At 65.4% G+C, this 110,155-nt stretch carries 114 protein-coding genes (2 of these 114 only partly in view); 51 read left to right on the forward strand and 63 right to left on the reverse strand.

Annotation, left to right across the window (positions count from 1 at the left end; all coding sequences use genetic code 11):
• The 10 genes from ATN00_RS02600 to mnmA form a co-directional block, all read right to left on the reverse strand.
• Positions 1–1,088: the 5' portion of a cation:proton antiporter gene (locus ATN00_RS02600; RefSeq protein WP_062061737.1), read on the reverse strand. Its footprint begins 733 nt before the window's first position; 1,088 of the gene's 1,821 nt are visible here — the first part of the coding sequence; the start codon lies at positions 1,086–1,088; its stop codon lies off the left edge, out of view.
• A 104-nt stretch (positions 1,089–1,192) separates the two neighbouring features.
• A complete protein-coding gene (locus ATN00_RS02605) occupies positions 1,193–3,247 on the reverse strand; it encodes a M13 family metallopeptidase (protein ID WP_062061738.1) in 2,055 nt (684 codons plus the stop codon).
• A 130-nt stretch (positions 3,248–3,377) separates the two neighbouring features.
• Entirely contained in the window at positions 3,378–3,998 is a 621-nt protein-coding gene (bioD, locus tag ATN00_RS02610; protein ID WP_062061741.1) for a dethiobiotin synthase, read from the reverse strand.
• Positions 3,995–5,119: an 8-amino-7-oxononanoate synthase gene (locus ATN00_RS02615; protein ID WP_062061744.1), complete on the reverse strand. Its 1,125-nt coding sequence runs from the start codon at positions 5,117–5,119 to the stop codon at positions 3,995–3,997. Before ATN00_RS02615 ends, bioD begins: the two co-directional genes overlap by 4 nt.
• A gap of 129 nt (positions 5,120–5,248) precedes the next feature.
• Complete coding sequence (locus ATN00_RS02620; RefSeq protein WP_021244488.1) at positions 5,249–7,372, reverse strand: sodium-translocating pyrophosphatase; 2,124 nt, start codon at positions 7,370–7,372, stop codon at positions 5,249–5,251.
• Between the two features lie 229 nt (positions 7,373–7,601).
• Positions 7,602–8,516, reverse strand: coding sequence for a thiamine-phosphate kinase (gene thiL, locus ATN00_RS02630; RefSeq protein WP_062061749.1), 915 nt, complete (start codon positions 8,514–8,516; stop codon positions 7,602–7,604).
• 54 nt (positions 8,517–8,570) lie between these two features.
• Positions 8,571–9,017: a transcription antitermination factor NusB gene (nusB, locus tag ATN00_RS02635; protein ID WP_062061752.1), complete on the reverse strand. Its 447-nt coding sequence runs from the start codon at positions 9,015–9,017 to the stop codon at positions 8,571–8,573.
• A gap of 33 nt (positions 9,018–9,050) precedes the next feature.
• Positions 9,051–10,340, reverse strand: coding sequence for a histidinol dehydrogenase (gene hisD / locus ATN00_RS02640; protein ID WP_062061755.1), 1,290 nt, complete (start codon positions 10,338–10,340; stop codon positions 9,051–9,053).
• The gene (gene hisG, locus ATN00_RS02645) at positions 10,330–10,992 is read right to left on the reverse strand and encodes an ATP phosphoribosyltransferase (RefSeq protein WP_062061758.1); all 663 of its coding nucleotides are present in this window, start codon (positions 10,990–10,992) and stop codon (positions 10,330–10,332) included. The genes hisD and hisG overlap by 11 nt, the downstream gene beginning before the upstream one ends.
• A 41-nt stretch (positions 10,993–11,033) precedes the next feature.
• The gene (gene mnmA, locus ATN00_RS02650; protein ID WP_062061760.1) at positions 11,034–12,140 is read right to left on the reverse strand and encodes a tRNA 2-thiouridine(34) synthase MnmA; all 1,107 of its coding nucleotides are present in this window, start codon (positions 12,138–12,140) and stop codon (positions 11,034–11,036) included.
• A gap of 139 nt (positions 12,141–12,279) precedes the next feature.
• Between mnmA and ATN00_RS02655 the strand changes: the two genes are divergently transcribed.
• The 3 genes from ATN00_RS02655 to ATN00_RS02665 all read left to right on the forward strand — a co-directional run bounded on the left by ATN00_RS02655 (position 12,280) and on the right by ATN00_RS02665 (position 13,422).
• On the forward strand, positions 12,280–12,621 hold the full coding sequence (locus ATN00_RS02655) for a hypothetical protein (RefSeq protein ID WP_062061764.1): 342 nt from the start codon (positions 12,280–12,282) through the stop codon (positions 12,619–12,621).
• A 61-nt stretch (positions 12,622–12,682) separates the two neighbouring features.
• Complete coding sequence (gene sciP, locus ATN00_RS02660; RefSeq protein ID WP_062061767.1) at positions 12,683–12,982, forward strand: CtrA inhibitor SciP; 300 nt, start codon at positions 12,683–12,685, stop codon at positions 12,980–12,982.
• A gap of 185 nt (positions 12,983–13,167) precedes the next feature.
• Positions 13,168–13,422, forward strand: coding sequence for a GlsB/YeaQ/YmgE family stress response membrane protein (locus ATN00_RS02665; RefSeq protein ID WP_062061769.1), 255 nt, complete (start codon positions 13,168–13,170; stop codon positions 13,420–13,422).
• A 92-nt stretch (positions 13,423–13,514) separates the two neighbouring features.
• Here ATN00_RS02665 and ATN00_RS02670 read toward each other — a convergent pair whose 3' ends face one another.
• Entirely contained in the window at positions 13,515–13,763 is a 249-nt protein-coding gene (locus ATN00_RS02670) for a GlsB/YeaQ/YmgE family stress response membrane protein (RefSeq protein WP_062061773.1), read from the reverse strand.
• A 193-nt stretch (positions 13,764–13,956) separates the two neighbouring features.
• Between ATN00_RS02670 and ATN00_RS02675 the strand changes: the two genes are divergently transcribed.
• The 9 genes from ATN00_RS02675 to ribH all read left to right on the forward strand — a co-directional run bounded on the left by ATN00_RS02675 (position 13,957) and on the right by ribH (position 24,808).
• Positions 13,957–15,129, forward strand: a complete 1,173-nt coding sequence (locus ATN00_RS02675; protein WP_062061776.1) for an efflux RND transporter periplasmic adaptor subunit — start codon at positions 13,957–13,959, stop codon at positions 15,127–15,129.
• Between the two features lie 64 nt (positions 15,130–15,193).
• Positions 15,194–18,358 (forward strand): efflux RND transporter permease subunit, encoded by a 3,165-nt coding sequence (locus tag ATN00_RS02680; RefSeq protein ID WP_062061779.1) that lies wholly within the window; start codon positions 15,194–15,196, stop codon positions 18,356–18,358.
• Positions 18,359–18,416: 58 nt separating this feature from the next.
• Positions 18,417–19,682 carry a DUF445 domain-containing protein gene (locus ATN00_RS02685; RefSeq protein WP_062061782.1) on the forward strand — a complete coding sequence of 422 codons (1,266 nt, stop codon included), beginning with the start codon at positions 18,417–18,419 and terminating at the stop codon, positions 19,680–19,682.
• A gap of 153 nt (positions 19,683–19,835) precedes the next feature.
• Entirely contained in the window at positions 19,836–20,528 is a 693-nt protein-coding gene (locus tag ATN00_RS02690) for an energy transducer TonB (RefSeq protein ID WP_062061797.1), read from the forward strand.
• Positions 20,529–20,609: 81 nt separating this feature from the next.
• Positions 20,610–21,065, forward strand: coding sequence for a hypothetical protein (locus ATN00_RS02695; protein WP_231746370.1), 456 nt, complete (start codon positions 20,610–20,612; stop codon positions 21,063–21,065).
• A gap of 56 nt (positions 21,066–21,121) precedes the next feature.
• On the forward strand, positions 21,122–22,075 hold the full coding sequence (gene ribD, locus ATN00_RS02700) for a bifunctional diaminohydroxyphosphoribosylaminopyrimidine deaminase/5-amino-6-(5-phosphoribosylamino)uracil reductase RibD (RefSeq protein WP_062068309.1): 954 nt from the start codon (positions 21,122–21,124) through the stop codon (positions 22,073–22,075).
• A gap of 316 nt (positions 22,076–22,391) precedes the next feature.
• A complete protein-coding gene (locus ATN00_RS02705) occupies positions 22,392–23,006 on the forward strand; it encodes a riboflavin synthase (RefSeq protein WP_062061800.1) in 615 nt (204 codons plus the stop codon).
• A 75-nt stretch (positions 23,007–23,081) separates the two neighbouring features.
• Positions 23,082–24,383: a 3,4-dihydroxy-2-butanone-4-phosphate synthase gene (ribB, locus tag ATN00_RS02710; RefSeq protein WP_062061803.1), complete on the forward strand. Its 1,302-nt coding sequence runs from the start codon at positions 23,082–23,084 to the stop codon at positions 24,381–24,383.
• Between the two features lie 2 nt (positions 24,384–24,385).
• Positions 24,386–24,808 (forward strand): 6,7-dimethyl-8-ribityllumazine synthase, encoded by a 423-nt coding sequence (gene ribH, locus ATN00_RS02715; protein ID WP_062061806.1) that lies wholly within the window; start codon positions 24,386–24,388, stop codon positions 24,806–24,808.
• A gap of 3 nt (positions 24,809–24,811) precedes the next feature.
• Here ribH and ATN00_RS02720 read toward each other — a convergent pair whose 3' ends face one another.
• Complete coding sequence (locus tag ATN00_RS02720) at positions 24,812–25,891, reverse strand: alkene reductase (protein WP_062068311.1); 1,080 nt, start codon at positions 25,889–25,891, stop codon at positions 24,812–24,814.
• 68 nt (positions 25,892–25,959) lie between these two features.
• Between ATN00_RS02720 and ATN00_RS02725 the strand changes: the two genes are divergently transcribed.
• The 5 genes from ATN00_RS02725 to ssb all read left to right on the forward strand — a co-directional run bounded on the left by ATN00_RS02725 (position 25,960) and on the right by ssb (position 30,402).
• On the forward strand, positions 25,960–26,859 hold the full coding sequence (locus ATN00_RS02725) for a DMT family transporter (protein WP_062061808.1): 900 nt from the start codon (positions 25,960–25,962) through the stop codon (positions 26,857–26,859).
• Between the two features lie 47 nt (positions 26,860–26,906).
• Positions 26,907–27,563: a COQ9 family protein gene (locus tag ATN00_RS02730; RefSeq protein WP_062061811.1), complete on the forward strand. Its 657-nt coding sequence runs from the start codon at positions 26,907–26,909 to the stop codon at positions 27,561–27,563.
• Between the two features lie 80 nt (positions 27,564–27,643).
• Positions 27,644–27,901: a FeoA family protein gene (locus ATN00_RS02735; protein WP_062061814.1), complete on the forward strand. Its 258-nt coding sequence runs from the start codon at positions 27,644–27,646 to the stop codon at positions 27,899–27,901.
• Positions 27,898–29,760: a ferrous iron transporter B gene (feoB, locus tag ATN00_RS02740; RefSeq protein ID WP_062061817.1), complete on the forward strand. Its 1,863-nt coding sequence runs from the start codon at positions 27,898–27,900 to the stop codon at positions 29,758–29,760. Before ATN00_RS02735 ends, feoB begins: the two co-directional genes overlap by 4 nt.
• Positions 29,761–29,820: 60 nt before the next feature.
• The gene (gene ssb, locus ATN00_RS02745) at positions 29,821–30,402 is read left to right on the forward strand and encodes a single-stranded DNA-binding protein (protein WP_062061819.1); all 582 of its coding nucleotides are present in this window, start codon (positions 29,821–29,823) and stop codon (positions 30,400–30,402) included.
• 289 nt (positions 30,403–30,691) lie between these two features.
• Here the strand turns inward: ssb and ATN00_RS02750 are convergent, their stop codons facing one another.
• The 3 genes from ATN00_RS02750 to ATN00_RS22750 form a co-directional block, all read right to left on the reverse strand.
• On the reverse strand, positions 30,692–31,591 hold the full coding sequence (locus ATN00_RS02750) for a UTP--glucose-1-phosphate uridylyltransferase (RefSeq protein ID WP_062061822.1): 900 nt from the start codon (positions 31,589–31,591) through the stop codon (positions 30,692–30,694).
• Between the two features lie 92 nt (positions 31,592–31,683).
• Entirely contained in the window at positions 31,684–32,121 is a 438-nt protein-coding gene (locus ATN00_RS02755) for a hypothetical protein (protein ID WP_062068313.1), read from the reverse strand.
• A gap of 173 nt (positions 32,122–32,294) precedes the next feature.
• Complete coding sequence (locus ATN00_RS22750) at positions 32,295–32,468, reverse strand: DUF1674 domain-containing protein (RefSeq protein ID WP_082635075.1); 174 nt, start codon at positions 32,466–32,468, stop codon at positions 32,295–32,297.
• An 87-nt stretch (positions 32,469–32,555) separates the two neighbouring features.
• Between ATN00_RS22750 and htpX the strand changes: the two genes are divergently transcribed.
• From htpX to ATN00_RS02780, 5 genes are all read left to right on the forward strand, one after another.
• Positions 32,556–33,491: a zinc metalloprotease HtpX gene (gene htpX, locus ATN00_RS02760; protein WP_197413656.1), complete on the forward strand. Its 936-nt coding sequence runs from the start codon at positions 32,556–32,558 to the stop codon at positions 33,489–33,491.
• A gap of 96 nt (positions 33,492–33,587) precedes the next feature.
• Entirely contained in the window at positions 33,588–34,880 is a 1,293-nt protein-coding gene (locus ATN00_RS02765) for an RsmB/NOP family class I SAM-dependent RNA methyltransferase (protein WP_062068318.1), read from the forward strand.
• Between the two features lie 23 nt (positions 34,881–34,903).
• Positions 34,904–35,389: a hypothetical protein gene (locus ATN00_RS02770; protein WP_062061825.1), complete on the forward strand. Its 486-nt coding sequence runs from the start codon at positions 34,904–34,906 to the stop codon at positions 35,387–35,389.
• Positions 35,390–35,467: 78 nt separating this feature from the next.
• Complete coding sequence (rpe, locus tag ATN00_RS02775; protein WP_062061828.1) at positions 35,468–36,130, forward strand: ribulose-phosphate 3-epimerase; 663 nt, start codon at positions 35,468–35,470, stop codon at positions 36,128–36,130.
• Positions 36,127–37,911, forward strand: coding sequence for a heparinase II/III family protein (locus ATN00_RS02780; protein WP_062061831.1), 1,785 nt, complete (start codon positions 36,127–36,129; stop codon positions 37,909–37,911). Before rpe ends, ATN00_RS02780 begins: the two co-directional genes overlap by 4 nt.
• Here ATN00_RS02780 and ATN00_RS02785 read toward each other — a convergent pair.
• Complete coding sequence (locus tag ATN00_RS02785) at positions 37,895–38,353, reverse strand: acetyltransferase (protein WP_062061834.1); 459 nt, start codon at positions 38,351–38,353, stop codon at positions 37,895–37,897. The genes ATN00_RS02780 and ATN00_RS02785 overlap by 17 nt on opposite strands.
• 129 nt (positions 38,354–38,482) lie before the next feature.
• On the opposite strand from ATN00_RS02785, the gene purH reads away from it, so the two are divergent.
• Positions 38,483–40,084 (forward strand): bifunctional phosphoribosylaminoimidazolecarboxamide formyltransferase/IMP cyclohydrolase, encoded by a 1,602-nt coding sequence (gene purH / locus ATN00_RS02790; RefSeq protein WP_062061837.1) that lies wholly within the window; start codon positions 38,483–38,485, stop codon positions 40,082–40,084.
• 122 nt (positions 40,085–40,206) lie between these two features.
• Here purH and msrB read toward each other — a convergent pair whose 3' ends face one another.
• The 3 genes from msrB to ATN00_RS02805 are packed head-to-tail and all read right to left on the reverse strand — an operon-like array spanning position 40,207 to position 42,848.
• Positions 40,207–40,683 (reverse strand): peptide-methionine (R)-S-oxide reductase MsrB, encoded by a 477-nt coding sequence (msrB, locus tag ATN00_RS02795; protein WP_062061840.1) that lies wholly within the window; start codon positions 40,681–40,683, stop codon positions 40,207–40,209.
• Positions 40,684–40,692: 9 nt separating this feature from the next.
• Positions 40,693–41,886: an ABC transporter permease gene (locus ATN00_RS02800; RefSeq protein WP_062061843.1), complete on the reverse strand. Its 1,194-nt coding sequence runs from the start codon at positions 41,884–41,886 to the stop codon at positions 40,693–40,695.
• Positions 41,883–42,848 carry an ABC transporter ATP-binding protein gene (locus tag ATN00_RS02805; protein ID WP_062061846.1) on the reverse strand — a complete coding sequence of 322 codons (966 nt, stop codon included), beginning with the start codon at positions 42,846–42,848 and terminating at the stop codon, positions 41,883–41,885. The genes ATN00_RS02800 and ATN00_RS02805 overlap by 4 nt, the downstream gene beginning before the upstream one ends.
• Before the next feature lie 24 nt (positions 42,849–42,872).
• On the opposite strand from ATN00_RS02805, the gene queG reads away from it, so the two are divergent.
• Positions 42,873–43,919, forward strand: a complete 1,047-nt coding sequence (gene queG, locus ATN00_RS02810; protein WP_062061849.1) for a tRNA epoxyqueuosine(34) reductase QueG — start codon at positions 42,873–42,875, stop codon at positions 43,917–43,919.
• 126 nt (positions 43,920–44,045) lie between these two features.
• On the opposite strand, the gene ATN00_RS02815 is transcribed toward queG, so the two are convergent.
• Positions 44,046–44,420: a hypothetical protein gene (locus tag ATN00_RS02815; RefSeq protein WP_062061852.1), complete on the reverse strand. Its 375-nt coding sequence runs from the start codon at positions 44,418–44,420 to the stop codon at positions 44,046–44,048.
• The gene (locus ATN00_RS02820) at positions 44,417–45,085 is read right to left on the reverse strand and encodes an EI24 domain-containing protein (protein ID WP_062061855.1); all 669 of its coding nucleotides are present in this window, start codon (positions 45,083–45,085) and stop codon (positions 44,417–44,419) included. Before ATN00_RS02820 ends, ATN00_RS02815 begins: the two co-directional genes overlap by 4 nt.
• Before the next feature lie 122 nt (positions 45,086–45,207).
• Between ATN00_RS02820 and ATN00_RS02825 the strand changes: the two genes are divergently transcribed.
• Positions 45,208–46,209 carry an adenosine kinase gene (locus tag ATN00_RS02825; protein WP_062061857.1) on the forward strand — a complete coding sequence of 334 codons (1,002 nt, stop codon included), beginning with the start codon at positions 45,208–45,210 and terminating at the stop codon, positions 46,207–46,209.
• Position 46,210: 1 nt separating this feature from the next.
• Here ATN00_RS02825 and ATN00_RS02830 read toward each other — a convergent pair whose 3' ends face one another.
• From ATN00_RS02830 to tsaD, 3 genes are all read right to left on the reverse strand, one after another.
• Positions 46,211–47,701: a lipopolysaccharide biosynthesis protein gene (locus tag ATN00_RS02830; RefSeq protein WP_156415206.1), complete on the reverse strand. Its 1,491-nt coding sequence runs from the start codon at positions 47,699–47,701 to the stop codon at positions 46,211–46,213.
• A gap of 69 nt (positions 47,702–47,770) precedes the next feature.
• Positions 47,771–48,742, reverse strand: coding sequence for an NAD(P)H-dependent glycerol-3-phosphate dehydrogenase (locus tag ATN00_RS02835; RefSeq protein ID WP_062061863.1), 972 nt, complete (start codon positions 48,740–48,742; stop codon positions 47,771–47,773).
• The gene (gene tsaD, locus ATN00_RS02840) at positions 48,739–49,773 is read right to left on the reverse strand and encodes a tRNA (adenosine(37)-N6)-threonylcarbamoyltransferase complex transferase subunit TsaD (protein WP_062061866.1); all 1,035 of its coding nucleotides are present in this window, start codon (positions 49,771–49,773) and stop codon (positions 48,739–48,741) included. The genes ATN00_RS02835 and tsaD overlap by 4 nt, the downstream gene beginning before the upstream one ends.
• A 44-nt stretch (positions 49,774–49,817) precedes the next feature.
• On the opposite strand from tsaD, the gene hemC reads away from it, so the two are divergent.
• The 4 genes from hemC (at position 49,818) to ATN00_RS02860 (ending at position 53,183) form a co-directional block, all read left to right on the forward strand.
• On the forward strand, positions 49,818–50,744 hold the full coding sequence (hemC, locus tag ATN00_RS02845; RefSeq protein WP_062061869.1) for a hydroxymethylbilane synthase: 927 nt from the start codon (positions 49,818–49,820) through the stop codon (positions 50,742–50,744).
• Positions 50,741–51,409, forward strand: coding sequence for a uroporphyrinogen-III synthase (locus tag ATN00_RS02850; RefSeq protein WP_062061872.1), 669 nt, complete (start codon positions 50,741–50,743; stop codon positions 51,407–51,409). Before hemC ends, ATN00_RS02850 begins: the two co-directional genes overlap by 4 nt.
• A 10-nt stretch (positions 51,410–51,419) precedes the next feature.
• Positions 51,420–52,319 carry a hypothetical protein gene (locus tag ATN00_RS02855; protein WP_197413657.1) on the forward strand — a complete coding sequence of 300 codons (900 nt, stop codon included), beginning with the start codon at positions 51,420–51,422 and terminating at the stop codon, positions 52,317–52,319.
• A 111-nt stretch (positions 52,320–52,430) separates the two neighbouring features.
• Complete coding sequence (locus ATN00_RS02860) at positions 52,431–53,183, forward strand: esterase/lipase family protein (protein WP_062061875.1); 753 nt, start codon at positions 52,431–52,433, stop codon at positions 53,181–53,183.
• On the opposite strand, the gene gltX is transcribed toward ATN00_RS02860, so the two are convergent.
• Together gltX and ATN00_RS02870 are read right to left on the reverse strand one after the other, a co-directional pair.
• Positions 53,167–54,501 carry a glutamate--tRNA ligase gene (gltX, locus tag ATN00_RS02865; RefSeq protein ID WP_062061878.1) on the reverse strand — a complete coding sequence of 445 codons (1,335 nt, stop codon included), beginning with the start codon at positions 54,499–54,501 and terminating at the stop codon, positions 53,167–53,169. The two genes, ATN00_RS02860 and gltX, sit on opposite strands and share 17 nt — an antisense overlap.
• A 124-nt stretch (positions 54,502–54,625) precedes the next feature.
• Positions 54,626–56,281 (reverse strand): NAD+ synthase, encoded by a 1,656-nt coding sequence (locus ATN00_RS02870; RefSeq protein ID WP_062061881.1) that lies wholly within the window; start codon positions 56,279–56,281, stop codon positions 54,626–54,628.
• A gap of 119 nt (positions 56,282–56,400) precedes the next feature.
• Between ATN00_RS02870 and ATN00_RS02875 the strand changes: the two genes are divergently transcribed.
• A complete protein-coding gene (locus tag ATN00_RS02875) occupies positions 56,401–57,336 on the forward strand; it encodes a ribose-phosphate pyrophosphokinase (RefSeq protein WP_062061883.1) in 936 nt (311 codons plus the stop codon).
• A gap of 36 nt (positions 57,337–57,372) precedes the next feature.
• Here the strand turns inward: ATN00_RS02875 and ATN00_RS02880 are convergent, their stop codons facing one another.
• Together ATN00_RS02880 and ATN00_RS02885 are read right to left on the reverse strand one after the other, a co-directional pair.
• Positions 57,373–57,609 (reverse strand): hypothetical protein, encoded by a 237-nt coding sequence (locus ATN00_RS02880; RefSeq protein ID WP_062061886.1) that lies wholly within the window; start codon positions 57,607–57,609, stop codon positions 57,373–57,375.
• A gap of 58 nt (positions 57,610–57,667) precedes the next feature.
• Positions 57,668–58,093, reverse strand: coding sequence for a VOC family protein (locus tag ATN00_RS02885; RefSeq protein ID WP_062061889.1), 426 nt, complete (start codon positions 58,091–58,093; stop codon positions 57,668–57,670).
• Positions 58,094–58,167: 74 nt separating this feature from the next.
• Between ATN00_RS02885 and hisN the strand changes: the two genes are divergently transcribed.
• A complete protein-coding gene (gene hisN, locus ATN00_RS02890) occupies positions 58,168–58,953 on the forward strand; it encodes a histidinol-phosphatase (RefSeq protein WP_062061892.1) in 786 nt (261 codons plus the stop codon).
• Here hisN and ATN00_RS02895 read toward each other — a convergent pair.
• On the reverse strand, positions 58,950–59,522 hold the full coding sequence (locus ATN00_RS02895) for an O-acetyl-ADP-ribose deacetylase (RefSeq protein WP_062061895.1): 573 nt from the start codon (positions 59,520–59,522) through the stop codon (positions 58,950–58,952). The genes hisN and ATN00_RS02895 overlap by 4 nt on opposite strands.
• Before the next feature lie 177 nt (positions 59,523–59,699).
• Here ATN00_RS02895 and rpmI point away from each other — a divergent pair, with 177 nt between their 5' ends.
• From rpmI to pheT, 5 genes are all read left to right on the forward strand, one after another.
• Positions 59,700–59,903: a 50S ribosomal protein L35 gene (gene rpmI, locus ATN00_RS02900; RefSeq protein WP_004208916.1), complete on the forward strand. Its 204-nt coding sequence runs from the start codon at positions 59,700–59,702 to the stop codon at positions 59,901–59,903.
• 13 nt (positions 59,904–59,916) lie between these two features.
• Positions 59,917–60,279: a 50S ribosomal protein L20 gene (rplT, locus tag ATN00_RS02905; protein WP_062061898.1), complete on the forward strand. Its 363-nt coding sequence runs from the start codon at positions 59,917–59,919 to the stop codon at positions 60,277–60,279.
• Between the two features lie 220 nt (positions 60,280–60,499).
• A complete protein-coding gene (locus ATN00_RS02910; protein WP_062061901.1) occupies positions 60,500–61,120 on the forward strand; it encodes a LysE family translocator in 621 nt (206 codons plus the stop codon).
• A 68-nt stretch (positions 61,121–61,188) separates the two neighbouring features.
• Positions 61,189–62,280, forward strand: a complete 1,092-nt coding sequence (pheS, locus tag ATN00_RS02915; RefSeq protein ID WP_062068322.1) for a phenylalanine--tRNA ligase subunit alpha — start codon at positions 61,189–61,191, stop codon at positions 62,278–62,280.
• Entirely contained in the window at positions 62,277–64,667 is a 2,391-nt protein-coding gene (pheT, locus tag ATN00_RS02920; RefSeq protein ID WP_062061904.1) for a phenylalanine--tRNA ligase subunit beta, read from the forward strand. Before pheS ends, pheT begins: the two co-directional genes overlap by 4 nt.
• 413 nt (positions 64,668–65,080) lie before the next feature.
• Here the strand turns inward: pheT and ATN00_RS02925 are convergent, their stop codons facing one another.
• Entirely contained in the window at positions 65,081–65,611 is a 531-nt protein-coding gene (locus ATN00_RS02925; protein ID WP_082635286.1) for a hypothetical protein, read from the reverse strand.
• 126 nt (positions 65,612–65,737) lie between these two features.
• Here ATN00_RS02925 and ATN00_RS02930 point away from each other — a divergent pair, with 126 nt between their 5' ends.
• Both ATN00_RS02930 and ATN00_RS02935 read left to right on the forward strand, forming a co-directional pair.
• Positions 65,738–66,619: an aldose 1-epimerase family protein gene (locus ATN00_RS02930; RefSeq protein ID WP_062061910.1), complete on the forward strand. Its 882-nt coding sequence runs from the start codon at positions 65,738–65,740 to the stop codon at positions 66,617–66,619.
• A gap of 45 nt (positions 66,620–66,664) precedes the next feature.
• Positions 66,665–68,245: a peptide chain release factor 3 gene (locus ATN00_RS02935; protein ID WP_062061913.1), complete on the forward strand. Its 1,581-nt coding sequence runs from the start codon at positions 66,665–66,667 to the stop codon at positions 68,243–68,245.
• Positions 68,246–68,257: 12 nt separating this feature from the next.
• Here ATN00_RS02935 and metW read toward each other — a convergent pair whose 3' ends face one another.
• Together metW and metX are read right to left on the reverse strand one after the other, a co-directional pair.
• Positions 68,258–68,851 carry a methionine biosynthesis protein MetW gene (metW, locus tag ATN00_RS02940; protein WP_062061916.1) on the reverse strand — a complete coding sequence of 198 codons (594 nt, stop codon included), beginning with the start codon at positions 68,849–68,851 and terminating at the stop codon, positions 68,258–68,260.
• Positions 68,848–69,984 carry a homoserine O-acetyltransferase MetX gene (gene metX, locus ATN00_RS02945; protein WP_062061919.1) on the reverse strand — a complete coding sequence of 379 codons (1,137 nt, stop codon included), beginning with the start codon at positions 69,982–69,984 and terminating at the stop codon, positions 68,848–68,850. Before metX ends, metW begins: the two co-directional genes overlap by 4 nt.
• Before the next feature lie 89 nt (positions 69,985–70,073).
• Here metX and ATN00_RS02950 point away from each other — a divergent pair, with 89 nt between their 5' ends.
• The 3 genes from ATN00_RS02950 to ATN00_RS02960 all read left to right on the forward strand — a co-directional run bounded on the left by ATN00_RS02950 (position 70,074) and on the right by ATN00_RS02960 (position 73,159).
• The gene (locus ATN00_RS02950; protein ID WP_062061922.1) at positions 70,074–71,024 is read left to right on the forward strand and encodes a 2-hydroxyacid dehydrogenase; all 951 of its coding nucleotides are present in this window, start codon (positions 70,074–70,076) and stop codon (positions 71,022–71,024) included.
• A 130-nt stretch (positions 71,025–71,154) separates the two neighbouring features.
• Positions 71,155–72,252, forward strand: a complete 1,098-nt coding sequence (locus ATN00_RS02955) for a pyridoxal phosphate-dependent aminotransferase (protein ID WP_062061925.1) — start codon at positions 71,155–71,157, stop codon at positions 72,250–72,252.
• Between the two features lies 1 nt (position 72,253).
• Positions 72,254–73,159, forward strand: coding sequence for a prephenate/arogenate dehydrogenase family protein (locus ATN00_RS02960; protein ID WP_062061928.1), 906 nt, complete (start codon positions 72,254–72,256; stop codon positions 73,157–73,159).
• Here ATN00_RS02960 and ATN00_RS02965 read toward each other — a convergent pair.
• The 4 genes from ATN00_RS02965 to ftsE are packed head-to-tail and all read right to left on the reverse strand — an operon-like array spanning position 73,156 to position 76,013.
• Positions 73,156–73,860 carry a lysophospholipid acyltransferase family protein gene (locus ATN00_RS02965; RefSeq protein ID WP_062061931.1) on the reverse strand — a complete coding sequence of 235 codons (705 nt, stop codon included), beginning with the start codon at positions 73,858–73,860 and terminating at the stop codon, positions 73,156–73,158. The two genes, ATN00_RS02960 and ATN00_RS02965, sit on opposite strands and share 4 nt — an antisense overlap.
• 10 nt (positions 73,861–73,870) lie before the next feature.
• Positions 73,871–74,401: a YdcF family protein gene (locus ATN00_RS02970; protein WP_062061933.1), complete on the reverse strand. Its 531-nt coding sequence runs from the start codon at positions 74,399–74,401 to the stop codon at positions 73,871–73,873.
• Positions 74,398–75,303 carry a cell division protein FtsX gene (locus ATN00_RS02975; RefSeq protein WP_062061936.1) on the reverse strand — a complete coding sequence of 302 codons (906 nt, stop codon included), beginning with the start codon at positions 75,301–75,303 and terminating at the stop codon, positions 74,398–74,400. Before ATN00_RS02975 ends, ATN00_RS02970 begins: the two co-directional genes overlap by 4 nt.
• Entirely contained in the window at positions 75,300–76,013 is a 714-nt protein-coding gene (gene ftsE, locus ATN00_RS02980) for a cell division ATP-binding protein FtsE (RefSeq protein WP_062061939.1), read from the reverse strand. The genes ATN00_RS02975 and ftsE overlap by 4 nt, the downstream gene beginning before the upstream one ends.
• A 169-nt stretch (positions 76,014–76,182) precedes the next feature.
• Between ftsE and ATN00_RS02985 the strand changes: the two genes are divergently transcribed.
• Positions 76,183–77,055 (forward strand): MJ0042-type zinc finger domain-containing protein, encoded by an 873-nt coding sequence (locus ATN00_RS02985; RefSeq protein WP_062061942.1) that lies wholly within the window; start codon positions 76,183–76,185, stop codon positions 77,053–77,055.
• 25 nt (positions 77,056–77,080) lie between these two features.
• On the opposite strand, the gene ATN00_RS02990 is transcribed toward ATN00_RS02985, so the two are convergent.
• The gene (locus ATN00_RS02990) at positions 77,081–78,343 is read right to left on the reverse strand and encodes a multidrug effflux MFS transporter (protein WP_062068331.1); all 1,263 of its coding nucleotides are present in this window, start codon (positions 78,341–78,343) and stop codon (positions 77,081–77,083) included.
• 203 nt (positions 78,344–78,546) lie between these two features.
• On the opposite strand from ATN00_RS02990, the gene ATN00_RS02995 reads away from it, so the two are divergent.
• Entirely contained in the window at positions 78,547–78,843 is a 297-nt protein-coding gene (locus ATN00_RS02995; protein ID WP_062061943.1) for an SEL1-like repeat protein, read from the forward strand.
• A 6-nt stretch (positions 78,844–78,849) separates the two neighbouring features.
• On the opposite strand, the gene ATN00_RS03000 is transcribed toward ATN00_RS02995, so the two are convergent.
• The 5 genes from ATN00_RS03000 to ATN00_RS03020 form a co-directional block, all read right to left on the reverse strand.
• Positions 78,850–79,986, reverse strand: a complete 1,137-nt coding sequence (locus tag ATN00_RS03000; RefSeq protein ID WP_062061946.1) for a GNAT family N-acetyltransferase — start codon at positions 79,984–79,986, stop codon at positions 78,850–78,852.
• Positions 79,979–80,617, reverse strand: a complete 639-nt coding sequence (locus ATN00_RS03005) for a glycerophosphodiester phosphodiesterase family protein (RefSeq protein ID WP_231746450.1) — start codon at positions 80,615–80,617, stop codon at positions 79,979–79,981. Before ATN00_RS03005 ends, ATN00_RS03000 begins: the two co-directional genes overlap by 8 nt.
• Before the next feature lie 73 nt (positions 80,618–80,690).
• Entirely contained in the window at positions 80,691–81,155 is a 465-nt protein-coding gene (locus ATN00_RS03010) for a RidA family protein (protein WP_062061952.1), read from the reverse strand.
• Positions 81,155–81,808 carry an HAD family hydrolase gene (locus ATN00_RS03015; protein WP_062061955.1) on the reverse strand — a complete coding sequence of 218 codons (654 nt, stop codon included), beginning with the start codon at positions 81,806–81,808 and terminating at the stop codon, positions 81,155–81,157. Before ATN00_RS03015 ends, ATN00_RS03010 begins: the two co-directional genes overlap by 1 nt.
• The gene (locus ATN00_RS03020) at positions 81,805–82,089 is read right to left on the reverse strand and encodes a DUF3572 domain-containing protein (RefSeq protein WP_062061958.1); all 285 of its coding nucleotides are present in this window, start codon (positions 82,087–82,089) and stop codon (positions 81,805–81,807) included. The genes ATN00_RS03015 and ATN00_RS03020 overlap by 4 nt, the downstream gene beginning before the upstream one ends.
• A gap of 72 nt (positions 82,090–82,161) precedes the next feature.
• On the opposite strand from ATN00_RS03020, the gene ATN00_RS03025 reads away from it, so the two are divergent.
• Both ATN00_RS03025 and ATN00_RS03030 read left to right on the forward strand, forming a co-directional pair.
• Positions 82,162–82,524: a response regulator gene (locus ATN00_RS03025; RefSeq protein ID WP_197413658.1), complete on the forward strand. Its 363-nt coding sequence runs from the start codon at positions 82,162–82,164 to the stop codon at positions 82,522–82,524.
• 150 nt (positions 82,525–82,674) lie between these two features.
• Positions 82,675–84,543, forward strand: a complete 1,869-nt coding sequence (locus ATN00_RS03030; protein ID WP_062061961.1) for a PhoX family protein — start codon at positions 82,675–82,677, stop codon at positions 84,541–84,543.
• Between the two features lie 155 nt (positions 84,544–84,698).
• On the opposite strand, the gene rpmG is transcribed toward ATN00_RS03030, so the two are convergent.
• The gene (gene rpmG, locus ATN00_RS03035; RefSeq protein WP_062061963.1) at positions 84,699–84,866 is read right to left on the reverse strand and encodes a 50S ribosomal protein L33; all 168 of its coding nucleotides are present in this window, start codon (positions 84,864–84,866) and stop codon (positions 84,699–84,701) included.
• Between the two features lie 290 nt (positions 84,867–85,156).
• Between rpmG and ATN00_RS03045 the strand changes: the two genes are divergently transcribed.
• The 3 genes from ATN00_RS03045 (at position 85,157) to ATN00_RS03055 (ending at position 86,674) form a co-directional block, all read left to right on the forward strand.
• Positions 85,157–85,474 (forward strand): hypothetical protein, encoded by a 318-nt coding sequence (locus tag ATN00_RS03045; RefSeq protein WP_062061967.1) that lies wholly within the window; start codon positions 85,157–85,159, stop codon positions 85,472–85,474.
• A 22-nt stretch (positions 85,475–85,496) separates the two neighbouring features.
• Positions 85,497–86,063, forward strand: a complete 567-nt coding sequence (locus ATN00_RS03050; protein WP_062061970.1) for a TMEM165/GDT1 family protein — start codon at positions 85,497–85,499, stop codon at positions 86,061–86,063.
• A gap of 119 nt (positions 86,064–86,182) precedes the next feature.
• A complete protein-coding gene (locus tag ATN00_RS03055) occupies positions 86,183–86,674 on the forward strand; it encodes a Dps family protein (protein WP_062061973.1) in 492 nt (163 codons plus the stop codon).
• A 183-nt stretch (positions 86,675–86,857) separates the two neighbouring features.
• Here ATN00_RS03055 and ATN00_RS03060 read toward each other — a convergent pair whose 3' ends face one another.
• From ATN00_RS03060 to ATN00_RS03080, 5 genes are all read right to left on the reverse strand, one after another.
• Complete coding sequence (locus tag ATN00_RS03060; RefSeq protein ID WP_062061976.1) at positions 86,858–87,328, reverse strand: GreA/GreB family elongation factor; 471 nt, start codon at positions 87,326–87,328, stop codon at positions 86,858–86,860.
• Positions 87,329–87,421: 93 nt separating this feature from the next.
• Positions 87,422–89,245 (reverse strand): cobaltochelatase subunit CobT, encoded by a 1,824-nt coding sequence (gene cobT / locus ATN00_RS03065; RefSeq protein WP_062061979.1) that lies wholly within the window; start codon positions 89,243–89,245, stop codon positions 87,422–87,424.
• On the reverse strand, positions 89,242–89,661 hold the full coding sequence (locus tag ATN00_RS03070; RefSeq protein WP_062061983.1) for an OsmC family protein: 420 nt from the start codon (positions 89,659–89,661) through the stop codon (positions 89,242–89,244). The genes cobT and ATN00_RS03070 overlap by 4 nt, the downstream gene beginning before the upstream one ends.
• A 26-nt stretch (positions 89,662–89,687) precedes the next feature.
• A complete protein-coding gene (gene cobS, locus ATN00_RS03075; protein WP_062068335.1) occupies positions 89,688–90,695 on the reverse strand; it encodes a cobaltochelatase subunit CobS in 1,008 nt (335 codons plus the stop codon).
• A 156-nt stretch (positions 90,696–90,851) separates the two neighbouring features.
• Entirely contained in the window at positions 90,852–91,469 is a 618-nt protein-coding gene (locus tag ATN00_RS03080) for a J domain-containing protein (RefSeq protein WP_062061985.1), read from the reverse strand.
• 44 nt (positions 91,470–91,513) lie between these two features.
• Between ATN00_RS03080 and ATN00_RS03085 the strand changes: the two genes are divergently transcribed.
• Together ATN00_RS03085 and ATN00_RS03090 are read left to right on the forward strand one after the other, a co-directional pair.
• Positions 91,514–91,798, forward strand: a complete 285-nt coding sequence (locus tag ATN00_RS03085) for a BolA family protein (protein ID WP_062061988.1) — start codon at positions 91,514–91,516, stop codon at positions 91,796–91,798.
• A 24-nt stretch (positions 91,799–91,822) separates the two neighbouring features.
• Positions 91,823–92,725 carry a pirin family protein gene (locus ATN00_RS03090; protein WP_062061990.1) on the forward strand — a complete coding sequence of 301 codons (903 nt, stop codon included), beginning with the start codon at positions 91,823–91,825 and terminating at the stop codon, positions 92,723–92,725.
• A gap of 89 nt (positions 92,726–92,814) precedes the next feature.
• Here ATN00_RS03090 and ATN00_RS03095 read toward each other — a convergent pair whose 3' ends face one another.
• Positions 92,815–93,996, reverse strand: coding sequence for a hypothetical protein (locus ATN00_RS03095; RefSeq protein ID WP_231746371.1), 1,182 nt, complete (start codon positions 93,994–93,996; stop codon positions 92,815–92,817).
• On the reverse strand, positions 93,996–95,150 hold the full coding sequence (locus ATN00_RS03100) for a sulfotransferase family protein (RefSeq protein ID WP_062061993.1): 1,155 nt from the start codon (positions 95,148–95,150) through the stop codon (positions 93,996–93,998). Before ATN00_RS03100 ends, ATN00_RS03095 begins: the two co-directional genes overlap by 1 nt.
• Positions 95,151–95,271: 121 nt before the next feature.
• On the opposite strand from ATN00_RS03100, the gene ATN00_RS03105 reads away from it, so the two are divergent.
• Positions 95,272–96,051, forward strand: coding sequence for an SDR family NAD(P)-dependent oxidoreductase (locus tag ATN00_RS03105; protein ID WP_062061996.1), 780 nt, complete (start codon positions 95,272–95,274; stop codon positions 96,049–96,051).
• Between the two features lie 28 nt (positions 96,052–96,079).
• On the opposite strand, the gene ATN00_RS03110 is transcribed toward ATN00_RS03105, so the two are convergent.
• The 13 genes from ATN00_RS03110 to ATN00_RS03170 form a co-directional block, all read right to left on the reverse strand.
• Positions 96,080–97,570 (reverse strand): solute symporter family protein, encoded by a 1,491-nt coding sequence (locus ATN00_RS03110; protein ID WP_062061999.1) that lies wholly within the window; start codon positions 97,568–97,570, stop codon positions 96,080–96,082.
• On the reverse strand, positions 97,567–97,767 hold the full coding sequence (locus tag ATN00_RS03115) for a hypothetical protein (protein WP_156415207.1): 201 nt from the start codon (positions 97,765–97,767) through the stop codon (positions 97,567–97,569). Before ATN00_RS03115 ends, ATN00_RS03110 begins: the two co-directional genes overlap by 4 nt.
• 248 nt (positions 97,768–98,015) lie before the next feature.
• A complete protein-coding gene (locus ATN00_RS03120; RefSeq protein WP_062062005.1) occupies positions 98,016–98,828 on the reverse strand; it encodes an SDR family NAD(P)-dependent oxidoreductase in 813 nt (270 codons plus the stop codon).
• Positions 98,829–98,927: 99 nt separating this feature from the next.
• Positions 98,928–99,701 carry an EthD domain-containing protein gene (locus ATN00_RS03125; protein WP_062062007.1) on the reverse strand — a complete coding sequence of 258 codons (774 nt, stop codon included), beginning with the start codon at positions 99,699–99,701 and terminating at the stop codon, positions 98,928–98,930.
• A complete protein-coding gene (locus ATN00_RS03130; RefSeq protein ID WP_062062009.1) occupies positions 99,701–100,243 on the reverse strand; it encodes a nuclear transport factor 2 family protein in 543 nt (180 codons plus the stop codon). The genes ATN00_RS03125 and ATN00_RS03130 overlap by 1 nt, the downstream gene beginning before the upstream one ends.
• Positions 100,231–101,019: an SDR family oxidoreductase gene (locus ATN00_RS03135; protein ID WP_062062012.1), complete on the reverse strand. Its 789-nt coding sequence runs from the start codon at positions 101,017–101,019 to the stop codon at positions 100,231–100,233. The genes ATN00_RS03130 and ATN00_RS03135 overlap by 13 nt, the downstream gene beginning before the upstream one ends.
• Positions 101,016–102,428 (reverse strand): aldehyde dehydrogenase family protein, encoded by a 1,413-nt coding sequence (locus ATN00_RS03140; RefSeq protein ID WP_062062014.1) that lies wholly within the window; start codon positions 102,426–102,428, stop codon positions 101,016–101,018. The genes ATN00_RS03135 and ATN00_RS03140 overlap by 4 nt, the downstream gene beginning before the upstream one ends.
• A 34-nt stretch (positions 102,429–102,462) precedes the next feature.
• A complete protein-coding gene (locus tag ATN00_RS03145) occupies positions 102,463–105,948 on the reverse strand; it encodes an indolepyruvate ferredoxin oxidoreductase family protein (protein ID WP_062062016.1) in 3,486 nt (1,161 codons plus the stop codon).
• Positions 105,941–106,666: a glutathione S-transferase family protein gene (locus ATN00_RS03150; protein ID WP_062062019.1), complete on the reverse strand. Its 726-nt coding sequence runs from the start codon at positions 106,664–106,666 to the stop codon at positions 105,941–105,943. The genes ATN00_RS03145 and ATN00_RS03150 overlap by 8 nt, the downstream gene beginning before the upstream one ends.
• Before the next feature lies 1 nt (position 106,667).
• Positions 106,668–106,973, reverse strand: a complete 306-nt coding sequence (locus tag ATN00_RS03155) for a Rieske (2Fe-2S) protein (protein ID WP_062062022.1) — start codon at positions 106,971–106,973, stop codon at positions 106,668–106,670.
• A gap of 151 nt (positions 106,974–107,124) precedes the next feature.
• Complete coding sequence (locus ATN00_RS03160; protein WP_062062025.1) at positions 107,125–108,540, reverse strand: FAD-binding oxidoreductase; 1,416 nt, start codon at positions 108,538–108,540, stop codon at positions 107,125–107,127.
• Complete coding sequence (locus ATN00_RS03165) at positions 108,537–109,733, reverse strand: cytochrome P450 (protein WP_062062028.1); 1,197 nt, start codon at positions 109,731–109,733, stop codon at positions 108,537–108,539. The genes ATN00_RS03160 and ATN00_RS03165 overlap by 4 nt, the downstream gene beginning before the upstream one ends.
• Before the next feature lie 6 nt (positions 109,734–109,739).
• Positions 109,740–110,155 carry the 3' portion of an ester cyclase gene (locus ATN00_RS03170; protein ID WP_062062031.1) on the reverse strand. It continues 19 nt past the right edge of the window, so only the last 416 of its 435 coding nucleotides appear in the window; its start codon lies off the right edge, out of view — the gene reads right to left on this strand; its stop codon occupies positions 109,740–109,742.

Genomic DNA, 110,155 nt, shown 5'->3' on the forward strand with positions numbered 1-110,155 from the left:
GATCCGTCCGCATAGCCCAGCCGGTCCAGCCTGAGCGCGAACAGCCCCGAAATCGCAATCGCCACGACGCCGCGCGGCGCGATCCAGGCGATGAAGAGACGCTCATTCCATGGCACCGGGCTGAAGACGAGGCTGAGCAGCACCGTCGCTGGCCGCACCAGGAACAACAGCGCCAGCAGAAACGCCCCGAAGCGCCATTCAAACTGCCGCAGCACGGCAAGGTCGAGCGAGGCCGACAACAGCACGAACACGCCGGAAATCATCAAGACCGTGATATTCTCCTTGAATGGATGGATATCACGCAGGGAATCGAACCGCATGTTCGCCAGCGCGATGCCCATCACCGTCACCGCCAGCAATCCGGTTTCCTGCTGGATGGCGTTGGACAGCACGAATACGCTGATCACCGCAACCAGCAGCACCGGGGCTTTCAGATATTCCGGTACATGCCCGCGCGGAAAGGCCCAGGCCACCGCGCGCGCCGCCAGCCAGCCAATCAGCCCCGCTATGACTGCCGCCGCGATCAGCGAAACGGCGACCGTTGCCAGCGTTCCGCCCTCTCCGATGCGACGCAGATATTCATAGGTGACGACACCCAGAAGCGCGCCCACCGGGTCGTTGACGATGGCTTCCCATTTCAGGATGGCGCGTGGGCGGGCTGCGATATTGCTTTGACGCAGCAATGGCAGGACCACGGTCGGCCCCGTCACCACCAGAATGCCCGCGAACAGGATCGCAACCGGCCATACCAGCCCCGCTACATAATAGCAGGCCAGCGCGCCCAGCACCCAACCGACCGGCGCACCCAGCAGGACAAGACGCGTCACCGCGCCATCCGTCTTACGCAATTCCCGGAAATTGAGGCTAAGCCCCCCTTCGAACAGGATCAGCGCGACGGCAATGGAGATCATCGGCTCCAGCAGTTCGCCGAACGTATGTTCCGGGTTGATGAGTCCCGTGACAGGTCCGGCGATCACGCCAGCCGCCAGCATCAACGCGATGCCGGGCCAACCCGTACGCCAGGCGATCCACTGCGCGCCAATCCCCAATATACCGATAAGCGCGATGACAAGGGCCTGATGTTCCATGTGGGAGACGCTAGCCCGACTGGCTCGACCGCGTCACCCCAAAAATGCCTCTTTACAAAGGGGAAATAAAAGGAGCGCCGGGCAGCCGCCGCTCCTTTCCGCTTTTACCAGATTTTGACCCGATCCTTGGGTCCAAGATAGATCTTGCCGCCCGCCGCGGGCTTGAACGCATCATACCAGCCGTCGAAGTTCCGCACGATATCGGCGCGATATTGCGACGGCGCATGCGGATCGGTGACAAGTCGCTGGCGCAGGTTCGCCTCGCGATAATTACGCCGCCACACCTGCGCCCAGCCCAGGAAGAAACGCTGGTCGCCGGTCGTCCCGTCGATCACCGGAGCAGGCTTTCCGCCCAGCGAGGCGTGATAGGCGTCGAGCGCCACGGCCAACCCCGCCAGATCGCCGATATTCTCGCCCAGCGTGAAGGCTCCCTTCACATGCGCGCCGGGAAAAGGCTCATAGGCGTCATATTGTGCGACCAGCCTGTCCGTCAGCCCCTTGAAGGCAGCGACATCGGCGTCGGTCCACCACTGATTGAGCTTGCCCGTCTCATCATATTTCGCGCCCTGATCATCGAAATGATGGCTGAGTTCATGGCCGATCACCGCGCCGATGCCGCCATAGTTCACGGCCGGGTCGGCATGGGGATCGAAGAAGGGCGGTTGCAGGATGGCGGCCGGAAAGACGATCTCCACCATGCCAAAATTGGCATAGGCGTTGATCTCCATCGGCGTCATGAACCATTCCTGCCGGTCGACCGGTTTACCCAGCTTGTTCATTTCATAGTCGAAGGCGAACTCGTTCGACCGCTCTGCATTGCCGAACAGGTCGCCGCGCTCGATCGTCAGACCCGCATAATCGCGCCATTTTTCGGGATAGCCGATTTTGGGCGTGAAGGCGGCCAGCTTCTTGTGGGCCCGGGCCTTGGCTTCCCCGCTCATCCATGCAAGGCCGTCGATCCGGCGGCCCATAGCGGCGATCACATTCTTGACGAGTTGATCCATTGCCGCCTTGGTTTCCGGCGGGAAATATTGCGCGACATAGACCTTGCCCACTTCCTCGCCGAGCGATTCCTTAAGGAAGTCGATGCCGCGCTTCCATCGGTCCTCCCGTTGCGGCGTGCCGGACAGGGTGGTGCCATAGAACGCAAAATCCTCATTCGCCACGCTGTCGGGCAGATAATCCGCATAGGCATGGAGGCTCCGCAGCAACAGCGCATCCCTGAGCACGCCGATAGGTGCCTTGGCGATCAGCGCTGCTTCGCCGGTCAAGGCGCTAGGCTGCGACACGATCAGCGTTTCGGGTTTCAGCCTATTGGCCGCCAGAAAGGCCGCGAAGTCGAAACCGGGCGCGGCCTTCTGAAGTTCGGCCAGCGTCATCTTGTTATAGGTCTTGTCCGCGTCGCGGCTGTCGATCTGGCTCCAGTGGATCCTGGCGATTTCCGTTTCGAACGCCATCAACGCCTCTGCCCGCGCCTTGGCATTGGCTTCGCCGGCCAGCGTCAGCATCTTTTCCAGATGGACGACATAGGCGGTGCGGATCGCCGCCATTTTGCCGTCCTGCTCCAGATAATAGTCGCGGTCGGGTAGGCCGAGGCCATCCTGGCGCAGGGTCAGGATATAGCTTTCCGGGTCCTTGTCGTCCTGTCCGACATAGATGCCGAAGGGGCCGGAAACCCCCGCGCGCGCTGCCTTGGCGGCCAACGCGACATAATCGGCCTTGTTCTTCACCTTGCCGATTTCAGCCAGCCACGGCTTGATCGGAGCAAGGCCTTTCGCCTCCACGGCGGCGGCGTCCATATAGCTGGCATAGGCCGCGCCGATCTTGCTTGCTGGGTCGCCCTGCGCCGCTTCCAATAGGCCGCGCGTGCGTTCGCGCGACAGGTCGTCCAGCGTGTTGAACGCGCCGTAGTTGGACTTGTCCGCCGGGATCGGCGTGTTCTTCGCCCATGTGCCGTTGGCGTGGTCGTAGAAGTCGTCGCCGGGCTTTACCGACTGGTCCATGCCCGCTGTGTCGAAACCATAGCTGCCATAGGTCGCCTTGCCAGTCTCGGCAGCGGTTGCGGCACCGCCCGCCGTCTGCGGGGCCGGATCAGCCATCGCACCCGAAGAAGCCAGCGCCAGCGCCGACATCGCCGCACCGAAAAGAAGATTTTTCATGCCTGTTTCCCTTGCTTGAAGGCCGCGCTCGGGCGACCGACATGCAAGAGACTTGAAACGCCGGTGAACCCGTTGTCCATGTCGTTTGTCGAAAAATAGCAGTAGCTTGCGACTTGCAGTTCGGCGGAGATCAGACGCCGGGCAATTTTATCCCGCTTGCAAAGGCGGCCGCCAGGTCGGCCGGGTCGAGCTGTGGAATGTGCGGCAGACGGCCAAGGTTCATCACCTTTCCCAGCGCAGGGATGATCCGCTCATTTTCCGCATGGGGATCACCGACGAAGGCAATTCCCGCAATCGGGACACCCCTTCCCCGTAGCGCCTCTATACTGAGCAGGCTGTGGTTGATCGTGCCGAGGCCAGTGCGGGCGCAGAGGATTACGGGTTTGCCCCAATGCGCGAACAGGTCGGCCATCAGCAGCGTCTCGCTGATCGGCACAAGCACGCCGCCCGCACCTTCCACCACTAGCGGGCCATCGACGCGGGGCAGCGCGAGCCTATCGAGGCCGATCTCTATCCCATCGGTCCGCGCCGCCAGATGCGGCGACGCAGGCGTGCTCAACCGGTAGGCTTCGGGCAAGACGCGATCGGCAGGCAGGGCAGAGAGCCGCACCACCGTTTCGCTGTCGCCTTCCGGATCGATACCCGCCTGGATCGGCTTCCAGTAATAGCCGCCCAGCGCGCCCGCGAGCGCGGCGGAAAAGACCGTCTTGCCGATGCCCGTATCGGTGCCGGTCACGACGAACACGCTCATGCCAACACCTGCTGCAACGCCTCGCCCAGCGCCACGACGTCGGCGCGCCCGACATTGAGCGTCAGCGAAACACGCAGGCGGCTGGTGCCCGGCGGCACGGTCGGCGGGCGGATGCCGCGCACGTCGAAACCAGCCTGTTGCAGCGCGCTCGCGATCTCCATGGTCCGGCTGTCCTTGCCCAATATGACCGGGATGATCTGGCTGCGGGGCGTCGGAAGGCCCAGCGGCGCGCAGATCGCCTCCGCCGCGTCCTGCCGCAACACGGCGAGGCGCTGGCGGTGGTCATCGGCAGCCTCGATCCGGTCGAGCGCCGCCGATACGGCGACCGCCATCAACGGCGATGGCGCGGTCGAGAAGATGAACGGCCGCGCACGGTTCACCAGATAATCGACATAGAGGCGCGGGCCGCAGATCAAGGCGCCCTCCACCCCCATCGCCTTACCGCAAGTGTGCAGGCTGATGACATTATGCAGGCCATCCAGCCCGGCCGAAAGGCCCCTGCCCACCGGGCCGAAGACGCCGGTCGCATGTGCTTCGTCCAGCAACAGCATGGCGTCGTGCCGCGCTGCGATTTCGGCCAGATCGGACAATGGAGCCATGTCTCCATCCATGGAATAGAGCGTTTCCACCGCGATCCAGACACGGCCCTTGCCGCCCTCGACGCGCCAGGCAGCGATGAGGTCAGCGAAGCTTTGCGCGTCATTGTGTCGCGCAAAGACGGCGGCGGCCTTCGACAGGCGGATGCCGTCATGGACGCTGGCATGGATCAGCTCATCCGCAACGATCAGGTCGCCCCGCTGCGGCAAAGCGGACAGCAAAGCCATGTTGGCGAGCAGCCCGTTGGCCAGAAACAACGCGGCCTCGGTGCGGAAGAAATCGGTGGCCTTCGCCTCCAGCCCTTCATGTTCGGGCGCGTTGCCTCGTAGCAGGCGCGATCCCCCCGATCCCACCGGCACGCCCCGGCCCACGGCATCCGCCACCGCCTGCCCTATGATCGGATCGGAGGAGAGGCCGAGATAATCGTTGGAGGCAAAGTCGCGACCAGATCGGGAAATCAGGCGGCGCAGGCGGCCCCGCGATTCCAGCGCGGCCAGTTGCGAGCGATGGGGTTCGCTGTTCATGACCGGAGCCTATAGGCGTCGGTCCCTATGGGAGCAAGAATAGCGTGAAGCGCCCCTCAGGACACGAAAACGCGGCGCAGCAAGGGACCACCGGACTGGAAAGTCCGGCAGCCCCTTGGCCGCCCCTATTCAGACGCCGTGCGCCAGTGCCGCCAGCAGCAGCAGCGCGACGATATTGGTGATCTTGATCATCGGGTTCACGGCGGGGCCGGCCGTGTCCTTATAGGGATCGCCAACCGTATCGCCCGTCACCGCGGCCTTATGGGCTTCGCTGCCCTTGCCGCCATGATGGCCGTCCTCGATATATTTCTTGGCATTGTCCCATGCGCCGCCGCCCGAGGTCATGGATATGGCGACGAACAGGCCGGAGACGATGACGCCCAGCAGCAACGCGCCCAGGGCCGCGAAGCCGTTGGCCGTTCCCGCCACCGCCGCGATCGCGAAATAGACGACGATCGGCGCCAGCACGGGAAGCAGGCTGGGGATAATCATCTCCTTGATCGCGGCGCGCGTGACGAGGTCAACCGTGCGGGCATAGTTGGGCCGCGACGTGCCCTCCATGATGCCCTTGTTGGTGGCGAACTGGTCGCGCACGTCCTTGACCACGTCGCCCGCCGCGCGGCCAACGGCGGTCATCCCCATCGCGCCGAACAGATAGGGCAGCAGCGCGCCCAGCAGCAGGCCGACGATGACATAGGGATTGGACAGGCTGAAATCGACCGGCTCAGTAAGGCCCAGCGCCGTGTTGTAGAACTTCAGATCCTCCGTATAGGCGCCGAACAGCACCAGCGCGGCAAGGCCCGCCGAACCGATGGCATAGCCCTTCGTCACCGCCTTGGTCGTGTTGCCCACGGCATCGAGCGCATCGGTCTTGACCCGGACGCTGTCGTCCATATGCGCCATTTCCGCGATCCCGCCCGCATTATCCGTCACCGGACCATAAGCGTCGAGCGCGACCACCATCCCGGCAAGCGCCAGCATGGCCGTGGCGGCAAAGGCGATGCCGATCAGGCCCGCCTGGCTGTAGGCGACGATGATGCCGACCACGATCACCAGCGTCGGCAGCGCGGTCGCTTCGAGGGACACGGCAAGGCCCTGGATGACGTTGGTGCCATGGCCGGTTTCCGATGCGCGGGCGATGGAGCGAACCGGGCGGTAATTGGTGCCGGTATAATATTCGGTGATCCACACGATCAGGCCGGTGACGGCCAGACCCACCATCATCGACCAGAACAGCGCCATGCCGGTATAGCCGCCATTGCCGTCCAGATCGGTGCCGAAGGGCGTATGAAGATCGCCCAGCGTATATTGCGTCACGAAATACAGCGCCGGGATCGACAGGATCACCGTAGTCCAGAGTCCCTTATAGAGCGCGCCCATGATCGACTGGCTGGCCCCCAGCCGCACCATATAGGTGCCGATGATGGAAGTGATGATGCACACGCCGCCCACGATCAACGGCAGGGCCATCAATTTGTGCAGAAAGGCGTTGTCGACGCCGCTCACCAGCAGCGCGGTCAGCACCATGGTCGCCCCGACCGTCACCACATAGGTTTCGAACAGGTCGGCCGCCATGCCCGCGCAATCGCCGACATTGTCGCCGACATTGTCCGCGATGACGGCGGGATTGCGTGGATCATCCTCCGGAATGCCTGCTTCCACCTTGCCGACGAGGTCAGCGCCCACGTCAGCCGCCTTGGTGAAGATGCCGCCGCCCAGACGCGCGAAGATGGAGATCAGCGACGCGCCGAACGCCAGCGCCACCAGGGAGTCGATCACCAGCCGGTCATCGGGCGCATGGCCCGCCGGACCTGTCAGATACCAGTAGAAGACGCTGATCGCGAGCAAGGCGAGGCCCGCCACCAGCATCCCTGTGATGGCTCCCGCCCGGAAGGCGACGGTCAATCCCTGTTGCAGCGTGCCGCGCGCGGCTTCGGCGGTGCGGACATTGGCGCGGACGGAAATGTTCATCCCGATGAACCCCGCCGCGCCCGAAAGGATCGCGCCGATCAGGAAACCCACGGCCGATGTCACGCCCAGAAAGAAGAAGACCAGCGCCGCGACGACGATGCCGACCAGCGCGATGGTCGTATATTGCCGGCCCAGATAGGCTTTCGCGCCTTCCTGGATCGCGCCCGCTATGGCCTGCATGGTTTCATTGCCCGGCGATGCGGCCAATACCTGACGACTGGTGAAAAGGCCGTAGAGCACGGCCAGCAGGCCGCACCCTATGGCGATATAGACAATCTGCATGGATGTTCCTCTCCCCCTATTATGAGATGCATCGACCGCTCCGCAGGGATGACGGACGGGCGAAGGACGTCAAGGCGGGCGGCCGGAAACAGACATGTCCGGCATCGGGCACCGCATCACTCAGCATCAGGGTCGCGCACATCAGGCAGTCCAACCGGGCTGAAAACAGGATCGTGCGAAGCTACAGAGCGGAAAGGCTGCGTCAACCCGTTATGATATGACCCGAAATTCAGTCATGCTCCCAGCCGAGCCGATCGGGCAAAGGTAATACCGCCCCGTCGATCATTAGCGTCAGGCCCGCTCCCGCCGAAAAGCGGCCCACGGGAATGGCGCGCACCGGCGGCTTCATCGCGGCCGGCAGGGCAAAGAGCAGTTCATAATCGTCCCCCGCCCGCGCAGCGGCGATCTGCGTTGCGGTGCTGCCGCCCCGAACAGCTTCCAGCGCGGTAGAAAGGGGGATATGATCGATGGTCACGGCCAACCCGTTCGCCGCAGCCATGCGCGACGCATCCAGCAAAAGGCCGTCCGATACGTCCATCATCGCATGGACATGCGGCGCCAGCAGCGCTCCTTCGGCAAGACGGGGGCGCGGGCGGCGATAGGCTTCGACCAGCGGCCCCGCAGCTACAGCAGAAGCCAGCGCAAGTTCCAGCCCCACGCCCGCATCGCCCACCGGCCCTGTCACATAGAGCCGGTCTCCCGCTTGCGCCCCGCTTCGCGCCGGGACAGGGCCGGTCGCCTCACCGATGGCGGTCAGGCTGTAGCTGCGCGGCGCAGCTGACGGCATCTTCACCGTGTCACCACCCAGCAGCGGCATGGCGTGGCGATTCAGCGCCTCGTTCAACCCCGTGAGAAAGGCCGCGTCCCAGCTTTCATCCCCTGACAGCGCATAGCTCAGCAGGCAGCCGGCGGGCCGTGCGCCCTTGGCGGCAAGGTCGGAAAGGTTTACCGCCGCCAGCTTCCATCCGATGTCCGCGGGCGGATCACCGGGCAGATAATGCACACCCTCCACCATGGTGTCGTTGGTCAGGATCAGGCGAACGCCGCCGATCTCCAGCAGCGCCACGTCGTCGGCCAACCCGCGCGCGGCGGGATCGGTTGCGACCGCGCGCAACAACGACAGGAAGCGGGATTCAGCGGACATGGGCGACACCTAACTCCCCTCGCTGGGAAAATCGCGACGTTCCCTGCTTCCGCCTTACTTCCGCACATCCTTTGCGACCGCATCCAGCAAGCCGTTGACGAAGCCCGCCTCACGCTTGTCGTAAAAGGCGTGGGCGACATCGACATATTCGCTGATGACGGTGGCGGTCGCGACATCCTTGCGCGCCAGCAGTTCATAAGCCCCCGCGCGCAGGATCTGCCGCATCGGCTTGTCCAGGCGATTCAGGCTCCAGCCTTTGCTGAGACGCGCGGCGATCAGGCCATCAATCTCGTCCCGGCGCTTGTCCACGCCCGAAACGATGTCATCGAAAAACGCCTCCTCCGCCTGCGCGTAGGTCACATCCTCGATGGTCGCGCCGAGGCGATGCTGATGGAATTCATGCAGCAGCGCGGCGAGCGGCGTGCCCTCCATCTCGATCTGGTAAAGCGCCTGAACCGCGGCAAGGCGTGCAGCGGAGCGGGATTTGGAGCGTTCGTTCATGTATCTTCCCATAGCCGTTCGGACGAACGGAAACTATTGCAATCGCAGTGCTACCGACGCGGCATGGGCGGGCAAGCCCTCCGCCCGCGCCAGCGCGACGGCCGCGGGACCGATGGCGCTGACCGCGCTCTGATCCAGGCTGAGGAAGCTGGTGCGCTTCATGAAATCGAGCACTGAAAGCCCGGACGAGAAACGCGCGCGCCGCCCGGTCGGCAGCACATGGTTCGGCCCCGCGACATAATCGCCCACGGCTTCCGGTGTCATGCGACCGAGGAACACCGACCCGGCATGCCGCACCTGCGCGAACAGGGCGTCGGGATCGTCCACGGCCAGTTCCAGATGCTCGGGGGCGAGGCGATCGACCAGAGGCATCGCCTCTTCCCAATCGCGCACGAGGATGATCGCACCATTGGCGGCCCAACTCGCCTCAGCCACGGCATGGGTCGAAAGCTGGGGAATCTGCCGCTCCACCGCATCCGCCACGGCGTCGGCAAAGGCCGCATCGTCGGTGAAGAGGATCGACTGGCTGGTCGGGTCATGTTCCGACTGGCTCAAAAGATCGGCGGCGATCCATTCGGCATCATTCTTCGCGTCCGCCACGACCACGATCTCCGACGGCCCGGCCACCATGTCGATGCCGACCACACCGTAAAGCTGGCGCTTGGCTTCGGCGACCCAGGCATTGCCGGGGCCGGTGATGACATCGACGGGCCTAATCCGGTCCGTACCATAGGCCAGCGCGGCTACCGCCTGCGCGCCGCCTATACGCCAGATTTCCTCGATCCCCGCGATGCTGGCGGCGGCCAGCACTAACGGATTGATCTCCCCGCCCGGCGTTGGCGTCACCATAGCGATGCGCGATACGCCCGCGACCTTGGCGGGAATGACGTTCATCAGCAGGGAGCTGGGATAGGCGGCCCGCCCGCCCGGCACATAGAGGCCGGCCGCATCCACCGCGTTCCACCGCGCGCCGAGGCGCACGCCCGCGCCATCCACGCCGTCGGCGTCCTGCGGCTTCTGCTTTTCATGATAGGCCGTGATGCGCGCCGTCGCGAGTTCCAGCGCGTCGCGCAGTTCGGTTGAAATGCCGTCCAGCGCAGCGCGGCATTCGGCAGGCGTCACCGCCCAGCCGCTAACGTTCAAATCATGCCGGTCGAAACGCGCCGTATAATCGGCCAGCGCGGCATCGCCTTCCGTCCGGACGCGCTTCAGAATCGCGGAAACGTCGCGCGATACGTCCTCGTCCGCCTCACGCCGCGCATCGACCAGCGCGGTGAAAGCAGCGGCGAAATCCGCATCCTGGCTACCCAGTCTAAGCGGCATCTTTCGTTCCCACGGCCCTGCGGAAGGCCTCTACCAGAGGGGCGAGTTCCGCCGAGCGCATCTTATAGGCTGCCCGATTGACGATCAGCCGCGCCGACACCTGCATGATGACGTTGGTTTCGACCAGGCCGTTGGCTTTCAGCGTCGCGCCCGACGATACGAGGTCGACGATACGGCGTGACAGGCCGAGCGACGGGGCCAACTCCATCGCGCCATTCAGCTTCACGCATTCCGCCTGGATACCGCGCGCCTCATAATATTTGCGGGTGAGGTGCGGATATTTGGTCGCGACGCGGACATGGCTCATCGCTGCCTCATCTTCATCGGCAAGGCCAGCGGGTTCCGCGACCGACAGGCGGCAATGGCCCATGGCGAGATCGACCGGCGCGTAAAGTTCGGAATAATCGAACTCGTCCACCACGTCGGAACCCACGATGCCGATCTGCGCGGCGCCATGCGCGACAAAGGTGGCCACATCGAAAGCGCGCACGCGGATGATCGAAACGTCTGGCCGGTTGGTGGCGAAGCGCAACGCCCGGCTTTTCTTGTCATGGAACTCCGCCTCCGGCTCGATACCGGCGCGGACAAGCAGGGGAAGCGCTTCTTCGAGGATGCGCCCCTTGGGAATGGCGAATGTGAGCGGACGAGTCATGACGTTCGCGCCTTAGCCGCGCGGCACATAGTAAACAATACTCATGCAGCCTGCGCCATTGCAGCTTCGGTCGCCGCGATCCAGCCGCCGCCCAGCACCCGGTCGCCCGCATAGAGCACCGCCGCCTGGCCCGGCGCGACGCCAAATTCGGGCGCATCGAATACCAGCCGATCACCGTCGAGCCGCGCTGGCACGGGCTTCGCCATGGAACGGACCTTAGCAGTGAGTGGCCCGGTAAAATCACCACCCAGCCAGTTGATATCGCTCAAACGCGCAGCGTCGACCGCCAGCGCCGCTTTCGGCCCCACGATTACCCGCCGCCCTTCGGCATCGAGCCGCACCACATAGAGTGGATCGGGCTGGCCACCGATCTCCAGCCCTCTGCGCTGGCCGACCGTGTAATGGATCATGCCCTTGTGCCGTCCCAATATGCGGCCATCGACATGGACGATGTCGCCCCCTTCATCCGCATCCGGGCGCAGCTTGCGGACGATCTTCGCATAATCGCCATCGGGCACGAAGCAGATGTCCTGACTATCGGGCTTCAACGCCACGGACAGGCCCAGATCCGCCGCGATCTCCCGCACCTGCGGCTTGGGCAGGCCCCCAAGGGGAAAGCGCAGATAATCAAGCTGCGCCTGAGTCGTGGCGAAGAGGAAATAGCTCTGGTCGCGCGCCGGATCGACGGCCCGATGCAGCTGCGCGCCCTGCGCCCCGACCACCCGGCGGACATAATGGCCGGTCGCGAGGCAGTCCGCGCCAAGGTCGCGGGCGATCTGGAACAGGTCGGTGAACTTCACCCCCATATTGCATTTGACGCAGGGGATGGGCGTGCGGCCAGCCATATATTCATCGGCGAAGTCGGCGATCACCGAATCGCGGAACCGGCTTTCATAATCAAAGACATAGTGCGCTATGCCAATCCGGTCGGCGACCGCGCGCGCGTCGCGGATGTCCTGCCCCGCGCAGCAACTTCCGGTGCGGCCCACCGCCGCGCCATGATCGTAGAGCTGCAAGGTCACGCCGATGGTTTCCGCGCCCGTGCGCGCGGCCAGCGCGGCGACCACGCTCGAATCCACACCGCCGGACATGGCAACGACGATGCGCCGCGCATCGAGCGGCTCCGGCAACTGGAATTCTGGCTGCATGGGCACGCATATAGTCGCCCTTCCCCTCCGGTTCCAGCGGGATTCCCACTCGCAGTCAACGGAAACATGCCCGCAAAACATGCGACGAACCGTTGGCGGGTTTACCGAGCCTTATCCTTTTCCCTCTACATCCCCTGCCATGGACTTGGGATTCATTCGAGGCGGCGGGTTCAGTTCCGCCAACGCCAGACCCGTCAGCCTGCCGCATGTGCCGGTATGGCCCCTGCTTCGCGCCACATCGGCTGCGGCGCAGGCCGCCAGCCCGACGGCACAGGCCGTGGCGGGCCTTTTGCGGGGGCAGGAGGGAATGCAGGACTGGGTTCAGGAACTGGCGGGAATCTTCGCGCCACGTTCCGGCGGCATGATCGAGGCCGTTCACCTTGGGGGCAGCTTCAACCCGCTGGTCGCAAGCCGGTTAAGGGGAGGCAAGGATGATGAAGGAGGTGTTTACCGTGGCGCTTTAGCCGATCTTCAGGGCTGACGCGCATAAGGGAACCACTTTCCAAAATCGGCAATGCCAGTGCCGCTATTTGAGGGTTAGAATGATTGAAAACCAGAAAATCCGACCTGCACAGGTCGTCGGGCCGCTCGGAGAACCCCTAACTCTGGACAGCCTGCCCCCCGCGAACACAACGCGTTGGGTCGTGCGCCGCAAGGCCGAGGTAGTCGCCGCCGTGAATGGCGGGCTGCTGAGCGTGGACGAAGCGTGCAAACGCTATGACCTGACGCTGGAAGAATTCGCAAGCTGGCAGCGCGCGGTCGACCGGTCGGGCATGCATGGCCTGCGCGTCACCCGCATCCAATATTATAAATCCCTCTACGAACGGCAGCAGCGTTACTGAACAGGCGCTCTCCACCGGAAAGAAAGGCCGCGGGACAGCATCCTGCGGCCTTTTTTATGTCAGGCGCTCCCGATATGCGCGAATCGTTTTTCAGGCGAAATTTTTCTCAAGGAACGGAAAGCCGCTTTCTCCGTTGAATGCATCAGCCAACCCGCTTGGGGGCGCTGGTGCAAGGAGAGAGAAATATGGGCATTATCTTGTGGCTTATCGTCGGCGGTGTCATCGGCTGGCTCGCCAGCATGGTCATGCGGACCGACGCGCAACAGGGCATATTGCTGAACATCGTGGTCGGCATTGTCGGCGCGTTCGTCGGCGGCCTCATCTTCAGCGGCGGGTCGATCAATGACGGACTGACCGTATACAGCTTCCTCGTCTCGCTGGTCGGCGCGATCATCCTGCTAGCGATCGTGAATCTGATAAGACGCGGATCGGTGCGTTAAAAAAAGGCACCCTGTTTGGATCGCAAAAAAGGGCCGCTCTATCCCCCGCTTAGGAGGATGGAGCGGCCCTTTCCCGTCACTCTTCCGCTCCGTCAGCGGCGCGCCGCGAACAGGCGATAGATTGCCAATATGACGACCGATCCCACGATAGCGGCCATGAAACCGGCGGACTCGTCGGGGCCATAGAAGCCCGCCAGCCGCCCGGCATAACCAGCCAGAAGGGCGCCTGCCGTCCCTAGCAGCATCGTCACGATGCAACCGCCCGGGTCGCGGCCCGGCATGATGAGCCGCGCCACCGCTCCAGCCAGCAAGCCGAGGAGAATCCATCCCATCAATTCCATATGCGCCTCCATCCGCCCCTTCACCAAAGCGATTGCATCACGCCCGCGACCTCTTGCAAGAGCAGGTTCCGCCGCTGTCGAGAATCGCTTTGCCGACCGCTCTTATCCCATGATATTGGGGCTTGAGACCAGTGATATATTCATATAATACAGCGCCCCGAAACAGGCACCGCGCCGGAGAGATGGAATCGGCATGAATTACGAAACTCCGCTGGCGAGCGAGGACGCCGCGCTTGTCGACGATGGGTCGATTCAGCCCGGCGGGCGCCGGTGGCTGCCGATCGCAGCGGGCGCAGCCATCGCCCTCATCATTCTGGCGCTCTGGCTGTCGATGCATGGAAAACCGGCAGCAGGCGACGATTCTGCTGCACAGACCATTCCAGCCGTCACCGTCATCAGCCCGGGTTCGTCAGACGTCGAACGCACCGTCAACGCGACCGGCTCGCTGGCGGCCCGCGTCGAAATGCCGGTCGGCGTCATCGGCGAAGGCGGGGAAGTGCGGCAGGTTTTGGTGCAACCGGGCGACTGGGTGCGCGCGGGCCAGACGCTCGCGGTGATCGAACGCTCCGTGCAGACCGAGCAGGCGCGTTCGCTGGCCGCGCAGATAGAGGTGGCGCGCGCCGACGCTAAGCTCGCCCAGGCACAACTGGATCGTGCCAAGGCGCTAGTGGCGCGCGGCTTCATCAGCCAGGCGGATATCGACCAGCGCACGGCCACCCGCGATGCCGCGCAGGCCCGCGTGAACGTCGCTGTCGCGCAACTGGCCGAACAGCGCGCGCGCAACGGACGGCTGGACATTCGCGCGCCCGCCGCCGGGCTGGTGCTGACGCGGGACGTAGAGCCGGGCCAGATCGTCGGCGCGGGCAGCGGCGTGCTGTTCCGCATGGCCAAGGGCGGCGAAATGGAAATGCTGGCGCAGGTCAGCGAGGACGATCTGGCGACGCTGCGGCCGGGCAACAGCGCCATGGTGAAGCCAGTTGGCGGCTCCGCGCAGTTCGCTGGGCGGGTCTGGCAGGTATCGCCGGTGATCGATCCGCAAAGCCGGCAGGGCATCGCCCGCATCGCCGTTGCCTATAATGCCGCGATCCGTCCCGGCGGATTCGCTTCCGCCACGATCGTGAGCGGATCGGGTCAGTCCCCCCTTCTCCCCGAATCGGCGGTGCAAAGCGACGACAAAGGCAATTACGTCTATATCATCGACAGCAGGAATCAGGTGGAACGTCGCAATGTCATCGTGGGCCAAGTATCCGATACGGGCGTGTCGGTGAAAAGCGGCCTGACGGGCCGTGAACGGATCGTGGAAACGGCGGGCGCCTTCCTGACCCCGAAGCAGAAGGTGAAGCCGGAATTCCGCAAGACACAGTGATACAGCGGCGGCGGTTCGCAAACCGCTGTCCGACAGCAGGATCAGTCCGGCGAGAAAGGCCGTCATGAGTTTTCGCAACATCTCCGCCTGGGCTATCCGCAACCCTACATCGCCGATCGTGCTGTTCGTGGCGCTATTGCTGGCGGGTCTCGTCAGTTTCAGCCGCATGGACGTGAACCAGCAGCCTGACATCAGCTTCCCGATGGCCAGCGTCACGGTGCTTCAGCCCGGCGCCGCACCGACCGAACTGGAAACGCAGGTCACGCAACGCGTGGAGGCGGCCGTCCGCGCCATCAGCGGGGTCGATGAAATCACCTCCGTAGTGTCGGAAGGTCAATCGCTCACCAATGTGCAGTTCGAGATCGGCACGCCGGTCGACCGCGCCGTCAACGACGTGAAGAACGCCGTGGATCAAATCCGCAGCGACCTGCCGGAAGGCATATTGGAACCGCAGGTCAGACGCGTCGACATCGATGGCGGCCCGATCGCCTATTTCGGCGCGGAAGCCACCGACATGACGCTGGAAGAATTGTCCTGGTATGTCGACAATACCGTGGCAAAGCGATTGCTGGCTGTACCAGGCATGGCGGCGGTCACGCGCGGCGGGGGCGTCAGCCGGGAAATCCGGGTCATACTCGACCCCGCCAAGCTACAATCGCACGGCGTGACCGCGGCTCAGGTGAACCAGCAATTACAGCAGGTAAACCTGAACGCCGCGGGCGGCCGCACCGAAATCGCTGGAGCAGAGCAGGCCATCCGCGTGCTTGGCAACGCAAAGGATGCCTACGCGCTGGGGCAAACGCAAATCGGCATTTCGGGCGGACGGACGGTAAAGCTGGCCGATCTGGCCGCAGTGCGCGACATGTATGCCGAACAACGCTCGCTCGCTTTGATGAACGGACGGCAGGTGACGAGCTTCCGTCTGGAAAAGGCCAAGGGATCGTCCGACGTCACCGTCTATGACGAAGCGATCAAGATTCTCGACACGCTGCAAAAGGAAAATCCCAAGGTCCATTTCAAGCAGCTCTACACTAGCGTCGATTACACCAAGGACCAGTATCATTCCGCCATGCAGGCGATGATCGAAGGCGCCGTGCTGGCGGTCGTCATCGTGTTCCTGTTCCTGCGCGACTGGCGCGCGACGATGATATCCGCGCTGGCCATCCCCCTGTCGGCGATCCCGGCCTTCTGGTTCATGGACATGATGGGCTTCACGCTGAACAGCATTTCGCTGCTGGCGCTGAGCCTCGTTGCAGGCGTGCTGGTCGACGATGCCATCGTGGAGATCGAGAATATCGTCCGCCACATGCGCATGGGCAAGACGGCCTATCAGGCAGCGATAGACGCGGCGGACGAGATCGGCCTTGCGGTGCTGGCGACGACGATGGCGATTGTGGCGGTATTCCTCCCGGTCGGTCTGATGCCGGGCCTGTCCGGCCAGTTCTTCAAGCAATTCGGCCTGACCGTCGTGGTCGCGGTGCTGCTCAGCCTTGCCGTGGCGCGTCTGGTCACGCCCATGATCGCCGCCTATTTCCTGAAGGCCCATGGCGAGGAAAGCCATGGCGAGGGCTGGCTGATGGATCGCTATATGGCCGTGCTGCGCTGGTCGCTGGATCAACGGCGCGCCATAGCCCATCGCGCCAAGGGCGGCATGGCGCGTCATACCGCATGGCTGCGCGATCATCGCCTCTGGACCGTCGCCATCGGTTTGCTGGCGCTGCTATCGACGATTGTCGCTTTCGGAACGCTGCCCATGGCCTTCCAACCCACGATGGACACCGACTTCAGCCAGGTGCAGATCGAAACGGTGCCCGGCAGCACCTTGCAGCAGACCACCGCGGTCGCGCGCCGCGTCGCGGACATGCTGGCGGCAGACAAGGATGTCGTCGAAGCGGCCTTTGCCAATATCGAAACGACCGAGGCGGAAATCTTCCTCACCCTGCGGAAGGACCGGCCAATATCGTCGGTCGAATGGGAACGAAAGGTCGCGCCCAAATTCCAGCAGATCGCTGACGCGCGCGTCAATTTCCAGTCACAGTCGGGGGGCGGTTTCGGTCGCGACATCGTCATCATGATGGGCAGCGACGATCCCGCATTGCTTGAGAATACCGCCAACAAGCTGGTTTCGGAAATGGCGGGCATCCGCGAAATCCGCGCACCGCGCGTCCATGGCGACATGCAGCGGCCCGAAATCGTCATCAAGCCACGCTTCGACCTTGCCGCCAGCATGGGCGTGACGACCGCGGCGCTCAGTAACACCATCCGCGTCGCCACCATTGGCGAAATCGACCAGAACACCGCGAAATTCTCGCTGTCGGACCGTCAAATCCCGATCCGCGTCGCCGTGCAGGAGGGCAGCCGCCGGGACATGGCCACGATCGCTAACATGCCTGTGCCCACGGTGAGCGGCGGTTCGGTCCCCCTTAAGGTCGTCGCCGACATCGAATTCGGCTCCGGCCCGACGCAGATCCGGCGCTATAACCAGATCCGCCGCGTCGTGGTCGGCGCGGACCTGGCGCCGGGCATCGTGACCAGCCAGGCCACGGCGAAGATCAATGCCCTGCCCACCATGAAGGCGGTGCTGGAGGGCAAGATTCAGGGCGTGCAGAAAATCAACGCAGGCGACAGCAAGTTCGAAGCGGAAATGCTCGTGAATTTCGTCATCGCGGTGGTGTCCGGCATCCTTCTGGTGCTGGCGGTGCTAGTCCTGCTCTACAAGCGGATCATGCCGCCCTTCGTCAATCTGGGATCGCTGCTGCTGGCGCCTCTGGGCGGCGCGCTGGCGCTGCATCTGACAGGCAATCCACTATCCATGCCGGTGTTCATCGGCCTGTTGATGCTGTTGGGGATCGTCGCCAAGAACTCCATCCTCGTCATCGACTTCGCGTTGGAGGAAATGGAAAAGGGCGTGCCGAAGTTCGAAGCCATCGTGGACGCGGGCCACAAGCGCGCGCAGCCCATCGTGATGACAACTGTCGCGATGGTGGCCGGCATGGTGCCCACGGCCCTGTCCCTGGGCGGCGACGGCGCATGGCGTGCGCCCATGGGCGTTACTGTGATCGGCGGCCTGCTGCTCTCGACACTGCTCACGCTGGTGATCGTGCCCGCAACGTTCAGCCTGGCGCTGGGCGCGGAACAATGGATCGGCCCGCGCCTGAGCCGACGGCTGCTGACCTATAAAACGGGCGACGACAAGGCCCATGCCGGCCAGACCCAGCCAGCCGAGTGAACGGATACAAAAAGAAGGGCTTGCCTGAACGAAACGGTGGCGTAACCGTTGGAGAGCCATGAAGCTGCTCCGCGTGACCCGGCCCCTGAGCGATATGCCAGCCCATCCGGCCCGCAACATGCGGCTGGTCGCAACGGGCATGTTGCTGCTCATGGCGGCGCTTTTCCTCGCCGCCCGCGCCAGCGTCCACCTGCATCCCGCCATCGGCTTCGTCCAGGCGTTCGCCGAAGCGGCCATGGTCGGCGGTCTGGCCGACTGGTTCGCGGTGACGGCTCTGTTCCGCCATCCGATGGGGCTGCCGATCCCCCACACCGCGATCATCCCCCGCAACAAGGACCGGATCGGAGACACGCTGGCCCTCTTTCTGCGCGACAATTTCCTGACCCCCGCCGTCGTGGCGCGGCGGATGCGGGGGCTGGATGTGGCGGCGGCGACCGGACGATTCCTTGCCAGCCCCTCCGGTGGGGACGGACGCTTGCGCGAAGGCGCGTCGCGGCTGGCGGCCGAGATATTGGAGACGCTGGACCAGGAACGGCTGGGCGGCATGGTCAAGGGCGCGATCGGCCAGCGGCTGCGCGCAGTCAACCTTGCCCCTCTGATCGGACAGGCACTGGAAGCGGCGATGCGCGACGGGCGGCACGCGCCCGTAATGGACGGCATCATCCGATGGGCCGACCGGACGCTGGAAGGGAATGAGCATCTCATCCGCCAGATGGTGCATGAACGCGCAGGCAAGATCATGCGCTGGACCGGACTGGATGAAAACCTTGCCAGCGCTATATTGAACGGGCTGCGAAAGCTGCTGGCCGACATGGCGGACGATCCGGGCCACGGTCTGCGCCTGAAGGCGGAGGAAGGCATGGCAAAGCTGGCCGCCGACCTGCAGTTCGATATCGGGATGCAGGCGAAGGTCGCTCGCGTCCGTGACGAGATTCTCGACAATCCCGCCATGCAGCGCTGGATCGACGGCATGTGGGAACAGGCGCGCGCCGGGATGCTGCGGGCGGTGCGCGATCCGGGCAAGGCCATGGCAGGGCGGTTGGGCGAGGCGCTCAAGCAACTTGGCGAGACGCTTCAGAGCGAAGAGCGGCTGCGGCGACCGATCAACCGCTTTGTACGACGGGCAGCGGTCGGCGCCACGGCCAGCTATGGCGATTCGATCGTCAAGCTGGTGAGCGAAACGGTACGGGGCTGGGACGCGGGCACGGTTACCAGCCGTCTGGAAAATGCCGTGGGTCGCGACCTGCAATATATCCGCATCAACGGCACGTTGGTGGGCGGGCTGGTGGGGCTGGCGATCCACGCCATCGACAGTCTGTTCTAGCAGAGCCTTGGTTGTGTGAAGTCCAGAGGGAGTCATAGAAGGGAACGCGGTTTCAGTCGCTCGACCGAAAATTAATGTTGCAACATATCATTATGATATGGTGTAATGTTACACAGCCTCAAAAAGAGGCATGTCGAGGAAGAGGATGCAGTCATGGGTTCGATTACAATGGGACCGGCGAGCGGCGCAACCATGTCCGGCTATCGCGGCAGCAGGCGATCACCCATCGGCATTGGCGGCGCCATCGCGGTCCATGCGATCGTCGTGGGCGCGATCCTGCTGATGCCCAGGGAGATGATAACAACATTCATTCCCACCACCTTGCAGGGAACCAACATTCCCCTGGATGCGCCGCCACCCGAAATCGCGCCGCCGGAGCAGACGGACATCAAGCCTAGTCAGCCCACCATGGAACGGCCCACCGCGCCGGAGACGATTGTCCCGCTGGGCGGTTTCAACGACGCCCTGACCGGAACGGATGGCCCGTCGCAAGGGGACGGCGGCAGCATGGTGAGCGGTGGCATGAATCCGCCCGCCGACCCGCCCGCCCTGCCCGTTTTCGTCGATGCGGCCATCGATCCGAAGGCGCTTGCCGCCTTCCAGCCCGATTATCCGGGCACGATGATCCGGCAGGGGATCGAAGGATCGGTGAAGGTCAGGGTGACGATCGGCGCGAACGGCCGGGTGACCGCTATCGAGCGGCTTTCCGCCTCGGACGACGCCTTCTGGCTGGCGACGCAGCGCCATGCCCTGCGGAAATGGCGGTTCGCCCCGGCGACTCGCGATGGCGTCCCAGTCGCCAGCAGCAAGGTGCTGACCGTGCATTTCCGCTTGCAGAACAACTGAACGGGACGCGATGCCGCCCGGATGCAAAAACCGGTTTCACTGCCTTTTGCATCCGGGCCGCTCCTGTCCTATATGAGCGCGATGGCGATTTTCCCCCGTCCGGCTTCTCCAAGGAGCGCGCTCCACGACCTGTGGAGCTATTTCCGCGCGCAACGTCCGCATAAATGGCCGATATTGGGCCTGTCCGTCGCGATCACCTGGCTGATCATATGGGTGTTCGTGCTGGACGCGAACACCAACACCATGCCGACGCGCAACCAGATCATCTATGTGCAGAGTTGGGATACCAACCGGTCGGATGCCGCGATCATCCTGCAACAGAAGATGGAACTGGCCAAAAGGGAAGCGGCGCTGGAGACGAAACAAAAGGAAATGCAGCATGTCGCCGACATGTTCGGCATCGACTGGCGCGAGGATGAAGCGCGCAACCGTTCCCGCCGCCAGGAAGCGTTGAAACAGATCAACGCCCAGCTCGATTCGCGGCTTGCCAAGGCCGAAGCGGGGCAACAGCCCGCAACGGGAGCGGCCCAGCCCTGAGCGCCATGATGCCGCCTGCCGATGGCAAAGCCGATCCCGCCGCCGACCGGCGCTTCATGGCGGCGGCGATCGCCCTGTCCGGGCGGGGCCGCGGCCTTTCCACCCCCAATCCCAATGTCGGCTGCCTGATCGTCAGGGACGAACGCATCGTCGGGCGTGGCTGGACGCAGAAAGGCGGACGTCCCCATGCCGAGGCGCAGGCGCTGGAACAGGCCATGGACCGGGCGCATGACGCGACGGCCTATGTGACGCTGGAGCCCTGTTTTCACCTGTCCCCACGCGGCCCGCGCTGCGCCGACCTGCTGGCGCGCGCAGGAATCCGGCGCATCGTCATCGCCCTGCGCGATCCCGATCCGCGCACGGACGGCCAGGGTGCGGCATGGCTGCGCGATCATGGCGTCATCGTCGAAATGGGACTGATGGAGGCCGAGGCGCGCGCCGCCATGGCTGGTTTCGTGCTGCGACAGACGTTGGGGCGGCCCGCCGTCACGCTGAAGCTGGGCCTGTCGCTCGACGGCCGGATCGCGCTGCCCGACGGATCGAGCCGCTGGATCACCGGGCCGGACGCGCGCGCGCACGCCCATCTGGAGCGGGCGCGGCATGACGCCATATTAGTCGGCGGCGGCACGCTGCGCGCCGATGCGCCGCGGCTCGATGTGCGGCTGCCGGGGATGGAAAGCCGCTCGCCCCGCCGCATCCTGCTCAGCCGGGGCGAAGCGCCTTCCGGCTGGGAGCGGATCAAGCGGCCGGAGGATATTGCCGCGCTGGACCGGGTCGATCATCTGCTGGTGGAGGGCGGCGCGCAGACGGCGGCCGCTTTCCTGCGGGCCGGGCTGGTCGACCGGCTGCTGCTTTATCGCGCGCCGATCCTGATCGGCGACGGGCTGCCGGCCCTGGGCGACATCGGCCTTGCCGACCTGGCTCAGGCGCATGGGCAATGGACGCTGACCGACGAAAGACGGCTGGGCGTCGACCAGTTGGAGGTTTACGCGGCAGCGCGCGGGGCATAGTGGCTGGCCGGTTTGGGTGGAAGGTGGACTGTCTGCTATTCCCATCTCCGTTCGCCCTGAGCGAAGTCGAAGGGCGTAAGGGAGGCCCCTTCGCTTTGCTCAGTGGAAGGCCCTTCGACGCCGCCTGCGGCGTCGCTCAGGACAGGCTTCGACAGGCCCAGCCCGAACGGAGGTGGGGTGGCGGCCATTGGCCGAAAGCAGACCGTTCGGCTTTATGGGCGGCGCTCAGGGCAATGGAGGTGGTTTCGCTTTACCGCGCATTGTTCTAAGTCGCGTTTCACAGTTTCCGATTTTCGACGTTCAGGACCATCGACCCATGTTCACCGGCATCATCACCGACATCGGCACCATAAGCTCCACCGAGCAGCGCGGCGACCTGCGGCTGGTCATCGGTTGCGGTTACGACATGGAAAGCGTCGCGATCGGCGCTTCCATCGCCTGTTCGGGCGCTTGCCTGACGGTGGTGGAAAAAGGCGCGGACTGGTTCGCCGTCGACATGTCCGCCGAAACGGTGGCGCGCACCGCGCCGGGCCTGTGGCGGCAGGGCGGCAAGCTCAATCTGGAACGCGCGCTCAAGGTGGGCGACGAACTGGGCGGGCATATCGTGACGGGCCATGTGGACGGCGTGGGCATTTTGGTGTCGGCCACCCCGGAAGGGGATTCCACCCGCCTCGTCATCCGCGCGCCCGCCGAACTTGCGCCATCGCTCGCGGCCAAGGGTTCGATCACGGTCGATGGCATTTCGCTGACCGTGAACAGCGTGGAGGATCAGCCGGACGGCTCGACCCATTTCGGCCTCAATATCATTCCCCACACGGCCGCCGCCACGACATTGGAAACCCTGCCGGAAGGCCGCGCCTTCAATCTGGAGATTGATGTGCTGGCCCGTTATCTGGACCGCATGCAGTCTCTTCGCGACCGCCCAATGTGATTTCCACTTGCAATTATCACATTGTAGTGTGAAATATGACTCCATCATGTCATTCCGAGCGAGGAGTCGCTTTCCATGTCCGCCGCATTAATCGATAGCCTTCGTTCGCTCGTCACCGATGGGGGCATGTCCCGGTCGGGCCTTGCCCGCGCCGCCGGGCTGCACGCCAACAGCCTGCGCCGTCTGGGCGAGACGGACTGGAACCCTACGGCCGAGACGCTCGGCAAGCTGGAAACCTATCTCCAGCGGCGCGCGGGCGGCACGGCGCTGGCCAGCCCGGAAGAGATTATCAACGAAGCCCGCAACGGCCGCATGTTCATCCTGGTCGATGACGAGGATCGGGAAAATGAAGGCGATCTGGTCATTCCCGCGCAGATGGCGACGCCCGATGCGATCAACTTCATGGCGACGCATGGCCGCGGCCTCATCTGCCTGGCGCTGACCAAAAGCCGGGTGGACGAGCTGGGCCTGGACCTCATGAGCCGCAACAACGGCACGCGGCATGAAACCGCCTTCACCGTGTCGATCGAGGCGCGCGAGGGCGTCACCACCGGCATCAGCGCCGCCGACCGCGCCCGCACCATTTCCGTCGCCATCGACGGTTCGAAAAGCCGCGACGACATCGTGACGCCGGGGCATGTCTTTCCGCTGGTCGCCAAGGATGGCGGCGTTCTGGTCCGCACGGGCCACACCGAAGCGGCGGTCGACGTGGCCCGGCTCGCCGGTCTCAATCCTTCCGGCGTCATCTGCGAGGTGATGAAGGATGACGGGACCATGGCGCGCCTCGACGACCTCATTCCCTTCGCGCAGAAGCATGGGATGAAGATCGGCACGATCCGCGACCTGATCGCTTATCGCCGCCGCCACGATCATATGTTCGAACGGCGCGCGGAAACGACCTTCACCAGCCGGTGGGGCGGCGACTGGAAAGCCATCAGCTTCTACAACAAGGCGACCCAGACCGATCAGCTCGTGCTGCAAAAGGGACATATCGTTCCGGACGAACCCACGCTGGTGCGGATGCATCAGATGTCGATGCTGGACGATATCTACGGCGCGACCGGCGCGCGCGGCAACCTGCTGTCGCATTCGATGGAGATCATCGGTGAAGAGGGCGCGGGCATCATCGTCGTCCTGACGGCGCGGGGCAGCACATCGGAATTCATTACGCGCTTTCTGGAGCGCCATGCGGGCAAGGCTCCTTCAGGCATGGACGATGAACTGCGCGATTATGGCGTGGGCGCGCAGATCCTTGCCGAACTGGGCGTGCATGACATGATCCTGCTCACCAACAGCCACCGCAGTCTGGTCGCGCTGGACGGTTATGACCTGGCCGTCGTCGGCCAACGCTCCATCACGCTTCCGGAGGATAATTAAGCATGGCCAAGTTCCTGATCGTCGAGGCGCGCTTCTACGACCATCTCAACGACCTGCTGATCGAAGGCGCAGGCGCCGCGCTGGAGGAAGCGGGGCATAAATATGATGTCGTCACCGTGCCCGGCGCGCTGGAAATCCCCGGCGCGGTCGCGCTGGCGGCGGAAAGCGGGCGCTATGACGGCTTTATCGGCATCGGCGTGGTGATCCGCGGCGAAACCTATCATTTCGAAGTCGTGTCGAACGAAAGCGCGCGCGGCCTGATGGCGCTCAGCATGGACGGCATCGCCATCGGCAATGGCATCCTGACGGTCGAGAACGAAGCGCAGGCCCTCACCCGCGCCCGCCGCACCGAAAAGGACAAAGGCGGCGAGGCGGCCAAGGCCGCCATCGCCATGCTGAAGTTGCGGGAACGGTTCGAGGGCTGATATTCAGGCGGCTTCCAGCGCGGAATAGGTGACGTAACCTTCCGCCCCGCCGCTGTAGAATGTCTCCATGTCCCACGCATTGAGCGGCGCGTTCCGGCGCAGGCGCAGCGGCAGGTCCGGATTGGCGATGAAGGGGCGGCCAAAGCTGATGGCGTCGGCCAGCCCGCTGTCCAGATCCGCCTGCGCCCGCGCCGCGTCATAATCGCTGTTGAGCACCAGCGGGCCGGAAAAATGCCGGCGGATCAGCGGCGACTGGCGTGGCACGTCGCTGCTGCCATAGCTGCCATTCGCATGGAGTTCGCGCAGTTCCAGAAAGGCGATGCCGATCCGGTCGAGCGCCTGCGCCGCGAGCGGGAACAGGCTGGCGGGGTCGCTGTCATCGGTGCCCTGCGATTCGCCATTGGGCGAAAGACGGACAGCGGTGCGATCCGCGCCGACGGCATCGGCGACGATGGCCGTCACTTCGCGCAAAAGGCGGACGCGGTTTTCCGGGCTGCCGCCATAGTCGTCGTCCCGATGATTGACGCCGTTGCGGAGGAACTGGTCGATCAGATAGCCGTTGGCGGCATGGATCTGGACCCCGTCGAACCCGGCGGCGATGGCGTTGCGGGCGGCCGCCGCATAACTATCCAGCAGCGCGGGGATTTCATCCACCGTCAGCGCGCGCGGCGTTTCATAGGGCTGCTTGCCTGCATTCGTATGGGCGTCGCCGGGCGCGGCGATCGGGCTGGAGGACAGGGGCTGCTGCCCCGACATGCTGGAATGGACGAGGCGGCCCATATGCCAGAGCTGCGACACGATCCTGCCGCCTGCCCTGTGCACCGCTTCGGTCACGGGCTTCCATGCCTCCACCTGCTCTTCCGTCCAGAGTCCGGGCGCATGGGGCCAGCCCAAGCCCTGACGCGAAATTCCGGTCGCCTCGCTGATGATGAGCCCCGCCTGCGCGCGCTGGGCGTAATAGTCCGCCATCAGGGGCGTGGGCACATGGTCGCGCGTGGCCCGCGCGCGAGTGAGCGGGGCCATCAGGATTCGGTTGGGCGCGGCTATCGCGCCAAGCTGGATCGGATCGAACAGGGTCGGCATGGATATTCCCTTCATACAGTTTCAATTTGAAACGGGACATGGGTGCCGAAGCCAGCTAGGGAGCCGCCATGGCCGGTTCAATGCCCATGATGCAAAAACATGTGCCGCCCATGGCATTTCCCGCCCTTGTCCTTGCGAATATTTTTCTGGCGATGGGTCCGGTATTGGTGCGCCTGAGCGATGTGGGGCCGATTGCGGCGGCCTTCTGGCGACTGGCGCTGGCCACCCCCTTTCTCTTCCTCCTCGCCCTGCCCCGCCTGCGAACCGCGTCGCTGGGCAAGCGGCAATGGAGCCTGATGATATTGGCGGGCCTCTTCTTCGCCGCGGATCTCGCCACATGGCATGCGGGCATCCACCATACGAAAGTCGCCAATGCGACCATGTTCGGCAATATCAGTGCGCTGGTGCTGCCTTTATGGGGGTTGCTGATCCTGCGCCAGGCGCTGCACCGGCCTCAGCTTGCGGCACTGTTGCTGGCGCTGGTCGGCGGCGGGATATTGATGGGGGGAAGCTATGAACTGTCGCCCCGCTATTTGCGCGGCGACCTGCTCTGCCTGATGGCGGGGCTGCTCTACACCGGCTATCTGATCAGCGTGCAGGATGTGCGGCAGCGGCTCGACAGTTGGTCGGTGCTGGCCATCGCCAGCCTGTCCGGCGCGGGTCCGTTGCTGATCATATCCATCGCGGCGGGAGAGCAGGGCATGCCGGCGAACTGGACGCCGCTGATCGCCCTCGCGCTGTCGAGCCAGCTGATCGGACAGGGGCTGCTGACCTATGCGATCGGCTGGTTTTCGCCGCTGGTGCTGGGATTGAGCCTGATGATCCAGCCCGCCGTGTCAGCCGTCGTCGGATGGCTGCTGTTCGATGAGCGGATGAGCGTGACCGATCTGGTCGGCATGATAGCGATTGCCGCGGCATTGATCCTCGTGCGGCTTCCCTGGTCGGCCAGGGTCAGGGACCAGCCCTAGCGAAAAACGGGTTCCCACTTGTCGGGCCAATGCTCTAAAGCGGTTCCATGACCGCCGACCTTACCCTTGACGAAATGCGGGCCGCCCTTGCGCCCCTGCTCCCGCGCCACGCCGCGTTCGATGGCTGGAAGGATGAAGCCATCGCCATGGCGGCGGCTGAAAAGAGCATAGACCCGGATATTGCGGCGCTCGCCTTTCCGGGCGGGGCGATGGATATGATCGACGCCTGGTTCGCCAGCATCGACACGCGGATGACCGATTCCCTCTCCGCCCAGACGCTCGCCGCCCTGTCCATCCGCGCGCGGATCACCGCTCTGGTCGAAGCGCGTCTTGCCCTGCTTGCGCCGGACCGGGAAGCGTTACGCCGGGCCATCGCGATCATGGCCATGCCCCGCAACGGCGTCCGCGCAGCAAAGCTGGGCTGGCGCGCCGCCGATGCGATGTGGCGCGCGGCGGGCGACGAAGCGACCGACTTCGCCCATTATAGCAAGCGCATGACGCTGGGGGGCGTCTATGCCGCCACGCTGCTGGTATTTCTGGACGATGAGAGCGACGATCACACCGAAAGCCGCGCCTTCCTGGCCCGGCGCATCGAAGAGGTGATGCGGTTCGAGCGATCCAAGGCCCGTTTCAAGGGAGCGGGCGGCGGCGAACGGCTCAGCCTTTCGCGGTTCATCGGGCGGCTGCGCTATCCCGTAGTCTGAGCGCCGGGGACGGATTCGCACTGGCCATGTCCAATAGTAATTGATAGTCACTCGCAAAACCTTGTGACGAGTGCCCTTCCTTGCGCCTGACCGACCTGCCGCTGCGACAACCCGCCTATGTGGACATTATCGACTGGAACGCCCTTTCCGCGACGGAAGGGCAGCGGCTGCGCGAATTCGGCCTGTGCGAAGGCGCCAGCGTGGAGGCGCTGCACCATGGCGGCCTGTTCGGGCGCGGTCCCATTGCCTGCAAGGTCGGGCGCATGACCATCGCGATGCGGCGCAATCATGCCGAAGCGATCACCGTCCGCACCGGACCGGAAGGAACGGTCGCATGAGCGCCATGCCGCTGGTCGCGCTGGTCGGCAATCCCAATGCCGGAAAAAGCGCGCTGTTCAATGCGCTGACGGGCGCGCGGCAGAAGCTGGGCAATTATCCGGGCGTCACCGTGGAGCGCAAGGCCGGGCGACTGTCGTTGTCCGATGGGCGGCCGGTGGAGCTGGTCGACCTGCCCGGCACCTACAGCCTGTCCCCGGCCAGCCCCGATGAACAGGTCACGCGCGACGTCGTCCTGGGCAGGCAGGATGGGGAAAAACGGCCCGACGCGCTGGTGGTGGTGGTCGATGCCTCCAATCTCGACAATCATCTGCGGTTCGCGCTGGAACTGATCGCGCTGGGGCTGCCCACGGTGGTGGCGCTCAACATGGTCGATCTGGCGACGCGGGACGGGCTGGAACTGGATGCGGCGGTGCTATCGCGCGAACTGGGCGTGCCGGTCATCCCCACTGTCGCGGTGCGGAAGCGCGGGCTGGACCATCTGCTCAAGGATCTCGAAAGCCTGATCGACGGGCCGGCGATGGCCGCGCGCGCCGTCATCGTCGGACGCGATTTCGATCTGCTGCGACATGAAGCCCGGCGGATCGCGCAGGCGGCCATCGTGCGGGAAACGCCGTCGCGGCGGCTGACGGCGGCGGTGGACCGGGTGGCGCTGCATCCGTTGTTCGGACTGCTGCTGCTGCTGGGGCTGTTGTTCGTCATGTTCCAGGCGGTCTATGCCTGGTCGGAAGCGCCCATCGCGATGATCGAGGGATGGGCCGAAGCGGCGAGCAATATCGTGAGCGATGCCTTGCCCAGCGGCATATTCCGGTCCTTCCTGGTCGACGGCGTCATCAATGGCGTGGGATCGGTGGTGGTGTTCCTGCCGCAGATCCTGATCCTGTTCTTCTTCATCCTGATGCTGGAGGCGACGGGCTATATGGTCCGCGCCGCCTTCCTGATGGACGGGCTGATGGCGAAGGTCGGCCTGTCGGGACGGGCTTTCATCCCGCTGCTCTCCTCCTTCGCCTGCGCGGTGCCGGGGATCATGGCGACGCGGACCATCTCCGATCCGAAGGACCGGCTGACGACCATATTGATCGCGCCGCTGATGACCTGTTCAGCGCGGCTGCCGGTCTATGCCGTCATCATCGGCGCCTTCATCCCGGCGCGGGACGTTGGATGGGGCATCGGCCTGCAGGGGCTGGTGCTGTTCCTGCTCTATGTCTCGGGAATCATCGGGGCGATGCTGGTGGCGCTGGCGTTACGCATGACCGTGACCAAGGGGAAAAGCGGCGGATTCCTGATGGAAATGCCGAAATATCAATGGCCGCGCCCGCGCGACATCGCGCTGGGCCTGTGGCAGCGCGCGATCATCTTCCTGAAGCGCGCGGGGACGATCATCTTTGCCTCCACCGTCATATTGTGGGTGTTGCTGAGCTTCCCCCGCGTGCCCGACGGCAATCCCGCCAGCCAGGTGGACCACAGCATCGCGGGACGGATCGCGGGCGGCCTCAACGTCGTGCTGGAGCCGGTGGGCTTCAATCGCGACATTTCGCTGGCGCTGATCCCGGCGATGGCGGCGCGGGAAGTGGCGGTGTCGGCGCTGGCGACCGTCTATTCCATCGACGCGGGCGACGATGAGGCGAAGCTGGAGCAGAGCCTGGGCGAGCGGCTGAAGAACAAATGGTCGCTGCCGACCGCGCTGGCTTTCCTCGCCTGGTTCATTTTCGCGCCGCAATGCATTTCCACCATCGCCGTGACGCGGCGGGAAACCAATGGGTGGAAATGGCCCGCCTTCATGGTCGGATATCTGTTCGTGCTGGCCTATCTGGCCGCGGGCGCGACATATTGGACGGCCACCGCGCTCGGCCTGTCATAGGGGAGTAGACGGCTTCGCGCCGCGCTCTATAAGGACCGCTTTATACGCTTCGGAGGGATCATGGCGGGCTCGGTTAACAAGGTCATTCTGATCGGCAATCTGGGCGCGGACCCGGAAGTCCGCAGCTTCCAGAATGGCGGCAAGGTGTGCAACATCCGCATCGCGACCTCCGAAACATGGAAGGACCGCAATTCGGGCGAGCGCAAGGAGCGCACCGAATGGCACAGCGTCGCGATCTTTTCCGAAGGGCTGGCAGGCGTAGCCGAACGCTATCTGCGTAAGGGCAGCAAGGTCTATATCGAGGGCAAGCTGCAAACCCGCAAATGGCAGGACCAGTCGGGCAACGACCGCTACACCACCGAAGTGGTGCTGCAAGGACCGAGCGCGGTGCTGACCATGCTGGACGGCGCGCCAGGCGGCGGCGGTCAGGGCGGCGGTGGCCGTTCGCAGGGCGGGAGCGACTGGTCCGGCGGTTCGAGCGGCTTTGGCGGCGGCGATTATGACGATTTCGGCGGCGGCGGCGGAAACTTTGGCGGTGGCGGCGCGAGCGGCGGTCGTTCGCAGGGCGGCAGCGGTGGCGGCCGGGGCAGCGCAGGTGGGCCGAATTTCGACAATGATCTGGATGATGAAGTGCCGTTCTGACGATCCGAACAGCGCAAAAGCCTTTTGAAGGGCGGGGCGGCGATGGCTTCCCTGCCCTTTTTGCCGGGCGGCGGGCAGCGTTCGTTGCGGGCCATTGGTCCGCTGGCACGGGGCATCATGCGGCCAGTTTCGGCCAGAGAACCCTGTCCGCTACCCATCCCATGCCATCGCCCGGCGCTGGACAGCGCGACGTCAGATTTCCCGGCGGCGCTTGAAACGAGCGGAGAGCCGTTGGCTCCGAGAGGCACGCCTGCCCCCGCCCGCACGCGGGAGGGGGCAGGGCGGGTCGTCAGGCCGCCGCCGCGACCTTGCCCAGGCCCAGTTCGGCGGTCGCGAAGGCGCGGATGTGGTCGCTCAGGTCTTCGCGGTCCAGCGCCAACGCCAGATTGGCTTCGATATAACCGGCTTTCGACCCGCAATCGAAGCGGCGGCCGTCGAAAGTCACGCCATGGAAGGGTTGCCGGCCGATCAGGGAAGCCATCGCGTCGGTAAGCTGGATTTCGCCGCCCGCGCCCTTTTCCTGCGTTTCCAGGATCTTCATCACATCGGGTTGCAAGATGTAACGGCCCGGCAGGATCAGGTTGGAGGGCGCGGTGCCCGGCGCGGGCTTTTCGACAAGGCCCTTCACTTCCGTCAGCGCGCCGTCGCGGGCGCCCGGATCGATCACGCCATAGCTGGGCGTCTGCTCCATCGGCACTTCGAGCGCGCAGACGAGGTTGCCGCCGACCTTGTCATAGGCGTCGACCATCTGCTTCATGCAGCCCCGGCCGGGCGCACCCTTCATAAATTCGTCGGGGAGCAGGATGGCGAAGGGCTCGTCGCCCACGATGTCGCGCGCGCACCAGATGGCATGGCCAAGGCCCAGCGGCTCCTGCTGCCGCAGGAACACGGCGTTGCCGGGATCGAGCCGGGTGCCTTCCAGCGCAGAAAGATCCTTGCCCCGTTCGCGCTGGGTGACTTCGCATTCGAAGGCGATGTCAAAATAATCCTCGATCGCGCCCTTGCCGCGCCCGGTGACGAAGATCATCTGCTCGATGCCTGCTTCCCGCGCCTCATCGACCGCATATTGGATCAAGGGGCGGTCCACGACCGGCAGCAATTCCTTGGGCACGGTCTTGGTAGCGGGCAGGAACCGCGTGCCAAGCCCCGCGACGGGAAAGACGGCTTTGCGAATCGGTTTATTCGACATGACTCTCCATTCTCGCTATCGGCGCGCACGGCTTTGCATTGCCGCGCACGCGGAAAAGGTCAAGCATCCCACTCCTGAACTATTCCGGGTAATCAGACTTCCAGAAGGCGCTGCGCCATCTGTTCCAGCGCGCTTGTTTCCGCGTCGAGTTGTTCAAGCGATATGTGCACCTGCTGGTTCCGGGGATCGCGGCAGGTGAAGCCGCCGGGCGCGGGTTCCTGAAATCCGCCGACGATGAGCGCGCGGAAACGATCGACGCGCTGCATGTCGCGTTCGATCGCCGAAATTTCGTTGAGCGCCGTCGCGTTGCGGCGATCGCGCATGGTGACCATGGTCCGCAATTCCGTCATCAGCTTGGCCATGCTGGGCCGGTTGCGGGTGCCCACGGTGCGAATATCGCCCATCGCCTTTCGCATCATCGCGATTTTCTTTTCCAGGCTCTGTTCCAACATGGTCCAGGCGCAGACCAGCCGCCCGACACCGCACAGCAGCGCCGCGTCCTCGGGCGCATATTCCGAAACCGTTTTCACCTGAACGTCCGCAACCAGATTCAAAACCCGTGACCCCGACCCTTGTTTTACAAGGGAAACCCTGCACGGAGGGAAGCAGCCATGGCTAGAGTGGGGGCAGACGCTCCCCCGTGTCGGGGGCACGGATCATCGTTAACCGTGCCAAATCATCGGCGGGCCGTGAATGACGGGCGTCAGAAGTCGATGGCGATACCCTTCTTCTCCCAATCGCCATAACGGGTGGGGCTGAGTTGCTCCGTCTGGATGGAGGGCTTGTCGAGCGGGTCCGGCTGAGGCACCGGCGGGCTTTTGGAGAGGTGCGCGGGCGCCTTCACATGCGCGGGACGCTGACCATTATAGTTTCCCATGGATGGGCCTTTCGATTGCGGGGAAGCGGCGACGACCCCATATTCCTATCATGCCTGCACTCTGGGCGGCAAAGGAGGATCGTGCAAGTGAGCGGTTTCAAGACGGTGATGCTGATGTCGGCGCTGACGGCGCTGTTCATGGCATTGGGCTATACGCTGGGCGGCAGCGGCGGGGCGGTGATCGCGCTGCTGGCGGCGGCTGGCATGAACCTGTTCACCTTCTGGAACGCGGACAGGATCGTCCTGTCCATGCATCATGCGCGGGAAGTGGATGAGGCGAGCGCGCCCGAATTCGTCGGACTGGTGCGCGATCTGTCGCAAAGAGCCGGGCTGCCGATGCCGCGCGTCTATCTGATCGACGAGCCGCATCCCAATGCCTTTGCCACCGGGCGCAACCCGGACAATGCGGCGGTGGCGGCGACCACCGGCCTGCTGTCGATGCTGACGCGCGCGGAAGTGGCGGGCGTGATGGCGCATGAACTGGGCCATGTGAAGAACCGGGACACGCTCATCATGACGATGGTGGCGACCATTGCGGGCGCGATTTCGATGCTGGCGAATTTCGGCCTGTTCTTTCGCGGGAACAGCGGGAACGGGCAGGGCAATATGCTGGCCGGATTGCTGGCCGTGATCGTCGCTCCCTTTGCCGCGATGATCGTGCAGATGGCGATCAGCCGCACGCGCGAATATGGCGCGGACGCGGCGGGCGCGCAGATCAGCGGCGATCCGCGCGCACTGGCTTCCGCGCTGGCGAAGATTTCGGGACAGGCGCAGCGGATTCCCAATCCGGTGGCGGAGCGCAACCCCGCCGCCGCGCAGCTTTACATTGTGCCGACGCATGTGAGCGAGCTGTTTTCCACCCACCCCGCGACGGAAAAGCGCATCGCGGCCTTGCAGGATATGGCGGCGCAAATGGGCGCGCCGGCGGTCAGCGCACCCGCCGCCCGCGCTTCAGCGCTGTCGCCGGTTTCCGCGCCGACGCGCAGGCGGTCGAGCGCGCTCGATCCCTTGCGGCGGGACTGAAGCAGCTTGGCACCGGGGCGGGACAGCGCCCTGCTTTCCGCATTTCCTGCGTGTCAGGTCATTCCACCTGCCTTGAAAATGCTCTAGGCGCGAATGATGGCACGATCCCCCCGACCCGATGATATTCCCGGCCTGCCCGCGCGGCGCGCGGCGCTCAGGCTGCTCGATGCCGTATTGCGGCGAGGCGATCCGCTGGAACTGGCGTTACATGGCGCGGCGCAGGGCCTGCCGTCTGCCGACCGGGCGCTGGTCCATGCCATCGCGGCGGAGACTTTGCGCCATCTGCCCGATCTGGATGCCTTGATCGACGGGGCGACCCGGCAGCCGCTGCCCGATGACGCCAAGGCGCGGATGGTGCTGCGGATCGCGCTGGTGCAGGTGCTGGCGCTCGGCACGGCGCCCCATGCCGCCATTGCGACGGCGCTGCCGCTGGTCGATGGCGGGCCGCGCAAGCTGGTCCATGGGGTATTCAGCACGGTGACGCGGGCGCAGCCGGTCCTGCCCGATCCGCCGACCCTCCCGCCGGAGGTGGCGGCGCGCTGGGCGGCGCAATGGGGCGAGGCCATGCCCGAAACGGCGGCGCGAAGCTTTGCCGTGCGGCCACCGGTCGATGTCAGCCTGCGCGATGCGGGGGATAGCGATAGATGGGCCGAGCGGCTGGGGGGGATCAGCCTTGCGCCCGGCCATGTCCGCCTGCCCGATGGCGCCGCGATCACGGACCTGCCCGGCTTTGGCGAGGGCGCCTGGTGGGTGCAGGATATTGCGGCATCCTGCCCGGCGCGGCTGCTGGGACCAGGCGAAGGGCGCGCGGCGCTGGACCTGTGCGCCGCGCCGGGCGGCAAGACGATGCAGCTCGCCGCCGCCGGATGGCGGGTAAGCGCGGTGGACCAGTCGAAGAAGCGGCTGGAGCGGCTGCGCGAGAATATGGAGCGCACGGGTCTTTCCGCCGATATCGTGCAGGCCGACCTGCGGCAATGGAAGCCCGATGCCCCTGTCGACGCGGTGCTGCTGGACGCGCCGTGCAGCGCCACCGGCATCTATCGCCGCCATCCCGACGTGCTGCACCGCATCGGCCCGCGCCAAATCGCGGAACTGGCCGAATTGCAGGCGGAATTGCTGGACCGCTGCGCCGACTGGGTGAAGCCGGGCGGAACGATCATTTACGCCACCTGTTCACTGGAGCAGGCGGAGGGAGAGGAACAGATCGCGACTTTCCTGGATCGGCGGCCGGATTTCGCGACCCGCCCCGCGCTGGTGGCCGAACTGCCCGCCGGGATCGCGCCGACGCAGGACGGATGGGTCCGCACCCTGCCCGGCGCGCTGGACGCGCAAGGCGGCGCGGACGGATTTTTCGTGGCCAGACTGGAGCGGACGGCAACCAGAGTTTAACCCCTGATATATAGGCTTTCGCCATGCGCCCTATCGAGCCTCTTCCCTTGCATCATAGCTGGCCCCTCTACGAATTGCGGGACCATCTGGCGCCGCTGACGCTGGACGACGGCATCGCCCGCAGTGACGCGGCGCTGGCAGAGCGCGGGATCGGCCTGTGGCATTGCGACCTTGCGACCGAAAAGCTCAGTTGGACCGCCGGGGTTTTCGACATTTTCGGGCTGGAACGGCATCAAGAAATCGCACGCCCCCATGCCGTGTCGCTTTACGTGCCGGATTCGCGTGAGGCGATGGAAAGGCTGCGGGCTTATGCGATTCGCTACCGGCGCGGTTTCACGCTGGATGTCGACATCAACGGGGCCGAAGGCGGGCAATGCGCGATGCGGCTGATCGCCGCGCCGATCATCGCCGACGACGCCGTCACCGCCCTGCATGGCGTGAAACAGATATTGCCAAAGGGCGCGGCGGCTTCGCGCGGGTTGAACCCGATGACCTTCAACCTGCTCTAGCGTCACGGCCGTGGAAAGCGCGCACAGGCCAAATGATGCGTTGCCCTGCCCTTTTCCCGCCGCTAAGGCGAACGGTTAATGACCAGTCCGATCCTCATTTCGCCCTCCATCCTCTCCGCCGACTTCGCCCGCCTGGGCGAGGAGGTTCGCGCCATCGACGAAGCGGGATGCGATTGGGTCCATATCGACGTGATGGACGGGCATTTCGTGCCTAACATCACCATCGGCCCCGGCGTGGTGAAAGCATTGCGCCCGCACACGAAAAAGCCGTTCGACGTCCATCTGATGATTTCGCCGGTGGACCTGTATCTGGACGCCTTCGCGCAGGCGGGCGCGGACATCATCACCGTGCATCCCGAAGCGGGACCGCATATCCATCGCTCCGTCCAGCACATCAAGTCCCTGGGCGTGAAGGCGGGCGTGGTGCTCAATCCCGGCACGCCGGCCAAGATGCTGGATTATCTGATCGATGACGTGGACCTGATCCTCGTCATGAGCGTCAATCCGGGTTTCGGCGGGCAGAGCTTCATCGAGAACCAGCTTCGCAAGATCGAAGCGATCCGCAAGATGATCGACAAGAGCGGGCGCGACATCCGCTTGCAGGTCGATGGCGGCATCGATTTCACCACCGCGCCGCGCGCCATCGCGGCGGGCGCGGACGTGCTGGTGGCGGGCACGGCGACCTTCCGCGGCGGCGCGGCGGCCTATGCCGACAATATCCGAAAGCTCAGGGGCGGGTGAAGGACCGCAAGCGCCTTCCCCCCCATTCCGCTTCCGACGCGGCCGGAACCGAGGATTTCGAGGCCGAGAAGCAGGAAGACGGAATCGAGCAGGGCAAGCGCCTCATCCGTCTGGCGGATGACAAGGGGCTGTCGCTGACCCAGCGGATCGCCAATCGTTTCTATCTGCTCAGCTGGAAGACGCCGCTGCATGGCCGCCGGCTGAAGGGCAAATATCCCCTGAAGCTGCTGGCGGTGCCGGAGGATGAGATCCCCGGCGACCAGCAGGCGGGGCAATCCATCCGCGCGGGATATTTCCTGTTCCGGGGCATGAAGCAGCCCGTGGACACGCTGGATTTCGCCCGGCTGGACCTGACCCCCGGCTTTGTCGACCATATCCAAAGCTTCCGCTGGCTGCGCGACCTGTCGAGCGTCGCGACGCGCGAACAGGGCGCGCCGGTGGCGGAAAATGTGATGCGTAAATGGCTGGCCGCCCATGCCGACGTGCCGAGCGAACCGGCATGGCGAGCGGACAATGCGGGCTGGCGGCTGCTGTTCTGGACGACCCATGCGCCGCTGATCCTGTCGTCGAGCGATCTGGTCTATCGCTCGCTGGTGCTGAACTGCATCGCGCGGACGGCCCGCCATCTGGACCAGATCGCGGACAAGACGCCCGTGGGCCTCCCCCGTCTGGTCGCATGGGGCGCCATCGTCGCCGCATCCATGCTGATCCCCGGCGGCGCGGCGCGCAAGGTGTTCGGCGAAGCAGGCCTGAAGCGCGCGATCGACAGCGCCTTCCACGGCGATGGCGGCATCGTGTCCCGTTCGCCGATCGACCAGCTGGAAGGCATCATGCTGCTGTCGATGGTCGCGTCGGTCTATGACGTAAGGCGCGAACAGGCCCCGGCTTTCCTGCATGAAGGGCTGGCCCGCGCCATTCCCGCACTGCTGGGGCTGACCCATGGCGACGGCGGCCTTGGCAACTGGCAGGGCGCGGGCGCGATCCCGCCCGGTCATGTGCAGGCCGTGGTCCAGGCCAGCCGCGTGCGGACCCGCCCGCTGCGGCAGGCGCGCGAATGGGGGTATCAGCGGCTGGCGGCTGGCACCACCGTGGCCCAGATCGACGCCGCGCCGCCGCCCGTCGCGCGGCTGGCGGAGGCGGGGTGCGGATCGACCGGCGCGATAGAGATCAGCGACGGCCCCCACCGTCTGGTCGTCAATTGCGGCGGCGCGGCGCTGGAGGGGCAATGGATCACCCGCGATCTGGCGCAGGGCCTGCGGACCACGGCGGCGCACAGCACGCTGATCCTGAACGACTGCAATTCGACCGCGCTGCTGCCCGACGGCACGCTGGGGCGAGGCGTGACGGAAGTCGAACTCAACCGGCAGGAGCTGGAAAACGGCAGCCGCGTGGACCTGAGCCATGACGGCTATGTCCGGCGCATGGGCTATATCCACCGCCGCCTGCTGCTGATGAGCGCGGATGGCAAGGAAATCCGGGGCGAGGATATGCTGACCCCGGCGGAACGACGCAAGAAACCCTCCCGCCTGCCCCTGCAACTGCGGTTCCATCTGGCGCCGGGCGTGGAGCCGACGACGACAGCGGACGGCATGGGCGCGCTGCTGCGGATCGACATGGGCGCGCTGTGGCAATTCCGGGCGAGCGCGGGGAAGCTGAGCGTCGAGGAAAGCCTGTGGGTTGATGCCGATGGACGCCCGCATTCCACGCAACAGCTTGTCGTGACCGGCGAGGCGCTGCCGGGCGGATCGAGCATCGGCTGGCTGTTCAAGCGGGTGGGGTGAGACCCCGGCCATCCATCCGCAAATGGATGAGCGGATAGGGTCGCCCCTGCCCGTCCCGGTCCGACCGGCCCGTCGCAACAAAGCCCAGATGCTCGTAGAAGCCGACAGCCTGCCCATTCTGTTCGTTCACATCGGTCGTGACCGCTAAATGGAGCGTCAGGGCATGATCCACCAGCGCGCGCCCAATGCCCTGACCGCGACAAGCCGGATCGATGAACAGCGCTTCCATCTGCGCGCCATCCAGCAGCATGAAACCGAGAGGACGATCCTGACCGTCCACCGCCAGCCAGAGCGGCGCGGATGGGAGGAAGGCCCGCACTTCCTCTTCTATCGCGGCGCGGTCGGCCGCCGTCAGGAAATCATGCGTGACGTCCACCGCTTCGCGCCAGATAGCGATGATGCGCGCGCCATCTTCTGCCCTCGATTCCCTTATTCTCACCATGGGCCGGGCATAGCCCGATGCCGCCTGGCGGGGAAGAGTGCCCACGGGGCTGTATTTTTCTCCCGCTCCGCACTAAGGCGCTGGGCAAAATCGTCCCGACGAGTCCGAAAAGCAGGAAAGCCCATCTCCATGAACCCTTCACCCGCAGACGTCACCATCAAGCGCGCCCTTCTGTCCGTGTCCGACAAGAGCGGCCTCATCGAACTGGGGCAGGCGCTGGGGAAGCATGGGGTGGAACTGGTGTCGACCGGCGGCACGGCCAAGGCGCTGCGCGACGCGGGGCTGGAGGTGAAGGATATTTCCGACCTCACCGGCTTTCCCGAGATGATGGACGGGCGGGTCAAGACGCTGCATCCCAAGGTGCATGGCGGCCTGCTCGCGGTGCGGGGCAATGCCGAGCATGTGGCGTCGATGCAGGAGCATGAGATCGGCGCGATCGACCTGGTGATCGTCAACCTCTATCCCTTTGCCGCGACGGTGGCGCGGGGCGCGGACCGGGACGAGATCATCGAGAATATCGACATTGGCGGGCCGTCCATGGTGCGCTCCGCCGCGAAAAATCATGAAAGTGTGGCCATCGTCACCGATCCCGCCGACTATGCGCGCCTGATCGCCGAAATGGCGGAAAAGGGCGGCGCGACCAGCTATGATTTCCGGCGGATGCTGGCGGCCAAGGCCTATGCGGCGACGGCGGCCTATGATTCGATGATCGCGAGCTGGTTCGCCTTTGCCGATCAAGGAGTGCAATTTCCCGAAACGCTGGCCGTGTCGAGCAAGCTGGGCGCGACGCTGCGCTATGGCGAAAATCCGCACCAGTCGGCTGCGCTTTACCTGCCGGTGGGCCCGACCGCGAACGGCATCGCGCAGGCAAGCCAGGTGCAGGGCAAGGAACTGAGCTATAATAATTATAACGACGCCGACGCAGCGCTGGAACTGGTGAGCGAGTTTCGCGATGGCCCGCCGACCGTCGTGATCGTGAAGCACGCCAATCCCTGCGGCGTGGCGACGGGCGCGACGCTGATCGAAGCCTATGAAGCGGCGCTCGCCTGCGACAGCGTTTCGGCGTTCGGGGGGATTATTGCGGTCAACCGGCCGCTCGATGGCCCCACGGCGGAGGCGATCAGCGGCATTTTCACCGAAGTCGTCGCCGCCCCTTCCGCCGATGAGGACGCCAAGGCGATCTTCGCGAAGAAGAAGAATCTGCGCCTGCTGCTGACCGGCGACCTGCCCGATCCGGCGCGCGAGGGACTGATGATGAAGAGCATCGCGGGCGGGCTGCTGGTGCAGAGCCGCGACAATGGCCGGGTGACGCGCGACATGCTGAAAGTCGTCACCAGACGCGCGCCGACCGAGCAGGAACTGGCCGACTGCCTGTTCGCCTGGACCGTCGCCAAGCATGTGAAGTCGAACGCCATCGTCTATGCCAAGGGCGGCAGCATAGCGGGCATCGGCGCGGGGCAGATGAACCGCCTTGAATCCGCGCGCATCGCGGCGTGGAAGGCAAAGGATGCGGCGGACAAGGCCGGTTGGGCCGAACCGCGCACGATCGGTTCAGCGGTGGCTTCGGACGCTTTCTTCCCCTTCGCGGACGGGCTGCTGGCGGCGGTCGAGGCGGGCGCGAGCGCGGTGATCCAGCCGGGCGGGTCGATCCGGGACGAGGAAGTGATCGCGGCGGCGGACGAAGCCGGGCTGGCGATGGTGTTCACCGGGATGCGCCACTTCCGGCATTGAGCAATCATGGCCGTGCTGCCGTGAAAGCGGAAGCTCCTTCCCCATGCATCGGCGATTAGCGTGCGCCCTTCGGCAGACTCAGGGCGAACAGGGTAAGCGAAGAAGCCGGTCGGCTCGCCCAATCAGGCGGGCTGGAAGCGCAGCGCGACGCCGTTCATGCAATAGCGTTTGCCGGTGGGTCGCGGGCCGTCGTCAAAGACATGGCCCAGATGCCCGCCGCAGCGCGCGCAGTGCACTTCGGTCCGGATCGTGCCCAGATCGAAGTCGCGTGACGTGCCCACCGCCTTGCGAAGCGGCGCCCAGAAACTGGGCCAGCCGGTGCCGCTGTCGAACTTGGTCTTTGAACTGAACAGAGGCAGCGCGCAGCCCGCGCAGACAAAAGTGCCCGCGCGATGCTCGCGATCGAGGGGGCTGGAGAAGGGCGGCTCGGTCGCCCGCTGACGCAGCACCTTATAGGCCCATGGGGACAGCCGCTTGCGCCATTCCGCGTCGGACAGGGTGAAGGGATAGGCGGCTTCCGCCCGGCCCGGACCGAACTGCCATAACGCGAGCGCCACGGCGCCTGTCACGCCGCCGCTCAGGAACTGCCGCCGGTTCATGCAGCGAAGCTAAGCGCGCGGAGCTGAGCGGCGCCTGAACAGCGGGCGCTTCGCACCGGAATTGAGCACATGGCGGCGAAACAGCCACACGCCCATGCGGATGATGAGCCCGACCCACATCGCCTGCCACAGCAGCGCCAGAACATGCGGCCAGATCGCGCCATCCTGCGCCGCCCGCGCAATCATCGCGAAGGGGGATGAGAGGGGAAAGACCGCCGCCGCGATTTCCGGCGCGGACCCCATATGATCGACGGCATAGGTCGCGAAGAAGAATATGACCATCTGGGCCATGGTGACGGGCATGTTGAGCGTCTGCACTTCCCGCACCGTCGCCGCCTGCGCCCCGATGCTGAGGAACAGCGAGCCGAGCAGGCAATAAGCCATGGCGAAATAGAGCACCGCAAGCAGGATGAAGACCGGCCAGCCAACCGCGGGCGTGGGCAGCGCAAAGCCCGGCCCGGCGAGAAGCGCCAAGCCCGCCACAGCGCAGCCGCCCCAGAAAATGATGCCGATGAAGCTCATCGACAGCATCGCCATCAGCTTGCCCAGGAATACGGCGTCGATGGGGACGGCAGCGGCCAGTATCTCGATCACCTTGTTGTTCTTTTCCTCCACCATGTTGGACAGCACCATGCCCGCCAACAGCATGGTGAGAAGGAATATCAGGATTTGCGCCGCCCGCCCCATGGTCAGCCGCGCCTGCGTCTGGCCGCTGACGCTTTGCGCGACCGGATGCCGTTCGACATCCACTTCGGGCAGCACGGCGCGGGTCTTGGCGGCGCTGGCGATCAACCGGACATCGCCTTCCAGCCGGTCGATATCGGACGGCTGCCCCGTCAGGACCGGCCGGTCGACCGAGCCGGAAACGACCGCCACATAGCCCGCGTCGCTATGCGCCAGCAGGCTGCGCGGATCGACCGGCCATGGCGCCTTTTCCAGCGCGGAAATGTGATCCGCGCCGATCCGGCGGGCGACGGCTTCGCGCGCGGCGAGCATCCGGGCGGTTTCGTCAGGCGACATCGACAGCCCCGCCGCCGGACGCAGGCTGTCCGTGCTGATCTTTTCACTGAGGCCGCCGAACGCCATGCCGATCAGGATCGGAAGAAGCGGCCCCAGCAGGAAAAAGAGGAAGGTCCGGGTGAAGATGACCGCCGAAAAATCCCGCCGCGCAATCACCATGGCGGCGCGCAATATATCCTTCATGCCGCGTCCTCCCGCGTCCGGTCTTCCGTCATCTGGCGGGCGACCGATTCCCCGGCGATGGCAACGAAAGCGTCATGCAGGCCGGGCCGTTCGATCGACAGGCTTTCAATCCCCGCATTGCCGTCCAGCAAGGCGCGCAGCAGCGGTTCTATCCCGCCATCGGGCAGCGCGAAATGCCAGTTTCCGTCCTGCGCCAACGTTTCGGGCGGCAAGGCGCGCCGCCAAGGCCCGTCGCTCGCCCGCGTGCGGAGCGTCACCTGCGGGCGCAACCGGTCGCGCGCGCGGGCGACCGACCCTTCGAAACGGATGCGGCCACCCGCGACAATGGCGATGCGCTCGCACAATCGTTCGGCATGGGCGATGACATGGGTGGAGAACAACACCGTCACCCCGGCCCGCGCCTGTTCGCGGATCAACACCTCCAGCTTGCCCTGATTGATGGCGTCGAGACCGGAAAAGGGTTCGTCGAGGACGATCAGGCGCGGTTCGTGGACGATGGTGCCGAAAAGCTGAACGGTTTGCGCCATGCCCTTGGAAAGCTGGCGGATCGGCTTGTCGGCGGAAGCACCCATGCCGTGCGCCTCCAGCATGGCGCGGGCGCGTTCCCGCCCGACCTTGAGCGGCAGGCCGCGCAGCGCGCCCATGAAGGCAATGGCATCAAAGGCCTTCATCGACGGATAGAGGCCGCGCTCCTCCGGCAGATAACCGATGAGGCGCGATTGCCGCAGCGGTTGCGGATCGCCCAGCAATGTGCGTTCGCCTTCGTCGGGATCGACGATGCCGAGCAACGTCCGCAGCAAGGTGGTCTTGCCCGCGCCATTGGGACCGAGCACGCCGTAGATCGTCCCGGCGGGCACCGCGATGTCGATGCCGTCCACCGCCCGAAAATCGCCGAATGTCTTGACAAGCCCGTGGGCTTCGACGGCATAGGCGGGTTGCGGGGTTGGCATATCAGCGGTCATATGCTCCCCAAATAGTGACAGCCGATGCCAACGCAAATCGAAACCTTGGAACAGCGCCTGAAAAGACAGGCCGCGCAACTGGGCTTTGCCGCCTGCGCGATCGCCTCGGCGGACGCCGCGCCCATGGCGGGACGGCGGCTGCGCGACTGGCTGAACGCGGGGCATCATGGCGACATGCTGTGGATGGAGGAGCGCGCGGAGCAACGCGGATCGCCTCGGGGACTGTGGCCCGATGTCCGCAGCGTCATCATGCTGGGAATGAGCTATGCGCCGGGGCGCGATCCGCTGGCGCTGGCGAAGGCGGGAGACCGGGCGCGGATTTCGGTCTACGCGCAGGGCAAGGATTATCACGACACCGTCAAGAAGGGACTGAAGGCGCTGGCGCGCTGGCTGGTCGAACAGCAGGGCAGCGCGCTCAAGGTTTTCGTCGACACCGCCCCGGTCATGGAAAAGCCGCTTGCCATGGCGGCGGGGCTGGGATGGCAGGGCAAGCATAGCAACCTTGTCAGCCGCACCCATGGAAGCTGGCTGTTCCTGGGCGCGATCTATAGCGAGATCGCGCTGACGCCGGATGAAGGGGAACACGATCATTGCGGCAGTTGCACCGCCTGCCAGACCGCTTGTCCGACCGACGCCTTCCCATCGCCCTATGTGGTCGATGCGCGGCGATGCATTTCCTACCTCACCATCGAGCATAAGGGGCCGATCCCGGAAGCGTTGCGCCCCGGCATCGGCAATCGCGTCTATGGCTGCGACGATTGCCTGGCGGTGTGCCCGTGGAACAAGTTCGCCGATGCCGCAGCGGCGAACCGCGCCTTTCTGGGCCGGGCGGAACTGGCCGCGCCCGCGATAGAGGATCTGCTGGCGCTGGACGATGCGGCGTTCCGGGAGATTTTCTCCGGCTCGCCAATCAAGCGGATCGGGCGCGGGCGCATGGTCCGCAACGCCGCCGTCGCCGCCGGGAACAGCGGCGAGCCGCGCCTGATCGCAAAGCTGCGACCGCTGACGAGCGATGGCGATCCTGTCGTGGCCGAAGCGGCGACATGGGCGATCGCGCGGCTTTCGGCCTAGGGCCAATGCCATTCAGGAGATGGTGGAATTGCGTGACCCGGCGCGCAGCGGACACCAAGTCCGTGAACACCAGAAGCACGGAAAGACCGCATTTGCAGCCCGCCAGAACTGAATTGGCGATCGGCCCTAACGTCCCTGCAAGGATGTAGCGCAGCTCGCCGGATCGACGTCGGCGCCCGAAGGCGCGCGGGCGTCGACATGGGTCACGACCGGTTCCTTCCCCCGCCCCGGCGAATAGAGATAGGCGTCCAGCACGCAGCGGCCATTGCCGAATTGCAGTTTCCGCATGCTGCTTTCGCGAATGTCGAGGCGCGGCGTGCCGAACATCCCGGTCAGATGCTTCGCGTCCATGCCCATGAGCGGGCCGGTCTTCATGAAAGCGCTGGCGGGCGGACCGGCAGACGGGGCTGGCTGACGCGTCTGGGGCACCACCGTTCCGGCCCCGCAGGCGGCGAGCGGCAGCGACAGCAGGCCGGTCAGCAAGAGACGGGTCGGGTTCATGCGCTTTTCCTTCTGACGCCATGCAGCATGTGCACCGCCATAGCCGCGCTCCACACCGGCGCAAGCAGGTTGACGAAGGGGACGATGAAGAGAAGCGTCGAAACGAGGCCCAGCAGCCACCGGCTGCCGCGCGGGATGGGCGGGCGGGCGGGGTGGCGCGGCTCCACCAGGTCGGCCAGATCGCGGCCCAGCAGATAGGTGTTGAGCAATAGGAACAGGCCGATGGTGCCGAAACCCACCGCCAGCAGGGCGATATAGGCGGGCAAGGCGATCAGGTTCCAGCCCAGCGTCCGGCCCAGCGAGGCCAGCGCGAAACGCAGGCTGCGGGCCGGGCCGACGGGGCGGGCTTCGCGCGCTGCTTCGGGGTAGCTGCCCTGCTCGACCGCCATCACGATGTCGTCGGCGTAAAAGCCCATGACCGCCATGGCGACGACGCGGAACAGCAGCCAGCCCGTCGGGATCATGGCGATGGCCGTGGCCGCCGCTTCGGCCAGCCCCCCGCCGCCCCAGCCGAAATGCAGGCGCACCGCATGGAAGGCCGCCCACAGCGCAACACCGAGCGCGACGAAGATCAGCAGCGTCAGCGCCAGCGATTTGGCGAGCAGCCTGCGGGTCGCGGCGTGAAAGAGGATCGGGAAGGCGCGCAGGGCGGCGACTATGACCATGGCCCGCTATCCCCCGTCCCGGCCGCGCCGTCAATCAGCGCCGTTGCACGCGGGCGGCCGCGCCGGTAGAGACGAACGCGCAATCATCCTTTCCCTCCTCCTCCATCAGACAAGGATTCCGCGTGACCGCTTCCGCCCCCGCGCTTGATATTATCGCCATCGGCAATGCGATTGTCGACGTGCTCGCCCGCAGCGATGACGGCTTCCTCGCCGAACGCAGCCTGACCAAGGGCGCGATGCAACTGATCGACGCGAACATGGCAGAGCGGCTTTATGCCGACATGGACGCGGGCAAGGAAATCAGCGGCGGGTCGGCCGCCAACACGCTGGCGGGCATCGCCGCGCTCGGCAAGACATGCGGCTTCATCGGGCAGGTGTGCGACGATCAGCTGGGCGCGGTGTTCACCCATGACGTTCGCGCGCTGGGCATCCGTTACGACACGCCCCCGGTGAAGGGCGATGTGCCCACGGCGCGCTGCCTGATCCTGGTGACGCCCGACGCGCAGCGGACGATGAACACTTTTCTAGGGGCGTCGCAGTTCCTGCCGGAATCGGCGCTGGACCTGGACCTGATCCGGTCGGCGGGCATCCTTTATCTGGAAGGCTATCTGTGGGATCCCGAACAGCCGCGCAAGGCGATGCGCGCGGCCATCGACGCGGCGCGGGGCGCGGGGCGCAAGGTGGCGTTCACCTTGTCCGACACGTTCGTGATCGACCGGCACCGGGCGGATTTCGCCGCTCTGATCGACGCGGGACAGATCGACATCCTCTTTTCCAATGAGGGCGAGATCCAGTCGCTCGCGCAGATCGACGATTTCGAGAAAGCCGTCGCCGCCATCGCGCCCAAGGTGCCGGTGCTGGTGTCGACGCGCAGCGAAAGGGGCGCGATCGCGGTGGTCGACGGCGTGCGTTACGAAGTGCCCGCCGCGCTGGTGTCGCAGATCGTGGACACGACGGGCGCGGGCGACCTGTTCGCCGCCGGTTTCCTCGCCGCGCATATCGACGGGATGGGCGTGGAAGACTGCCTGCGTCTGGGCGCGGCGGCTGCGGCGGAAGTGATTTCCCACTGGGGTGCGCGGCCGGAGGAAGATCTGAAGCTGATCCGAGCGAAGCTGTTCGGCTGAATCAGGTGGCCTTGCGGAACAAGGCCCGGTCGTCCGGGCCGAAGCCCCAGCGCCAGATGACGAGGCCGTAGACGCCCAATATCGCCGGGATGCCGAACAGCAGTTCGACCCATTCGAAATGGCTCGGCAGCGCGACGAAGGCTCCACCCACGATGCAGGCGATGGCGGATGCGCCCAGCAGCGGCCATCGCCATGCATTGATCGGGGCGTTCAGCAGGTGCGAGAGCAGCCGCGCCTTGACCAGCGCGCCCACGCCCAGCGCCATGCACAGGGCCAGCGCGGGCGCGGCGGCGGTGACCATGTCGGACCATCCCATCCGCCGCGCCACGAGGATGAGGATGAAGCTCAATCCCGCCTGAAGCGCGATCATGAACAGGGAAATCATCAGGTTCCGGTGTCGCGCGATATAGACCAGCGCCGATTCGCTGACCACGGCGGTGGCCGCGACGACTTCGGCCAGCAGCAGGAAGGCGAGCGCCCCGGTGCCGCCGACGAAATGCGGGCCGACAAGGCCCATCACCGCTTCGCCGGGGATGCCGAGCGCCAAGGCGATCCCCGCCTGCGCGGCGATGATCCAGAAGCCGACCTGACTCACCTGTTTTGCGATGGCGGTCAGGTTGCCTTCCGCCAGATTGCGGGTGATGACGGGGCCAAGGATCGGATCGAAGCTGGTCTTGAGCTTTTGCGGCAGGGACGCGACCTGCTGCGCGACATAATAGATACCGATCACCGCCGGGCTCACGAAGAGGCCCAGTATCGCCATGTCCAGCCGCCGCGACCCCCATTCGACGCCATCCGCCGCCGCCAGCGGCAGGTTGCGGCGCGCGAGCCGCCACAGGCGCCCCACATCGGGCCGCCAGCCATAGGGAATGCCATAATGGCGGGTCATGGGAATGATCGAAGCGACCAGCGCGGCGATCATCGACACCACATAGGAGAGGATGAGGCCGTCGCGGGTCGAATAGAAGGCGAAGGCGAACGCCCCGATGCTGATCGCCCATGGTTCTATGATGGACCGCGCGCGCACGGTCGCGCCAATGTCGAAGCGATAGGCGCAGGCGGCCAGCGCCACGTCCGATCCGGCGACCGCGATGACGATCAACGCCAGCAGCCGGTCAAGGCCGTTGATGCCGCTATTGGGAAACATGGCCTGCGGAAAGACGACCAGCAGCCCCGCCCCCGCCACGGAAGCGATCAACGTCACCGCCATCGCGTCGGTCACGACATGGGAATGGGGCCGCTTGGTCTGGGCCAATGCGCCCGCAAGGCCGCGTTTCAGGCCCAGCGTCGCAAGCTGCGCGATGAACTCCACCACCAGCACGGCATAAGCGAAGCGGCCCAGCGCATCCGCGCCATACCAGCGCCCGGCGATGAACAGGAACGGCAGGCGCGCGGCCAGACGCAGCAGAAAACCGAAGATATTGGTGCGCCCGCCCTTGGCAAGCGCCGCAATGTCGTCCTGCGGTGCGGAAGGGGCTGCGTCGGCCGCCAAATTATTATGATCCCCCTGTCGTCTTGTCATTGGCGCCCGATATAAAAGATAAAAGGCAGCGCGGCGAACTTATTCCGCGCGGATCGGGCGGGCGAGCAGCGCGTCGATCACCTGCGGCAAGGGCGCGGCATCCTCCAGCAGGGCGCAAACCGCCTCCACCACCGGCATTTCGACGCCCGATGCGCGGGCGGCTTCGCGCAGCACGGGCGCGGTGAACGCCCCTTCCGCCACGGTGCGCCGATGGGCGAGCAGCGCGGCGGCGGGCTGCCCCTCGCCCAATCCCTTGCCCAAAGAGAAGTTGCGCGAGTTGGTGGAGGAACAGGTCAGCACCAAATCGCCCAGCCCGGAAAGCCCCGCCAGCGTTTCCGCCCGCGCGCCCCGCGCAAGGCCAAAGCGCGTCATTTCCGCAAAGCCCCGGCTGATGAGCGCGGCGCGGGCGTTAAGGCCCAGCCCCGCTCCTTCCGCGACGCCGCAGGCGATGGCGAGGACGTTCTTGACCGCGCCGCCGATCTCCGCGCCGATCACATCGTCCGAGAGATAGGGGCGGAAGGCCGGGCGCGCGATCCGCGCCGCGATGCGCGCGGCAAGCGCCGCATCCGCGCAGGCCAGGGTGATGGCCGTAGGCAGGCCTTTTGCCACTTCGCTGGCGAAGGTCGGGCCGGAGAGGACGGCGATGGGCGATTGGGGCTGCGCCTGCGCGGCAACCTCCGACATCAGCAAATGGGTGCCCGCTTCGATCCCCTTGGAACAGAGGATCAGCGGCACGCCCGCAGGCGCCTGCGCCACGACGCTCCGCAGATGCTGGGCGGGGCAGACGACGAGCAGCAGATCGCGGTCGGCCATGTCGGCCATGTCGCTGGTCGCCTCGATCCCGGCGTTCAGCGGGATGTCGGGCAAATAGAGCGGATTGGCACGGTCGCGGTTCACCGCCTCCACGACTTCCGGCTCCAGCGCCCAGAGCCGCACATGCGCTCCATCGGCGGCCAGCAATTGCGCCAGCGCCGTGCCCCATGCGCCCGCACCGATCACGCCTGCCTTCATGCTTTCACCCCCGCGCCGCGCGCCTTTTCCGCATCCGGGTCGAGCGGCCAGCGCGGCCGGGCCGGAATGGAAAGATCGTCCACCAAACCCGCCGCATAACGCTCCGCCCCGGCCCAGGCGATCATCGCCGCATTGTCGGTGCAAAGCCAGAGCGGCGGCGCGACGAAGGGCAGGTCGAACTCGCCCGCCAGCGCGGTCAGCGCGCCGCGCACCGCCTGATTGGCGGCGACCCCGCCCGCGACGACCAGAGCGGTGATGCCGGGGCTGGCCTTCAAAGCGCGACGGGTGCGGTCGATCAAGCAATCGACCACGGCCTGCTGGAAGCTGGCGGCGATATCCTCCGAATTGTGCTGGCCCGATTGGGCGGCGCGCATGACGGCGCTTTTGAGGCCCGCGAAGGAGAAATGCGGATCGTCCGTGCCCAGCAGAGGGCGCGGCAGCGGCACGGCGCGGGGATTTCCCTTTGCCGCCGCCTTCTCCACCGCCGGGCCGCCGGGAAAGCCCAGGCCGAGCAGCTTCGCCGTCTTGTCGAAGGCTTCGCCCGCCGCATCGTCGATGGTGGTGGCGAGGCGCGCATAATCGCCGGGGCCGCGCACATGGAGCAACTGGCAATGGCCGCCCGACACCAGCAGCAGCAGATAGGGGAATTGCAGCGACGGATCGGCAAGGCGCGGGGAGAGCGCGTGACCCTCCAGATGGTTGACCGCCACCAGGGGCTTGCCCGCCGCATGGGCCAGCGCCTTGCCGGTGACGAGGCCGACCATGACCCCGCCGATCAGGCCCGGCCCCGCCGTCGCCGCGATCACGTCCACATCGTCCAGCGTCAGTTCCGCATCGGCAAGCGCGGCCTCCACCAGGGGGGCCAGCGCCTCCACATGCGCGCGGGCCGCGATTTCGGGCACGACGCCGCCATAGGGACGATGCGCGTCCTCCTGCGTGGCGAGGCGGTGGGCAAGGATCTTCCCCTCGGCTGTCACCAGCGCCGCCGCGGTTTCGTCGCAGCTTGATTCCAGACCGAGGATGATCGTCATTGCCGCTTCCATCTAATGCGCCCGGCCATTAGAGCAAGCCGCATATGACAGGAAGTGATCGACCATTGCGCCTCGGCACCAGAGGCTCCCCGCTCGCGCTGGCGCAGGCGCGCATGACGGCGCAGGCTTTATGCGCCCATTCCGGCTGGCCGCAGCAGGCGATCGAAACGGTGATCGTCCAGACCAGCGGCGACCGGATTCAGGATCGGGCGCTGGCGGAGATCGGCGGCAAGGCGCTGTGGACCAAGGAACTGGACCGGGCGCTGGTGGAGGGCGAGATCGACTTTGCCGTCCATTCGATGAAGGATGTGGAGACGATCCGCCCCGGCGCCATCCGCATCGCCGCCATGCTGCCCCGCGCGGATGTGCGCGACAAGCTGATCGGCGCGGAGAGTTTCGACGCGCTGCCCGCCGGTCCGGTGATCGGCACCAGTTCCCCCCGCCGCGCCGCGCAGGTCCGGCGATTGCGGCCCGATGCGCGGATCATATTGTTCCGGGGCAATGTCGCCACGCGCCTTGGCAAGCTGGCGGCGGGGGAGGCCCATGCGACGCTGCTGGCCGCCGCCGGGCTGGACCGGCTGGGGCAGAGCGATGTGGGCGCTCTCATTCCCCTCGACATCATGCTGCCCGCCCCTTCGCAGGGCGCGGTGGGGATCGAAACGCTGAGCGAAAACAGGGCGATGCTGGATCTGCTCGCCGCGATCAACGATAGCGATACATTCGACTGCGTGATGGCGGAACGCGCTGTGCTGAAAGGGCTGGGCGGCACATGTCATTCCCCCATCGCGGCGCTGGCCGTGGTGGACGGAGCCGCCCTTCACCTGCGTGCCGAGATATTGAGCGCGGACGGGCAGGAAAGAGTGGCCGAAGAAGCACGGATCGCACGCGGCGACCAGGAAGCGGGGGAGGCGATGGGCCGGGCGCTGCTGGATCGCGCCAGCCCCGCCCTGCGCGCCCTGTTCGAAGCGTGAGGCCGCTCATCATCCTGCGGCCCGAACCGGGGGCGGGCAGGACGGCGGCGCGGGCCGCGCGCATGGGCCTGACCGCTCGTCTCTGCCCTCTTTTCGAGGCGCGGGCGCTGGATTGGGTCGCGCCATCGCCGGGGCGGTTCGACGCCTTGCTGCTGACCAGCGCGCAAACCGTGCGGATGGCCGGTCCGCAACTGGACCAGTATCGCGCCCTGCCCGCCTATGCCGTGGGCGGCGCAACGGCGACGGCGATGGAGGCGGCGGGCTTCGACGCCGTGACGGCGGGCGAAACCGATGGCAGCGCCATTGCCGCGCGGATCGCGGCGGATGGCTATCGAACCGTGCTCCATCCCGGTGGGGTCGACACCGCGTCCATAGAGCCGGGGCCGCTCACCCTTCACGCGATCGCCGTCTATGCCATGATCGAAACGGCGGCGGACGGGCTGAACGGGCTTACCGGCGGAGAAGCGGTTCTGATGGTCCATTCACCGCGCGCGGGAAAGCGGCTGTCCGCGCTGATCGCGGAAGAGCGGCGCGGAAGGCTGCATATTGTCGCCATCAGTGACGCGGCGCTGGCAGCCTGCGGCGAGGGCTGGGCCAGCGTTCAGGCGGCCGAGCGGCCCGATGATGACAGGATGCTGGCTCTTGCCCGCCGATTGTGCGAATGAACTGCCCGACATGGAAGAAAAGCCGCCGATGAGCGAACCGGAAAGCGTCGTGATCGCCCCTCCGCCACCCCCGCCGCAGGCGCGTGGTCGGGTTCCATGGCTGATGCTGATCCTTTTGCTGCTGGCCTTCGCCATTGGCGTCGCGCTGACCATCTGGACGATGCCGCTGATCCAGAAACGCTGGATGACGCCAACCGCGCAGCTTCAGGCGGCCGCATCGCTGCCGGGCGGCCCGGCCCTGTCCTCCGCAACCGCCATGGGGCCCTTGAGCGCGGATGCCGCCCAGATGCTCGACAGCCGCGTGGTGCAACTGGAAGAAAGGCTGAACCGCATTACCGTGGAAGCGCAGGCCGCGTCCGGCAATGCGACCCGCGCGGAGGGGCTGCTGGTCGCCTTCGCGGCGCGGCGGGCGCTCGATAACGGCGCGCCGCTCGGCTATATCGAGGGCCAGTTGCGCCTGCGTTTCGGACAGGCGCAACCGCGCGCCGTCGCCACGATCATCAATGCCGCGCGGGAGCCGGTGACGCTGGGCGACCTGCGCGGCGGCCTGACCAGCATCGCTGGCGAGGTGACATCCCCGCCGCGCGACGCAAGCTGGTGGCAGGCACTGGAACATGAAGCGCGCGAACTGATCACCATTCGCAAGGCATCCACGCCTTCGCCGCGTCCGCAGGCGGCGATGGATCGCGCCATTCACGATATGGATGCGGGCCGCGTCGACGCGGCGCTGCTGGAAGTGCAGCGCATGCCCGACCGCGCCACCGCGGATCGGTGGATCGAACTGGCGCGACGTTATCTGGAGGCGCGCCGGGCGCTCGATCTTATCGAAACGGCGGCCATATTGGAACCGCGCCAGTTGCGTGGAACGGGCGAAAGCGCCATGGGACAGGCCGCACCCCCCGCACCCTGATCTGTCACAAACGCCGAATCGAGTTCAGCCTGCGGTGAAACCGATGGACGGCTGCCGCGTTTGTCACGAGAATGTCACCTTTGCCCTTGGGCTGAGAAGGATCACATTATCGTGCCTCCCTATGCGGACGCCATCGCGAATTTCTGGAAGGGCCGTTTCCCGGGCAATCCCAAACCGGCCATGCGTCCGCCGCTCCCGCATCTGCTGGGCAATGCGGCGCTTCCCTTCGACATGGCGCGCACCAGAAAAAGCCTGCCTGCATTGGCCGGGGCGCTTCGGGGCGATGGCCGGCATGTGCTGCTGATCCCCGGCCTGATGGCGGCGGAACGGCGGATGGAGCCGCTCCGCGATGTGCTGAACGCTGCCGGTTTCGACGCGCATGGCTGGGGATTGGGCCGCAATCTGGGGCCGCGCCCCGATAGTCTGGAACAGATCGACCGGCGCGTCGACGCCATCCGCCGCTCTAGCGGCGCACCGGTGACGCTGGTGGGATGGAGCCTTGGCGGACTGTTCGCGCGCGAATATGCGAAGTTCGCGACCCACAAGGTCGGCGGGGTGGTGACGATGGGCACGCCCTTTTCCGGCGATCCCCGCGCCAATCACGCATGGCGGCTTTATCAACTGGTTTCGGGATTTTCCGTAGATGACCCGCCCTTCGCCTGCCGCCGCGAGGAAAAACCGCCCGTGCCGACCGTGGCGCTGTGGTCAGCCCGCGACGGCGTGATCCTGCCCGAATGCGCGCGGGGACGAAAAGGCGAGCGCGACCGGGCGATCGAGGTCGATTGCACCCATATGGGTTTCGCCGCCGCGCCCGAAGGCATTTTGGCGGTGGGCCACGCGCTGGAGGCTATGCGCCCGAACTGAGCCGCGCCAATGCCGCTTCTTTCCCGATCAGCGAGAGCATCTGGCCCATGTCCGGGCCGTGGTCCATGCCCGTCAACGCCCGCCGCAGGGGCAGGAACAGCGCCTTGCCCTTGCGGCCCGTTTGGCCCTTGAGCGCTTCGGTCAGGGCGCGCCACGCACCGCCGTCGAAATCCATATCCGCCAGAAGGCGATGCGCTGTGGACAGAAAATCGCGATCCTCCATATCCGGCGCGGGCGCTTCGAACGGCCCGGTGACGATGCGCCACCAGTCGGCGGCCTGCCCTATGGTTTCCAGATTGGGGCGGATCGCTTCCCATGCCGCTTCCCCCATGCCATCGGGCAGACGGTCGACCACAGCCGCATAGGGCAGCATATGCACGATCTTCTGATTGAGGCTCGCCAGTTCCGCTTCATCGAATCGCGCCGGCGCGCGGCCGAAATGGGCGAAATCGAAGCTGTCGATCAACGGCTGCACATCGGTGAAGGGTTCGATGGCCATGCTGCTGCCCAGACGTGCGAGCAGGGACAGGACGGCCATCGGCTCCAGCCCCGCTTCACGGAAATGCGCCACGCCGAGCGAACCGAGGCGCTTGGACAGCTTTCCCTCGCTGCCGGTCAGCAGCGCCTCATGCGCGAAGGCGGGGAGCGGCGCGCCGAGGGCAGCGAACATCTGAATCTGCGCGGCGGTGTTGGAGACATGATCCTCGCCGCGCAGCACATGGGTCACGCCCATGGCCATGTCATCAATGACCGAGGGCAACATATAGAGCCATGAACCATCGGCGCGGCGGATCACGGGATCGGACAGCAGCTTCGGATCGAACTGCTGATCGCCCCGGATCAGGTCGGTCCAGACGATGGGCTGGGCATGGTCGAGCTTGAAGCGCCAATGGGGCCTGCGCCCTTCCGCTTCATGAGCAGCAATCTGTTCCGCCGTCAGGGTCAGCGCCGCGCGATCATAGACCGGGGGCAGGCCGCGCCCCAGCAGTATCTTGCGGCGAAGCTCCAGTTCCTGCTGCGTTTCATAGGCCGGATAGACATGGCCCGACACCTTCAACGCCTCGAACTTTTCCTCATAAAGGGCGAAGCGGTCGGACTGGCGCGCTTCGCCATCCCATGCGAGGCCCAGCCATTGGAGGTCCGCGCGGATGGCCTCGACATATTCCGGGCGCGAGCGTTCCAGATCGGTATCGTCCAGCCGCAGCAGGAATTGCCCCCCGCTCCTGCGCGCCCACAGCCAGTTGTGGAGCGCCGCGCGGATATTGCCGACATGGAGATGGCCGGTCGGCGACGGCGCGAAACGGGTGATGACGGTCATATCTATTTCCCGTTCGTGCCGAGGAGATGCGGAGCGAAGTCGAAGTCCCATATCGAAGCATCCTTCGATACGCCATGTCGACAAGCCCGATGGCTACTCAGGACGAATGGCCTTTTCCAGTGACTTACAAGGTGCGGAAGGCGTTGGTGATCGGATAGCGGCGATCGCGCCCGAAATTGCGGGTGCCCAGCTTTACCCCGGGTGGAGCCTGGCGCCGCTTATATTCGGCGATATAGAGCAGCCGCTCGATCCGGGCCACGGTGTCGCGGTCGAAACCGCGCGCGACCAGTTGCTCGACCGACAGCTCTTCCTCGACAAGGCCGTAGAGGATGGGGTCCAGCACCTCATAGGGCGGCAGGCTGTCCTCATCCTTCTGATTGTCGCGCAGTTCGGCCGTGGGCGGCTTGGTGATCACGCGTTCGGGCATGACCGGACCGGAGGGGCCAAGGCCAAGCGATGGCACATTCCCGTTCCGCCAGCGCGACAGGTCGAACACCGTGGTCTTGTAGGCGTCCTTCAACACCGAATAGCCGCCCGCCATGTCGCCATAGATGGTAGCGTAACCGACCGACATCTCGCTCTTGTTGCCGGTGGTGAGCAGCATGTGACCGAATTTGTTGGAGAGCGCCATCAGCGTGACGCCGCGGATGCGCGACTGGATATTCTCTTCGGTCAGGTCGCGCTGACTATCGTGAAACACGTCCGCCAGCATCGCGTCGAACGCGCCGACCGCCGGTTCGATGGGAATCCTGTCATAGCGGACGCCGAGCAGCCTGGCGCATGCCTCGCCGTCTTCGAGACTGTCCTGGCTGGTGAAGCGCGAGGGCATCATCACGCACCACACCCGGTCCGCGCCCAGCGCATCGACCGCCACGGCAGCGGAAAGCGCGGAATCGATGCCGCCTGACAGGCCCAGCACCACGCCGGGAAAGCGGTTGCGGTTCACATAATCGCGCAGCCCCAGCACCATCGCATTGTAGATGTCGGCGGGGCGCGGATCGAGTTCATGCAGCGCGCCGGGCAGGCAGACCCATTGGCCGTCCCATTTTTCCCACTGCGTCAGGACCAGCGCCTCTTCCCAGTCGGGAAGCTGCTGCGCGATGGAAAGATCGCCGTTCATGACGAAGGAGGCGCCGTCGAACACCAGTTCGTCCTGCCCGCCGACCCGGTTCACATAGACCAGCGGCAGGCCGGTTTCACGCACCCGCGTTCCAGCGACCGCATTGATCCGGCGATCGTCCTTGTCGATTTCATAGGGACTGCCATTAGGGCTGATGAGGATTTCCGCCCCTTCGGCCCTCAGATGCGCGGTGACGAAGGGGAACCAGATATCCTCGCAGATCGGCACGCCCAGCCTGACGCCGCGAAAGTCGATCGGCGCGGGCAACGGGCCGGGCGCGAACAGGCGCTTTTCATCGAACGTCCCATAATTGGGCAGCTCGCGCTTTTGCCGGATCGCCGTGACCGCGCCATTTTCCAGCAGCGCCACGACATTGAACAGCACCCCTTGCGAAGCGACCACCGTGCCCACCAGCATGGCCGGGCCGCCATCCGCCGTCGCCTGCGCCAGCCGGTCCAGTTCATGATTGGCGCGATCGACCAGGGCTGGTTTGAGCACCAGATCTTCAGGCGGATAGCCGATCAGCTGCAATTCGGGATAGACGATGAGGTCCGCGCCCACCGCCCTTTCCCGCCATTGCAGCATCGCATCGGCATTGGCCGCAAGGTCGCCCACGCTCTGCGTCATCTGGGCCAGGGCGATCACGAGTTTGTCCGTCATGCGCCGGCCCTAGAGCATTTTATCGCAAGGCGCAAAAGCGCCTTTCCACAGGGGACTTGCGCCGCTAAAGGGGCCTCGATTTTCCGCTATCGTCATCATTTCGTCACGGGGTTTTCGCCATGAAGCTGATGTCCGGCAATTCCAACAAGCCGCTGGCAGCCGCCATCGCCGACTATATCGAGATTCCCCTGACCGACGCCAGCGTCCGCCGCTTCGCCGACGAAGAGGTTTTCGTGGAAATCCATGAGAATGTCCGGGGCGAAGATGTGTTCGTGCTGCAATCCACCAGCTATCCGACCAATGATAATCTGATGGAACTGCTCATCATGATCGACGCGCTGAAACGCGCGTCGGCCAAGCGAATCACGGCGGTCGTCCCCTATTTCGGCTATGCCCGGCAGGACCGCAAACCCGGCCCGCGCACCCCGATCTCGGCCAAGCTGGTCGCGAACCTCATCACCACGGCGGGCGCCAACCGCGTCCTGTCCGTCGATCTGCACGCGGGGCAGATACAGGGCTTCTTCGACATCCCGACCGACAACCTCTTCGGCGCGCCGGTCATGTCGGCGGACATCCAGGCCCGCTTCGGCGACCGAAACCTGATGGTCGTGTCGCCCGACGTGGGCGGCGTGGTGCGCGCACGCGCGCTCGCCAAGCGGCTGGACAACGCCCCCCTCGCCATCGTCGACAAACGGCGCGAGCGGGCAGGCGAATCGGAAGTCATGAACATCATCGGCGACGTGAAAGGCCGCTTTTGCGTGCTGATCGACGATATCGTCGATTCGGCGGGCACGCTGTGCAACGCCGCCGCCGCGCTCAAGGAAGCGGGGGCCGAGGAGGTCGCCGCCTATGTGACCCATGGCGTGCTGTCGGGCGGTGCGGTGGCGCGCGTGGAAGCTTCCGCGCTCAGGGAACTGGTCATCACCGATTCGATCCAGGGCAGCGAGGCCGTGTGCAACGCCAGTCGCATCCGCCACCTGCCCATTGCCCCGCTGCTGGGCGAAGCGATGAAGCGGATTGCGGACGAAAGCTCAGTTTCCAGCCTGTTCGACTGAACGGTCGCGCGGGAAAAGTCGCGCCGCGCGACTTTTTCAGGCGGTGGGCAACAGGATCAAAGGCATGCTGAAGATCAGGATGAGCGCGGCGGCGATCCGCTGACCGCGCGAAATGCCCAGCGGACTGTCGCGCCAGAGCATCGGGCAGGCCAGCAGCGCCATCGCCAGCAACAGCGTGGACAAGATGCCCGATCCGCCGTCCGGCATGTCCTGCCGCAGCGCCAGCCCCGCGAACAGGAAGATAAAGCTCAATATCCAGCCGATCAGCGCCACCTGCGCTTGCCCCCTTGCCTTTGCGGGGTGAGCCTAGCGGCGCGAGGTTGCCGAAGCCTTAAGCCTCCACCCAGGGATCATAGCTGCCGAAGCTCCAGACATAGCCCTCCGGGTCGAGCGCGGTATAGCCGCGCCCCGGATAGCCCTCATTATCCTGCGGTTCCTGCACCACGACCGCACCGGCATTGCGGGCGTGGAGGCAATGGGCGTCAGGATCGGGCACCACGACATAGACACAGCCCGTCACGCCGCCCAGATCGCGCGCCGTCGACCATGTGTAGAGTGATTCGTTTTCCATGTCCTTGACACTGCCCAGCATCACCATGCCCCTGTTCAGAACCAGTTGCGCGTGATGGATAATGGCCGGATCGTCGGCATCTTCATAAACGGCGTGACGCTCGAAACCGAAGGCGTCGCACAGAAAGTCGATGGCCGCGGGCGCAGCGGCATAGCGCAGGCACGGGATGACGGGTGAACCGGGCATCTTGCCCTCCTCTGGCAGGACTCGGGATTGCATCAGCCTAGCGCGAAGCCCGCTTTGCCGCTAGGCGGGAACGCATGACGACCCGCGATGACCTGACCCTTGCCCACCGCCTTGCCGATGCCGCCGGCGAAGCCATCCGCCCCTTCTTCCGCGCGCGCTTCGATCTGGAGTTCAAGTCGGACAGGTCGCCGGTGACGGAAGCCGACAAGGCCGCCGAAGCCGCCATCCGCGCGATATTGGAAAAGGAACGTCCCAGTGACGGCATCATCGGCGAGGAATATGGCGCGACGCGGGAGGATGCGGAGCGGGTGTGGGTGCTCGATCCCATTGACGGGACACGCAGCTTCGTCGCGGGGCGGCCGATCTTCGGCACGCTGATCGCGCTGACGCAAGCGGGGTGGCCGACCGTCGGCATCATCGACCAGCCCATCGCGAAGGAACGCTGGGCCGGGATGGCGGGACAGCCGACGACCTTCAACGGCAAGGCCGTCAGGACGCGCGCCTGCCGGTCGCTGGAGGAAGCCATCGTCGCCAGCACCGGACCGCAATATTTTCCCGGCTGCACAGGCGAACATTTCTCGCGCCTCGCCGGGCAATGCCGCGACACGGTGTGGGGCGGCGACTGCTATAATTACGGCCTTGTCGCGTCAGGCCATGTCGACATCGTGGTCGAGGCGGGCCTCAAGCTGCATGACATCGCCGCGCTCGTCCCGGTGGTGGAGGGGGCGGGCGGCCGCATGTGCGACTGGGCCGGGGAACCCATCGACGCACAGAGCGACGGGCGCGTGATCGCGGTGGGCGACCCCGCTCGCGTCGACGACATCATCGAAGCCCTCGCCCAGGGGCATGAAGGCCATTAGGCCCATCCATCGCAGCCTTCCGTCGCGTCCTGCACGGCTGCGTCGAACAGCGCCGCCATCGGATCGTCAAAACAGACGAACAGGATATGCCGGAAGGAATCGGGCGTCGCGCGGAGTTCTTCATGCACCGTCCGAGCGGCGATCTGCGCGGCCACGCTGCCGGGAAACCCATGGGCGCCCGTGGAAATCGCCGGAAAGGCGAGCGAATGCAGCCCATTTTCCCGCGCCAGGTGAAAGACCGCGCGATAGCAGGATGCGAGCAGGCGCGCTTCATCCCGATCCCCGCCCTGCCACACCGGGCCGACGGTATGGATCACATGGCGCGCGGGCAGGCGATAGCCGCCGGTGATCCGCGCCTCGCCGGTCGGGCATTCGCCCAGCGTGCGGCATTCGGCCAGCAGGTCCGGCCCCGCGGCGCGATGGATCGCGCCATCCACGCCGCCTCCGCCCTGCAAGGTGCCGTTCGCCGCGTTGACGATGGCGTCCACTTCGCAGCGGGTGATGTCGCCGGTCAGCACGCTCCAGCGCGCCCGGCCGACCGCATGATCGTGGATAGTCTGCGCCGACATCCGCCTGCTCCTTATCCAGCGGCGCGGGCAGCGGGTCAGGCAAGACATTCCGAATCACTTGCTTTCCCGCCACCTTGTGACTATGGCGCGCCCTTCGCGATATTTAAGGAAGGACTGCCCGGCTAAAAAGGGCTGCCGTGGCCGTCCGAGATCGTCGCGCTGAAAAAGGAGACGAAAATGCCCAAGCTCAAGACCAAGAGCGGTGTGAAGAAGCGCTTCAAGTTCACCGCTTCCGGCAAGGTCAAGCACGGCGTCGCTGGCAAGCGTCACCGCCTGATCAGCCACAATGCGAAATATATCCGCCAGAATCGTGGCACGTCGGTCCTGTCCGATGCCGACGTGGCTCATGTGCGCCTCTGGGCGCCCTACGGCCTGAAGTAAGGAGTAGAGGCACATGGCACGCGTAAAACGTGGCACGACCACCAAGGCGAAGCATAAGAGGATTCTGCAACAGGCGAAGGGCTATTATGGCCGTCGCAAGAACACGATCCGCATCGCCCGTCAGGCCGTCGAAAAGGCCGGGCAGTACGCCTATCGCGACCGCAAGGTGAAGAAGCGGACCTTCCGTGGCCTGTGGATCCAGCGCATCAACGCCGGTGTTCGCGCGGAAGGCCTGACCTATTCGCAGTTCATGCACGGCCTGAAGCTGGCCGGCGTGGAGCTGGACCGCAAGGTTCTGGCCGACATCGCGATGCACGAAGGCGAGGCGTTCAGCGCCATCATCGCCCAGGCGAAGGCTGCGCTGCCCGCGGCCTGAACCAGTCGATCATCCGATCGCAAAAAGGGCGCCGGGGCAGAAGCTTCCGGCGCCCTTTTGTTTTGGGAAGGGCCGGAAGGGCGGGTTGCGGCCAGTTTCGGACATTTGCCGAAACATGAACATCCGTTCGCCCTGAGCAGGGCGGAGGAAAGCTGCCGTTCCGCTCCCCGCCCGAAACCGCGATCCGCCACCTGCTTTCTGCCTTTGAGAGGACCAGTCCATGTCGCTTCATCTCTGGTGGCTGTATGTTACGGCGGTTTTCCTGATCTCGGCCACGCCGGGCCCGAACATGCTGCATGTGATGACGCAGAGTATTCATCACGGACCGCAGCGCGCGGTTGCCACCATGATGGGCCTGATGAGCGCGGTGCTGCTGTGCCTGACCGCATCGGCATTGGGACTGGGGGCCTTGCTCAAGGCGTCGCCACGCCTGTTCGACATGTTGCGTTATGCCGGGGTCGCCTATCTGCTGTGGCTGGGGGTCAAGGCGTGGCGCGCGCCGGTGGGAACGGCGGACGGTCATGCGCCCAGGGCGGGCCGGTCCGGGCGAGCGCTGTTCGCGAGCGGACTGCTGACGGGCCTTTCCAATCCCAAGCTCATCATCTTCGCCGCCGCGCTCTTTCCCCAGTTCATCGACATGGACCGGCCGTTCTGGACGCAGCTTGCGATCCTGATCGCCAGTTTCGTCGCCATCGAAAGCTTCTGGTATGCGGCCTATGCGCTGGGCGGGATGCGCCTTGCGCGCTGGCTTGCGCCCGCGAACCGGCAGCGGCTGTTCAACCGGGCGACGGGTGCATTGTTCATCGGCTTTGGGGGCGCATTGCTGGGCACGCGCGCCTGACCCTTTTCTTGGCGCGCGCGCCCCGCTAAGGCGCGGGCACGTTCAGCCACATGGGCTATGGGAAGATCATGACCGAAATCAGCGCACTCAAAGCGGGCCTGCTGGCCGATATCGACAATGCCGACACGCTGGAAGCCGTCGAGGCGCTGCGTGTCGGCGCCATGGGCAAGAATGGCGTGGTGACAGGCCTGCTCAAGACGCTGGGTTCCATGTCGCCGGAGGAACGGCTGGAAAAAGGCCCCCCGATCCAGGATCTGCGCGAATCCGTGACCGCCGCCTTGGCCGAGAAGAAAGCGGCGCTGGAGCAGGCGGCGCTCGACGCGCGGCTGGCGTCGGAGCGGATCGACATGACCCTGCCCGCCGACATCGGGCCGCAGGGGTCGGTGCATCCCGTATCGCAGGTGATGGACGAACTGGCGGAGATTTTCGCGGACCTCGGCTTTTCCGTCGCGACCGGGCCGGAGATCGAGGACGACTGGCATAATTTCACCGCGCTCAACATTCCCGAGACGCATCCGGCGCGGGCGATGCACGACACTTTCTATTTCCCTGATGCGCCCGACGGGACGAAGATGCTGCTTCGCACCCACACATCCCCGGTGCAGATCCGCACGATGACGGCCACGCCGCCGCCGATCCGCATCATCGCGCCGGGCCGCGTCTATCGATCCGACAGCGACGCGACGCACACGCCGATGTTCCACCAGATCGAAGGGCTGGTGATCGACAAGGGCATCACGCTGGGCCACCTCAAATGGACGCTGGAAACGTTCCTCAAGGCATTCTTCGAGCGCGAGGATATCGTGCTGCGCCTGCGCCCCAGCTATTTCCCCTTCACCGAACCGTCGGTGGAGGTCGATGTCGGCTATACGCTGGCCAACGGCCAACGGGTGATCGGCGGCGACGGCGATGCGCCGGACGGCGGCTGGCTGGAAGTGCTGGGCAGCGGCATGGTCAACCGCCGCGTGATCGAAGCCTGCGGACTTGACCCCGATGAATGGCAGGGCTTCGCCTTCGGCACCGGCGTCGACCGGCTGGCGATGCTCAAATATGGGATGAACGACTTGCGCGCTTTCTTCGACGGCGATCTGCGCTGGCTGCGGCATTATGGATTTTCCGCGCTGGATGTTCCCACGCTCAGCGGAGGAGTCGGCGCATGAAGTTCACCCTTTCCTGGCTCAAGACGCATCTGGATACCGATGCGGACCTGTCCGCCATACTCAAGACGCTGAACGACATCGGCCTTGAGGTCGAAGATGTGGAAAACCCGGCGGAAAAGCTTGGCGCGTTCCGCATCGCGAAGGTGCTGACCGCAGAGCGCCATCCGCAGGCCGACAAGTTGCAGGTGCTGACCGTCGATCAGGGCGACGGGCACCCCTTGCAGGTGGTCTGCGGCGCGCCCAATGCGCGGGCCGGGCTGGTCGGCGTGTTCGGCGTCGAAGGCGCGGTGGTGCCGGTCAATGGCATGGTGCTGAAAAAGACCGCCATTCGCGGGATCGAATCGAACGGCATGATGTGCTCCTTCCGCGAGCTGGAACTGGGCGAGGATCATGACGGCATCATCGAACTGGCCGAGGACGCGCCGGTGGGGCAGGTCTATGCCACATGGGCGGGGCTTGATGACCCCGTGATCGACGTGAGCATCACGCCCAACCGGCAGGACTGCATGGGCGTGCGCGGGATTGCGCGCGATCTGGCGGCGGCGGGGCTGGGGACGATGAAGCCGCTCGCCATTCCGGTGGTCGAGGGTTCAGGGCCGGGGCCGGACGTGCGGACGGACGATGTCGAGGGCTGTCCCGCCTTCTTCGCGCGGACCGTTCGGGGCGTAGCCAACGGCCGGTCGCCCGAATGGATGGCGCGGCGGCTGAAAGCGGTGGGGCAAAAGCCCATCAGCACGCTGGTCGACATCACCAACTATGTGATGATCGATCTGGGACGACCGCTGCACGTCTACGACATGGCGACGCTGAAAGGCGGACTTGTCGCGCGCAAGGGCAAGGCGGGCGAGGAAGTGCTGGCGCTCAACGGCAAGACCTATACGGTGGACGAGACGATGACGGTCATCGCCGACGATGCGGCGGTGCATGACATTGGCGGCATCATGGGGGGCGAACATTCGGGCGCCACCGACGCCACGACCGATGTGCTGATCGAATGCGCCTGGTTCACGCCGGAGCGGATCGCCGTCACCGGGCAGAAACTGGCGCTGACCTCAGACGCGCGCGGGCGGTTCGAGCGCGGGGTGGACCCGGCCTTCCTGGACGACGGCCTGTCGATCGCGACCGATCTGGTGGTGAAGCTGTGCGGCGGGACGCCCAGCGAACCGACCCGCGCTGGGACGCCGCCGCTGACGCCCCGCACGATCTCTTACGACCCGGCGCAATGCCTTGCGCTGGCGGGCGTCGATGTCGCCGCGGACGAGCAGCAGCGCATATTGGAAAGTCTTGGCTTCGGCGTGGCCGGAGAGGCGGGCGCGTGGACGATCACCGTGCCGACATGGCGGCGCGACGTGGACGGCTGGCCCGACATCGTCGAGGAAGTCGTGCGGATCGTAGGGCTGGACAAGGTGCCCTCCACGCCCCTGCCCCGCGCGCCGGGCGTGGCGCGGCCGACTGCGACCGCCGAACAGATGGTCGAGCGCCGCGTGCGCCGCACCGCCGCCGCACGGGGGCTGGCCGAAGCGATCAACTGGTCGTTCCTCTCCGAAAAGGAAGCCGCATCCGTGGGCGGCGGCGACTGGACGCTGGCCAACCCCATTTCCGAAGAGCTGAAGGTCATGCGGCCCTCTCTGCTGCCCGGCCTGCTGTCGGCCACGCGGCGCAACATGGATCGCGGCGCGACCTCCGTGCGGCTGTTCGAACTGGGACGGCGTTATTTCACCGGCCAGAAGGATGGAAGCTGGGAACGCGCCACCGTCGGCTTCGTGCTGGCGGGCGAAAAGACGCCCCGCGGCTGGCAGACGGGCAAGGCGCAGCCGTTCGGCGCGCATGACGCAAAGGCCGAGGTGACCGCCCTGCTCGCCGCCGCCGGCGCGCCGGTCGCGAACCTGCAAAGCTTCGGCGAAGCGTCGGGCGCCTATCATCCCGGCCAGTCGGGCACGTTGCGGCTTGGCCCCAAGACGGTGCTGGCCGAATATGGCGTGCTGCACCCCAGCCTTGCCAGGCTGTTCGGGCTGACTGGCACAGTCGTCGCGGGCGAGATCTTTCTCGACGCGATCCCGACGAAGCGCAGGACGGGCTTCATGCGTGCCCCCTATGCGCCGCCCGCGCTGCAGGCGGTGAAGCGCGACTTCGCCTTCCTCGTCCCGCAGGCGCTGGAAGCCGACGCGCTGGTCCGCGCCGTGCGGGGCGCGGACAAGAAGGCCATTGTCGAGGCGCGGCTGTTCGATATGTTCGTCGGGCCGGGCGTGGAGGAAGGGCACAAGTCGCTCGCCGTCGAAGTGACGTTGCAGCCGGGCGAAAAGAGCTTCTCTCAGGAAGAGCTGGACGCGATCAGCAGCGCAGTGGTGAAAGCGGCAGAGAAGCTGGGCGGGACGTTGCGGGGATAGGGATGCATGCGCCTGTGACCCGGAGCATAGGCGGTTATGGTGCCTGCATCGCTGCGCTGGATGGCGGTTTGAGTGGGTTGAGGACATCGACTTCCTTCGGATCGAGCGTTCGCTCCCATGCCAACAAGACGGCGTCCGCCCATCCCCTTTCCTGAAAGGGCGCTCTGAGTGGCGGTGATGGTGGATTGCGGACTGTCCGCCATTCCCATCTTCGTTCGCCCTGAGCGAAGTCGAAGGGCGTAAGGGAGGCCCCTTCGCTTTGCTCAGCGGAAGGCCCTTCGACGCCCTGCGGCGTCGCTCAGGACAGGCTTCGACAGGCTCAGCCCGAACGGATGTGGGTGGTTGGCAAATAGCCGATAACAGCCATCGCAAGGCCGCAAGCCACCCAACCGCCAAGACAAGGGAGGAGCCGCTTATTTGCGGTCCTTCTCCTCCTTGGGCGGGGGTGGGGGCACGGTTGCCGTGATCTTGCATCCCTTCTCCACCGCCATGCCGCGCAGATAGCCGCGCCGCGCTATGCCCGCCGCCACCGCTGCTTCCAGCCGCCGTTCAGCGGGGGCCGCGCCACTGACTTCGCGGACCAGCCCGCGGAAGGGGATCAGCGTGTTGACGATGGTCCTACCCACCGCTTCGGCGATCTTCCCGGTGCGGTTTTCATTTTCCTGCCGGTCGGCGACGAAATCCGCTCCCAGCGCGCCATTCAGTTCGGTCATGTCCGCATTGAGCGCCTTGCAGGTGCGCGAGGCCGGGGGCGCATAGGGATATTCGACCGCCCTTTGCAGCACTTCGGGAATCTTGTCCTTGTCCAGACCGATGTCGCGCACTGGTTGGGTAGCGATCTGACCGGCCTTGTTCAGCGTGTCGTCCTTCTTTTCCGGCTTTTCCTGCGCGAAGGCAGGGACGGCCAGCGCAAGAAAAAGCGTAGCCGTTCCAATCATCTTCATCATGCATATCTCCCTGCCAAAAGAACAAAAGGACCGTCGAATAGGTTCCGTTTCGAAATGCTGCATCGCACCGGCAGACACGGGGACGTCCACCGGCTATGCAACCGGGCATAGCAGGAGAAGCCCATGACGGAACAGTTGGTTGGCATCGGTTCGGACAGGCTGCGCGCCGCCATCCACCCCCTGGGCGCGGAACTATGGTCGCTGACGGACGCGGAGGGACGCGCGCTGATGACGGATGCCGATCCGCGCTGGTGGACGGGCCGCGCGCCGCTGCTCTTTCCCTTTGTCGGGCGATCGCGGGGCGATGCCTGGCGGCTGGACGGGGACGAATATCCCATGCCGCAGCACGGCTTTGCGCGGCACAGGGATTTTGCGCTGGTGGAACGGACGGAGGATGGCGCGACCTTCCGGCTGGAATCGGACGCGCAGACGCGGGCGGCCTATCCGTTCGATTTCCGGCTCGACATGGGATTTGCGGTGGAGGGCGCATCGCTCCGCATGACGGCGACGGTCACGAACCGGGGCGGGGCGGACATGCCCTTTTCCTTCGGCTATCATCCGGCCTTCGCCTGGCCCCTGCCCTATGGCGGCGGCGTCGAGGACCATCGCATCGTCTTCGAGAAAGCCGAACCCGCGCCAATCCGCAAGGTGGGGCATGAACCCGGCCTGATCGGGCGGGACGGCGTCGCCTCGCCGGTGAAGAGCGACACGCTCGCGCCGACCCATGCGATGTTCGAAGGGGACGCGCTGATCTGGGACCGGCTGGAAAGCCGCAGCCTGATCTGGGGCGTGCCGGGACGCAGGCGGTTGAAGATCGACTTTCCCGACACGCCATGGCTGGGCCTGTGGCAAAAGCCGGGCGCGCATTATCTGTGCGTCGAACCGTGGGCGGGGATGGCCGATCCGGTCGGCTTTACCGGCGACGTGTGGGACAAGCCGGGGATCATGCGCCTTGCCCCCGGCGCATCGCGGCAGTTCCGGATGAACGTGACACTGGTGGATTGAGAGCGCGTCTGGCGCGGGCGGCAATTTTCGCTATAGGGGCAGCCCATGACGACACCTTCCCGCCGCACCTTCGCGATCATTTCCCACCCCGACGCCGGCAAGACCACGCTGACGGAAAAGCTGCTGCTGGAAGGCGGGGCGATCCATCTGGCCGGCGAGGTCAAGGCGCGCGGCGCGAACCGGCGCGCCCGGTCCGACTGGATGAAGATCGAACAGCAGCGCGGCATTTCCGTGACGTCTTCGGTCATGACGTTCGAACGGCCGGACAGGGACGGGAACATCGTCACCTTCAACCTGCTCGACACGCCGGGGCACGAGGATTTCTCCGAGGATACCTATCGCACGCTGACGGCGGTGGATTCGGCGGTGATGGTGATCGACGCCGCCAAGGGGATCGAGCCGCAGACCCGCAAGCTGTTCGAGGTGTGCCGCCTGCGTAACGTGCCCATCATCACCTTCATCAACAAGGTCGACCGGGAAGGACGCGACCCCTTCGCCCTGCTGGACGAGGTCGCGGACGCGCTGGCGCTGGACGTGTGCCCGATGAGCTGGCCAGTCGGCATGGGCGGCACGTTCGAGGGCATATACGACTTTGCGAAGAACCGCCTGCGCCAGCCCAGCGGGCCGAGCAAGGAGTTCGAGGGCAAGGAGGTCTTTGTCGAGGGCCTGCGCGACGATGCCCTTACGGAGCATCTGTCTGCGGAGGGACTGGAAAAGCTGCGTGAGGAGGCCGAATTGGCCGTGGGCGGCTACGCCGATTTCGATCTGGCGGCCTATCGCCATGGCGATTTGACCCCCGTTTATTTCGGATCGGCGCTCAAGCTGTTCGGCGTCAACGAACTGATCGACGCGCTCAGCCAGCACGCGCCGCCGCCCCGCGCCCAGCCCGCCGAGCCCGCGCCGGTGGAGCCGGAGGACAGCGAAGTGACCGGATTCATCTTCAAGGTGCAGGCCAATATGGACCCGCAGCATCGCGACCGCATCGCCTTCATGCGGCTATGTTCGGGCAAGTTCCGGCGGGGCATGAAACTGACACCTTCGGGCAGCGGCAAGCCGATCGCGGTCCATTCGCCGATCCTCTTCTTCGCGCAGGACCGGGAAATCGCGGACGAAGCCTTTCCGGGCGACATCATCGGCATTCCCAATCACGGGACGCTGCGGGTGGGAGATACACTGTCGGAGAAGGCAGGCGTGCGCTTCACCGGCCTGCCCAATTTCGCGCCGGAAATATTACGGCGCGTGGCGCTCAAGGACCCGACCAAGACCAAGCAGCTTCGCAAGGCGCTGGACGACCTGTCCGAAGAAGGCGTGATCCAGGTTTTCTATCCTGAAATCGGCAGCGCGTGGAGCGTGGGCGTGGTGGGGCAGCTCCAGCTCGACGTGCTGATCTCGCGGCTGGAGGCGGAATATAAGGTCGCCGCCATGCTGGAACCTTCGCCCTTCGACACGGCGCGCTGGATTGCGGGGAGCGACGCCGCGATCAGGGAACTGGTGTCATTCAACGGCGCGAACATGGCCCGGGACCGCGACGGCAACCTCGTCTTCATGGCGAAGAGCGCGTGGGACGTCAGCTATCAGCAGGAGCGCCACCCCGACGTGAAGTTCAGCGCGACCCGGGAGCGCTGACCCTCCACGAGGCTATTTCCGCAGCAGGAACACCGCATGTTCGGCGAACAGGTTCGCGTTCGCATGAGTCGTTTCCTTGTCGCCTTTCAGGAACCACTGGCCGTCGATGGTCCAGCCCCGTTCCTTTACCAGCGCGCGGAAATCGTCGACCGTCACGTGGTGGATGTTGAGCGTGTCATACCATGTGTCGGGCAACAGCCGCGTCACCGGCATCCGCCCGCCCCACATCAGCGACAGCCGCCCGCGCCAATGCGCGAAATTGGGGAAAGAGACGAACGCCTGCTTGCCGATCCGCAGCAATTCCTCGACCACGCGGTCGGGCCGGCGGGTCGTTTGCAGGGTCTGGCTCAGGATCGCATAGTCGAAGCTCTGGTCGGGATAATAGGTCAGGTCGATGTCCGCGTCGCCCTGCACCACCGACAGGCCGCGCCCCACGGCCGAGGCGACATTGCCGCCGTCGATCTCCAGTCCCCGCGCGTCCACCTGCTTGGCGTCGCGCAGCGCCGCCATCAGCGCGCCCTCGCCGCAGCCCACGTCCAGCACGCGCGCGCCCACCGTCACCGTGCGGGCGATCAGGGCCAGATCGGGGCGCAGAGGCGCGCTCACGCCCGGCCGCCTTTCAGGAAACCGTCCACCACCCGGTTGAGTTCGGGACATTCGAGCAGGAAGGCGTCATGGCCGAAGGGACTGGACAGCTCCACGAAACTCGCCTGCGCGCCCGAGGCATGGAGCGCATGGACGATCACGCGCGATTCCGCCGTGGGATAAAGCCAATCGGTATCGAAGCTGACGAGGCAGAAGCGCGCCTTGCTGGCGGTGAAGGCACGGGCCAGCGATCCGCCATGATCCTCCGCAATGTCATAATAATCCATGGCGCGGGTGATATAGAGATAGCTGTTCGCGTCGAACCGCTCGACAAAGCTCAATCCCTGATGGCGCAGATAGCTTTCCACCTGGAAATCGGCGTCGAAACCGAAGGTCTTGGCATTCCGCCCTTGCAGACGGCGGCCGAATTTCTCGGTAAGGCCCGCTTCGGACAGATAGGTGATGTGCGCGGCCATGCGGGCGACGGCCAGCCCCGCGCCGGGCGTCACGCCGTCCGCATAATAATCGCCGCCGCGCCAGTGGGGATCGGCCATGATCGCCTGCCGCCCGACTTCGTGGAAGGCGATGTTCTGGGCGCTGTGACGCGCAGTGGATGCGATCACGATGCAGCTTTCCACCCGGTCGGGGAACAGCGTCGGCCAGGTGAGCGCCTGCATCCCGCCCATCGATCCGCCGATAACGGTCGCGAGCCGATCCACGCCCAGATGGTCGAGCAGCATCGCCTGCGCCCGCACCATGTCAGCGATGGTGATGACCGGGAAGCGCATCGCATAAGGCTCTCCGGTCGCCGGGTCGATGCTGGCCGGGCCGCTGGAGCCGAGGCAGGAGCCAATGACGTTCGCGCAGACGATGAAATGCCGTGCCGGATCAATGGGCTTCCCTTCGCCCACCAGCCGCCACCACCAGCCCGGCTTGCCCGTCACGGGATGTTCGGACGCGACATATTGATCCATCGTCAGCGCATGGCAGATCAGGATGGCGTTGGAGCGGTCCGCGTTCATCGCGCCATAGGTTTCATAGGCGATGTCCACCGGGCCCAGCATCGCCCCGCTGTCCAGCCGCAAGGGACCGGTCAGGCGCACGTGCCGGCGAAGGCCGAAACGGCTGTCTTCATGCGAGGGAATGGTCGCCATGATCCTGGCGCTAAGCCGCGGGTCCGGCGCTGTCAAATGCAAAGCGGCATGGCTGGATACCGCCTGCAAGTGCCGCTAGGGAAAGGGCCATGACCGATCATCGCGCCATTCCCGTCATCGCTTATGGTCCGCTTTCCGACTATCTGATGGCGGGCCTGAAAAGCCGCTTTCATGTGCTGGAAGTGGCCGCCGATGCCGATCCGGCGGCGCTCGGCCCTGTGGTAAAGGACGCCCGCGCGCTGGTGAGCTTCGGCGCGGTGGGCGCGGGCGCGGCGATCATGGACGCGCTGCCCCGGCTGGAAATGATCGGGCTGTTTTCGGTGGGCTATGACAAGGTGGACGTGGACCATGCCCGCGCCAAGGGCATCCGCGTCAGCAACACGCCAGACGTGCTGACCGACGATGTGGCGGACCTGGCCGTCGGTCTGCTGTTCGCCACGGCGCGGAACATCGCGGCCTATGACCGCATGGTGCGATCGGGGGCATGGGCGCGGGGCGAAGGCGTGCCGCTCTCCGCCCGCGTGACCGGACGGCGGATCGGCATATTGGGGCTGGGCCGCATCGGCCGCGCCATCGCCGCGCGGCTGGAGCCGGTGGCGGGCGAAATCCTCTACCACAACCGCCGCCCGCAGGCGGACACACATTATCGCTATGTCGCCGACCGGATCGACTTCGCACGGCAGAGCGACGTCATCATGGTCGCGACCTCCGGCGGGGCGGAGACGAGCAGGCTGGTCGACGCGGAAATGCTGGAGGCGCTTGGCCCCAAAGGCGTCATCGTCAATATCAGCCGGGGCAGCGTGATCGACGAGCACGCGCTGGTCGCGGCGCTGACGGACCGGCGCATCGCGGGCGCGGGACTGGACGTGTTCGCCAACGAACCGCATGTGCCAGCGGCGCTGTTCGCCATGGATCAGGTCGTGCTGCAACCCCATCAGGGCAGCGCCACGGTCGAAACGCGGCAGGCCATGGCCGATCTGGTGCTCGCCAATCTGGACGCCTGGGCTTCGGGGCGGCCCTTGGTGACGCCTGTCGCCTGACGCTTAGCTTGCAAGGGGTGCGGGTTTGGGTGGGAAGCGGCCTGCCTGCCCTCCCCCAAGGGAAAAGGAGGCGAATTTCCGCACTGGCAGATGCTTCCATCCGGCTCGAAATCGCTCTAAAGCCCCGGCCATGACACACCCTGCTCCCAAGGAATGGATTCTCGGCATTTCCGCTTATGTGCCGGGCAAGGCCATGTCCGATGACGGCCGCCCGCTCATCAAGCTGTCCGCCAATGAAAATCCGCTGGGGACAAGCGCAGCCGCGCATTCGGCGCTGGTTGCCGCTTCGGCGGATCTCGCCACCTATCCCGATCCCGCCGCGACGAAGCTGCGCGAGGCGATCGCGCGGGTGCATGGGCTGGACCCGGCGCGGGTCGTCTACGGCACCGGATCGGACGAGCTGCTGCATCTCGCCGCCAGCGGCTATGCCGGGCCGGGCGATGAGGTGCTCTATGTCCGATACGGCTTTGCGGTCTACGACATTGCGGCGCGGCGCGTGGGCGCGACGCCGGTGGTGGCGCCGGACGCCGACTATGCAACCGATGTGGATGCGCTGCTCGCCCATGTGACGGAGCGGACGAAGGTCGTTTTCCTCGCCAACCCCAATAATCCGACCGGCACCATGACCCCGCGCGCGGAAATCGCGCGCCTGCACGCCGGGCTGCGCCCCGACATATTGCTGGTGCTGGATCAGGCCTATGCCGAATATCTGGACGCGGATGAGGATGATGGCGGGCTGGAGCTGGCGAAAACCGCTCCCAATGTGCTCGTCACCCGGACTTTTTCCAAGATCCATGGCCTTGCCGCCGAGCGTATCGGCTGGGGCTATGCCAGCGCGGACGTAGTGGACATCCTCCACCGCATCCGGGGGCCGTTCAACGTCACCACCGCCGGACAGGCGGCGGCGGCGGCAGCCGTGCAGGATATGGCCTGGGTCGAAGCCAGCCGGGCGCACAACAGCCGCTGGCGCGCATGGCTGGCGGGCGAAGTCGCCGCCCTGTCCAACCACGGCCTGCGCGCCGTGCCGAGCAAGGCGAACTTCCTGCTCATCCTGTTCGATGGCAGGCTGAGCGCGCAGGCCGCGATGCAGGGGCTGATGGACGAAGGGTTCGCGACCCGCTGGCTCGCCGGGCAGGATCTGGCCAACGGCCTTCGCATCACCATCGGCACCGAAGAACAGGTCCGGGCGGTCGCCGCGAAGCTGCGCGCCATGGCGGAAGCGGCCTGATATGCTGCCTTTTTCGCGCGTCACCGTCATCGGCCTTGGCCTGATCGGTTCGTCGCTCGCGCGGGCGATCCGGCAATATATGCCGACCGTGCGCGTGACGGGGCATGACGCCGATCCGCAGGTGCGGGAAATCGCGCGCGCCATCGACCTGTGCGACGATGTTACCGACACAGCGGGCGCGGCGGTGACGGACGCCGATCTGGTGGTGCTGTGCGTGCCGGTCCGGGCGATGGGCGCGGCGGCGGCGGACTTTGCCGACGACCTGCCCGCCGACGCCATCGTCAGCGACGTGGGATCGTGCAAGGCCGATGTGCTGGCGCAGCTCAGCGCCGCGCTGCCGGGGCGCACGATCATTCCCGCGCATCCGGTCGCGGGGACGGAGAATAGCGGGCCGGAAGCGGGCTTCGCCACGCTGTTCCAGGGCCGCTGGTGCATCGTCACGCCGCCCGCCGACGCCGACCCAGCGGCGGTCGAGCGTGTTTCTGAGCTATGGCGGCGGATCGGCGCGGATGTGGAAACGATGGAGCCGGCGCATCACGATCTGGTGCTGGCGGTGACGAGCCATCTGCCGCATCTGATCGCTTACACCATCGTGGGCACGGCCAGCGATCTGGAGAATGTGACCCAGTCCGAAGTCATCAAATATTCAGCGGGCGGCTTTCGCGATTTCACCCGCATCGCGGCGTCCGATCCAACCATGTGGCGCGACGTGTTCCTCGCCAACAAGGATGCGGTGCTGGAAATGCTGCAACGCTTTTCGGAGGATTTGTCGGCGTTGCAGCGGGCGATCCGCTGGGACGATGGGGATGCGCTGTTCAACCTCTTCACCCGCACGCGCGCAATCCGCCGGTCGATCATCGAACAGGGGCAGGACGATCCCAAGCCCGATTTCGGGCGCGAGCACTAGGGTCGATCAGGCAATCGGTTGAGCGCATTGATCGCGGCGTGGACCCGTGCTTCGGCGTCCTTGCGGTCGAGGCCGGGGGGCACGATTTCCCCCACCTTGTAAGTGATCGTTCCCGCCCGCTTCAGAAAATGCCCGCGCGGCGACACGCGCCCGCTGTCCACCGCGATCGGCACCACCGGCAGGCGCAGCAACGCGTAAAGCCCGGCAAAACCGGCGCGCAGGGGCGGCGCTTCGCCATGAGGGACGCGCGTGCCTTCGGGGAAGAGACAGATCGGGCGCCCCTGCGTGTTCGCCTTCCTCGCAGCGGCGAGCAGGGCGCGCAGGGCGCTCGCTCCCGCGCTGCGCTCCACCGGCAGCAGGCCATAATCCCGCGCCAGCCCACCCCATAGCGGTATGTCGAGCAGTTCGCGCTTCGCCGCGATGGCGGGCCGGTGAAACAGGCACAGCAGGTCGATGGTCTCGAACATGGATTCATGCTTGATGATGTAGAGATATTGCCCGTGTGGCAATTCCCCCTCCACCCGCACCTTCTGCCCCAGCAGCCAGCGCGCGCAGCGGCGATGGAACCGGCCCCATCCTGTCGCGATAGGTTGAACCGCGCCCGGCGCCACCCAGTGCGCGGCCATCGCCGACAGCACGAACAGCAGCGATCCGCCATAAAAGACGATGAGGAAGGCAAGGGAACGCAGGGCGGTTATCATAGCGGAACCGTCAGATGCCGATCAGCGCCGCCGCGCGCCGCAGCAGATATTTATTATACTCCCGCGCCAGCATGGTGAGGCTGGGGCGGCTCGGCACCGCGTCATAGACAATGGTCACGCGCCCCGGCAACGCCTGCCGCAATTCCAGCGCAGAACGGCGCATGTGCCAGTCCGTCGTGATGAGCCGCACGGTGCGATAGTCGCGCCGTTCCAGCCAGCGCGCCGTTTCGATGGCGTTGGAGCGGGTATCAATGGCTTCGCGGCCCAAGGTGATGCAGCAGGTGAAGAGCTTTTCAGGCACTTTATATTCCGCCGCCAGTTCCACCGGACGGACGGAACGGTCCACGCCGGAAATCAGCATCCGCTTGGCCGCGCCCTCCTGCAACAGCACAAGGCCCCGGTCAATCCGCCCCGCTCCACCAGTCAGCACGACGATGGCGTCGGTCGGCCTGCCATCCAGCGGTTGCGGCAGGAAAATCGCGAACCAGGCGAAACCCAGCATCCAGGCCAGGATTGACACAGCGATGAGCCGCACGATCATAGCGCCCGCCCCAGCGCCCGCAGCACCGTCCAGCGCGCCGCCAGCATGGCCAGCAATATGCCGCCCACCGGCAGGGTCAGCAGCATGACCCAACTGCTCCACGGCAGATGCACGGCCCCCAGCAATTCCGATCCCGTCGCGATCAGCCGCGCGCCCAGCAGCAGGATGACACAGGCCGCGACGGCGAATCCCAGCAAGCTGCCCAGCATGGCGTCGAGCGCGATGCGGCGCTGGAACAGGCGGGCGATCTGCACGTCGGTCGCGCCCATCAGGTGCAGCACTTCGATGGTGCCGCGATGGCTGTCATGCGCGCCCCGCGCCGCGAGCACGACCACCGCGCCGGTCGCCAGCGCCATCAGCAGCACGATCCCGGCCGCGAGCCACCCCAGCGCGGACAACAGCCCCGCAAGCGGCAACAGGAATGCCGCATGCGGCTCCACTCGTATCTTGGGCGAGAGGCCCGACAACAGGCGGCGCAGGCGGTCCACCTTCGCATCCGCCTGCCCCGCCGTCAGCGTGACGTCGATCAATGCGGGAATGGGCAGGTCGCCGCTTGTGGCATCCTCGCCCAGCCAGGGGCGCAATTGATCCGACAGCGTGGCCGGGTCGACGGCTTCCACGCGCGCCACACCGTCGGCGCCGCGCAATGCCTGCGCCACACGCGCGCTCAGCCGGTCCCGCGCCTCCGCACCGGCTTCCACGATCTGCACCGTCGCCCGCCCGGCAAGGTCGGCGCTCATCGACCGGACAGCCGCGCCCAGCCCCAGCCCGGCGGCGGCGGCGAGCACGGTCAGGAACATCATGATCGCGATGATCCACGGCATCGGCCCGGCCACCCGGCCTTCGGGCAGCAGCCGATGGCGCGCGGCGGCAGCGGCGCGGCGGTCCCTCGTTCCGCTCATCCGCCATTGCCCTGCGACAGGGGTGGATAGCGCAGCGCGCCGGTGGGATCGGCCAGCCGCCCCTTGTCCAGCCGCATCATCTGGGCGCCCGCCACCTGCCCTATCAACGGCAGGTCATGGGTTGCGACGACGATGGTGGTGCCCAGGCGATTGAGCGCCTCGAACAGGGTCATGAGGCGGCTTGCCATGTCAGCGTCGACGTTTCCGGTCGGCTCGTCCGCCACCAATATTTCCGGCCGGGCGATGACGGCGCGGGCGATGGCGACGCGCTGCTGCTCCCCGCCCGAAAGGGTCGCGGGGCGCGCCTGTCCCCGGTCGCCCAGCCCCACCCAGTTCAGCATTTCGGAGACCGGCGCGTCGACCTCCGCCTCCTCCATGCCTGCGACGCGCAGGGGCAGGGCGATATTGTCATAGGCCGACAGATGCGGGACCAGCCGGAAATCCTGAAAGACCACGCCGATGCGGCGGCGGAAGCCGGGCAACCGCTTGCGGGGGAGCGTCACCACATCCTCCCCGAACAGGCGGATGACGCCGCGGCTGGGCCGCTGGGCCAGATAAAGAAGCTTGAGCAGCGACGTCTTGCCCGCGCCCGATGCGCCGGTCAGGAAATAGAAACCGCCGCCATGCAGCGAGAAGCTGACGTCGGACAACGTCTCGCTATCCAGCCCGTAACGCAGGCCGACATTTTCGAACTGGACGATGGCCGACATGATCGTAAAACCGGCGCTGACGCGCTCCCTTCTGCCCCTGATACGCAGCCATGGCACAGCGGGCGGGCTGCCGTAAAGCCCGCGCCGCGCAAGTCCGCGAGTCGCGTTCGTGCGCGCCCGCCGATTTTGACCGCTTGCGCGCGAGTCCAAGCCATGGCTATGAAGCGTAATGATCCTGGTGTGCCCCCAATGCGCGACGCGTTATATCGTGCCGGACAGCGCCGTCGGCCCGAACGGCCGCCAGGTTCGCTGCGCGGCCTGCAAGCATAGCTGGTTCCAGGAAGGCCCCGCCCTCCCGCCGCGTGAGGAAGCGCCTATCATCCCCGCGCCCGCGCCGCGCGAGGAGCCGGTCGCGGCACCGCCGCCTCCACCACCTCCTCCCCCGCCCGCCGCGGCTCCGTCACCGCCAGAGCCGGACATCGTCGAGGAACCGGCGCCGCCCGCTCCCGCCGCAGTCGCGCAGGCCGAGTCCGAAGACACAGACCCGCAAACCGATGCGCCCCCTTCCGCGCCCGCCTTTGCCGCGCCGGGAAGCCGTTTCGACAATATCTATGAAGGCGCGCCGGCAGCCGAAGCCGCCGACCAGAGCCAGTTCGAATCCGTCCCGCCTTTCAAGCCGCGCCGCAATCCGCTCAAGCTGGCGACCTATGCCGCCATCGCCTTCTGCCTGATCGTCGCCGCGGCGGGTGGCGCGCTCTATTATCTTGGCGCGCCAAGCTGGGCTGTCAGCCTGGGCCTGACCCCCGATGAAGGCGATCCCGACCTGCTCTTCTACCTCTCCAAGCCCGCCGAGCGGCGCAAGCTGCCCACGGGCGAGGAATATTTCGCCTTTGGCGCGCGCATCGTGAACAGCGGCAAGCAGGCGCTGCCCGTGCCGCCAGTGCTGGTGCAACTGCGCGACCGTCAGAACCGCCTCGTCTTCAGCTGGACGACCAAGGCGGACAAGACCCGCCTCAGGCCCGGCGAGGAAGCGTCGATCAACGAAAGCCGGATCGACATCCCCAAAAATGCGGAAAACCTGTCACTGACGTTCGTTCAGTAACGCTTGGCGTTCAGTAAAGGCGGGATCAGAATTCCACCTCGCGCAGGGCAGCATTGTTGGGGCGGGTAAACATCCTCCCCCGCTCCGCCCAGACGATGATCACCAGCGCCACGCACCCGAAGCAGACCATCCCCAGCGCCAGCGGCAGCACCGTGCCGTCAAAGGCATGACCGACCAGACTGCCCAGCGAAGCCGACACCGCCGTCGTCAGAAAGGACTGGAAGGAGGACGCAATGCCCGCCCCCCGCGAAAATGGCTCCATCGAAATCGAACTGAAATTGGAAGCGGTGAAGGCGACGGTGAGCATCGTCAGCGATTGCAGCACCAGAAAGGAGCCCAGGCTTTCCCAGCCCGCCTGGATGACGCCCACATGCGTGCCGCCGATCAGAATGAACGCGATCAGCGCGCCCTGGCTGAGCCGCCGCGCCCCGAAACGCGACACCAGCTGACTGTTGATCAGGCTGCCGACCCCCATGCTGCCCGCCATCACGGCAAAGGCGATCGGAAAGATGGCGCGTGCATCGAATATGTCGAACATGATCTGCTGCACCGACAGGATGAACCCGATAAGGCCGCTCATGGCCACGCCGCTCGCCAGCATATAGCCGATCGAACTGCGATGGGTGATGACCCCGCCGACACGGCGAACAATGCCGCTGACGCTGATGCTGATCCGGTTTTCGGGCCTGAGCGTTTCGGGCAACCGCAACAGCATCCACAGCAGCATCATCGTCGCCAGCAACGCCAGCGTCCAGAATATCCACCGCCATGGCGCAAACCACAGGATCACCTGTCCCATGCTGGGCGCCATGACCGGGACCAGAATGAAGACGGCGAAGATCAGGGACATGACCCGCGCCATGGCATCGCCGCGAAATCGATCGCGGATGATGCCGATGGTGATGACCCGGCTCGCCCCGGCAAAGAAGCCCGCGCAGGTCCGCGCGACCAACATCATGGCGAAGCTGTGCGCGCCCGCGCAGGCGATCGAAGACAGGATGAACAGCACCATGGCGCTGCCCAGCACCCGTTTGCGCCCATAGCGGTCCGACAGGATTCCGAACAGCAGCGACCCTATGCCGAGCCCCATGAAATACATGCTGATAATAAGCTGACGGTCATTGGGGCGCGGAATGCCAAGATCCCGCCCAATATCGGGCAAGGCCGGGAGCATCGGGTCGATCGACAAGGCATTCATGGCCATCAGGCCGGCACACAGCAGCACGAACTCGCGGAAATGCATGTCCCTGGGGGGCACGGCCGCGGTTTCGGAAGGGGTCTTGGTCATGGGGTGGCTATGCGGACAATCGATGCACCGCGCCACCATTATCTGCCCCCTGCGGATGTCGCGTTAACCGTGAAACCGTCCGGCAGGACTGGGCGATAAAAGTGAAAGCTCCAAAAGGCGTTAACCATTTTTTATCGCCTGGCGGTCCAACCTGTTCCTCGTTGCAAACCGTGAGGTCAAATCCTTGAAGGGGGAGGTCGGTTATGGCGAATAGTAGCAGGAGCGCGCAGTTCCTTATGGAAAGCCGTCTGGCGGATGCGGCGCGCGGAACGGCGGAAGACTGTTTCGAACTGGGCGTGGCCTATAGCTGCGGCACGGGGGGGATGCCCATCGATCTGGTCGAAGCGCATAAATGGTTTAATCTCGCCGCGCTCAAGGGCAGTGACGAAGGGCAGACGATGCGCGCGGAAATCGCCGAGGAAATGACCGCGCGCGAAATCGCCCAGGCCCAGCGTCAGGCGCGCGCCTGGATCGCTTCGACCCAGCTGCGCGCCGCCTGATCGGATTCAGCAATCCGCTTTCCTGAACGGCGTCCGTTCGTTCAGCCATTCCCGGTCGCGCTGCACGTCGCGGCGTTCGGCGGCCAGAAAGTCCGCCACGGCACGGCGAAAGCCGGGGTTCGGGATGAAATGCGCGGACCATGTCGGCTGCGGCGCATAGCCCCGCGCCAGCTTGTGTCCGCCTTGCGCGCCTGCTTCCACGCGGGCAAGGCCGCGCGCGATGGCCGCGTCTATCGCCTGATAATAGCATAGCTCGAAATGCAGGTGCGGCACGTCCTGCGTGCAACCCCAATAACGCCCGTAAAGCGCATCCGCGCCGATCAGGTTGAGCGCCCCGGCAATCGGTCGCCCGTCGCGCAGCGCCAGGATCAGCAGCACCCGGTCCGCCATCCGCTCCCCCAGCAGGGAGAAGAAGGCGCGGGTCAGGTAAGGGCGCCCCCATTTGCGCGCTCCGGTATCCTGATAGAAGTCCCAGAATATGTCCCAATGCGCCTCGCTGATCCGGTCGCCGGTCAGGTGGACGATGTCCAGCCCCTGCACCGCGCGTTCGCGTTCCTTGCGGATATTCTTGCGCTTGGCGCTGGACAGGCTGGCGAGGAAATCGGCGAAATCGCGATAATCCTGGTTGGTCCAGTGGAACTGGCTGTCCTCCCGGATCAGCCAACCTGCAGCCTCGAACAGCGGCACCTGCTCCGGCGCGATAAAGGTCGCATGGGCCGACGAAAGCCCGTTACGCTCCACCAGCGTTTCGATCCCGGCGATCAGCGCGGGCGCCTGCGCTTCCTCGCGCAGCAACAGGCGCGGCCCCGGCACGGGGGAAAAGGGCGATGCGATCTGGAGCTTGGGATAATAATCCCCGCCCGCCCTTTGCCATGCCTCGGCCCAGCCATGGTCGAACACATATTCGCCCTGGCTGTGCGCCTTGGCATAGACTGGCGCGGCGGCGGCAATGCGCCCATCCGCCCCGTCTATCACGAGCGGCAGCGCCTGCCAGCCCGTGCCCGGCCCGACGCTGCCCGATTCCTCCAGCGCGGTCAGGAAATCCCAGCTTATGAAGGGATTGGCGGTCCCCGCGCAGGCGTCCCATTCCGCGCGGGGCAGGGCTGCCACGCCTTCGGCCACGCGTGCGACCACCTCAGTCATCGGCGCGCTCGAAAATGATCTGGTCGGCATGGGCAGCGGCGCGGGCGCGATCCGCCGCGCCGCGAACGGTCCATGTCAGCACGGGCAATCCCTTTCGGCGGCAATATGCGGCAAAGGGCGATGGCAGGTCACGAATATCACAGGCGATAAAATCGGGATGGCCAAGCGCCAGCGCAAGGGCCCGTTCGATCCGGCCGCGCAGATTCGGCTTGTCCTGCTGCGTCACCACCATGCCACGCACGATGTCCGGCGCGTGCCGTGCGAACCAGCGCACCGCCAGCGGGTTGAAGGACATGACCGCCGCCGTCGACGCCGCCTGCCGGGCAAGCGCCACAGCCACCGCCGCGCAAAGCGGCGCGACTTCGCGCCATCGGTCGACCTTGATCTCGATAAGCAGCGGCGTGCCGCCCGCGCAGCGCGCCAGCAGCGCGGAGAGGCGCGGCACCCCGCCTCCGTCGGACAGCTTCATGCCTTCCAGCGCCGCCGCATCCTGTTCGGCGACCCGACCCGCCGCCGCCGTCATCCGCTCCAGCATCGCGTCATGAAAGACGACCGGCACGCCATCCCGGCTCAACCGCACATCGCATTCGATGCCGAAACCGGCGGTGATGGCGGCGTCGAATGCGGCCATGCCGTTTTCGCTGATTCCCGCGCCGTGCAGCCCGCGATGGGCGAAGGGGCGCTCGGTCAGGAAAGCCAGACGCTCAGGCCGCGGGCCGGACAAGGACGATCGCATCGATCTCGACCGCTGAATTGAGCGGCAGCACCGGCACGCCCACGGCGCTGCGCGCATGGCGGCCCGCATCGCCAAAGACATCGACCATCAGTTCCGACGCGCCATTGGCGACCTTGGGCTGGTCGCTGAAGTCCGGCGCGCTGCTGATAAAGACCCCCAACTTCACGATCCGTTCCACCCGGTCGAGGCTCCCCAGCGCCGCCTTCATCTGCGCCAGCAGATTGAGCCCGCAGGCCCGCGCCGCGCGGACGCCATAGTCGAGGTTGACGGTATCGCCGAGCCGCCCGGTCATGAGCTGCCCGTCGGCCAGCGCGATCTGCCCGGAAATATGCAGCAGGCCATTGACCTCGACAGCAGGCACATAGGCGGCGACCGGCGCGGCGGCCGGAGGCAGGACGATGCCCAGTTCGCTGAGGCGGGCTTCAATGCTCATCACTTGGCTCCATCGCTAAGGGGAATATCATGCGGGGCCGGGCCCTCGGCAAGGCGCGCGGCGATCCATGTTTCGGCCTGCGCCCAATCGTCGATCCGGGCGTGGGCCATATCGGCGGGCGGAATCTTGCCCTTCAGTTCCGGCTCGCCCACCATATGCAGCCGCCACACGCCCGGCGCATGTTCGGCGACCGAAGCGTGATGTTCGGCGATATCGTCGATGAACAGCGCCACGGAAGGATTGCGATCCGCGATGATGCGCGCCAGCGGCGGCCCCTTGGGACCATGGTTGCAAAAGACCGGAGCGTGAAGCCCGTGCCCCGCAAGCTGATCCACTCGCCCCTGCCGGTGCCGTTCGTCGATATTGGTGAGGACGACGATGTCGGCGACGGCGGACAGGCGGGCCAGGGCCTCCATCGCGCCGTCGATCGGCTTTTGCCGGCCCATTTCATCGTCGAAAAAGGCGGTCAGCATCGTCCAGACAACCTCCCGCGTCACCGGCTCGTCGCTTTCCTTGTGGCGCAGCGCGTCCGCGAATTTCAATCGGTCGAAATCGAAATGCAGGTCATGCGCCTCGTCCGCCCACTCCCGGAAAGGGACGAGCATGTGCAGCAGCACCTCATCGCAATCGGTGATGATGAGGGGACGAGTCATCGGCTGAGTTCCTCCTTCGCGGCGATCAGCGCCTCGGGTGTCGTTTCAACGGCCTGCGCGCAGGCGATCAGGTCCGGCTCATGATCGGCCAGAAAACCCAGCACCGCGCCCAGAACCCCCGGATCGCCGATCCCGGCGCGCAGGGCATCGGCGTCCAGCCCCGTCAGCGCCAGCAGCCGGTCGGCCCTCCGCTCATCCCCCACGGTCCAGGCGAGCGCCATCAGCGCCAGCGTGGCCGCATCCGCGCCATCCTTCCTGCTATTGTGGGTATCGGCTCGCATGACGGTTTCTCTACGCGCCTTTCAGGGCTATGACGTTTTTCATAAGGCCTTTTTTGAAAACGCGGGTGACTGGTGGCAAAGCGCGTGCTCGTTGTCGAGGACAACGAACTCAATCTCAAACTTTTTTGCGACCTGTTGCGCGCGCACGGGCATGAAGTGCTGCCCCTGCGCGACGGGCGCGACGTGCTGCGGCAGGCGCGGGATTTCCGGCCGGACCTGTGCATCATGGACATCCATCTGCCCCATGTCAGCGGCGTCGACCTCATCATCTCGCTAAAGGCGGATGAAGGATTGTCAGCCGTGCCGATCATGGCCGTCACCGCCTATGCCGGAAAGGGCGATGAGGACCGCATCCGCGCCGCTGGAGCGGAAGCCTATGTCTCCAAGCCCATTTCCGTGCTGCGCTTCGTGGAGCAGGTGAACGCGCTGCTGTAACCGGCCCATCCCGTCCGTCGCATAATTGTCATGGGACGGTCACGCCCCTGACCCTGTCCCGAAGCGTCCCTGTCATCCCTGTCTGCCACCCCGCCGCATCAAGGGACGCGGCGCTGGGCCGACGGCCTGGAACAACACAGGGGTATATCCATGTCTCATCTGACTGACGAGGCGCGCGCGCCTTATCGCGACGCGCAGCCGCGCATCACCGGCGGCGAAAACAGCCTGGAAACCATCGTCGCCGCCAATCCGGGCCGCCGCACCATCCTGAAGAACGGCCTTCTGGGCCTGTCGATCCTGCCGATGCTGGGCACGCTGGCCGCCTGCGATGATGACGACGACGATGCCGGCCCCACGCCGACCCCCACGCCCACGCCCACGCCGACCCCCACGCCCAGCTATGACGTGGCCTTCGCGCCGGTCGCGGCGAACATGGACGACACGGTCACCGTCCCCAATGGCTACACCGTCGACGTGCTGCTGAAGGCAGGCGATTCGATCGAAGCGGGCACGGCCTATTCGGGCAGCTATCCGACGCCAGCCGACGCTGAAAAATGGTGCGGCGGCAATCATGACGGCATGGAATATTTCGAACTGTCGGGCGTCGATCCCAACACGGGCGGCCTGCTGGCGCTCAATTTCGAGCTTCCCGACTATAATATCCTGATGTCCGGCGCCTACGACGCGGCGACCGCGAGCGCCGACCAGAAAAAGCTGGCGCTGTCCGCCGTCGGCATCGGCGTGGTCGAAATCGCCAAGGGATCGGACGGCAAATGGGCGGTCAAGGCCGATTCCCGCCATAACAAGCGTTATACCGGCAACAGCAGCTATCGCGCGGGCGGTCCGGCCGCAGGCCTGTTGTCGGGCACGATCAAGGGGATGCTCAACAACTGTTCCTCGGGCCGCACGCCCTGGAACACCTACCTCACCTGCGAGGAAACGACGGACAATTATCTCGATCCGACGCAGCCGGAGGAAAATTACGGCTGGGTGGTCGAAATCGACCCGTTCCAGGAACTCGCGCCGCCGACCAAGCGCACCGCGCTCGGCCGCTTCAACCACGAAAATGTCGCCCACATGACGAATGACGACCGCCGCGTCGCTTTCTACATGGGCGACGATTCGACGCCGGGCTGCATCTACAAGTTCGTGTGCGACCGCGCCTACAGCGCCGACAATCGCGGGGCGAACACCGGGATGCTGGACTATGGCACGCTCTATGTCGCGCGCTTCAACGCGGACGGCAGCGGCGAATGGCGCGAACTGACCCAGGGGCGCAACGGCCTGACGGTCGGCGCTTCCGATCCGGGCAATGTCAGCCAGAGCACCACGCCGCCCGCGCCCGCGCCGGTCGATTTCCGCAACCAGGCCGAAGTGCTGGTCAACTGCCAGAGCGCCGCGCGCGTGGCTGGCGGCACCGTCATGGATCGCCCGGAATGGATCACGGTCGCGCCCGACAACAGCGCCATCTTCGTGACGCTCACCAACAATAGCGGCCGTCAATCGACCGTTCCCGCCGATCCGCGCGTCCGCAACCTCCACGGCCATATCGTCAAGTTCAAGGAAGCCGGCGATTCGCCGCTGGCCACCGATTTCAGCTGGGAAATCTTCCTGCTGGCGGGCGATCCGGCGCTGGCGTCGGGCGGCGACAATCTGGTGGGCGACATCGAAGGCGACACCTTCTCCAGCCCTGACGGCATCCGCATCGACCCGCAGGGCCGCCTGTGGGTGCAGACCGACCATAGCATCCCCGGCAATTCCGGCGTCACCGGCAAGAGCATCGAGGATGTGTTCGGCCACAATGCGATGTTCTACATCGACCAGGACAGCAAGGAATCGAAGCGCTTCCTGGTTGGCCCGACCGGCTGCGAGATCACCGGCCTTGCCTATACGCCGGACCTCAAGACCTTCTTCGTCAACATCCAGCATCCGACCGGCGACTGGCCGGTATCGGGTCAGGAACCGCGATCATCCACCATCGTCGTGCGTCGCAGCGACGACAAGCCCGTCGGCGCCTGACGGCTCGGGGGGATGGCTTTGCCCGTCCCCCTTCCTTCTTATCGCGCAGCCAACAAGGAAAGGCCCGTTCCCTGATGGGACGGGCCTTTTCGTTCGGGGCGCAGGGCCCGGAACCTCAATCCTGCGACCGGGACGGCACTACGCCGTCCACCGGATCACTTGATCTTGGCTTCCTTGAATTCGACATGCTTCCGCACGACCGGATCATATTTGCGGAAGCTCAGCTTCTCGGTCTGGGTGCGCGGGTTCTTCTTGGTGACGTAGAAGAATCCGGTGTCAGCCGAGCTGACGAGGCGGATCTTGACAGTTGCTGGCTTGGCCATGGCCCTAAAGTCCTGTGAATCTCGTGAAAAAGAAAAGCGGCCCCATGGGACCGCCCCGTTTCAGTGGCGGCCCATGCGGCAGATTCGGCGGCCTGTCAAGGGAAAGACCGATGGCCGCCTTCACGAAACCGTTGCGCCCGACCCATTTTTCCGCGCGCCGCCGCTCGAAAATCCAGCCCGCGCTCCCCATGTGGGAAGCATGTCGATCCGCGACCATGCCGCTTTACGCGCCGTTAACCAGAACAGGCGCAGGATGATCTTCGGAGCGACAGGACAGGGGAGTCTTCTCCATGCGACATGATCCGATGCAAACCATACTTTCCGATCTGCTGGGGCGGGTCGACGGTCTGGCGGGGCAACGTGGCCACCTATCCGTGCCGCGCATTCACGATGAGGTGGATCATATCCGCCACATCGCCCGCGCCTTCCATATCGATACGGTGGAAGGGTTGGCCGCGACACTGGAATCGGCGCTGTCGCTGCATGGACTGGGGCCTGTGGTGCTGTCCTATCTCGATTTCCTGCGTGACGCGATTGCGGCGGAAATGCCGTCGCTTCCGCCGCATCTGACGGTCGCGCCCGCGTCCGCGTCGCCGCTGCGCGCCTGAACGAAGGGGTTCGACGCCGCCGATGGACGCCCTGCTGATCGCGCTGCTCGGCTGCCTGATCGGCGAGATCGGCGACAAGAGCCAGCTTCTGGCGCTGGCGCTCGCCACGCGCTTCAACCGCAATGGCGCCGTGATCGCAGGGATAGTCGTCGCGGCCATCGCCAATGCCGCCATTTCCGCGACCGCGGGCGCCTATATCGGCCCGATGCTGGGTTCCGATGCCCGGCTGCTGTTCCTTGCACTGTCGTTGCTGTTCCTCGGACTGGGGCTGTTCTGGCCGGTGAAGGCGCCCGATCCGCTCGACGGGTGGAAGATCGGCGCATTCCTCACCACTACGCTCGGCCTTTTCATCCTGGGCTTTGGCGACGGACCGCAATTCCTGATCCTGGGCCTTGCCACCCGCACCGCCGACCCGGCGCTCGCCGCCATCGGGGGGGCCATCGGAATCATCGCGGCCTGCGTCCCGGTCGTCCTGCTGCGCGATCTGCTTCTGGCCGCCCTGCCGATACGCGCCATCCGCCTGTGCGGCGGAGGGGTGCTTTTGCTGGCCGGCGCGATCACCGCCCTCTCCGCGCTGGCGCTGCTCTGATCGAATGTTTCCATCAGCGTGAATGATAATTTCAAAGCCCTTCCGGGGCACTTTTATGGCACCTTCGGCACGCTGGATCATTATAAGGGCGAAATCATTCGCCAACAGGAGAAACAGGCATGACTGCTTCCAACCTCAAAACCCCGACCGACCTCAAGAGCAACGCGACCAAGTCGGTGGCGGAGGCTTTGAACGGCGTGCTCGCGGACAGCTATGCGCTCTATTTCAAGACCAAGAATTTCCACTGGCATGTGTCCGGTCCGCATTTCCGCGACTATCACCTGATGTTCGACGATCAGGCGGCGCAGATCCTCGCCACCACGGACCTCATCGCGGAGCGCGTTCGCAAGACGGGCAACACCACGCTGCGGTCGATCGGCGATATTTCGCGCCACCAGACGCTCAAGGACAATGACGCCGATTTCGTCAATCCCACCGACATGCTGAAGGAACTGCGCGAGGATAATCTGAAGCTGGTCGAAGCGCTCCGCGCCGCCAAGGAAGCCGCCACGCAAGCGGGCGACAACGCCACCGAAGGCATTGTCGACGACTGGACCGACCAGGCCGAGGAACGCGCCTGGTTCCTGTTCGAGGCCAGCCGCAACGCCTGAACCGCGACCAATGGAAACGGAAATGCCCTCCGACTCGGTCGGGGGGCATTTTCTTTTGGCGGTGATAGCGTTTGCCAACCTGTATGCGGAATGGCGGGTTTAGGTGGGGAGCGGACTGTCTGCTATTCCCATCTCCGTTCGCCCTGAACGAAGGTGGGTTGTCCGCAAACGGTCGCTCCCCCCTTATTCCTCCCCAATCACCTCGACCTTCAAAATCCTGAGCGAACCAGCCTTGCCGCCGAAATCGACGCTTTCGCCCTTTTCCGCTTCCATCATCGCGCGGGCGAGCGGCGCGGAAAAGGCGATGCGTCCTTCCGCCGGCTCGGCCTCGTCGTCGCCGACGATCAGGACGGTCTTGTCCTGCTTGCCCTGCCGATAGGTGACGCGCGTGCCGAAGGCGACCGCATCGCCCTCCGCCGCCGGCTGCACCTGCGCGCTCGCCAGCCGGGTGCGCCAATAGCGCAGTTCGCGCTTGAGCTTCTTCGCATCCTCCTCGGCCATGCCCTCGGTGGAAACCGCTTCCAGCGCCTCCACCTTCTCCCGCGTCAGCCGCAGGCCTCGCGCCGTCACCCAATTGGGGCCGGCCGGAATGGGAATCTCGAAAGTCGGTTCCAGATGCTCCTCATCGCTTTCGCGGCGAAAGGCGACGCTCATGACACTCTCCTTTTCAGGGCCGTCCGCACCGGGAAATCCGGGTCCGGGCCTTTCCAGGGGAGAGAGCCGGACCTTGCCCGGCACAGCAGCCGGTTAATCTTCGTCGAACAGACCCGCGAGCTGTTCCACCATCGTCCCGCCAAGCTGTTCGGCGTCCATGATGGTGACGGCGCGGCGATAATAGCGCGTCACGTCATGGCCGATGCCGATGGCGACCAACTGCACCGGCGATCGGTTTTCGATCCATTCGATCACCTGCCGCAAATGCCGCTCCAAATAGGTGCCGCTATTGACCGACAGGGTGCTGTCATCGACCGGCGCGCCGTCGGAGATCACCATCAGGATGCGGCGTTCCTCATTCCGCGCGATCAGCCGGTTATGCGCCCAGAGCAGCGCCTCCCCGTCGATATTTTCCTTCAAAAGGCCCTCGCGCATCATCAGGCCCAGATTCTTGCGCGCCCGCCGCCACGGTTCGTCGGCCTTCTTGTAGACGATATGCCGCAGGTCGTTGAGACGTCCCGGCATTGGCGGACGCCCTGCCGCCAGCCAGTCCTCCCGGCTCTGCCCGCCCTTCCACGCGCGCGTGGTGAAGCCCAATATCTCCGTCTTGACGCCGCAGCGTTCCAGCGTGCGCGCCATGATGTCGGCGCTGATCGCCGCGATGCTGATCGGCCGCCCGCGCATGGAGCCGCTATTGTCGATCAGCAGCGTCACCACCGTATCACGGAATTCGGTGTCCCGCTCGATCTTGTAGGAAAGCGAGCGCGTGGGATCGATCACGATCCGCGCCAGCCGCGCCGCGTCGAGCAGCCCTTCCTCCTGATCGAAATCCCACGACCGCGACTGCTGCGCCATCAGCCGTCGTTGGAGGCGATTGGCGAGCTTCGTCACCGCGCCCTGCAAGCTCACCAACTGCTGGTCGAGGAAGCCGCGCAACCGCAGCAGTTCATCCTCATCGCACAGGTCTTCGGCCGTCACCACTTCGTCATGCAGCAGCGTATAGGCCTTGTAATCGAAGCCCGGCGGCAAGTCGCCCATCGGCCGGTTCGGACGCACGGGCATCATGCCCTCATCGCCCATCTCGTCCCCGCCATCCTCGCTGTCGGCGTCGAACTCCTCGCTATAGTCGGCGTCGCCGTCCTCGCTCTCGCCGCCCTGCTCCTCGGCCCGCGCCTGCGCGTTCATGTCGCTGTCACCGGCCTGATCCTCGCCGGAATCGCCTTCTTCCTGCTGCTCTTCCTCCTCGCCCTCCTGCTCGGACTCGTCCTCGTCCGTTTCGGGCGGCGTATCGGCATCGACAAGCTGGAGATGCTCCAGCATCGCGGCGGTCAGTTTCTGGAAAGCGCGCTGATCGTCGATGGCGAGCGACAGCGCATCCAGGTCGGCCCCTGCCTTGTCCTCGATCCACTGATCCACCTTGGCAAGGCCGTCAGTGACATCCCTGGGCACCGCCTGCCCCGTCAGCCGCTCGCGCACCTTGAGCGCCAGCGCGGTGGACAGCGGCACTTCGTCCGCCGAACGCGCCCGCCGGATCGGATCGGACTTCAGCCGCATGTCGAGCGCGTGGTTGAGGTTGTCGCGCACCCCCTCCATCGCCCGCGAACCGATGGCTTCCACTCGCGCCTGCTCGACCGCGTCATAGACCGCGCGCGCCACTGCGTCCGCCGGGGCCGACGCATTGTGCATCCGCGCATTATGATGCCGCAGCTTCAGCGCATTGGCGTCCGCGAAACCGCGCGCCAGCGCCACCTGATCGGCGGCCAGCGCGCGTCCGGGCGTCGGCACCTTGATCGCCTTGCCCGCCATATGCGGCGCGTCGGCGGTAAAGCCCACCTCCACCTCCGCATCGCGCGCAAGGGAGCGCGCCGCGCCGGACAGCACATCCTTGAAAGCGTCGAGGGCGGAACGCTCGGTCATCGGCCTTCCGGATCGCTCACGCGCGGCACGGCGATCGTCTCGATTTCCGTCCGCACCTCGCTCATCAGCTTGTGGACAGGACATTTGGCCGCCACCGCGATCAGCCTGCCATGCTGCTCGTCGGTCAGCGGCCCGCTGACGGCGATGCGGGTAGTGAGGTGATAGACGCCCTGCCGCTCCCGGCTATTGTCGCGCACGACGCCCACATGGATGCCTTCCACCGGGATGCCGTTGCGCTGGGCATACCAGAGCATCGTCATCGCCTTGCACGCGCCCAGCGCGGAATCGTAGAGGTCATGCGGATCGGGGCCTTCATCATGGCCATCCGGCGCGCTCATGTCCGCGATCAGTTCATGGCCGCGAATGCTGATGCGATGCGCGGTGCCATCGGGCGCAATCCGTTCAACGACGATCATGACCTATGCTCCTGCCGGCGGGACGTTCAGGCGGCCCGGTGCGCCACGCTTTCAGGCAAGTCCTTGCCAAACACGCGCTGATAATATTCCGCCACCAGCGGCCGTTCCGCCTCATCGCATTTGTTGAGGAAGGAGAGGCGGAAGGCGAAGCCCACATCCTTGAAGATCAGCGCATTCTGCGCCCAGCTGATGACGGTGCGCGGGGACATGACGGTCGAAATGTCTCCGTTGATGAAGCCCTGACGGGTGAGTTCCGCCACCTTGATCATGCTCTCGACTTCCTTGCGGCCGCCTTCATGGTCATATTCGCCCGACTTGGCGAGCACCACCTGCGCTTCGGTCGCGGCGGGCAGGTAATTGAGCGCGACCACGACGTTCCAGCGATCCATCTGTCCCTGATTGATCTGCTGCGTGCCGTGATAAAGGCCGGTCGTGTCGCCCAGGCCGACCGTATTGGCGGTCGCGAACAGGCGGAACCAGGGGTTCGGGCGGATGACCCGGTTCTGGTCCAGCAGCGTCATCTTGCCGTCGGTTTCCAGCACGCGCTGGATCACGAACATCACGTCCGGGCGGCCCGCATCATATTCGTCGAACACCAGCGCGACCGGCCGCTGCAGCGCCCAGGGGAGCAATCCTTCGCGAAACTCCGTCACCTGCTGCCCGTCCTTGAGCACGATGGCGTCGCGGCCCACCAGGTCGATGCGGCTGATATGCGCGTCCAGGTTGATGCGGATGCATGGCCAGTTGAGCCGCGCGGCCACCTGCTCGATATGGCTCGACTTGCCGGTGCCGTGATAGCCCTGCACCATCACGCGGCGGTTGAACGCGAAGCCCGCCAGGATCGCCAGCGTCGTGTCCGGATCGAACACATAAGCGGGGTCAAGGTCCGGCACGCGCTCGTCAGCCTGCGAAAAGGCCGGGATCTTCATGTCGACATCGACGCCGAAGACGTCGCGCGCATCCACTTCCCGATCGGGCGCTTCCATCAGCGTCTCGTCGCGGGTGTCGGGCTGGACGTTGGAAATGTCGGTCATCTTCATGTCTCTTCGGTCAAACGAGTCTGCCAAGCCCTAGACCATAGGCCAAGCGCATGTCGAGGGAGGCTAGGGAATAAGCTGTCTACAGAGGGCGGCTTGCGATGGAACAGGGCCGGACCGATGCAATTGGCTTTGCCGGGCGGCTCTGGCGCCTCATGCAAAGGCCGGTGCTTTCCGGAGCAGGCCATAGGCTTCGATCACGGACTGCAAGGCGCTCTCATGACTGCGATCGCCGCCATTATGGTCGGGATGATAGCGCCGCACCAGCTCGGTATAGCGCGCCCGCAACGCCTTGCGATCCGCATCGACGGGCAGGCCCATGACCTCCAGCGCCCGCCGGTCCTCCTTCGACAGGAACCTGCCGTCGGCCCGCGCCGCATTGGCCCGCTCCGCCTGCGCCCTGCGCTCGCGAAACTTCGCGCCGATGGCGTCCAGCGGGTCGGCGAAATCGGCCCAGCGCGGCGGCGGGCTGGCGGCGTTGGAGGAAAAGGCCCGCGTCTCCCGTTCCCACCCCGCATGGGGGCGCTGGGCGGCGGCGATCTCGTCCGCGCTCATGCCGGTGAAGAAATTATAGCCCTGATTGAACTGCCGCACATGCTCCAGGCACAACCAGCGCCAGCGCGGCCCTTCATGGCCGGACGCGCTTCCTTCCAGCGGCGGCGCGCGGAATTCCCCCGGCTCCTCGCATCCGTCGACCGCGCAGGGGCGGTTGCCTTCCACACGGCCATGGAAGCGGTTGAAACGGCGGGTCGAAAAGGGATCGCTAGCCAAGACTGTCCTGATGCAAGTTCACGCAAAGGGCCTATATAGGAAAAATGACTGACCAAGCCAAAGGCCCAGTGGCCACGGAAATCGAATCCCGCCTGCGCGCTGCCCTGTCGCCCGAACATCTCGCCGTCATCGACGACAGCGAAACGCATCGGGGCCATGCCGGGCATGACGGATCGGGCGAAAGCCATTTCACGGTGGAAGTGGTGTCGGACCGCTTCATCGGCCAGAACCGGGTGGCGCGCCAGCGGCTCGTCAACGCCGCGCTGGCCGACCTGCTGCGCGACAAGATTCACGCCCTGGCGATTCGGGCCAGGGCGCCGGGCGAATAGGGCAGTTAAGGGGAAGAATGGACCATGCGGGAAGACCTCATCATCCAAACGATCACGCCGACCAGCCATAATCTGGGCGATTTCCGCGTCCACCGCGCCCTTCCCGCGAAGGAGCGCACCATGGTCGGCCCATTCATCTTCTTCGATCAGGCAGGCCCGGCGCAGATCGGGCCGGGACAGGGCGTGGACGTGCGGCCCCATCCGCACATCAATCTCGCCACCGTCACCTACATGTATGAAGGCGCGTTCCTGCACCGCGATTCCCTCGGCACCGAGCAGCTGATCGAGCCGGGCGCGGTCAACCTGATGACGGCGGGCAGGGGCATCGTCCATTCGGAGCGCTCGCCGGACACGGATCGCGCCCGCGCCTCCAAGCTGTCGGCAATCCAGACATGGCTTGCGCTTCCCGACCGAAACGAGGAAATGGACCCCGCCTTCGAGCATGTGGCGGAAGACCGCCTGCCCCTCATCGACAGCGGCTCCGCCCGCGCCCGCGTCATCATGGGAACGCTCTGGGGCCAGAGCGCGCCGGTCACCACCTATGCCGACACCATCTACGCCGACATCCAGCTATCCCCCGGCGGCAGCGTGCCCATCGACCCGTCGGCGGACGAACGGGCGATCTATGTCTCCGGCGGCGACGCGGCGCTCGATGGCCTGTTGCTTCAGCCGCAGACGCTCTATGTGCTGCGCCCCGGCGTCAGCGCCACGTTGATGAGCGTCGATGGCGGCCGCGTCGTGCTGTGCGGCGGCGAGGCTTTCACCTCGCCACGCCATGTCTGGTGGAACTTCGTTTCCTCCACCACCGACCGCCTGATGCAGGCGCGCGAGGATTGGGAAGCGATGCGCTTTCCCCTGATCCCCGGCGACGATCAGGAATTTATCCCGATCCCGCAGGGCCGTCCCAAGACAGTCAGCTATCCGTAAAGATCGGGGCCCGGCCACATAAGGCGACGAAAAGGGACGGGCGATCCCGATCCCTTCTTGGTTCGTTCATCGCCCCTCGACCCGGCGGCCTACCAGCGCCGCCGCAGCTGGACGCCCGTGCGCCGCTGGCGCAATCGCCTGTCTCTCTCTTCGGCAGAGATAGCGGGGGTATCGGCGGGCAGTTGCGCCCTCAACCCGTCCAGCGGCACTTGTCTCAGGCTCGGTTCGGGACCGCTCGATGCCTCGGTCCAGCGCAGCATGATCGCGCCCTCGCTCCATCCGCCCGGATCGAGCCAGTTGGGGACACCCGGATCTTCCAGCGCGATCACCGCACGGAACCTGCCGTCGCTGTCGATCTCGGCCTGGCCGCCGTTCAGGCTCGACTGCCGGTTCATCCAGTCGGTCGTGTTCCACAGCAGGTCGCCAAGCTGCACATTCCAGTAGCGTACCCGTTCGGGCAGCTCCGTTTCCAGGATCAGCGCATGGCCCGGCTCGATTCGGAACAACCCCTGATAATAATGCTGCCCCGTTACGCCGCCCCGCCCCGCCCAATCGTCATGTTCGAAGCGATTCCACAGATTCTTGGCGGCCTGATCCTTGATGACGTTGATCCACAGCCCGGCATAGCGTTTGGGATAGCCCGCGAGCGCCGTCAGCCTCTGGGCAATTTCGGCGGCTGTCCGGCGGCGTGGCCTGATCGGCCTGTCGAGCCGTTCGATCGCGAAGCGGCCATCGCGGCCCTCCCCCCAATGATAGCTCGCCTGCCGCAGCGTGAGCGTACGGGCGCGCGGGTCGAGCGGGCGCCAGTTGCCGGTCCAGCCGTCGGGACGCTGCGCGCTCATCACCAGTTCGAACCGGCCATCCGTGCCGATGTCGAGCGAATCGATGTCGATCGTCCCGCATGACGGCCCCAGTTGGTCCATCACGCCCAAACCGCCCGCGGCGGTGTCCAACAGCACGAACAGGCCCTCGCCCCGCTCGCCGCTCAGCCGATAGACGCCCTCGCCGTCGATCGAGGCCGCGCTATAGATGAAGTCCGGATTGGTCATGCTGGCGTTGAGGACTGTGTTCACCGCCGGCACGAAGTCGGGCAGGTCCGGGTCGGCGAACGCCGTGAAGAACCCGCCCGAAAGCGCCAGGAAGAACAGCCGCAGAGCCTCCTGCGTCAACGCCGGATCGGCCGGGTCGCGCAGCAACGCGAGCAGGTCGCTCGCGTCCTCCATCCCGGCAAGATAATCCGCCCAGCCCGGCAGGGTCACGTCTACCGTCATCAGATATAATCCCGATAAGCTTCGATATAATCGGCATAGACATCGCTAACCTGCGCCTGGGTCAAGCCATAATCGTCAAGGGCATAGACATGCTTGCCGTGCTTGCCCGCGGGATTGTCGGCGAGCCAGCCGCGAATGCCCTTCTCGGTCGCGGGCGTGAAGTCGATGCCCGCAAAAGCATAGACGCCCCTCACCGCTTCCACCGGATCGGCGGCCAGATCCTTGTAACGCATGTCGTGAATGGCCACGCCGGGGTTCGCCTTGCGATAGGCCATCATCCGCACCTGACCATCATGCCACAGATGCAGCAGCTCCTGACCGAGCGCGATCCGGTCCTGCTCGACCATCGCCGTGCTCCGCAGCACTTCGATCAGGCGGCAGATGGAGGCCTGGACGGTCACGGGGTCGCGGTGCGGCTGGACCAGCATCGCATCGGGATAGACCGAGAAAAGCTCCGGCAGATGATAGGCATGCTCCTGCACCTTCAGCACCCACCGTTTGCGCGGATTGCGCCAGGCCAGCTGCTGAAGGAACATCTTGTGCACCTTGTAGGCAAAGCTTGTATCGGCCTTCAGATACCAAGGATAATAGGCCGGAATCCGGAACATCGTCAGCGGATTGATGCTCTGGAAGGAGGTTTCCAATATCATGCCGCATTCCTGCGGAATCCAGGCGCCGATCGGATGCGCCTTGAGCATGTCGGCCCATTTGCCGGTGAATGTCGCCGCCACATAGTCGTCGAAGGCCTGCGCGCGGGGATCGCTTTCATAGGTCGCGGCCTCGGGCGGCGGCGATGGCTGCGCGACTTCCCACGACATCGGCGTCCGCACGTCGGGATCGGAACCGATCAGCGCGTGCAGCAGGCTGGTGCCGCAACGCGGCAGGCCCAGGATGAAGACGGGCCGTTCGATCTGCACCTCCGCGATTTCGGGATAGCGGCGGCGGTCGGCATCAACCGCCGCGAGTCGGCGCAGATTATCCTGGAACAACGCCAGCGCCTGCTGCCGTCCTTCCGCGCTCAACCCCTGCTCCGCAGATAAGGCCGCCAGCATCGCCTCGACCCCCGGCCGCACGCCAGCGCGAATCTCTTCGGACAGATCATATTGATCGATCATCGAATCGGCGGAAATTTCAGCAACAGACAGTCCAGACATGCCCACTCTCCCTTTTTCCCGATTGTGGATCGCCTTTCGCCCGCCTTTACCCCTCTTCGGGCAGGTGAGCCGCTTTCGCGCAGAAGGCCTGCTGCGCGAAAGAAAGAACAGGAGGATGTGCATGGCTCTCGATCTTCAGACGCTTTTCGGACTGGGCGGGCGCGTGGCGCTGGTCACGGGCGCGGCGCAGGGCATGGGGGAAAGGGTCGCGCATTATCTTTCCGGCGTGGGCGCGGCGGTCGCCCTTGCGGACGTCCAGAGCAGCGTCGATAGCGTGGCCGACACTCTGCGCGAGAGCGGCGCGAGCGCGCGCAGCTATATCGTCGACATGGCCGATGACGAAGCCGTGACCGACCTTGTCCACAAGGTGCGCGCCGATTTCGGCCGGATCGACATCGTGGTGAACTGCGCCGGATTGCAGGACCGCAATTTCATCGAGGACACCAGCACCGCTTTCTGGGACCGCATGATCGACGTCAATCTGCGCGGACCGTTCGTCGCCAGCCGCGAAGCGGTGAAGATCATGCGCGCCGACGGCACGAAAGGCCGGATCATCAATATCGCGTCGAACAGCGCATTCCACGCCACCGCGCCCAGCCTGCTTGCCTATTCCACATCCAAGGCCGGCGTCGCCGGGCTGACCCGCGCGACCGCCATGGAAGTCGTCAAGGACGGCATCACCGTCAACGCGGTCTGCCCCGGCAACACCGCCACGCCCGGCCAGATGACGTCCACCGGCCCCGCCTTTCCGCCCGAACAGATCGCCGCCTTCATGCCGCCGATCGGCCGGGCGGGGACGCCGGACGATATCGCCGGCGCGGTCCTCTACCTCGCTTCCGACGCGGCCGGCTTCATCACCGGCCAAACGCTGGTGATCGACGGCGGGCAGATCACCTGCTGATCCGGGCCAGCGCCGCCCGGCAGCGCGTTCAGGCCTGCGCCGCGCGTGCCGGACGGGCGGGAACGAAGGTCGAAACCAGCCATGCGACGAGGAAGGTCGCCGGAACGGTGACCAGCGCGGGATAGTCGGTCGGGATCAGCGGCTCGGGATGGCCCAGCGCCTTCATCCAGAAGGCCGGGCTGGCGACGATCCCCAGCACGCTCGTTACCAGGCCGAACAGCCCTGCCGCGACCGTGCCCGCGGTGGTCAACCCCCGCCAGTAAATCGCCAGGATCAGCAGGGGGAAGGTGGTGCTGGCGGCGACCGTCTGTCCCATCACGATCAAAAAGGTGATGTTTTCCTTCTGGAACAGGATCGCCAGCCCCACGCCGATCGCCGATGTCACCAGCGCGGCGAGGCGGAATATCGCGACCTCCGATCCTTCGGTCAGCGACCGGCCCTTGCGAAAGCCCAGCACCAGGTCATGCGACGTGGCCGAAGAGATCGAGATGGTCAGCCCGGCGACAACCGCCAATATGGTCGAAAAGGCTACCGCGCTCATCAGGCCGAACAGCATGTCGCCGCCCAGCAGCCGCGCCAGGTGCATGGTGATCATGTTCGTCCCGCCGATGATCCCGCCCGATGGGTCGCGCAGCGATGCGTCCCCGCCCACGAAGGCGATCGCCGCCGGGCCGAGGACCAGCAGGACGGTGGCCATCGCGATGCCGATGATCGTCGTGCCGATCACCAGCGACCGGCGGGCGGCGCGCTCGTCGGGCACCGTGAAGAAGCGGATCAGCAGATGCGGCATCCCCATCATGCCGGTCACCTGCGTCAGCGCAAGGCTGATCGCGCCGAACATCCCCAGCTGAAGCCCGCCGAACGCGAACATGTCGCGGCTGCGCGCGCTGATCTCGGCAAGGTCGAATAACGGCGCATAGCCCCCGGCGCGCCCGATGCAGAGCGCCGCCAGCACCGCGACCATCGCGATCAGGATCACCGCCTTGATGATCTGCACCCAGGTCGCCGCCAGCATTCCGCCGAACGCGACATAGATGGTCATGAGCGCCGCGATGATCCCGACCGCGAAATTGAACGGAATGCCGAACACGATCGAAATCAGCGCGCCCGCGCCGACCAGCTGCGCGACGAGGTTGATAAGCGAAATGACGATCGTGCACAGACCGATGACGATGCGGATGTGCGGCGATTCCATCCGGTGGGTGACGACGTCGCCCAGCGTGAAGCGTCCCAGACGGCGCAGCGGGCCGACGATCAGCGTCAGCATCAGGAACAACCCGGCCAGCGGCGTGATCAGATAAGGCGCGGCATCCATGCCGACCGCGAAGAACAGCCCGACAATGCCAAGCACCGTGCCCGCCGACAGGAAATCGCCAGCGATGGCCAGGCCGTTTTGCGGCGCCGATATCTTGCCTTCGGCGGCATAGAAGGAGGCCCGGCCGCTGTTGCGCCGCGCGGCCCAGAAAGTGATGGCGATGGTGATGGCCACGGTGGCCAGAAAATAATGGATCTGGCTCATACCCCGTCATCCTCGCCCAGCGGCACCCAGGACGCCGCAACCATCAATGCGAACCAGCAGATCGCGAGCCACACGACCACGGGCACACCCGCCAGGTCATGATCGAACCATTGGGGGGTAAGCTGCGGCGCGCCCTGCAACAGCACCATCGGCGCCAGCGCCGCCACGGCGAAAGCGATCCTCCGTCCGATCCGCATGGTCAGGCGCCTTTCCGCTGCGAAAAGGATGTTTGGGTCATCGGCGGCGCGCATGTGGCGCTGGCGTCGATTGCCAACGACAATCGCCCCCCTTCCTTGCGGCTAACGCCGACGACTTCGCCCCTGGCCATGCATTCCCCCCTTCGTGATTCGGCCACTATTGGCCGGACAACCGCCGCCCTCAACCTCCTGTTGGATAGGGCGACCCGGCGCCGGCTCGACCGGGCCGATCCAATCGGCATCTTGTGTCAGAGGAGCGTGCCGCCGTCGACATGCAGCACCTGCCCGGTGACGAAACTCGCACGGGCGGAGGCAAGATAGAGGACGGCGGCGGCGACTTCCTCCGGCCGCGCGGTCGTTCGTCCCAGCGGGCCGGTCCGTTGCAGCTTGGCGAGTTCGGCCGGGTCCACCTCGCCGAATGCCTTGGTGAAGAATCCATGTTCGGGATGGAACCGGCTGCCCTGGCTGTAGGCAGCCGGATCGTCCGACATGGTGGCATAGGGCGCGACGCAGTTGACGGTGATCCCGTGCTGGCCCACTTCCTTCGCCAGAACGCGGGTAAAGCCGTGCACGGCGCTCTTTGCAGCGGAATAGACCGGCAACATATAATCGCCGACCGTGCCGGCGGTCGAACCGATGTTGACGATCCGCCCCGCGCCGCGCACCACCATGTCCGGCAGGATCGCGCGGGTGACCCGAAGCGTCGTCATCAAGGTGATGTCGATATCCGCCTGCCAGGTCGCCGGATCGGATTCGACGAACACCCCCGATGCGGCATTTCCGCCGACATTGTTGACCAGAACGGCCGCCGGGCCGATGGCCTTCCCCGCCTCCGCGATCCGGGCGGGCGCCTCGTCATCCAGCAGGTCCGCCGCGAGGAAAACGACATCGCTCGCGCCCCGCTCCCGCGCTTCGGCGGCGACACGTCCGCCTGCCGCCACATCCCGGCCCACGATGAGCAGGCTCGCCCCTTCCGCCGCGAAGTCCAGCGCGATCGCGCGACCGATATTCGCGGTCGCGCCCGTCACGATCACGAGTTTCCCATGCAGTCCCAGATCCATTGCGCTTCCCCTCCCGGCCCTATTGTCTGTAGCGCGAGTCCGCCCACGCCAGAGCATTCTCTACACACAGCCGGGCCCGCGCGCGACGGCTTCGGCTATTTACCCGGCGAAATCGCCATAGATGGCGCGCAAGACTTCGGGTTCACGCTGATTTGCGGCATGGGCTTCATTGATGGTGCGAACGGCGTCCAGGCCGCGCAAGCCGATCAGCGTCGGCCGGCCATGCTCAACCATCGGATAGCGCGCGTCCGTGCGATAGCATGCGATCTGCCCGTTACTGCCCCGCACGGCATCACGAAGCGCGGCATGGGCCTGCGCCGGATCGGACCACCAGCATTGGATGACGGCTCCGAACAGCCGGCTCGCGCCTCCCTCCTCGACATCCGTATCGTTCCACCCGGAAGGATCGGCGCCGCACAGGTCATGAAGCGCAACCATGGCCGCGCCCGCTTCGGTCAACCCTCTCGCCACGGCGTTCCCATCCAGTTCCTGCGGCAGGACGAGAAAGTGGCTGCCGAGCGCCGAACGATCGGCCTCGCCGGAAATCGACGTGGCATCGGCTTCGAGATTGTAGAGCAAGGCACGGCGAAAGACATTCTGTTCGTCGCGGTGGATATGTTTCGTGACGTCGCTGTGGATCAGGCCGTCGCGGTCGCCGGGGGCGGCGAAAGTGACGACGGCAATGCCCTCGAACGGTTCGACGATGGATGAGCCAATATCCTCCAGCGGCGTCGCATGATGCTGGGTATAGCTTTCAAAACCGGGGATGCGGGCGGCCATCACGCCATGGATGTCGCGCCAATAGCGCGAGAAAAGATCGCGCGTGATGCCCGGCTTGCGCTCCAGCAGCGCGATGGTGGTCGGCATTCCCATTACAGCCAGCCAGCCATGACCGGCGAGGAGGGGTCGCCATCGCCATGGCGGCCGCGCCATTCAGGCGGGGTCGCCCCCAGGCCCCCGTCGGCCTCGGCATGATCCTGCCGCCAGTCGAGCAGGCCATGGCGATGCGCGATGCGCCATTCGCCGTCGCGCCGCTCGAACCGGTCGATATAGCGTCCCCCGATCAGGATGACGCCGCCCCCGGCCAATGAGAACAGGGTCCAGGGCGGATAGTCGGCCGGCACCTGGTGAGAGGCGCGCAGATACGTCTCGCTCCAGGCGGTATCGCCGTCAAAGCGAATGGTGATGTTGCTGACCTGATGATGGGTCGGGCCGATCGGATCGATCAGTCCCTTCGCCTGCGCCACGAAATCGCGCCACGTCCCTTCGATCGAGAAGAATTTATAGGTGGCGTCTTCGTGGAAGACGCTGTCCATCAGGGTCCAGCGGCGACGGTCCACCGCGTGGCAATAGCGATGTATGACGTCCATGATCTCGAACCGCCATGCCGCCTGTTCAAGCGTTACGCCTGCCATAATGCGCCCTCCACCGGCAACACCGTGCCTGATACATAAGCGCCCGCGCGCGACGCGAGGAAAAGGACGGCTCCACCGATATCCTCCGGCGATCCCAGGCGCCCGGCAGGGATGCCCGCGATCATCTGGTCCTTGAGGCCCGGCACCGCCGCGAAGAAGCCGTCGGTCATGTCGCTGGGGAAGAAACCGGGCGCGATGGCGTTGACGGTAATCCCCTGCGCGGTCAGGTCCGACGCCATCATGCGCGTGAGTTGATGGATTGCCGCCTTGCTGGCGCCATAAGCATAGGCGCCGTTGCTGCTGCGGCCCCAGAGCGCCCCGATGGAACCGATGGAAATGATGCGCGCGGGATCGCCCGGGCGGGAAGCAGCCTTGAACTGCGGCAGCAACGCCTGCGCCAGGAAGAAAGGCGCGCGCAGGTTGAGACCGAGTTCGCGATCCCACTGGTCGGCGCGCGCATCCTCTATCGCCCCCGCGCTGAACAGACCGGCATTGTTGACCAATATGTGAAGCGCGGGCACCCGCCCGGCGATGTCGGCCGCGGCGGCCTCCACCCCGGCGGTCGTGCCAAGGTCATGGGCGAGAAAGGTCGCCTTGCCCGGGCCATCGAGACTGGCGGCAAAAGCCTTGCCTGCCTGCACGCCGCGCCCGACGATCAGCACGTCCGCGCCGGCCTCCACCAGCGTGCGGCTGATCATCGCGCCGACTCCCTTCGCACCGCCCGTCACCACGGCGGTCTTCCCCTGGACGGAAAACAGCGTGTCGAGGATGCTCATGCCGCAGCCGCCTTGGCGATGTTGAGGGTCTGAAGCGCGGTATAGGGATAAAGCCCCTCGATACCGCCTTCGACGCCGAAGCCGGACTGCTTGTTCGCCGGAAAGGGGACGGCCGGATCGAGCGCGCAATGCTGGTTCACCCAGACGCTGCCGCTTTCCAGGCGCAACGCGACTTTCGCGGCGGCTTCGGGGTCGCTCGACCAGATGGAACCGCCCAGCGCATAGGGCGACGCGTTGGCGCGGGCGATCACATCGTCGACGTCGCTGTAACGGATGATCGGCAGGATAGGGCCGAACGGCTCCTCATCGACGATCACATCCCCCTCGGCCACGTCGCGCACGACGGTCAGCGGCACGAAATAGCCGGGGCCTTCGGGCAGTTCGCCGCCCGCGATGATCGTGCCGCTGGCCTTCGCGCCCGCCAGATAGTCCAGCACCTTGTCATATTGCGCCTTGTTCTGGACCGGGCCGAATTGCGCTTCGGGATCGCGGCCGCCAGCGAGCTTCGAGCCCGAAGCATAAGCCGCGATTTCCGCGCACATGGCGTCGTACAGGCTCTCATGGACATATAGACGCTTGATGATCGCGCAGACCTGACCGCTGTTGAAGAAGGCGAAGGCGAAGATGGCGGGCGCGATGGCCTTCACGTCCGCGTCGGGCAGCACGATCGCGGCATCATTGCCCCCCAGTTCGAGCGTGACCCGCTTGAGGGTGGGCGACGCCGCCTCCATGATCTTGCGGCCGGTGCCGGTCGATCCCGTGAAAGTGACCTTGGCGACGTCCGGATGGGCGACGAGATGCGCGCCTGCTTCATTGCCGCCTGACAGGATGTTGACGACACCGGCCGGCACGACATCCTTGATGAGTTCGCCCAGACGCAGGGTGGTGAGCGGCGTGGACGGTGCAGTCTTGACGACGATGCAGTTGCCTGCGGCCAGCGCCGGCGCGATCTTGTTGCAGGCGATGAAGACCGGCGCGTTCCACGGCACCACCGCGGCCACGACGCCCAGTGGCTTCCTGTGCAGTTCGACCCGGCGCGTGTCGTCCTCGATCAGGATTTCCGGTTCGATCCGCAGATTGGCATAATAGTTCAGATAGCCTTGGGCGAGGTGCGCGATCTCGAACTGGGCGAGCGCCATGGGACGTCCGGTTTCCTGGATGAGCAGCGCCGCCAGCTCGTCGCCATTGTCGGCGATGACCCTGGCCATGGCCGCAAGGGCATCGCCGCGCGCCTGCGCCGTGCTGTCGCGCCACGCCGGGAAGGCCCGCTTGGCCGCCGCCACCGCCTGATCGACTTCCGCTGCACCGGCGTCCGGCACCTGCGCCACGACGCTCTCGTCGCTGGGATCGATGACATCCATATGGCGCGCGGTATCGACCAGCGCCCCGTCGATCAGCATCTTGACCATCTTGTCCTACCTCTCCGGTGTCTTGTTCATTCTGTCAGGCGTTCTGGAGCAGCGGCGCGGGAGCACCGGCAGCGAGGATGGCCGCATCCTCGAATTTCTTGAGGATCATGGGTTCCAGCGCGCGCACCTTCTCGACATTGGCTTCCTTCACATGGCCGTAGCCGCGAATCTGCCCCGGCAGCGAGGCAAGCTCGACAGCGGCGGCATAATTAGCCGGCGTCAGGCGGCGCGCCACCATGAGCATCTGCGCTTCATAATGGTCGATCAGGCCGCGCTCCATCTTGCGCTCCTGCGTATAGCCGAAAATGTCGAAGGCGGTGCCGCGCAACCCCTTGAAGCGCGCGAGAAAGGTGAAGGCCTTACCCATCCACGAGCCGAATTCCCGCTTGATCAGGTGCCCGTCCGCGTCGCGCCTGGAAAAAAGCGGCGGAGCCAGATTGTAGCGCAGCTTCGCGCCGTCCTCGAACGCATCCTTGAGCTGCTGCCTGAACGCCGGGTCGGCATGCAGGCGGGCGACCTCATATTCGTCCTTATAGGCCATGAGCTTGGCGAAGTTGCGCGCCACCATGACGGACAGTTCATCCTTGCCCGGCGTCGCCAGCGATTCCGCCTTCGCCACGATATCGACCAGATCGCGGTAACGCTGCGCCCATGCGGCGTTCTGATAATCGGTCAAAAGCTGCGTGCGATGGGCGACAATGTCTTCCAGCTTCGTGAGCGGGATGAAGTCCAGTTCCTGCACATGGCTGACCACCGCTTTTTCGATGCGGGCCGGATCGATCGCCTTCAAGCGGCCAAGGGCGAAGGCGGCCTTGTTGAAGGGGACGGCGACGCCGTTGATCTCCACCGCGCGTTCAATGGCTTGCGGAGAGACGGGCAGCAGACCGAGCTGGCTCGCATAGCCGAGCATGAAGAGGTTCGCGGCGATGGTGTCGCCCAACAGCGCCAGGCCAAGGCCGGTGGCGTCCACGCCATGCAGGTCGGCCGACATCTTCTTAAGGCGACGGACGAGCAGCCCCTGGTCCAGCGTCAGGTCGGGATTGCGCTGGAAGGCTGGCGTCGGCGTGACACGCGCGTTGACGACCACCCTCGTGCGATCGGCCGACAATGTGATCGCCGGTTCCTTGGCCAGCCCCGCGACCGCGTCGAAGGCCAGCGCTAGGTCCGCCTCGCCGATGCCCAGTTTCTGCGCGCCAAGGTCGTCATTCCGTTCAGCGATGCGCAAATGGCTGAACACAGCGCCATTCTTCTGGCTAAGGCCGGTCATGTCGAACACCGATGTCGACTTGCCCTCCAGATGCGCCGCCATGGCGAGCAGCGCGCCGATGGTGACGACGCCGGTGCCGCCTATGCCAGAAATCATGATGTTATAGGCGCCGTCATGCAGCGGAACGATCGCCGGATCGGGCAGCGCCATGTCCGCCTCGCCGTCCAGCTGTGCCTTTTGGGGCTTGCGCGGCTCGGCGTCGAGGACGGTGACGAAGCTGGGGCAGAAACCCTTTACGCAGCTATAATCCTTGTTGCAGTTCGACTGGTCGATCTGCCGCTTGCGGCCAAGCTCGGTTTCCTTGGGCCAGACGCTCACGCAATTGGACTGGACCGAACAGTCGCCGCAGCCTTCGCACACCGCCGCGTTGATGAACATGCGCTTGGCGGGATCGGGAAACTTGCCGCGCTTGCGGCGGCGGCGCTTTTCCGCCGCACAGGTCTGTTCATAGACGATGACGGTGACGCCGGGCACATCGCGCAGTTCCTTCTGCACGGCGTCATAGGTGTCGCGGTGGTGGACGGTCACGCCCTCCCCCAGCCCGCTATGCGCGCCATAGAGGTCGGGACGGTCGGTGACGACGACGCAGCGCACCACGCCTTCGGCCAGCACCTGACGCGTGATGTCGCCGGGCGTCAGCGGCCCGTCGACCGGCTGGCCGCCGGTCATGGCGACGGCATCGTTGAACAGGATCTTGAAGGTCATGTTGACCTTCGCCGCGACCGCCCCGCGCACCGCAAGCAGACCGCTATGATAATAGGTGCCGTCGCCCATATTCTGGAAGATATGGTTCATGTCGCTGAAGTAGGCGAGGCTGTACCAATGGGCCCCTTCCCCGCCCATCTGCGTGTTGGGCAGCATTTCCGGCCCGGAATACATCGCCATGGCATGGCAACCGATGCCGCCCGCCGCGATCGAGCCTTCGGGGAAACGCGTACCGGTATTGTGCGGGCAGCCCGAACAGAAATAGGGGGAGCGCGCCGCATCGACGGGCTTGAGCGCAGCGATCGTCTCCATCTGGCGCGACAGGCGTTCGGCGCGCTCTGTCAGTGCTGCGTTCCCGGCACCCAGCCGGCGCAGGCGTTCGGCGATGACGAGCGCGAGCTGCACGGGTTCGAGCTGTTCGTCGGACGGGATCATGAAAACGCCGTCCTCGTCCAGCTTGCCGACGATGGGCGGCGTATCGGGGCGGCCATAGAGGATCGCCTTGGCCTGATTCTCGGTCAGCGGGTCTTTTTCCTCGATGAAGAGGAGTTCGGATTGGCCGGCGGCGAATTGAGCAAGGCCCTGCCGCTCCACCGGATACATGCAACCAAGCTTGTAGACGCTGATGCCCAGCGCGGCGGCGGCTTCGTCATCAAGGCCAAGCAGCTTCAGCGCCTGACGCACATCCTGCACCGCCTTGCCGGTCGAAACGATACCCAGCCTGCGGACCGGTGCGTCGACCAGCACGCGGTCGATGTGATTGGCGCGCACGAACTTCTCGATCAGCGGCCAGCGATAGCGCTTGACCACCGTTTCCGATGCGATGCGGTCGAGATGGGTCGGATAATTGTGAAAGCCGTTGGCGGGCGCCGCGCCGCGATCGGGCGTGATCGGGCCATTATCGCCGGAGCGGATATCGACCGTCATGGTCTGCTCCAGCGTCTCGTTGGTCAGCTTGAAGCCCGTATAAAGGCCGGTATAGCGCGACATCGCAATGCCCAGCAGGCCGAAGTCGATAACGTCCTGCACATTGGATGGTGCCAGGATCGGCATGCCCGCGTGCATCAGCGCCAACTCGCTTTGATGCGCGACGGTGGAAGACTTGCCCGAATGATCGTCGCCCGCGACGATCAGCACACCGCCATGGGGGTGCGTGCCCGCAATATTGCCGTGCTTGAACGAATCGCCGGACCGGTCGACGCCCGGCCCCTTGCCGTACCAGATGGCAAAGACGCCATCCTTGTTGGCGCCGGGCGTGGTGGCCAGCATCTGCGTGCCCCACACCGCGGTTGCGGCCAGATCCTCGTTCACGCCGGGCTGGAACAGGATGTCGTGGCTTTCCAACAGCTTCTTCGCCCGCCACAATTCCATATCGTAGGACCCGAGCGGCGAGCCGCGATAGCCCGATATGAAACCGCCGGTGTTGAGGCCGTTGCGCTGGTCGATTTCCTTCTGCAGCAGCGGCACGCGGATCAAGGCATGGGTGCCGCTCATGATCACCCGGCCGTCATCAATCGTATATTTATCGTCCAGTTTCACGTCACGCATGGGTTGTCTCTTTCGGCTCCGGCTCGTGCCAGGCAGCCGCCTTGTCGTGGAGGTAGGCAGCAAAGGCGGGGTAAAAATCGGCAAGGACAGTGCGGCTGGACGGGCGCATCGCCAGGCGATCGCGCCAGTCACGCAGGCCCGCAACGGAATCGATCAGCGAGGCGTCATAGCTGAACCGCATGACGCGCTCCCCCAAATCGACCGTATAAAAGGCGAACAGGTCGGCATGGGTCAGCTGCGCGCCCATCAGGAACGGCGCGGGCGCGATCAGACGCGAAAGCGCGCCCATCGCGCGCTCCACGACAGGCCGGACCGCCGCGATCGCCTCCGGCGCGTTTACGCCGCCCATGAAGACGCCGGGAAAGAGCGAGCGCAATGGCGCCTCGACATAAAGCTGCACGATGTTGATGATCTGCCGCGCACGCGCCCGCTCGAACGGATCGGCGGGATATAGGGGAACACCTGGCACCACATCTTCGATATATTCGACGATGGCGATGGTTTCCGCGATGCAACCGGCGGGGGTTCGCAGATAGGGGATCTTGCCCATCGCGCTCGCCGCCAGGAAAGCATCGTCCTGGCTGGCGCGGGTGGGAACGATCGTGAAGTCCGCGCCTTTCTCGATCAACGCAGCGCGCGCCGTGTTGAAATAATTGCTCACCGGATAGCCGTGCAGGGCCAGGGTTCCGGGCGCGGAATCGAATGAGGGACCAGTCATGTCATGCCGGGACCTGGGAAACGAGGATGTCGTTGCCGTCCACCTTCACGTCGTAACGCTGGAGCAGCAGGTCGGGATCTTCCTCGCATTCGCCGGTCACCAGATCGAAGCTCCAGCCGTGCCAGGGGCAGGTCAGCACCGTGCCGCACAGTTCGCCCTGATGCAGCGGGCCATGGGCATGGGGGCAACGCGCCGCCGTGGCGACGGGTGCACCGTTCACCAGGAATATCAGGATCTTTTCCGATCCCAGCGACACGCGGAGGGGCTTTTCCGCGCTCAGCTCCGACATTTCACCGACTTTCATCATATCCACTCCCTTGCGCCCCCTTGTCCGCGGGGGCATTGCCCCTGTCCTAACGCATCGGGCTCCGCCACGGCAGGGCGGGCGACGCCATATCCGTGCAAAAGGTGACAGCCGGGGATATTCGGCTCTTTCCGCCCGGAACGAAGGTTGCCGCTCACGGCGCTTCCTCCGCGAAGATCTTGCCCGGATTGAGGATGCCCTTGGGATCGAGCATATGCTTGATGTCGCGCATCAGCCCTCGCTCCAGCGGGTTGCGCGTGATCGACAGCCAGGGCTTTTTTTCCAGACCGATGCCATGTTCCGCGGACACCGATCCGCCAATCGGCCGCAGCGGTTCATAGACGCAGGCTTCGACCTGTTCGCGATCGCCCGCTCCACCAGCGCCAATGGCGATGTGCAGATTGCCGTCGCCGACATGGCCCAGGAAGGCGATGCCGCCATCGGGCCAGATGGCTTTCAGCCGCCGGGTGACCTCCGCCATATAAGCTTCCATGTCACCGACCGGCAGGCTTACGTCGAAAGCGTAGAAGGGCTGGAAATCATGGACGATATGTTCCAGATCCTCGCGGATGCCCCAGATCGCATCGCGATCCTTTTCGGAGCGGGCGACGATGGCGTCGTCGAACAGGCCCTTTTCCGCTGCATCGGCCAGCACCGCCTCGAACAGGTCGCGGTCGCGCTCATGGTCGGAACCGAGCGCCTCGATCATCGCATAATAGGGCTTGTCTGACCCCAGTGGCGCGGCATGGCGCCCGGCCCCGGTGTTGACGCGGTAGAAACTGTTGTCGACCAGTTCGAAGGCGCTGAGCAGTCCGCCGAGCGCGCCATCGACATAGCGCAGCAACTTGGCGATCCGGTCGAAGCTGTCGGCGCAGACCAGCGCGGTGTTGCTGCTGACCGGCCGCTCGCGCAGGCGCAGCACCAGACGGGTGATGACCCCCAGCGTGCCCTCGCTGCCGATGAACAGCTGTTTCAGGTCATAGCCGGTGTTATTCTTGATCATCCGGTTCATCGACGACAGCACCCGGCCATCGGCCAGCACAACCTCCATGCCCAGAACCTGCTCGCGCATCATGCCATAGCGGATGACCCTCATGCCGCCCGCATTGGTGGCCGCATTGCCGCCCAGCTGGCAGGAACCGCGTCCACCCAGATCGAGCGGGAAGCTGAGACCATAGGGTTCCAGATGGTCCTGGAAGCTTTCCAGGATCACGCCCGCCTGGACGATGGCGGTGCGGTTGGCGGGATCGACGCTCTCGATCCGGTTCATGCGTTCAAGCGACAGGATGATATCGCCCCGCCGCGTCTGGGTCGCGCGGACCCAGCCGGACATGCCGCCCTGGATGACCACCGGCTGGTCGGCGGCGTGGCACAGCGCCATCACCTGCGACACCTGCTCGGTGGTTTCCGGGCGCAGGAGTATGTCCGCTTCGACCCTGTCCATGAAATAACCCGGATAGCGGTTCGAAACATCCGCGCCGGCCAGGACGCCGCTCTCGCCCAATATGGCGCGAAGCTTGTCGATCAGGATGGATGATGGCGCCCCAGCAGCCGACGGCTCGCCGCTCATCGTGCCTTGAACCTGACCGGCAGCGTCTTGGGACCACGCGCGAAATAGGAATCGGACCATTTCACGGTGTCTCCGATCACCTCGATTCTTTCGAAACGGGCAGTCAGGATTTCCAGCGCCGATTTCGCTTCCATGCGGGACAGATAGGAGCCGAGGCAGAAATGCGGCCCCTGCCCGAACGACATGATCTCCTTGGGGTTGCGGTCCAGCACCAGTTCCTCGGATCGGTCAAATTTGCGCTCGTCATGATTGGCTGATCCGAGCAGCGGAAGTACCAGCGATCCTTTGGGAATGGCCACGCCCGCCAGCCGCGTATCGCAGGTCGTGTGACGGAACAGCATCTGCACCGGCCCGTCGAAGCGCAGCATCTCCTCCAGCAACGCCGGGATCTTGCCCGGATCGGCCCAGATCGCCTGCGCGATGTCGGGATGGGTCTTCAGGTGAGCGAAGGTGATGCCCAACAGGTTCGTGGTCGTCTCCACGCCGCCGATCAGCAGCAGGATCGCCATATTCAGCACTTCGCTGCGGGTCAGGCGTTCGCCATTGACCTCCGCCTGGATGAATCCGCTGATGAGGTCGGGGCCGGGATTGGCGGCCCGTTCGTCATAGACTTCCTCGAAATAGGCACGGATGGCCTGCGAGCTGCGCTCGATCTCGGCAAGCCGTTCGGGGCCATAGGCCGCGCGGTTACCGGCCGCGAGCAGATCGTCCACCCAGGTCTTGAAGTCCACCCGCCGGGCGATGTCGACGCCCAGCACTTCGGCGATGACGCTGACCGGAAACAGGCCGGAAAATTCCCAGACGAAATCGAACGTCCCTTCGGCGCCATGTTTGGCGAAGATGGCGTCGATCAGCTCGTGCGTGACGCTGCGGATGCGATCCTGCATCACACCGACGCGGCTCGGCACGAACGCCTTGTTGGCGAGCTTGCGGATGCGGACATGGCCCGGCGGGTCGAGCGAGATCATCGGCTGCACTTCGGGCACCGGATCATATTCGCCCAGCAACGCCGGCCAGAATTGCGCGGAGGAAAAGGTCTTGCCGTCGCTCAACACTTCCTCGACGTCGTCCCAGCGGGAAACGGCGAAGCCCTGCATCATGTCGAGCCATTTGACCGGTTCTTCGGCCCGCAGCCTGGCATAATGCGGATAGGGATTGGCGGTGACAGCCGGATCGAGCGGATTATAGGTCATGCCGCCTCACGCCGAAACAGTGTTGAACGCCGGGACGACGCCGAGTTGCTGGAAGACCGGAACCGCATCCCAGATGCTGCGCTCCAACACGATCTTGCCATTTTCGTCCCACCCCATGACGGTGACGCCGCGGGTCTTTGTGATCTTGCCCCTGGCGGGAACGCCCAGGAAATCGCCGGCATGTTTGGTTTCCCAGGTCCACTGGAAGGACCCCAGCCGATTGTCGCCGACATAATCGAACACGTCGAACCGGTTATAGCTTTGGGTCGGGTCTTCGATGACGAAGCCCTCGAAGAATTTGCGCAGCGCCGGGAGGTCATTGTTGATTCGAAGGTCGAAATTGACATCCTCGAACTGAAACTGCGGATTGTAGAGCGTCATCAGCTCATCGGTGCCGTCGGCGAACAGGCCGATCCAATATT

Origin of the sequence: Sphingobium baderi (assembly GCF_001456115.1) — a bacterium.
GTDB classification, from domain to species: Bacteria; Pseudomonadota; Alphaproteobacteria; order Sphingomonadales; family Sphingomonadaceae; genus Sphingobium; species Sphingobium baderi_A.

What these genes read in the sequence shown, in the direction of transcription:
- ATN00_RS02665 (WP_062061769.1), top strand. Translation starts at nt 13,168, where the DNA reads ATGGGCATTATCTTGTGGCTTATCGTCGGCGGTGTCATCGGCTGGCTC.
- ribH (WP_062061806.1), top strand. Translation starts at nt 24,386, where the DNA reads ATGGCCAAGTTCCTGATCGTCGAGGCGCGCTTCTACGACCATCTCAAC.
- ATN00_RS02935 (WP_062061913.1), top strand. Translation starts at nt 66,665, where the DNA reads ATGACGACACCTTCCCGCCGCACCTTCGCGATCATTTCCCACCCCGAC.
- hemC (WP_062061869.1), top strand. Translation starts at nt 49,818, where the DNA reads ATGACAGGAAGTGATCGACCATTGCGCCTCGGCACCAGAGGCTCCCCG.
- ATN00_RS02785 (WP_062061834.1), bottom strand. Translation starts at nt 38,353, where the DNA reads ATGGTGAGAATAAGGGAATCGAGGGCAGAAGATGGCGCGCGCATCATC.
- rplT (WP_062061898.1), top strand. Translation starts at nt 59,917, where the DNA reads ATGGCACGCGTAAAACGTGGCACGACCACCAAGGCGAAGCATAAGAGG.
- ATN00_RS02620 (WP_021244488.1), bottom strand. Translation starts at nt 7,372, where the DNA reads ATGCAGATTGTCTATATCGCCATAGGGTGCGGCCTGCTGGCCGTGCTC.
- ATN00_RS02970 (WP_062061933.1), bottom strand. Translation starts at nt 74,401, where the DNA reads ATGATCGTGCGGCTCATCGCTGTGTCAATCCTGGCCTGGATGCTGGGT.
- ATN00_RS02960 (WP_062061928.1), top strand. Translation starts at nt 72,254, where the DNA reads ATGCTGCCTTTTTCGCGCGTCACCGTCATCGGCCTTGGCCTGATCGGT.
- ATN00_RS03110 (WP_062061999.1), bottom strand. Translation starts at nt 97,570, where the DNA reads ATGAGCCAGATCCATTATTTTCTGGCCACCGTGGCCATCACCATCGCC.
- ATN00_RS03135 (WP_062062012.1), bottom strand. Translation starts at nt 101,019, where the DNA reads ATGAGCATCCTCGACACGCTGTTTTCCGTCCAGGGGAAGACCGCCGTG.
- ATN00_RS03055 (WP_062061973.1), top strand. Translation starts at nt 86,183, where the DNA reads ATGACTGCTTCCAACCTCAAAACCCCGACCGACCTCAAGAGCAACGCG.
- ATN00_RS02815 (WP_062061852.1), bottom strand. Translation starts at nt 44,420, where the DNA reads ATGAACCCGACCCGTCTCTTGCTGACCGGCCTGCTGTCGCTGCCGCTC.
- ATN00_RS03020 (WP_062061958.1), bottom strand. Translation starts at nt 82,089, where the DNA reads ATGCGAGCCGATACCCACAATAGCAGGAAGGATGGCGCGGATGCGGCC.
- ATN00_RS02995 (WP_062061943.1), top strand. Translation starts at nt 78,547, where the DNA reads ATGGCGAATAGTAGCAGGAGCGCGCAGTTCCTTATGGAAAGCCGTCTG.
- ATN00_RS02730 (WP_062061811.1), top strand. Translation starts at nt 26,907, where the DNA reads ATGACCGCCGACCTTACCCTTGACGAAATGCGGGCCGCCCTTGCGCCC.
- ATN00_RS02675 (WP_062061776.1), top strand. Translation starts at nt 13,957, where the DNA reads ATGAATTACGAAACTCCGCTGGCGAGCGAGGACGCCGCGCTTGTCGAC.
- ATN00_RS02965 (WP_062061931.1), bottom strand. Translation starts at nt 73,860, where the DNA reads ATGATAACCGCCCTGCGTTCCCTTGCCTTCCTCATCGTCTTTTATGGC.
- ATN00_RS03130 (WP_062062009.1), bottom strand. Translation starts at nt 100,243, where the DNA reads ATGGCAGGCGTAACGCTTGAACAGGCGGCATGGCGGTTCGAGATCATG.
- ATN00_RS03030 (WP_062061961.1), top strand. Translation starts at nt 82,675, where the DNA reads ATGTCTCATCTGACTGACGAGGCGCGCGCGCCTTATCGCGACGCGCAG.
- queG (WP_062061849.1), top strand. Translation starts at nt 42,873, where the DNA reads ATGCCAACGCAAATCGAAACCTTGGAACAGCGCCTGAAAAGACAGGCC.
- ATN00_RS02770 (WP_062061825.1), top strand. Translation starts at nt 34,904, where the DNA reads ATGCGCCCTATCGAGCCTCTTCCCTTGCATCATAGCTGGCCCCTCTAC.
- ATN00_RS02805 (WP_062061846.1), bottom strand. Translation starts at nt 42,848, where the DNA reads ATGACCGCTGATATGCCAACCCCGCAACCCGCCTATGCCGTCGAAGCC.
- feoB (WP_062061817.1), top strand. Translation starts at nt 27,898, where the DNA reads ATGAGCGCCATGCCGCTGGTCGCGCTGGTCGGCAATCCCAATGCCGGA.
- ATN00_RS03125 (WP_062062007.1), bottom strand. Translation starts at nt 99,701, where the DNA reads ATGGGAATGCCGACCACCATCGCGCTGCTGGAGCGCAAGCCGGGCATC.
- ATN00_RS02895 (WP_062061895.1), bottom strand. Translation starts at nt 59,522, where the DNA reads ATGTCGGCGCAGACTATCCACGATCATGCGGTCGGCCGGGCGCGCTGG.
- ATN00_RS03160 (WP_062062025.1), bottom strand. Translation starts at nt 108,540, where the DNA reads ATGAGCGGCGAGCCGTCGGCTGCTGGGGCGCCATCATCCATCCTGATC.
- metX (WP_062061919.1), bottom strand. Translation starts at nt 69,984, where the DNA reads ATGGCGACCATTCCCTCGCATGAAGACAGCCGTTTCGGCCTTCGCCGG.
- ATN00_RS03010 (WP_062061952.1), bottom strand. Translation starts at nt 81,155, where the DNA reads ATGAGCATTGAAGCCCGCCTCAGCGAACTGGGCATCGTCCTGCCTCCG.
- ssb (WP_062061819.1), top strand. Translation starts at nt 29,821, where the DNA reads ATGGCGGGCTCGGTTAACAAGGTCATTCTGATCGGCAATCTGGGCGCG.
- ATN00_RS02955 (WP_062061925.1), top strand. Translation starts at nt 71,155, where the DNA reads ATGACACACCCTGCTCCCAAGGAATGGATTCTCGGCATTTCCGCTTAT.
- ATN00_RS02750 (WP_062061822.1), bottom strand. Translation starts at nt 31,591, where the DNA reads ATGTCGAATAAACCGATTCGCAAAGCCGTCTTTCCCGTCGCGGGGCTT.
- ATN00_RS02765 (WP_062068318.1), top strand. Translation starts at nt 33,588, where the DNA reads ATGGCACGATCCCCCCGACCCGATGATATTCCCGGCCTGCCCGCGCGG.
- ATN00_RS03015 (WP_062061955.1), bottom strand. Translation starts at nt 81,808, where the DNA reads ATGACTCGTCCCCTCATCATCACCGATTGCGATGAGGTGCTGCTGCAC.
- ATN00_RS03145 (WP_062062016.1), bottom strand. Translation starts at nt 105,948, where the DNA reads ATGCGTGACGTGAAACTGGACGATAAATATACGATTGATGACGGCCGG.
- ATN00_RS02930 (WP_062061910.1), top strand. Translation starts at nt 65,738, where the DNA reads ATGACGGAACAGTTGGTTGGCATCGGTTCGGACAGGCTGCGCGCCGCC.
- ATN00_RS02685 (WP_062061782.1), top strand. Translation starts at nt 18,417, where the DNA reads ATGAAGCTGCTCCGCGTGACCCGGCCCCTGAGCGATATGCCAGCCCAT.
- rpe (WP_062061828.1), top strand. Translation starts at nt 35,468, where the DNA reads ATGACCAGTCCGATCCTCATTTCGCCCTCCATCCTCTCCGCCGACTTC.
- ATN00_RS03060 (WP_062061976.1), bottom strand. Translation starts at nt 87,328, where the DNA reads ATGAGCGTCGCCTTTCGCCGCGAAAGCGATGAGGAGCATCTGGAACCG.
- ATN00_RS02870 (WP_062061881.1), bottom strand. Translation starts at nt 56,281, where the DNA reads ATGACGGACAAACTCGTGATCGCCCTGGCCCAGATGACGCAGAGCGTG.
- gltX (WP_062061878.1), bottom strand. Translation starts at nt 54,501, where the DNA reads ATGACCGTCATCACCCGTTTCGCGCCGTCGCCGACCGGCCATCTCCAT.
- purH (WP_062061837.1), top strand. Translation starts at nt 38,483, where the DNA reads ATGAACCCTTCACCCGCAGACGTCACCATCAAGCGCGCCCTTCTGTCC.
- ATN00_RS03090 (WP_062061990.1), top strand. Translation starts at nt 91,823, where the DNA reads ATGCGGGAAGACCTCATCATCCAAACGATCACGCCGACCAGCCATAAT.
- ATN00_RS03000 (WP_062061946.1), bottom strand. Translation starts at nt 79,986, where the DNA reads ATGACTGAGGTGGTCGCACGCGTGGCCGAAGGCGTGGCAGCCCTGCCC.
- ATN00_RS02820 (WP_062061855.1), bottom strand. Translation starts at nt 45,085, where the DNA reads ATGGTCATAGTCGCCGCCCTGCGCGCCTTCCCGATCCTCTTTCACGCC.
- hisG (WP_062061758.1), bottom strand. Translation starts at nt 10,992, where the DNA reads ATGACTCGTCCGCTCACATTCGCCATTCCCAAGGGGCGCATCCTCGAA.
- ATN00_RS03045 (WP_062061967.1), top strand. Translation starts at nt 85,157, where the DNA reads ATGCGACATGATCCGATGCAAACCATACTTTCCGATCTGCTGGGGCGG.
- ATN00_RS03105 (WP_062061996.1), top strand. Translation starts at nt 95,272, where the DNA reads ATGGCTCTCGATCTTCAGACGCTTTTCGGACTGGGCGGGCGCGTGGCG.
- sciP (WP_062061767.1), top strand. Translation starts at nt 12,683, where the DNA reads ATGATTGAAAACCAGAAAATCCGACCTGCACAGGTCGTCGGGCCGCTC.
- ATN00_RS02990 (WP_062068331.1), bottom strand. Translation starts at nt 78,343, where the DNA reads ATGACCAAGACCCCTTCCGAAACCGCGGCCGTGCCCCCCAGGGACATG.
- ATN00_RS03085 (WP_062061988.1), top strand. Translation starts at nt 91,514, where the DNA reads ATGACTGACCAAGCCAAAGGCCCAGTGGCCACGGAAATCGAATCCCGC.
- ATN00_RS02605 (WP_062061738.1), bottom strand. Translation starts at nt 3,247, where the DNA reads ATGAAAAATCTTCTTTTCGGTGCGGCGATGTCGGCGCTGGCGCTGGCT.
- ATN00_RS02985 (WP_062061942.1), top strand. Translation starts at nt 76,183, where the DNA reads ATGATCCTGGTGTGCCCCCAATGCGCGACGCGTTATATCGTGCCGGAC.
- ATN00_RS02705 (WP_062061800.1), top strand. Translation starts at nt 22,392, where the DNA reads ATGTTCACCGGCATCATCACCGACATCGGCACCATAAGCTCCACCGAG.
- ATN00_RS22750 (WP_082635075.1), bottom strand. Translation starts at nt 32,468, where the DNA reads ATGGGAAACTATAATGGTCAGCGTCCCGCGCATGTGAAGGCGCCCGCG.
- rpmG (WP_062061963.1), bottom strand. Translation starts at nt 84,866, where the DNA reads ATGGCCAAGCCAGCAACTGTCAAGATCCGCCTCGTCAGCTCGGCTGAC.
- pheS (WP_062068322.1), top strand. Translation starts at nt 61,189, where the DNA reads ATGACCGAAATCAGCGCACTCAAAGCGGGCCTGCTGGCCGATATCGAC.
- ATN00_RS02975 (WP_062061936.1), bottom strand. Translation starts at nt 75,303, where the DNA reads ATGAGCGGAACGAGGGACCGCCGCGCCGCTGCCGCCGCGCGCCATCGG.
- msrB (WP_062061840.1), bottom strand. Translation starts at nt 40,683, where the DNA reads ATGAACCGGCGGCAGTTCCTGAGCGGCGGCGTGACAGGCGCCGTGGCG.
- ATN00_RS02855 (WP_197413657.1), top strand. Translation starts at nt 51,420, where the DNA reads ATGGAAGAAAAGCCGCCGATGAGCGAACCGGAAAGCGTCGTGATCGCC.
- ATN00_RS02670 (WP_062061773.1), bottom strand. Translation starts at nt 13,763, where the DNA reads ATGGAATTGATGGGATGGATTCTCCTCGGCTTGCTGGCTGGAGCGGTG.
- mnmA (WP_062061760.1), bottom strand. Translation starts at nt 12,140, where the DNA reads ATGCAGCCAGAATTCCAGTTGCCGGAGCCGCTCGATGCGCGGCGCATC.
- hisN (WP_062061892.1), top strand. Translation starts at nt 58,168, where the DNA reads ATGACGACCCGCGATGACCTGACCCTTGCCCACCGCCTTGCCGATGCC.
- ATN00_RS02695 (WP_231746370.1), top strand. Translation starts at nt 20,610, where the DNA reads ATGGCGATTTTCCCCCGTCCGGCTTCTCCAAGGAGCGCGCTCCACGAC.
- thiL (WP_062061749.1), bottom strand. Translation starts at nt 8,516, where the DNA reads ATGTCCGCTGAATCCCGCTTCCTGTCGTTGTTGCGCGCGGTCGCAACC.
- rpmI (WP_004208916.1), top strand. Translation starts at nt 59,700, where the DNA reads ATGCCCAAGCTCAAGACCAAGAGCGGTGTGAAGAAGCGCTTCAAGTTC.
- ATN00_RS02690 (WP_062061797.1), top strand. Translation starts at nt 19,836, where the DNA reads ATGGGTTCGATTACAATGGGACCGGCGAGCGGCGCAACCATGTCCGGC.
- ribD (WP_062068309.1), top strand. Translation starts at nt 21,122, where the DNA reads ATGGCGGCGGCGATCGCCCTGTCCGGGCGGGGCCGCGGCCTTTCCACC.
- ATN00_RS03050 (WP_062061970.1), top strand. Translation starts at nt 85,497, where the DNA reads ATGGACGCCCTGCTGATCGCGCTGCTCGGCTGCCTGATCGGCGAGATC.
- ATN00_RS02800 (WP_062061843.1), bottom strand. Translation starts at nt 41,886, where the DNA reads ATGAAGGATATATTGCGCGCCGCCATGGTGATTGCGCGGCGGGATTTT.
- ATN00_RS02835 (WP_062061863.1), bottom strand. Translation starts at nt 48,742, where the DNA reads ATGAAGGCAGGCGTGATCGGTGCGGGCGCATGGGGCACGGCGCTGGCG.
- ATN00_RS03120 (WP_062062005.1), bottom strand. Translation starts at nt 98,828, where the DNA reads ATGGATCTGGGACTGCATGGGAAACTCGTGATCGTGACGGGCGCGACC.
- ATN00_RS02655 (WP_062061764.1), top strand. Translation starts at nt 12,280, where the DNA reads ATGGACTTGGGATTCATTCGAGGCGGCGGGTTCAGTTCCGCCAACGCC.
- bioD (WP_062061741.1), bottom strand. Translation starts at nt 3,998, where the DNA reads ATGAGCGTGTTCGTCGTGACCGGCACCGATACGGGCATCGGCAAGACG.
- ATN00_RS02720 (WP_062068311.1), bottom strand. Translation starts at nt 25,891, where the DNA reads ATGCCGACCCTGTTCGATCCGATCCAGCTTGGCGCGATAGCCGCGCCC.
- ATN00_RS02950 (WP_062061922.1), top strand. Translation starts at nt 70,074, where the DNA reads ATGACCGATCATCGCGCCATTCCCGTCATCGCTTATGGTCCGCTTTCC.
- cobT (WP_062061979.1), bottom strand. Translation starts at nt 89,245, where the DNA reads ATGACCGAGCGTTCCGCCCTCGACGCTTTCAAGGATGTGCTGTCCGGC.
- ATN00_RS03115 (WP_156415207.1), bottom strand. Translation starts at nt 97,767, where the DNA reads ATGCGGATCGGACGGAGGATCGCTTTCGCCGTGGCGGCGCTGGCGCCG.
- ATN00_RS03140 (WP_062062014.1), bottom strand. Translation starts at nt 102,428, where the DNA reads ATGGTCAAGATGCTGATCGACGGGGCGCTGGTCGATACCGCGCGCCAT.
- ATN00_RS03100 (WP_062061993.1), bottom strand. Translation starts at nt 95,150, where the DNA reads ATGTCTGGACTGTCTGTTGCTGAAATTTCCGCCGATTCGATGATCGAT.
- ATN00_RS03005 (WP_231746450.1), bottom strand. Translation starts at nt 80,617, where the DNA reads ATGGCCGCATTCGACGCCGCCATCACCGCCGGTTTCGGCATCGAATGC.
- ATN00_RS02725 (WP_062061808.1), top strand. Translation starts at nt 25,960, where the DNA reads ATGGCCGGTTCAATGCCCATGATGCAAAAACATGTGCCGCCCATGGCA.
- ATN00_RS02925 (WP_082635286.1), bottom strand. Translation starts at nt 65,611, where the DNA reads ATGAAGATGATTGGAACGGCTACGCTTTTTCTTGCGCTGGCCGTCCCT.
- ribB (WP_062061803.1), top strand. Translation starts at nt 23,082, where the DNA reads ATGTCCGCCGCATTAATCGATAGCCTTCGTTCGCTCGTCACCGATGGG.
- ftsE (WP_062061939.1), bottom strand. Translation starts at nt 76,013, where the DNA reads ATGTCGGCCATCGTCCAGTTCGAAAATGTCGGCCTGCGTTACGGGCTG.
- ATN00_RS03070 (WP_062061983.1), bottom strand. Translation starts at nt 89,661, where the DNA reads ATGATCGTCGTTGAACGGATTGCGCCCGATGGCACCGCGCATCGCATC.
- ATN00_RS02875 (WP_062061883.1), top strand. Translation starts at nt 56,401, where the DNA reads ATGAAGCTGATGTCCGGCAATTCCAACAAGCCGCTGGCAGCCGCCATC.
- hisD (WP_062061755.1), bottom strand. Translation starts at nt 10,340, where the DNA reads ATGCCGCTTAGACTGGGTAGCCAGGATGCGGATTTCGCCGCTGCTTTC.
- nusB (WP_062061752.1), bottom strand. Translation starts at nt 9,017, where the DNA reads ATGAACGAACGCTCCAAATCCCGCTCCGCTGCACGCCTTGCCGCGGTT.
- ATN00_RS03150 (WP_062062019.1), bottom strand. Translation starts at nt 106,666, where the DNA reads ATGACTGGTCCCTCATTCGATTCCGCGCCCGGAACCCTGGCCCTGCAC.
- ATN00_RS02885 (WP_062061889.1), bottom strand. Translation starts at nt 58,093, where the DNA reads ATGCCCGGTTCACCCGTCATCCCGTGCCTGCGCTATGCCGCTGCGCCC.
- ATN00_RS02615 (WP_062061744.1), bottom strand. Translation starts at nt 5,119, where the DNA reads ATGAACAGCGAACCCCATCGCTCGCAACTGGCCGCGCTGGAATCGCGG.
- ATN00_RS03095 (WP_231746371.1), bottom strand. Translation starts at nt 93,996, where the DNA reads ATGACGGTAGACGTGACCCTGCCGGGCTGGGCGGATTATCTTGCCGGG.
- cobS (WP_062068335.1), bottom strand. Translation starts at nt 90,695, where the DNA reads ATGACCGACATTTCCAACGTCCAGCCCGACACCCGCGACGAGACGCTG.
- ATN00_RS03165 (WP_062062028.1), bottom strand. Translation starts at nt 109,733, where the DNA reads ATGACCTATAATCCGCTCGATCCGGCTGTCACCGCCAATCCCTATCCG.
- tsaD (WP_062061866.1), bottom strand. Translation starts at nt 49,773, where the DNA reads ATGACGATCATCCTCGGTCTGGAATCAAGCTGCGACGAAACCGCGGCG.
- ATN00_RS02910 (WP_062061901.1), top strand. Translation starts at nt 60,500, where the DNA reads ATGTCGCTTCATCTCTGGTGGCTGTATGTTACGGCGGTTTTCCTGATC.
- pheT (WP_062061904.1), top strand. Translation starts at nt 62,277, where the DNA reads ATGAAGTTCACCCTTTCCTGGCTCAAGACGCATCTGGATACCGATGCG.
- ATN00_RS02680 (WP_062061779.1), top strand. Translation starts at nt 15,194, where the DNA reads ATGAGTTTTCGCAACATCTCCGCCTGGGCTATCCGCAACCCTACATCG.
- ATN00_RS03155 (WP_062062022.1), bottom strand. Translation starts at nt 106,973, where the DNA reads ATGATGAAAGTCGGTGAAATGTCGGAGCTGAGCGCGGAAAAGCCCCTC.